Raw genomic sequence first — 115,343 nt, 5'->3', positions numbered from 1 at the left:
ACTAAAACGCTAATAATCTTTCTCATCCTTCTAACCCTTCCTACGTTGCAAATTTCAACAAGCTAATGAGATTTACACGAAATAGAAGACACACTTTCATTATTTTTATAAACCTATATTAAAATTCCAATCTTACAAATATACTTTATCTATATTATTAATATAGAAAACTAGTATTATCCTATTTAATTTCTATAGCCCTCCTTTTCACATGTAACTCCCTATTTTGTACGGTTCATTCAATAAAAAAAGCCATAAATTATTTAGAATACACTCCTGTGTCCCTAAATAAATTTATGGCTTTTCTCAAATATCTCCGGTCTCTATTAACTTGTCGAATTTAATCATATCAAACCTATTGAAATTTGTGAATATTTTTTTCAGTACAGTGAAGCACATAAAACAATATTTCTGTAGTTACTTAAAAATCACATAATAAATTTCTCATTACCTCTTCCAATACTATATCTGGATTTACTACCGTTTTTTCCGAACGCCATCCGATAAAGCCATCTGGTCTAATTAATACAGCACCTCCATTCTCTATACCATATAATTTGCTAAAAATATCTTCTGGAGCAACAAAGTCTCCACTTAAACCAACACGATACCCTTTTATATTTATTCCTAATTTAGCTGAAACAGTATGTGCTGCCTCAGCCCAAGAACTATTTTCTACTCCTGTAAGTAATACAAAACTGTTACCGAATAAGTCTAATGTAGAAACTTTCTTCCCTTCATACGTTCCCCATAAATGTGGCGCTCGCGTTCCAGGTCTTCCGTTCAACTCTATGCTATCCATTCTATACGGAGTTACTGAATCATCTATAATCGCCTCTGAACAATACTGATATCCAACTGTAACAGCTAAACCATCCATATTATTCAAACTACCTTCCTCTCTATTCGCAGCACGAAACAGTAAACTACTTGCATAAGCTGTCGTTAATTTTGCAACAGAGTGTCTCTCCTCATGATATGTTTCTAACAATTTTGGTTTTGCCTTCCCTTTTATAACAGCCGCTAATTTCCAAGCTAAGTTATGTGCATCTTGTATTCCTGTATTTGAACCAAACCCTCCTGTTGGCGGCATAATATGTGCTGAATCTCCAACTAAAAAGATTCGATTTTCTTGAAATTTCACCGCTGTACTTTCGGCCGCTTCCCACGGTAAAACACTTAATATTTCTGACTCAATATTTGTACTTCCAATTGCTATTTGAATAATTTGTTTACAACGTTCTATAGTGAAGTCCTCTAACCCCTCTCCTTTTAATGGATCGTAGGCTACATGATAAATCCATTTTTTTACGTTATCAACGGGGATAAGTGCACCAAGAACCTCCGGATGAAGTACCATCGAAAAACCGAATGCATATCCTTGTATAAACTCACTTAAATCAGCTTCAAAATAAATATTCATATAATAGCCACCAATGGTTCCACGACCCTCAGCTTTAATCCCTAACTGCTCACGTATTTTACTTTTCGCTCCATCCGCTGCAATTACATAGTCACAATGTATGACACTTTCTTTTTCTGTTTCACGATTTCGAATCGTTGCTTTTACCCCGTTTTCATTTTGTTCAAATGAAACTAATTCATGATAAAAAGATAGTTGCCCGCCTAGCGTTTTCGCTTCTTGTAACATCATTTCTTCTAAAATAATTTGATAACACGCAGTTTGTTTTGATGGACTAATCTTTTCTATTTTTTGAAGTAATTCTTCATCGTTTCCGTATTGCGTCGCTCTCATTTGTTCCAATTCTTCTTTATTCGCCTCAGCTATTGTATGAACTGCTATTCTTCCTCGGCAGTTCTCTAATGCTTTACCTGCCAATTTAATTTTTTGTTCCAAACCTAATTCTCGAAATAACTCCATTGTACGTAAAGTAAGGCCGCCTGCTTTCGGATGAATGGCAGTAGACGGATGCTTTTCAATAAGTAAGTACTCAATGTTATGTTTTGCAAGAAATAACGCAGACGCTAACCCAGATAATCCCCCTCCAACAATTAAAACTGGTACATAATTCGATTTCATATATTTACCCTCCACATCATTGTTCTGAGCTCAGTGTCATAAATATAATCAAAAAAAACATTAAAATATAGACTTATATTTCATTTTGAATTATCATATAGATAGATTACGCCCCAAAATCCTTTTTACATTTTCATACATCTATAATCCACCTGAATTGTGTCTGTATGAAAATGTAAAACAAAAGAACGTACTTTACGTTGAACTATGTTCTATCGTAAAAATCAAAAATAATGCAAACATTATAAGCGGTCGTAACCTTATCGATTATACAAGGTTACGACCGCTTATTTTATTGTTACATCATTTTTTGTTTTTAAAACTTCATCTATTGTGTTATATAGTCCTTCCAATCCCTTTTCTATCTCCCTATAATTTTCAAAAATAAAAAATTCATTCGTCTCGATTTTCTTTCCCAATATTGCACCTCATACAACAATCATGTAGCATTACCGTATCGAAGTAATGGTTCATTATCTTAAACCTTTCGACTAATTAGCAGGAGGCAAAGTGATTGAAATGAATAAACAAGAACAATTAAATGTTATAAAAAAAGATTTTATTGATTCTCAAAAAGTATTATTGGCAATTGGCGATGAAACACGTCAAGCTATTTTGTTAGTTCTCATGGAAACGGAATGTCAAACCGGATTACGTGTAGGAGAAATCACGAAACAAACACACCTTTCTCGACCAGCGGTATCGCATCACCTTCGGATTTTACGAGAAGCTGGTATTATTTTAATGCGAAAAGAAGGTACAAAAAACTTTTATTATATTGATATACGTACAAAATTAAGTTTATTAAAAAATCTTGTATTAGATATCGAAAAGCTATTACACAACTTTTATTGAAATGTGGAGGTATAAGAAATGAAAGCAATGATAATTGATAAATACGGGAAAGTTCCAATGCGTATGGCAGAGGTACCTACTCCTGAAATAAATGAGCATGAAGTGCTCGCAGAAATTCATGCAACTAGTATTAACCCAATTGACTTTAAAATACGTGATGGAAAAGTAAAGATGTTACTTAAATATGAAATGCCCCTAATCCTTGGGAATGACTTTTCCGGTGTTATCGTAAAGGTTGGGGCAAAAGTGACTAACTTTAAAGTCGGTGATGAAATATATGCACGCCCAAGAAAAAATAAGATTGGTACTTTCGCGGAATATATAGCCATTCATGAAGATGATATAGCTTTAAAACCAAAAAATTTAAATTTTGAGGAAGCTGCTTCGATTCCACTCGTTGGCTTAACATCATATCAAGCATTACATGACATTATGCAATTACAAAAAGGACAAAAAATATTAATTCACGCTGGGTCTGGTGGTGTTGGTACTTTCGCAATTCAGTTAGCAAAAATAATGGGTGCTACTGTTACAACGACTGCTAGTGAAGCTGGTGCAAATTTAGTAACGTCTCTTGGCGCAGATGAAATTATTAATTACAAAACAGAAAAATTTGAAGATATACTAAAAAATTATGATGCGGTATTCGATACAATCGGCGGTGCAACACTTGAAAAATCATTCAATATTATAAAAAGCGGCGGAAACATTGTTTCCGTTTCAGGTATGCCGAATGCTCGCTTCGGTAAAGAATTTGGTTCAGGATTCTTTAAAACTCTCTTATTTTCATTAGCCAGCAAAAAACTTACTGCACTTGAAAAAAAGCATAATGCTCAATATTCATTTTTATTTATGAAGCCAAGCGGGGGTCAATTACGTACTATTGCAAACTATATTGAAGCCGGAAAAATCAAACCGGTAATCGATCGAGTCTTCCCTTTTGAAGATGCGCAAAAAGCAATGGAATATTCAGAGTCTGGAAGAGCAAAAGGAAAAATAATTGTAAAAATTAAATAATAATAAAACCTCCATTTTCTTAAAATGGAGGTTTTAAATTTGCTGTTAAATAGACATAGTGCAATGAAGTCCTTACAATAGATTGCAAGGGGAAATATTATATTATACTTTTAGTTAACTTTACAAAGAATACATACGTACAAATACATAACTTAAAATACAAAAAGGAGGAGATACAATGACTAAAAATAATGAAACAGGTTGGAATTTAGATAATAGTTATACGACTTTACCACAATCATTTTATACAGAAATCCCCCCTACTCCCGTAAGTTCACCGGAGTTAGTTAAACTAAACCATTCATTAGCGATATCTCTTGGCTTGACCCCTGAAGAACTGAAAAAGGAAGCTGAAATTGCTATTTTCGCTGGTAATGCACTCCCAGAAGGAGCTCATCCATTAGCTCAAGCATATGCTGGCCATCAATTCGGACATTTTAATATGTTAGGCGACGGTCGTGCTCTTTTAATTGGCGAACAAATTACTCCTTCAGGTGAGCGTTTCGATATTCAACTGAAAGGTTCTGGTCCTACTCCCTATTCACGCCGAGGAGATGGCCGTGCTGCACTCGGTCCGATGCTACGTGAATATATCATTAGTGAGGCAATGTATGCACTTGATATTCCGACTACTCGCAGTTTAGCAGTTGTCACAACTGGTGAAGCAACATATCGTGAAACAAAGTTACCTGGAGCAATTTTAACTAGAGTAGCTAGTAGCCATATACGCGTCGGTACATTTCAATATGCTGCAGCTCGTGGTTCAATAGAAGACATGAAATCACTAGCTGACTATACGATAAAAAGGCATTACCCAGAAATTGAAGCTCATGAAAACCGATATACTGCATTACTACAAGAAGTCATTAAAAGACAAGCCAGTCTTATCGCAAAATGGCAACTTGTTGGATTTATCCACGGTGTAATGAACACTGACAATATAACGATTAGTGGCGAAACAATTGATTACGGTCCTTGTGCATTTATGGACAATTACAATCAAGGAACCGTATTTAGCTCTATTGACACACAAGGTCGTTATGCATATGGAAATCAACCATATATGGCCGCATGGGACCTCGCTCGATTAGCAGAATCTTTAATACCAATTCTGCACGAAGATGAAGAAGAAGCATTAAAAATCGCCCAAGACGAAATTTCGAAATTTAGCGTACAGTATGAAAACCATTGGTTCCTTGGAATGAAAAAGAAATTAGGACTATTTAGCAACGAAGAACAAGATCAATCACTTATTGAGCAACTTTTAAAAATGATGGAGAAATATAAAGCAGATTACACTAATACATTCCGTTCATTAACTCTTGATACGTTAGAAAATACCCCTCTATTCGATAGTCCTGAATTTAAAGAATGGTACAAACTGTGGCAATCTCGATTAGAAAAACAAGAAGAATCGAAAGAAAACGCCTACGAGATGATGAAAAATAATAACCCATCAATCATCCCGAGGAACCACCGTGTAGAAGAAGCACTAGAAGCAGCTGTTACAAATGACGACTATAGCGTAATGGAGAAACTTCTTGAAGCTTTATCAAACCCTTATGCGTATTCTACAGATCAAGAAGAATACTGCATTCCGCCTGCACCGACGAATCGCCCTTATCGTACTTTTTGTGGGACTTGATTGTTTAATATATAAAAAGGTGCGTTCATATAAATTGTGTGAACGCACCCTTTTTATATCCCCCTACTCAACTAAAACTTTAAAATGCACATCCCCCGATGCCATTTCTTTAATCCAAAATAAATTCTACACTATTCCAATAGACTTACTCGTAAGCTTGTTAAACAAATATTGAGAAATATAAAACATCATTTCTAAATATTTTTATTTTTGATACTATATTTTATAAGAATATTCAAAAAGTGAGGGGATTTCATGAACGTTCAACTACAAGGTAATGAACAAATTACAAAATTATTTAATGACTGGTATAGAGCTATGTTACAGCATCAAACTACCCATGCAACAAAAATAAAAAAAGATATTGAAAATATCATCTCTAATTCAGAAGAAGATACAAACCTACAATTGTATTATTCACTTTTTAATTTCAGATACAAAATTTTAACAGATGGTTTAAATATTAATAAAGATGATTTTAATAAAATTGATTCTTTCCCACTTCCAGATAACGGGCTATTTTCTTATTATTATCATTTTTTCAAGGCTATTCACAATACAATTATTGGAAACTACAATGCAGCAAAACACCTTTTCGAGAACGCTAAAAAGCTGCTAATACACGTATCTGACGAACTAGAGAATGCTGAATTTAACTACCGCTTAGCTTCCTATTATTATCAAACATATCAACCACTAGTAGCAATCCAATCTGCAAATGAAGCTAAAGCGATTTTTTCAAAACATATAAACTGTGAAATTAATGTTGCTTTGTGTGATAACATCTTTGGTTTATCTTGTATTGATTTAAAACAGTTTGAACAAGCTGAAATTAGACTTAATTCAGCATTAAATATTCTACAGAAGTATTCAGAGGAGACTTTATCATTAAGAGTACGACATAATTTAGCTTGGCTATATGCAAGTCAAAACCTTTCAGAGTTAGCAATGCGTCATATTTCAGAGGTTACAACTAAGCAACCAAATCACTTTAAAGCACTTTTTGTTGAAGCACGTGAATACTACAAGCTTGGAGAATATACTCAGGCTAAAGAACTTATAAAAAAAGGATTAAACATTTCAAATAAACTAGAAAACAAAGAGTTTCAATATCGTTTCATGATTTTAAGAGAACTAAATAATAAAACTTCTATAAATGATTTAGAAATGATAATTTTGGAAGGAATTTCTTACTTTAAAACAGAAAACCTTTGGGAATGTATACAAGAGTACACTGATGTTCTAGCAAATATGTTTTATGAAAAAGAAGACCATATAAAAGCTAGTCAATACTTTTACATGGCCAATCAAGCAAGAAAAAAACATGAAGAAAAGGGAGCTTTGATATAATGAAAAAGATTAAATTGAGCATCATTGGCTTAGCTGTTATTAGCATCACAACTCTTGGATTAAGCTTCACCTCAGAAACACCGAAAACACAGTTAGGATATGTAGCATTAAACATTGGGGACACCCCTGCACCACAAAGACCTGACCTTGTTCAATCCGTTGACGTAAGTAAAGACTACAACTCAACAACAACTGAAAAAGCACTTTAAAAAACGGAAGACCTTCAATTAAGAAGGTCTTTTTAAATACGCTTATTTAGAATATTTCCCTTTCATGTAGGCTTTATTTTCTCATCAACTCCGCAATCCTCTTACTCTCCTCACTACCAACTTTCTCAAGTTTCTCCACAACTAAATTCTGTCTCTCTACAGAATGATTTTGACTTAACTTCGCTTTTCCTTCTATTTTATTTATCTTTATTTTGAATCCAACTATTCCCTTACTTAATCCTCCCATATAATTCGGATCTACATCATTAAGTGAGTAGGTGCTCTCTGGATCTTCATATTTATTTACTAAATCTTGAAGAGAATCTACTAATGTCTTCTCATCTTCAACAATTTCTAATTCACCATATACATGCACTGCAACGTAATTCCATGTTGGTACTGCATTGTTTGTTTCATACCATGACGGAGAGATGTAACTATGTGGTCCTTGAAATATAGCTAGTACTTGCTGAGTCCCAATATCTTTCCACTGTTCATTCGGCCGTGCGAAGTGACCATGTAAAGTAAGGGTCTCCCTATTTAATAACAACGGCAAGTGCGTTGCATATGGTTCTCCGTTATGTTGAGAAAATAATGTCGCAAAGCTATTTTGTTCCATTATTTCGTACTTCATCTCTTCATCTTGTATTGCGAAATATTTTGGTATGTACATAAGCTCCCTCTTTTCCGCTCTTTTCTATTTTATTTCCTATTATATTTAGTAACCGCATCAATCAACAGGGCCAGTTTGTATTTGTTTTATAATGGCAGCTTTCTATTTCAAAACAATAGGCAGCATGTATTCCATGCTGCTTTAGTTTATTTTTTCTAATATATTTGTAATAAATACGGTCTTACCCTCAATATAACTAGGTCGATTTTTCGTCTCTCTCGCTAACTCTTCCTTTAAACGTCCATATTCAGCAGCAACATCGTCATGTTCACGAAGGTAATCTCGAAACGCTATATGCCTTCTCAACTCTTCACTATTTTTATCACACACATATAAATGATGTTCCATCCAAACTGTATTTCCCTCGTTCCATGGAACGAACGCATCCTTTCTTCCAAACGCCTCTCTTCCTTTAAATCTCCATTCTAACTGATGATAGTACCCTATCTTCTCAAGTTTTTTTACTACCTCATGAAAAATTTCGAACTCTTCTATTACAACATCAATATCTAGTATTGGTTTTGATGCAAGCCCTTTAACAGATGTACTCCCAACATGTTCAATAGATACAATGCTGTCTTCCATTACATTGTTAATAAGAGTGTGTATTTTATTAAATTCACTTTCCCATTTGACATTATATTCTTCGATAGCAATTCTCTGCTTCAACGTACCCCTCTTCTCAAAACAAATTATAACCGTTGAATATGAGTATCCTTAAAATCCGTCTCATATTTCAATCCATATCCAAACATTCGATCCATTCCAATATGTGCTGTCCATATTAAGCCAATCATTATAACGGTATCTATCTTAAAATAGACACCTATTAGAACAATTAATATGGATATGATATATGTGTGACATACATTATATATTTTCGCACCAACGTGATTATTGATCCCATACGCTAACATGGATAAATCTGGCGCTAAAAGGAATACAAAAAATATAATCCAACTAAACTCATATATCAAATACATATAAATCGTGGCTAAAAATACAACCATTCCTTCAAAATGTACAATACGTTTTTGCATTATTTATCATTCCTATTTTTCTATATTTATTAATACATTTTCATCGCTGAAAGTATTCTTTGCATTTTTTGACCAGATGGTTGCTAAAATTGGTCCTGCAATGTTATGCCATACCGCCGCTAATACACTTGGGAGTGCAGCAGCAGGTCCAAAATGCGCTGTCGCCAGTGCAACACCTAAGCCAGAATTTTGCATTCCTACTTCTATTGAAATAGCCCTTCTTGTCCCTTCGTCTAGTCCAAGTACGAACGCAGTTATATATCCGAGCAAAAAACCGAAAGCATTATGGAGCATCACTGCAATAAAAATAAGAAGTCCTGAAGAAGTAATGCTACTTACATTTGCTGAAACAACTGCGGAAACAATAATAATAATTGCTACAACCGATATTAAAGGAATAACAGTCATTCCTTTATTAACGATACGAGGGAAAAACTTTTTCACTACTAGTCCTAAAATAATAGGCACAATAATGACTTGTACGATAGAAAGAAACATGGACATAGCATTTACTGGCATCCATTGCCCTGCAAGTAATAGTAAAATGAGTGGTGTAGCAATTGGTGCTAGTAATGTTGATAATGAAGTCATTGCAATAGACAACGCTAAGTTCCCTTTTGCTAAATAAACCATAACATTTGATGCAGTGCCACCCGGTACTGAACCGAGCAACACTAATCCAGCTGCTAATTCCGCTGGTAAATTCATAACGTAGGCTAGTACGTATGCGACAAGTGGCATAATAATAAACTGAGCACATACACCGATAATAACTGGCAATGGTTTTGTAGTGATGATTTTAAAATCAACAGCCTTTAATGTTAATCCCATCCCAAACATTACAATCCCAAGTAAAATCGTTATGTAACTAGTTAACCCTAGAAATGGCACGGGAATGAAGTATGCAATAGCTGCCATACAAATAACCCAAAATGCAAAATACTTTCCAGCTATATTACTTATCGCTTCTAGTACTTTCATCCAATCAGCCCCTATCTTTTAATTGAAACACCTTATTCGGATTCAAAATATTTTGCGGATCAAGAGCTTTCTTTATTTTCTCCATTACAAATAATGCCGCCCCATGTTCTTCTTCTTGATACTTTCGTTTTCCGATTCCAACGCCATGTTCTCCTGTACACGTTCCTCCTCGTTTAAGAGCATACAGAACGATACTTTCGTTTATTTCGTCCGCCTTCTTTACTTCCTCTTTATCATTTGTGTCAATCATTAAGAGTACATGGAAATTCCCATCTCCAACATGACCTAGAATACCGCCAATAAGCCCTACTTTATCTAATACCTCTTTCGCATGTTGAATCGCTCCAGCTAATTCCGAAATTGGCACACATACGTCTGTACTCATTAGCTTTTTACCAGGATAACTATGCACGTAAGAGTACGCTAAGTTATGTCTTGCATCCCACAGTTTATTTCTCGCTGCTGTTTCCGTCTCAAACGTAATTTCTATACATTTATGATCAAGAACGATTTCTTTCGTAAATTCAATATCTTGCTTTAACCCTGCTTCATTGCCGTGAAACTCTAAAAACAGTGTCGGTTCTTCTCTGTAACTTGTTTCATTATAATAATTTACTTGTTTCATAGATAATTCATCAACGAGTTCAATTCTCGCGATTGGAATACCTGCTTGTAATATGTTAATTACAGCTTCTACTGCATCATTTATAGTTGGAAACGATGCCCTCGCAGCCATAACATGTTCTGGTATACCGTATACTTTTAAAGTTAACTCCGTGAAACATCCAAGTGTTCCTTCTGATCCTACGAAAATACCATTTAAATGATAACCTGATGATGACTTCGCCGCTAAATTCCCGGTATGTATTACTCCTCCATCAGCAAGAACGACTTCTAAATCTCGAACTTGATCACGCATTACACCATACTTTACCGCTGTCGTTCCGCTCGCATTTGTAGCAGCCATTCCTCCTAACGTTGCATCTGCTCCTGGGTCTACACTAAAAAATAATCCATACTTTTTCAATTCTTTATTAAGCTGAGAGCGCGTCACCCCTGGCTGTACTCTCACAAGAAAATCCTTTTCTCTTATTTCAAGTATTTTGTTCATAAGAGAAAAGTCCATTGTAATTCCTTTTTCGTAAGGAATTACATGTCCCTCTAAACTGGATCCTACTCCAAATGGAACGACAGCTGTTCCGTGCTGACTCGCTATTTTCATTATCGCGCTAACTTCTTCGGTCGTTTTTGGAAAAACAACTACATCAGGTAAACTACTAACGTGGTAAGATTCATCTTTACTATGTAACTCTCGTACTGTCATATTTATTACTACTCGATCTTCAGGAAGTATGCCTTTTAATTCATTTACTACATGTTCAATTGTTATTTCCATAATCAACTCTCCTTTTTAATTTTAAAACAAGTATACCATCTTTATACAAAATAATTAGAAAAATAAGATTATTTAACCTGAACATACAAAAAAGAACCCGCAGCACACGCTACAAGTTCTTTTTCACTACATTTTAAACGATTTCTTTATTAACAACATAAACCAAATTAATGTAACTGCCATCAACGAATGAGAAAACCCTACAATATAAGTTAGCCCTTTAAAGTCAGCTCCATTTAACTGAAGAAGCCCTCTCGCTGCTAGCGAACCTAACATTAATGTTAATGCAATATTATGTAAAACAAACCACTTATTAAACCCTTGCACTTCATGAAACGCGAATACTTTTGCTAATCCTAAAGCAATTAAAAAGAAGAAAAAGCCAAGTACAAGTGTATGTGTATGCAAAAGATTTAACAAAGTAGATCCTAAAATCCCTTTATACTTACCATACTCCCTAGCGAAAATCCCTGATAATAAACCGATAATCAAATACGTAAACGATGCATTATATAATTTCTTCATTATGTACCTCCTTGAGTAGAATGTGTAGTGTGTCATATTTAGTAATAATGATAGTTATATAGTAAAAACTCCTAGTCACCTAGGAGTCATTGTATAAGCATCTCACTCTTTACAATCAGTCCTAATTATAAAATATCTCTCTATACAAAACAAACGAACTTTATGTGAACAAACAAAGCCCCACTAAAATATGTTGCACTTTTGTTTTACACAATCCATACTAATTGTTATAACTTTTTAAAGGTGGTGTAATCATTGATAGTTCTTGAAACCGAGCGTCTTAACCTTCGTTGGTTTGATATAAAAGACGCTCCTTTTATTCTTGAGTTAGTAAACGATCCTGCATGGATTCAGTTTATTGGTGACAAAGGAGTTAGAAACTTAGAAGATGCAAAAAAATATATTGTAAACGGTCCCATCGATATGTATAACAAACTCGGATTTGGCCTTTACTTAGTAGAACGAAAAGAAGATCTCACTCCACTTGGTATGTGTGGCCTTATTAAAAGAGATTCATTAGAAGACGTTGATATCGGATTTGCCTTTTTAGAGACATTCTGTTCAAAAGGATATGGCTACGAGTCAGCTTCTGCGACAATCGAATACGGTGTACAAAAGCTCGGCATGAAACGAATTGTAGCAATTACTTCTATAGATAACATCGCCTCAGGAAAGCTTTTAGAAAAAGTAGGATTACGATTTGAGAAAATCATTTCAGATTCAGGAGAAGATTTAAAATTATTTGGGTATAACGCATAGTAAAGAAGGTCGCCGTGAATCGCGACCTTCTTTACTATTTTACTGATCTCGTCATAATACTTTTAGTTCCATTATAGTTTTGCAGTAATTCTTGTGATTACTACTATGCCTTTCATATCACATTTTTTGGAAATTCATAGAAATATAACTTTCACATTTAAATAAATTATATTAATATATTAAATAAAGGAAGTGAGAATAAATGGAACAACCGCTATTTTTATTAGTTCTTCAATTCATTGCATTCATATTAATCATTTGTATCGTATATGGAATCTTGTACAGTACCGTATTGAAATTAAATATGCCTAAATGGACTGCACATATAGTAGCTACGGTATTTTCATTTGGTATCGCCTATCAAGCTTTTATAAATTTTATTTGAAAAAATTTTTTAGCAATTACTTCTACAAATATTGTTGATGCAGTAAAATTTTTAGAAAAAGTAGGATTGTAATTTGAAAGGATTATTTCAAGATCAGGAAATGTAACCATTTTTTATAAAGTCTGTCTAGCGCAAAATAGTAAAGAAGTTATTTCCGCTGAAAATGTGTTTGCATAACAAGGAATGAATTTAATCGATCCTGCAAAAATTTTATTTTAATTCTGGTTCTATTGTTTGGAATCGTTCTAGGTACCATTTGTGTGGACTTTAAAAATTTTCATTTGCGCACCAAAATGTTGCGTTAAGTAAAATGTATCACTAGTTATTAAATTTCCAATCTTCCAATCAGGTTGATATGTACTTTCCATGGAACTTTCTAAATCCCTAATCATTATTAAATTTATATATAAGGAAATCTCATAAATCTTCAATCACAGTTTCTTAGTTCACCTAATAGAACGTATAAAGACTCATATCATCTTTTGATAATTTTTGGATGCTTTATTCTAAGTATATTCGACACGAATTGATTATTTTTTATGAATTTTCTTGAAAAATATTGTAATATCACTCCATTTTTTCTTCTATTTTGTTATGATGTTTATAATTAAATTGGATTAGGATTTTTTTAGAAAATGGGGGCGTATATTATGAGTGTCTCAGTAAAAGGAAATGAGCAATTAACCTCTCTATTGAACGACTGGTATCGATCTATGCTATCTCAGCAAGTTATAAAAGCTACTAATCTAAAAAAGAAAATTGATGAAAAAATTAATAAGTTAAGCATTGAACCGGATCAAGAGCATCAGGATCAAAATTTGTTACTATACTATTCACTACTCGAATTTCGTTACAAGGTCTTAACAGATAGCCTTGGTATTCAACAAAATAGTTTTGATACTATTATCGATTATGATATGCCTACAGATCAATTTCTACAATTCTATTATCATTTTTTCAAATCCATTCATTCCACTTTTATATCAAATTATACTGAGGCAGAGGAACATTATAAACTAGCAGAAAAAATATTGGTAGCTATACCAGATGAAATTGAACATGCTGAATTTTACTATAGAATTGCTACTTTCTATCACCATACCTATAACAATCTCACTTCTATCGAATACGCAAATAAATCGAGAGCAATCTTTTTAAAGTATGAAGGTTATGAAGTAAAAACAGCCTTTTGTAATAGTTTGCTAGGTGGTTGCTGTATCTATTTAAAACAGTACGAACAAGCAGAAGAATATCTACATTGTGCAATTGATTTACTACAAAAAAATGGGGAAGAAGATTCCTTGTTATACGTAAAAAATACGATGGGTTGGTTGTATTCTGATCAAAGTATGTCTACTTTAGCTATTCGTCATCTTTCAGAAGTAACAGAGAAAATCCCTACACACTTCAAGGCCATCTTCCTACAAGCTAAGGAACATTATAAATTAGGAGAACAATCAACGGCCAACCAACTCATTGATAAGGGATTACAGATTTGCAGAAAAATTCATAACGAAGAATACACACACCACTTCTCTATTTTAAAAAGATTAAACGAAAATATTCCATTGGAAGAATTAGAAAAAATCATTCAAGAAGGAATCTTATACTTTGAGGAAGAAGAGTTATGGGAATATGTTGTCGAATACGCCGAATTATTTGCCACAAAATGTAGACAATTAGAGAACCACCAAAAAGTAAGTGACTATTTCCATATTTGTTATCAAGCAAGACAAAAATCAATCGCAAAAGGAGTGTTAAAATAATGAAAAAAATTAGCTTATTATTATCAGGTATTGCTTTTATTGGGGTATTAACGGTGGGAATTTTTCAGTTTTCTAAAACAGATCAGCTTGCTACTCATGGGCATTATCCTGCTCCTTCATATAGTGTTGGCGATTATGGTGGTGCGCCACCACAAATTTAATGTAAATGTATTTAAAAACCCTCCAAATGGAGGGTTTTTAAATGGCTTATCTGCCTGTTCAATACGCATAGAGATTACATATTATACTTATTTACTATGTTATAAGATTTTTCATTTCCACTCTGTAACAAGATTCTAGCATTCTCTCCTAGAATCTCAACTTAAATCTTAAATCCACCAATTAACTCTTGAAGTTCTTCCGCCATCTGTGCTAATTGTATTGCTGAAGAATTTATCTCTTCCATAGAAGCATGTTGTTCCTCAGATGAACCAGCTATCGTTTGCATACTTGAAGAATTTTCTTTTACAGCCATAGCTATTTGATTAATCGATGTATCAACTTTCATTGCATCAGTTGTCATTTTATTTGATAGTTCTACCATACCCTGCACTTTTGATACGATATCATTTGCAGATTTTGAAATCTCATAAAAACTTTGTTTTGTATCATTCGCAACCTTAATTCCCGACTGTACTTCTACGCCTACTTCATTCATAGCTTTTACAGTCTCATGTACGTCTGCTTGTATTTCCTTAATTAAACTTCCAATTTCCATTGAAGATTCGGATGATTGCTCTGCTAGTTTCCTAACTTCATCAGCAACAATTGCAAACCCTCGCCCCTGTTCTCCTGCTCTAGCTGCTTCAATTGCTGCATTCAATGCTAATAAATTTGTTTGTTCCGCAATATTTTGAATCGCTTCTAATATACTTCCAATTTGTTGCGATTTCTTATCTAATAATTTTATTACATTATCGGATTGAGAAACAGAGTGATGGATAGATTGCATTTGTGCTACAGTTTGTTCTACTAATTGTTCTCCTTCATTGGCTTTTTGTTTTGTGTATATGGATGAAGCCGATACTTCAGATGCATTCTCAGCTACATATTGAATATTTCGTGTTACCTCACCAATTAATTCAGCTCCAGACTCAACTTCATTATTTTGAACCTCTGCACTGTTCGAAATTTCTTCCATCTCTTTTGTAATTTGTTCTGTCGCAACACTTGCTTGCTCTACACTAGCAGTTAGTTCCTCAGAAGACGCAGCTACATGTCCTGCAGATGTGTTAATTTGAGAAATAATATTACGTAACGACTCTGCCATTGTATTGAAACTACCACCCAATTGACCAAGTTCATCCTTTGAACGAATATCTATTTTCTCGGTTAAATCTCCTTGACTAATTCTTTGAGCTGAAATGACTAATTGTCTTAGTGGAGTAATTATAGATCTGAGTATGAATAGAATTACAATCCCACCTAACAATAATGAAGCCCCTATTATAGTGAGCGTTTTATAAAAAATAGGATTAGTAGCTTCTTCAATTTCTTTCGTAGGCATTACGCCAGCTATTTTCCAACCTATTTTTTTGTTTGTCTTAAAGCTTATGTTTCGATCTTCGCCATTGAGGCTATAAGTAATTACTCCATCTTCTGTCTTATACAATTCATCCGCTAAAGTTTTCTCTAATTTCTCTCCAGGCTTTAGTGATGGATGAACAACTATAGTTTTATCTTGACTAACTATAGATACAAATCCTTGTTTACCAATTTTTATCATTTTGGATGTTTTTACGATATCTGTAATATTCAAATCTACGCCAATGACACCACTTTTATCTGCATTTTGCTTTGCAATTGCAATTACCATATTTCCTGTAGACTTTGATTTATAGGGAGATGAAACAATAATCTCTCCATTTGCTTTTACTGCATCCTTATACCAACTACTTTCTAACGGATTAAACCCTTCTGGTATTTTACCAACCGGTGCATGAATAAATTGATTGTTACTGGATGCCGTATAAATCGTTTCTATCTCTGGATGTAACTGTATATATTGATCAAATTTACTCTGTACATTTTGCGATTGTTCAGGATTATAATCCCCTTGTGTAAGTACCTTTGCAAAATGAGTGACATCTATATGCTTATTTTCTAATTCATCATCAACAATCTTATCTAAAATACTTATATTATCTTTTGCTGATTGTAGAATTGTTTCATTAAGATCTGTTTTTGCTTTATTATAAGATGATACTCCTACGATAAGGCTTGGTATAATTAATATTGCTATAAATGCCATAGACAACTTCGTTTTAAGCTTTATTTGTCCCAATCTTTCTTTTATATTAAACACTAGATACTTCTCCTTTTCATTTTTACTACTTATATAGTTTATTTAAATTTTTCTCCTTTATTTTTCCACATTCATTTATGGTACCATTCGAAATGAAACCACAATTACATCCTATTATCTCTACTTTAACATTTAACGATTTAAATTTCACAGGCAGAGTTTTATCTGTCCTCCTTTCGAATATGTTATTTTTCTAGATTCAGCAATTATTAGACTACGAATTATTCCGAATAAACTGGATGCAACATATACTTCATTTAAAAATAATTATTGGATTTGTTTGGATAAAAATCTAGTTTAGCGCTAATCCAATTGGATGAAATTCTTACCATAATACATTCACTAAATATAACTAAGTACATTTATTTCTTTAAATACTTATATTTAACTGTCTTTTAACCATTCTAACTGTATTACTTCATCGTTTTATCTATTCATTACAACCACTTTTATTTTATTGAATCACTAAACCATAAATTCTAAATAGGAGAATAAAATAAATTAGAGAATTACATTGTAACATGTATATATAAGTTTTTAATATTAAAATTTAAAAACTTTACTATTTTTTTATATGCAATATTACATGCGAAAAGCCATAATTTTTTTGTTATACTATGCATGTGGATTTTTCATCCAAAATCCACCCAAACGCATATTTATGTATATGCCACCCTAATTGATGAAAGTGAGAAGAGTGTTTATCATTTTTCTCACTTTTTTATTTAGGCTCTGTTAATATTGATTATTGATAAAAAGTATTAAATAAGGGAAGACACCTTAGAGTTGGTGCTTCCCTTATTTGTTGATTATTCAAATCTAAAATAGGCATTTTCTAAACCTATTCTTTGCTTTAATGTTCTGCCCAAAGCATAATTATTTGGTAATTCTTTTTCAATGACACAAATAATATAACCTGCTTTTCCTGTTGTTAAATTAGTTAGTTGTAAGTAGTTAGTGTTGTCGTAGATATAAGAAATAATATATTCATAGAAATTATTTTCTTTATCTTCTCTATTCATACCAACATTGTACAACCTAACTCTTGCTCCTACCCAAATTTCCTCATCATCATCAACATTACTTAAAGGCATCCATTTCGAGTTATCCAATATTTCACCCTTTTCTTAATTCATTCGTTTATACACGAATGTTGCTAGACACAAACTATCATAAGCATCCGTCATTTCATTGATTAGACGACCACCGACAGAGAAAAAAGACTCAACATAGCTTTTTACCCATTGAAACACTTGCTCTTTTAGTTATTTTTACATTTTGAATCTACGAAAATGAATTCCCTTATAAAAACTCTAACAGAGAATCTTCCTTCCAAATTTCACCTAGGGAATTATTTGTTTTCCAAAAAAACTACCAACATCTTTATCAACTCATTTTAGAATATTTAAACAATAATTCCATATACATTACCTGCATAAATTATTCATTTTCTTTTATATAAGACCTACCTTTTTACTTTTGATAGATTATTAGACATTGGATTATTATACATAAATCCCAAAAACATGCGGTATTTTGTAGAATTTTGTCTATCAATATGTATGTACACCCTTTTGTAGTGGATATAGACTGTGAGGTGTAAGGAGATACCTTACAAAATAATAAAAAGGAGATTATAGAATGAGTAGATTAACAAAATTCTCAAAGTTAGTATTTGCAACTTTAATCGCGGGAAGTAGTCTAAGCCCCTTTGTTTCGTCACACAGTGTACAAGCTGACACCTTAGATCCTAATTACCAAGACAAAGTAAAATTCATACCACCTTCTAGTGCTAGGCCAAAATTGGAACAAAAAAACACTATTGTTCCAGAAGCAAAATTTGTTAAAAACCATTATGTAAAGTACTCTAAAGCACATTTCCAAACTAAAGAAAGTATACCAAAAGAGATTTATTATTCTTCAGAAGGCTTTAAGGGCTATATACAGGCAAGTACCGTTTGGGATATGGGAGATCATTTCGCAACACTATATTCCGGAACCGTTATTCGATGTTAGACTTTTAATCCATTCTCCCCTAATGCTTAAAATGATTAATAACTCACTGCCAATACTGTAATATCTATTGTTCATAAAATAAACCACAAAATCTTTCGATTTCATGGTTTATCAAATATAAAGATAATGCTAAACGAATACTCTAACATTACCTTCCCCAAAGTTAATTATAGAGTATTTTCAAAAAAAAGACACTCTTGTAGTGTCTTTTTTATAGTATTTTCAAAAGAATTCCACCTACTAACACCTTTTTGTTGCACCTATTCGTTTATTTCAATATGATACTTTTCCATCTCGTATATGCAATAGACAATGATAGCTAAACTCCAACTGACACTATAATAATTATGTGTGTAGAAGTCATAGCCCGCTTTAATACCTTTCTCTATTACAACTAATGTAAATCCTAAAGCCACCCATCTGTTAATTTTCATCTTTATAAACGTTAAAGAGATAATTATTAAAAATAAAATATTTGTAAGATGATTTATCATTAGCTCATATTTTTGAATGTATACTGCCATTATACAAGCAACGATATTAGTCGCAATGCCAAAGGCAATCACCGCTCTCCAAACCCTGTCCGAAAGTCCCACTCCTGAGTCAGTCCCTTCCTAAACAAATATCCCTTTCTTTAATTCGTTCCTACACCCTATTCAAGATATGCTAAATTATCCTTGTCTGATGAATATCTATTTATCTTTTCATATAGAGCAAACAAAATTTCTACTCATAATTTTTTCTTTATTAGACAAACTATGTCTAAGCCGTTTGAACTAGCGGCTTCACTCTTCTGGTAATGGGATAGCACAATTTATTGAATTGACTAACTCATTCAACCCACTGGCACCGGCAGGCAACAAAATAGTTGTCTGCCATTTTCATGTATACTTTTTCTAATTTCATTTCAAACCAAGTGTGTGCTGTACTGATTTCAAAAGGACAGAATTTCATTTTTTAAAATGTAAAAAAGATGAGGTCCTGTCTACTTTTGGTATAGGACTTTTTCTTAACACACATACTATTTTTGAACCTGTTTACCAATACGTGTCCTAATGGTATCTTGAATTCCTCCTAAAAAGGGCTGCAGATACGACTGCATGCCCTTTTATTTACGTTGCTTCTCTATATTGAATAAAATAATTAAAAAATAAAAATGTAATATTACATATTTTTTCTGTTCAGATTATGTTAGGATTTACTTCGTAGTCGAATTATGGTTTCGTATCTAATTCAGCAATATGTGAACTGTTTACCTAAAGAAAAGACACCCAAAAGGTGTCTTTTCTTCTTTTAATCTAAAAAACATTTTTTCTTTTCAGTAAGATCCAATTATCCCTCTAACCTAAACCTCATAATTAAAGGCAATTTAATCATGGTACTCAAGAGTTTTCATCTATTTCAATATACATATGTTTTAATTTAAAATCACATTTCCAGCACTATATTTGCTTTCCTACAGATTTTCTGTCTTGTTCTTAATTCTGTCAAAATCCTCATGTAGCTATACAAAGAATATATGCTACTATGATATTAAGAAACTATGCGTTCCCTTAACCCTGTATCCGGCCCTGTATTTATTACAGGGTCTTTGTTTATTTTATTTACTTTTATTGGCTTATAAGAGTTAATACACAACCAATTTCAATTAAAACCGTTTAAATGTTAGTTAGAATTTGAAATAATATATCTATTAACTTTTTTAACAAATGTAATCTAATATTAAATTTCTAAATCTATACTGTACTATACACCAGTTAACACTATATAAATAGTATTAACTATCTTAATTGAATATTAGTAATAGTAAGTATAAACATTATCAATTTACTACATCTTACATTTATGTAAAAATAAATACATGTTAAGCTTTTTCAAAATCTTTCCCCTAATAAAGATTTGAAGTAGCATTTCATGATTCTCCTTACTGTTAATATGCCTTGAAAAAGAACCCTATAGGGTTCTTTTTCTTCTCATTATAACCTCAGTAAGTCCATGCAAAAAGGACTGCTAATTATTTGCAGCCCTTTTACACGTTAATATACACTTGTATTACATGCTTAAAACTTTATTATATTAGGTATTTATACCAACTAAACATGCCATTATCATTTAGATATATAACACTTCAAAGTTTAGAAGTATACAATAACAAATCTTTCCCAGCTTCCAACTACATAACTAGTAGCTGTTAATTCTCTACCACCATTTGCTGATATATATCTACCATTACTTAGTGCTTGTAATACATATATCCTATTGTCTCCACCATTATATAAGATAAACTTTTCCCATGCACCAATTGATGTACGATCTGCTACTACTCTACCATTTGGCTCAAACAAAACATACTTCCCATTACTTTTAGTTTTTAAAGCGTACGTATATAATTCCCCAGTCGGAATTAATTCGAATTTCTCCCATTCATTAACTGCATTACGATTTGCTATTATATTTCCCGAAGGCTCAGCTGAAACATATTGTAAATTTGCTGCCTGTATAGCAACTGTCCAACTTCCATTTTACTTTAAAGGTTTAAACAATTGTGACCACATTTGTTTAAACCTCCACAATTTTTTCTAAGCTATTCTCTAAAAATCTTATTTTTCGTTGTAAATAAACCTGATTGGTACTCTTTATGCAAAAGAAAAGATGGAACCTTTAATTCAACTCCACCTTTTTTCGAAATAAAAAGCATCTAATTCTATTTGAATTAGATGCTTACATTTAGTCCTTAAACCTAATATTCTAAACTATTTACGCGTTTGTAAATCTTTTTTTATTACATCCCAGAGTGAATTATCTTGACGCATCGGTTTACCCTCTTCATCCCATTTTATTTTTTCTGTTCCCAATTCATAATTCATCCCTGTCCATGTGTCTTCACGGAATGCATAGAATGATTTATGCCATCCTTTTTGGTTAAAGATAGAAATAAGATCTTGCATGTATTGAGTAGCACCTGGAACAGTACGGTTAATTCCAAACTCCTCTGCAATAATTCGATTAGATGGTACATGATTTTTCTTAGACCATTGTTGAATTGGCTTCAAAAACTTCTCTAATCCCTGTCTATTCCACATTACAGGTTTCTCTAAATCCCCTACTTTTACTAATCCTGGATATTGATATTCCTTGTTTTGTTTTTCACCTTGGCTCGTTAATTCATATGGTTCATACATATGAAATGCGTATAGTGTTTTTTTATCCTCTACTGGTTTTAAATATTTAAAGGCCCATGGAGTAGCATATAAACCTGAATCTAAAATAATCGGTGTTTCTTTGTCCACTTCACGAATGGAGTTAATCACCTTTTCATAAAATCTGTTTAAATCAGCTGTCGTTCCTTTTACTTTTGCATACCATTTCTCGTAATCTTCCGTCCAAAAATCATTATATCTATTATTTTTAGCTGTTTCTGGATGTGGTTCATTTATAATATTATAACCAACCACCGCGGGGTGATCTTTTAGTTCCAGAGCGAGGTCCTTCCAAAATTGACTTGCTTGTTCTTGATACTTCTCTTCTTCCCATATTCTGTCGTCATTCTTATTATTATTAAATTGACGCCATCGATCACCAGGTAAGGATAACATTGTAAGAACGACTTTCATTCCTTGTGATTGTGCGGCATCTAAATCCGCCTTTAATTTTTCTAGATCTTCCTTTACTAATCCCCGATAGTTATCTGCATTACCTATCAGAAAATCCTTTCCAGAAGTATCTGGTTTATCCTCAAATAGAAAATCTTTATCTTTTGCCCATTTATCAGGTGCTAAACGCACATATTCAATATTAGCTTCTTTTGCACTTTTATAGTTTTCAGGTAATGACGTACTATTCATGAAATTAGTACCCTTTCTTTTCGAATCCCAAAAACTAATTTTTGAATCTCCCTTGTGGTATGTATCAGCTCTTACATTCATTTCCTGTACTCCAAAACTCATCATGCCTAATAACGCAACAATTGGCAAAACTTTTTTCACAACTTTCCCTTCTTTCTCTTTATATTTAACACACATAACATACCTTTGTTTTGTTACAGGAATATGGCAATTTTCCAAAAATACCTTTTAAATTTATACATTGGTAGTTCATTCATAAAAAAAGAAAGAGATAATTAGAACGTTGCTTCATTTTAAAAGAAACAAAAAAGGAATCCTTTACGGATTCCTTTTTGCAATGCACTCTTTTCCAAATGGTACATTTTGCACCTACTTTTAGTATAACTTATAATTCCTATAAAATAAATAAGATTAACTGAAATTTACTTCAAATTGTGATAAAAAACATAATTAAGAAGCGCAGATAACTAAATATCATCCCTTTTATTAAATAAAAAAGATTAAATAATTCCCCCTCCAAACTAGGACCCTTTTACACCTTTTACAAATATTGTTATAATTAGATAAACTAAAGCATTATCCCATTAACAAAGAGAATCCATAATTGAAGTCCTTTTGTTAATTAGCTATTAAAAATGATAGCATGTGATTATTGTATAATTTCTTCCTTTTTTAGATCTGCATATTCTTCTACGAAATCCCATAAACCTTGCTTTTCGAAGTAAGAAATACTTTTTTCACTTCTTCTAAGAGTTTAATTGCTTCATCTTCATTAAGAGAACGTAAAATATTGAAATGATATACTCTTCATTTCCTAATTCCATACAAACTGCTAATCCTTTTTCAATAAGTTCTTTTACAATATTTGTTTTTCTTAGCTTATAGTGTTCACGCGCTTGTAAGAACAACGCTTTAAAATGGGCAATATTCTTCTCTGTCACTTCTGATAAATGACGAATTGCTAATTTAGATAAATTTTGAGTTGCATATAATAGTCCTAGATTATGCCTTACTATTAAAATCAATTTTTCTTCATTATGTTTTTGCAAAAGGTCAATGGAACGATTGAAATGTTCTTCCGCTTTTTCAAATTGCTTTAAGAATATACGAGCTGTCCCTAATGCGGTTTCACAAGAAGCAACTTTCACCTCATATCGCATTAGCCCTAAATACAAGGAATATAGATACTTATTTTACTTTCAAAGGCTGAAACCTTGCTGCATAACTACTGAAAATAAAATGAAAAGACGTTCAAATCCATATGGATAGATCGTCTTTTCACTTTATTTCATACATATACTGATTTTTCACTTATTCATTTTGTATTGTACTTAAAAAACCAATAAATTCATCTTCATTTACAGGTTTACTGTAGTAATAGCCCTGAATTAGATAACATGCAGTACGTTGTAACACTGTTAATTGTTCCTTCGTTTCTACCCCTTCTGCTATCACTTTCATGTTTAAAGTATGAGCAAGTGAAATAATGGTTTGTATAATTTCATCTCCATCAGTAGAAGTTCCAATCCTATTAACAAATTCTCTTGGAATTTTCAAAGTATCAATTGGATAAAGAGGCAGATACGCTAATGAAGAATAACCTGTACCAAAATCGTCAATTGATAAATGTACACCATATGATTTTAATGCTTTTAACTTCGATAAGGTTTCCTTTTCATCTACCATTGCTATTCGCTCTGTTAATTCCAAATCAATCGAATTAGCAGGTACTCCTATCTCTTCTATGGTAGATATAATGGTTTGAACAAAATCTTTCTGTTCAAACTCTATAGCTGATAAATTTATCCCCATCTTTAGATTTGAAAAGCCCGCAGAATGCCATTCTTTCAGTTGTTGACACGCTTTCTGTAACGTCCACTTCCCAATTGAAATAATCTGCGCCGTTTCTTCTGCGATAGGTATAAACTCAAAAGGAGAAATCAGCCCAAGCTCTGGATGTTGCCAACGTATTAAAGCCTCTGCACCAATAACCTTACCTGCCTTACTATCAATTTGTGGTTGATACAATAAAAACAACTCATTATTTTCAATTGCATTTGGTAAATCCTGTTCTAATCGTAATCGACGAGTTACTTTTTGAGATAATGTCTCGTCATACATACAAACAGCATTGTTACCTTTTTCCTTTGCGCTATACATAGCGATATCAGCGTGTTGTAAAAGTGTAGTAGTATTTATTCCTCCAAATGGATACACTGCTATTCCTATACTAAGAGATAAGTAAAAACTATGCTGATTTACTACAAATGGTTCTTCAGTTATACGAAATAAAGTTGTACACAAATCCAATAGCTGTTGCTCTGTTTGGTTATGGACAATGATCGCAAACTCATCACCACCTATTCTTGCTAGAGGAATAGTCGGTGACAGACATGTCCTAAAACGTTTGGCAACTTCTTTTAAAACCTTGTCACCAATCGAATGACCCAATGTATCATTAATAGTCTTAAAGCGATTTAAATCAATATACAGGAGCCCAAACTTATCCTGTGTTTTTTGTGCACGCTTAATAGATCTATCTAATTCTTGTTGGAAGAATATACGATTTCCAATCTCCGTCACCGTATCATGGAATGCAAGGTAATTTATCTCTTCCTGTTGTTGTTTCATCCTTGTTATGTCTTTTACCATTACATAGCTCCCAAAGGTTTGTCCTTCTATCATAATAGGAACTATAGTGACATACCAAAAGAGTATATCCTTCTCATTGTTATTTTTCACACGTAACTGTAGTGAAGATGAACTACATCGTTTCCCTTTCTTTATAGCTGCTTCCAATTCAGATTTATCTTCATCTAAAAAAATAGAGAAGCACTCTTTCCCTATCAATGCAGCACTTTCTTTTCCTAATAACATACTTCCAGCCTGGTTTATATTTAATACGATACCGTTTGAATCAATCGTTAAAATAGGATCCGGATGATACTCATATAATGACTTAAATCTCTCTTGATTTTTTACTAAATCATTAGATTTATTTATTAAATCCCTTGTTCTTTGAGATACTGTTTGTTCTAATTGATTATTAAACACTTTTAATGTTTTAGTTAACTCTTTGTTTTGCATTCGTACGATTGTATGACGAATCAGTACAAATACAAAAGCAATACAATTTCCCGTAATTAATGTAGCTGAAGAAGTTTGCTCTTTCAAAGTAAAGCCAATTAAGACTGCAACTGCAAGATAAGGGAATATACCAAGAAGTTTCTCTCCAAATGTCGGATTAATAATAAAATAATTTCTTTTAGAAGAAGTATTCTTTGGGATTGTAGCAGCAATAGCGATAAATAATAGGAAAACTCTATACAAACACCTTAAAAATATAACTGAACGCTCTGACAAATCACCTTGTAAGTAAAAATACAAATAGTCCGTAATAGCCAATCCAGTTAATACTAGGATAAAAATAAACAATTTACTTTTTGCATTGAAAATAGCAGGTCGAAAGATCAGTGTAACTCCAAGTAATAGAAGCAATAAATCTATAATCGGAAAAATAAATGAGAGAAAAACATCTCCAATTGATAAGAATAAAATATTTGCAGATGGTTTATTAAATAGGTACCACTCTAATGTAAAAATAGCAGTAACAACAATGCATAAATCACAAAGTAAATACGCTTTCTCCCATTTGTTACATTCCATCATAATTTTATAAAAGAACGCAAAAAGAAAGAAGAATAAGAAAAACAGTAGAAATACATCAGAAATATTAAAATTTTGTATTGGTAATTCTACATTAAGTACTTGAAAAGCGGATATGAAATTCCCTATCAAAAAACACCCTATTGCAATAGTAATGCAAACCCAGAATACTCCTAACTTAATTTTTTGGGATAATATAGAATACAGTAATGAGATAAATACAGTAGTTTCAACGACTAAAGATGATAGTCGGATATTAAAATCTGATACGAAATAATGATTCGGAAAAACAAATAAAAATATAAAGCAAAAGCTTATATAAGTTATTAAAGCCAATATCAATACATAAAATTGCACATATGCATGCTTACGCAATGGACTCACCTTCTTGAGTTTTTTCTATACTTTTATTAAAAAATGGCTTGATGGTGGCACAAGTCCTACTAATTAAAATGTGTGCTACCTATTATCCATATTATGACCTTTTTAAAAGATTTCTTTCTACACACAACAATCTTATTAACTTTTTGTAGATGTTTACAATTATCAATACTGAGGATTCTAAAAAGGATAAGCTGAAAAATGTAATTTTTTAAGTATTTGCGCGTCGTAAATTTGGCGGGTACAACTTATCTACTCTTTACATATGAGATAGAATCTACTCCTCTATTGGATTATAGTTGCTATCTGTCACACTTAAAAAGGAATGAAAATATACTATCATTAAAATAGAAATTCAAATTAGTTTACGAAACCAACTGTAACTATTATAGTTACACAAAAATTTGATGTTTATAAAAAGGGCGGTAAAGTTTTATCTCCTTACTCAAAGAATTATAAATGATTTAGAATTAGATGAAATTGAAGCTAATATTGCATCTCCCTAAAAAGAATGTTACTCTAAAAATAGAATTATGAAAGGAATGATGGATGAATAATGATTAACTAATTTATATTTTAAGTTGAATTTTATAACTTCAAACTACAAAATATAGGGTTAGTCTATCCATTTTTAAAATTCAGTTCATACTTTATTTGTCATGATTCAAATGATTAATAAGTACTTATTAAGTATAGACGAAAGACTAATCCTTCCGATTACAAATTGGGGGATTTTTTTATTCCCGTTTGTCTTAGTTGAAACTTACTAATTGTTAAATGTACTTCACAAATAAAGGAGCGAGAAAAATGAGTACTTCAGATACTATTGTTACACATGTAATGCTCTATATAAGTCGTTAATATCCATCAAACTTATATAGAGGAATTAAAAAATGGATGGATGTTCCGACTTTATATGAAACGTTTCGATATATAAAGGAGGAATTATTATGTCAATGATAAAGGTCCAAGACTTAACTTTTTCATACCCAGGTAGCTTTGATAATATTTTTGAAAGTGTAAACTTCCAAATAGATACGGATTGGAAGCTGGGATTTATCGGTAGAAACGGACGAGGTAAAACGACATTCTTTAATTTATTGTTAGGGAATTATGAGTATAGCGGGAAAATCCTTGCTTCAGTAGAATTCAATTACTTCCCCTACTCTGTTTCAGATAAGAACAAATTCACTCATGAAATCCTTGAAGAAATTTGTCCCCAAGCCGCAGATTGGGAACTTCTACGTGAGATATCCTATTTAAATGTTGATGCTGAGGTCATGTACAGACCATTTAAAACATTATCAAATGGGGAACAAACAAAAGTGTTGCTTGCTGCACTGTTTTTAAATGCGGGTCAATTTCTATTAATTGATGAACCAACAAATCACTTAGATACAGATGCACGAAAGATAGTCTCCGATTATCTAAGGAAGAAAAAAGGATTTATTTTAATTTCACATGACAGAATCTTTTTAGATGGGTGCGTTGACCATATCCTATCTATTAATAGAGCAAATATTGAAGTTCAAAGTGGTAACTATTCTTCTTGGAAGTTAAATTTTGATAGACAGCAAGAACACGAGAAGGCTACAAATGAGCGCCTACAAAAAGACATAGGGCGATTAAAACAGTCTTCCAAACGTTCAGCAAGTTGGTCTAATGACGTAGAAGCTTCAAAAAATGGAACGAGGAATTCAGGCTCTAAGTTGGATAAGGGGTTTGTAGGACATAAAGCAGCCAAGATGATGAAAAGAGCAAAAAACCTTGAATCAAGGCAACAAAAAGCTATTGAAGAAAAATCAAAATTACTAAAAAATGTGGAAAAAACTGAGTCATTAAAATTGGAACAATTGCAATTTAAATCAAATGAATTGGTTACTTTAGTTGACGTGTCCGTTAAGTACAATGATCAAATTGTGAATGAGCCGATTAGCTTCATAGTTGAACAAGGTGACCGAATTGTACTTGATGGAACGAATGGGAGCGGAAAAAGTAGTATCCTAAAACTAATTCTAGGACATCCGATACAGCATACAGGCTTAGTTACTTTAGGTACAGGACTCATCATTTCCTATGTCCAACAAGATACTTCTCATTTGAAGGGATCACTATCAGGCTTTATTGAAGAGCACAAGATTGATGAAACCTTATTTAAGTCCATCCTAAGTAAGATGGACTTTGACCGAATTCAATTTGAAAAAGATATATCTCATTATTCTGGTGGACAAAAGAAAAAACTGCTTATCGCTAAAAGTTTATGTGAAAAAGCTCATATATATATATGGGACGAACCACTAAATTTTATAGATATCTATTCCCGTATGCAGATTGAAGAACTTATTCAACAATTTAATCCCACAATGGTTATTGTTGAGCATGATAAAATATTTCAACAAACAGTTGCAACGAAAACTATATCTATGTAGCTCAAAACGAATACTTGAAAATATAATCATTAACTTGAGTCCTTGGATGATAAAAACTTTAATGAATTGATAAAAAAAGCCTAATTTCTCTACAATACATTGAGAAATTAGGCTTTAAATAGTAATAATAGAATTCATAAACACTGAATAATTTACACATTAGGTTTATCTGTTAATGCAGTAACAATCCTGTCCACTAAGTCTTCGGGTAATCCATATTCCTTATTAACTACAGCCTGTATACTAGCAAAAGAACTTTCATTGTATTTTGATTGCCTTTTTCCTCTACTATCTTTCTCTTTATTTATGAAGTTTTCACGAGATTCATAGTTCATCTTATCTGATTCTTTACCAATAGATTGATTGGTGTAAATTATACAGATACCTAACATCATAATTACACAAATGAAAATCCCTACTAATTTAAGTCTCATTATTCATTTCCTTCCTGCAACTCTTGCTGTTTCTCGTTCATAATATCTCAACTATATCAAATACATATTAATTTGAAGTAAAATTTTGTTCTTACATATTTCTTAATAGAAAGACTGTATATCCTTCTATTTGTTTGACATCATTAAGATGCTCACAAATAGAAATAAATTCTATTCCTATATATAGATAAATAATCTAAAAATTTATATAATAAGATTAGAAGTGTAGCATATTATTATTATTATTGAAAGGTCTTGATATAATGCTAGGCATTAATGTAAAAAAAACAAATGAAGAGTTAATTATTTCATGGCAATTGGCGGAGATTACAATTCCATTACGTGATGTGATTGAGGTTACCGAAGATGCTACCTATGCTGGTGTTGAAGAAGTAGATGTAATACGTATTGGAACAGCTTATGGGACAACAGACCGTATTTTAATTAAAACAGTAAAAAAAAATTATATATTGTTTACTACAAATAAAGTTGCTATTTTAAATGCCATTCACGCTTAAATATAGGAGTCTTCTTGGCTAAAATGATAAAAATAAGCACATCTTGTTATAAAAACAGATGTGCTTATTTTTTAATTTCTATGCATTTTTACGTTTTAAGAAAATCACTCCACCAACAATTAACAGTAATGCTCCTGCAGCCATAGATATCCAACTTGTAAGATTAGTACCTGTTTGCGGTAACCATCCAATTTTAGATTGAATTTCTTTCTTAAGTTGTGGTTGTTCTTTTACTTGCTCGTTAGGTTGCTCTGGTGTTGGCGTATTTTCATCTGAATTTGGCTGTTCTGGTTTAGGTTGTTCCGATTTTCCCTCCTTAAATTTCACTGTTTGTCCCTTATCTTCAATTTCAGCGTGAATAGCTACTAATATATTATCTTGATACAGTTCTTCAAATACTACTACTTCTTTACCTTGTAATGCAGAAGCATTAAATGTGAAATCTAGTGTGATAGAACCATTTTTCTCTTTAGCAGTAAACTTAGATTCTACTGTTACTTCTTTACCATCAACTAATAATGGCTTGTTTGTTGCTTTATCCATTAGTTTGCCTTTTACAACGTACTCTTTACCCACGATTAAGTCTTTGTATTCCACTTTATCTTGGATTGTTACAGATTTAGAAGCATCTAACTCTTTAGAACCATCAGCTTTGTTTGTTGCTGTCGTTTTAATAAAAGGTTCTACAAATCGAACTGTTTGACCTACATCGTTAATGTCAGCATGAGTTGCAATTACTTGACCCTCATGTAATAAATCTTCAAACACGACTACTTCTCTTCCTTGCTGTTCGGCACCAACAAAAGTAAAGTCTAATGTTACAAACCCATTCTTTTCTTTTGCAGTAAACTTCGTTTCAGCTGTTACTTCTTTTCCATCAATTAATAATGGTTTGTTAATAGCTTTGTTCATTAGTTTACCTTTTACAGTGTACTCTTTACCTACAACTAAGTTAGTATACTCCACTTTGTCTTGAATAGTGATAGAATCCTTTGAATGAATCTCTTTTCCACCATCAGCTTTGTTTGTTGCTGTCGTTTTTACTGATGGCTTAACGAACTTAACTGTTTGACCTTTATCATTGATATCAGCATGTGTCGTAACAACTTTTCCGTCTTTCAGTAACTCTTCGAATACTACTACTTCTTTTTCTTCTAAACCAGTTGCATCAAAAGTGAAATCTAGTGTAATAGAACCATTTGCTTCTTTTGGTGTAAACTTCGTTTCAGCAGTTACTTCTTTACCATTTACAACTAATGGTTTATTAGTCTCTTTATTCATTAATTTACCTTTTAAAGTGTACTCTTTACCTACTTGTAGGTCTTTGTATTCCACTTTATCTTGGATTGTTACAGACTTAGACGTGTGCATTTCTTTTGTACCATCTGTTTTATCAGTAGCTGTTGTTTTTATTGAAGGAATCTTTTCATCTTTGACAATGTGTTTAATGATTAGACCATTCTCTTTAATTTCAAAAGAGAACGTTTCTTCATTTAATACATAACCTTTTGGTGCAACAGTTTCTTTATATGTATATTTTCCAAATGGTAACTTTTCAAATTTAGCGATTCCTTTATCGTCTGTTTTTCCTTTTACTACTTCTTTTCCTGCTTCGTTATAAATCGTAAATTCTGCATTTGGAAGCTTGTTATTTCCATCAGCTACATCTACCTTTGTAATTTCTAGATCACCTTTGATAACATGATTAACTGCCAATAACTCAATAATCTTTCCATGTTCCTTTATTTCGAACAAAATTGGTTCTTTAACAAGAACGTAACCATTTGGAGAAGCCTTTTCTACAAATGAATATTTACCATACGCTAAATCTTTGACGTTAATCTCGCCATTTTTATCTGTCTTATATTCTCCAACTACTTTTCCACTTTCATCTTTCAATTCAAATACTGCACCTTCTAATTTTTTACTAATATCTTCATTATCTACTTTTAGTAATTTTATACTACCTTTCACTTCGGTATTTTCCACTGTAAAAGTAAGTGTTTTATTGTGCTCTTTAATTTCAAAAGGATACTTTGTTTTATTTCCAATATATCCATTAGGTGTTTTTGTCTCTAAGAAATAATATTTACCATACGTAAGACCTTCAACGTTTGCAATTCCATTTTCTTTTGTTACTACTTTTTTCACTTCTTTTCCATCTTCAGTGAAGACTGTGAATTCAACATTTGGTAAAATCTTTCCTGAATCACTAAGCTTTTTAATTTCGATGTTACCTTTTACTTTGTTATTTACTATTTGGACAGCTCCTGTTTCTCCTGTCTTAACTTCAATAGTTTGTGGTTTATCATCTGAAACATAGCCTGTTGGTGCTTTAATTTCTTTTAATGTGTAAGTACCAATTGGTAAGTTGTTTAATTCTGCCATACCATCAGCACCAGTCGTGATTTTTCCGACTGATTCATTATTTACAGTAAAGACCTCAAATACTGCACCAGCTAAAACTTCTCCATTTTCTCCAACCTTTTTAATTTTTAAAGAACCAGCTGCTTCCCAATTTACTGCAAGATCACTACTAAGCTTTTCTTCATTTCTCTCTAATAGTACTGTAGCATTCTGAACAGTATCCGTACCACGGTAAGCAATTGCTTGAACTTTAGTTAAATTAGCAGCAACACTTAAATTAAATTCACCCGTTTTTGTATTCTTAGGAATTTGGATACGAAATTTTTCTCCAACTGAAAGCTGATCTTTCACTTCTCCATTTTCACTAACAATTCTAACTCCATTAGGTGCATTTTTCGCTACTACCTTATAAGAACCACCCTTAGCATTTGTTTGTACTGAATATAGATTTGTTTCGAAGAATTCACCCTTTAATTCTGCTTTTTGCTTTTCAGCAGGAATCACATTCATAAAAACATCTTGAGTCTCTTCACTATTGTTAGCATTACTAATAATAGCCTTAGCTGCTTTTTCAACATTTTTATTCTCATGTTTTAATTCATTTACATCGAGTTGACCTAATGCATTCCAAACCGCAAGTTGCGTTGCATAATGCGCTTCATTTTTATTAGCTACTCCCAGCTGTTCAGCACTTTTTTGCGGGAAACCATTTAATAAGACTCTATATACTACATTATCTGTTTTCCCCATTTCAGGAAGATCTTCACCATTTGGTGATTTTAATCCAAGGGTTAAGCAATAAGCAATTTGACCACTTGAATTTTTAATCATTTCAGTGCGAATGTACTTACCTAGACTATTACTATAACTCCAGTCCATTGAATATTTCTCATGCGTCATAACCTCTGCACTAGCCCTAGGTAAAAATACATTAAGGAATAATACCAGTACTGATAATAATGTAAAAACTCTTATAATGACTCTCTTACCCAATTTTGTAACCTCCCTAGAATAAATTAATTCGAGTATATATCGCAATATCTAAAACATTCACGATCGACCCAATTATCATTATAAAACAATAAATTACAAATATTAAATAATTTTAATAAAATAGTCAAAAAATTTACACATTTTATTATTTATCAAGTTTTTTAACGAATTTACTATATACAAATTCTAAAACATGCCTAGAATTTAAAAGACAAATATGTATGTTAAATATATAAATAGCAATTCCTTTACTCCAATTATTAAGCTTTCCCCCTATTAAAAATAGCCTTTTCACTTTCTTATTAATCTGAGTAATTTATACACCTCTTTTAATCTATTACACTCCTCCATTTAAATATAAAGGTGACTTCTTGTTCAAAGAATAAAGTGAAACTTTAATCCGCCCGATTCCCCTCTAACTTCTTTGCTTTCATTGAATTTTTGGACGGGAGTCTTACTGCCCAAAAATAGCGGGATATATTATGCAATATTGCATTTGATAATCATTTTCGATGTAACTATAATGATTACAGGATTACTATTAATCCAATATTCTACATGGAGGTTTTATTATGTTTAAAAAAATTATTGTATCTTCTATGGCGCTTACTATGTTCGGTGGAGCTGCAACTATGCTAGAGGCACCTACTGCTCAAGCAGCTTCTTATAACTTAACGTCATCCTCTTACTTTGATGTCACTCCTGAAGAGGCCGTGGCTTTCTATCAATCTCAAGACTATAAAAAATTAAAAGTATTTTTGGATGACTTTGAAGCTAGAAACCCTTATACTCCAGGTGGAGGCTACGCTCAAGGGAGTGTACGTATGCAAAAATTCAACGATGCTCTTAGAGATGCCAAATTAACAAATGTCTACCAAGAATTTATTAGAATCTCATACTACAATCATTATCCAGAACCAAAATAATAACAACGGATAAAATGTTTATTATTTCTATAACTTAGCCTAATTTTAAATGTATAACCTAAAAATAATTACTAAAAACCACTCATATAAGAGTGGTTTTTCTATTTCCCCATATAATGTAGCTAAATGTTACATCATCTTTATTTTAATATCTTTTATAGTAGACATTCTCTCGTTGACACAATCTAGTAGGTTAGCAATGGGGATATCAAAATATATTTATAATTATTTTCTGTTTAATAGCAAAAAACGAACACCCTCTCACAATTAGATAAGGTGCTCGTTTTCATTTTTATCGGTAATTCTCAATTCATTTTAGCTTCTTTCCAATAAGCAAAGATTAAATTAACTTAAAAACAAAGCGTTTTAAATTTAATTCATAGATCTTACTGAAACTTGGAATTGCCCCTTAGAACCATCATCATTTGAAACGTAAATTTTATATGTTCCATTCGGTAATGGAGATAAAGCATTCCGTACATTTGTAACATTAATTTGTTGTTCTCCAGGTTTTATATAACCACCAACAATTAGCTCTGTATTTGGACCTTTTACACTATATCCCATTGTATTTTGACCATTATTTTTCATAGAGAAGCTTAAGTCAGTACTCCCATCATATACGAAAGAAGTTACAGCCTCGCCGCTATAATCCATTGTTTGAGTTAATAATAAGTCTGCAGAAACATGTTCAACTAAATGAATTGGATCATTCGTTTTGTGTACTTCTTCAGCATAAGTATTATTCCCTAACACACCAAGTGTTAATGCTGAAACTACTCCACAACTAAGCACTAGTTTATTTAACTTCATTTTAAGTTCCCCCTTGATGTTTGTATTCTATTACCATCATACATCCTTTTTTAAGTGCGTTTTTATGTAATAATTCATATCTATAAACCTATATATCTTAACTTTTCACCTTAATAGTTATTGAGAAAGCCACATAGATAAAGCTACAATATTACACTTCATAAAAAACATGTAAATTTTAAAGTCTTTTTCTAACAAAGTTTTATACGAGTAAGTACCAAAATAATCAAATAAATAGCATTTCTATTTCAGATAAAATGTACTAATAAAATTTTTCTAAAATTTCACTTTGTAATTTGATATATTCCATGTTAATATAACGAAGGCTACAAAACAGGAGTCACCACGCATATCATTTTCACAGAATATTCATACTTAAAAAGACTTATTTTATCAGTAACTCAATCCAAATTTCACCTATACAAAAGTTAGTTTATGATTTCATATGTACATAAATTTAAATAGATTTTTTATCTATTATTTTTTTCTATTTTCCTTATCAATTTTAATACGAGTAATATAACAGCACTTTTCAAGTACCCTTCCTTTTTTAGATAAAAAGTCTACTAATACTAAACATCTATGTCCAACTCATACATAATTCTACTTACAAACTATCGGAGATGCAAAACTATGGGAATTTCTACTCTTTTATTAAATACCTTTATTATAATAATTTGTATCCTTAGCTATCACGTATTTTGGCTAGAGTTTAAAGAAAAAATAACATGTAATAATATGTTATTTTCTATCCTTTCCTCCATTGCTATTATTTTTTGTATGACTTTTCCTTTTCATTTACATGTGGGATTTATTTATGATTTACGTTTTATTCCTATAATATTAGTTTTTCTATATGGAAATACAAAAAACATTGTTTTTATAGGAATTTTATATCTTTCTTACCGGTTTTACTTAGGCGGAAATGGCGTTCTTCCATCATTTATTATCTTTACTATCATTTCTGTTATAACAATGCTCTTTCGTTACTTATTACCTATGTATTTTAAAGAAAAAAAGATATTATTAAGCTTACTTCTTATTTTAGTATGTACAGCTTCCCTTTCTATTTGCGGTATTGTAACTCAAATAAATACAGGAGGTAAAATAGACTCTACTCTCATAGAATTTTTATTAAATTATATAATCATTAATATTTTCACAGTATTATTATCAGTTTATTTTATAGAGGAAATGATTGAGAAATATAAAATGAAAGAAAAACTGCAACGGGCTGAAAAATTTTATATAGCTAGCGAACTAGTAGCGTCAATTGCACACGAAATCCACAATCCACTAACCACGGTACATGGATTCACTCAATTATTAAATGAAAAACATGCCTCTAAGCTATCTCAGGATCAATACTTAGAAATCATGTTAATTGAAATGCAGCAAATACAATCTACTATTAATAACTATTTATCTTTAACCAAACCACAGAATACCCTAAAAGAAAAAATAGATATTAATCACATTTTAAATCAGGTGAAAGATACTATTTCACCACTCGCTCTATCATACAAAGTTGAAATCAAACAAAATAGTACAGATTCCTTTTATATAAATGGGGACCCCGAAAAATTCAAACTCTGTCTAAACAACATCATCCAAAACGGAATTGAGGCTATGAAAAATGGTGGATTATTACAAATAAATATACAAAAAGTAAAAGGAAATATCATAATTGATATTATTGATTCAGGAATTGGGATGTCATCTCAACAAATAAAACGAATTGCTTTGCCATTCTATTCAACAACAGAAAAAGGAACTGGGCTTGGTACTATGATTGCTTATAGTATTATTAGAGAATTAAACGGAGATATAGAAATAGAGAGTGAATTAGGTAAAGGGACACGCTTTTCTATTAGTATCCCTTGCTAATGTGATAACAATTTTCTGTTTAGCTAATTACATAAATGAATTTTAAAAATCCCGCTAGCTAGCTTACTTATTAATTATCTTAAATTCATATGCGTTAATTAAATATAATAAGGATCAGAGCCTATCTATTGTTACAGATACACTCTGATCCTTTAGTTTAATTCAATTAAAAACACTTAATATTTATAACTTTTCTTACATCGTGATGAAATACTAGTTCATCGATTTTATCTTATTTACTGATTAGATTGGTTTAATATAAATATAACACCTCGCAACACTTAATTTGTTATTATCATTAGGGACATTGCCTGCAGTTGTTTTTCCATTAAAGTACAGACCTTTTTCCATTCATTGAAAAAGACAACTCCCCTTTTACTACTTCACTTCCACCGTATAATTCCCTGTCCCTCCTCCATACTGATACACATGTAAATAATACTTCCCTGGATACGTGTAGTAACTACCTACTAATTTATTCCCTTGTTGCTGAGCATACGTAACATAATTATTTAAATCTGCTTCAGAATAAAGTACCCAGTTCATTCCGATATTATTTTCATTCGTTACGTTAATTTGAAGGTTTTTAGCAGTCTCCACATTAATTTCAAAGAAGTCACTTGTATCGCCATTTCCTAAACTAGCACGTAAAACTTGATTTAACTGCAATTTGTTTGCTGTTTGGAATGAGTTATTCGGTTCTTTTTCTACACTGTTATCTTCTTTCTTTTGAGCAGTTACAGTCGCTGTAGCAGTATTAGTTGCTCCTTTATCGTCTGTTACTGTTAATTTAGCCGTATACGCTCCTTCTTTTGTATATACGTGAGTTGGATTTTGCTCATTACTTACTGCTCCATCACCAAACTCCCATTTATATGAAATAATTTTCCCATCTTCATCTTTTGATCCGTTGCTTGTAAATGAAATTGCTTCATTTACATTTCCACTATACGGACCGTTTATAACCGCAACTGGTGCTTTATTCTCTGCCCCTTCTTCCGTATTAATACCGTGGAACACAACATCATATTCAAATTGTCCTGATGCATTCACCCGATAATTTACGAAATATGCTGTTACTGTTTTATAGCCTGTCCATTCCTTTGCACTTAAACGTTTTAACGTATCATTAACGTTTTGTGTAATTGTTTTCCAATCTTCATATTCTCCTTTTGCTGCAGTTCCTGTATATGTTCCTTGTAGTGTGAATGTATTAAAGAACTGTGATTTATTTTTCTTCACTGATACATTTTTCAATTTTGCTTCCGCTGTTATTTCTGCTGCAATATCTGAAACTGGCTTCGATGCATGATTCGCTAAATAATCGTCTGATACTAATGGCACATTATATTTCTCACGATTATCAACTAGCATTTGCATATAGTCTTGATATTCTTTATTTAAATTCGCATCTTTACTTAATGTAGAGCGATATGCATCATATGCTGTTACATCATTTTTCCTAATAAGATCATGTATTTTATCAAACATATCATATCTCTTATTGTACATATACGATTGTAAAGCAAAGGAATAATTATAGAAATCCCACGTTCCATACTTTGCATTTAACGTTCGCTCTGCCGTATAACGCTCTGCTGGATTGGAAGATAATCCTCCTATAATACTCTTTCTCGGTACAACATTATCCGTTCTCGTTGCCCCTGCAAAAAATTCAGCATTCCCTTCTTCAAACCAAGATAACCTTTCATTTTCATATATTTTCCCTTGTCCCCATAACCCTGGTACTTCATATCTACCTTGTAAATAATGCGTGAACTCGTGTCTGAATAATTCTTCTAAACTATAAATACTTTCTTCTAGCGTACGCTCATAAGTAAAGAACGTACCTGTTCCTTCTATATAAAGACCACCGTTATTCGTTTCATAACCGTACAATTGACGATTAAATTGATATTCTGCTGGGCTATTATAAATAACCATCGTTAATACATCATCAGGATTTCCTTTTTCTAAAGGTTGATCACTTTCAACCGTACGATGGAATTGTGCCTTCACTTCTTTTGCCGCCCAATATAAACGTTTTACTTTTTCTTCTGTCACTTTATCTCCAGCTTTTAAAACAATTGCCCCATCATCAAACGTATACGTTTTTGGCAAATATTTTTTCTTTCCCTCTTCTCTTATTTGATCTAAATTCACCACGTTACCATTTGCATCTTTTCCGCCATAATTCGTTGCGATTTGCTCAGCAGCTACGAAATATTGCTCCCCTAAATACGGGTAAATTTTCATCGCATCTGTTACAACTTGTAACCCTTTCGTTCCTGTATTATGGAACATACCGAGTCTACCTGTATAATAAATGCCATTATTAATAAGCCAACCGTTTTTTTCTGTAATCGTTCCCATTAATGCAAAACGACTTAGTTCATTAATATAACTATCTATTTTCTGATACCATACTGTATCTTTCGGTTCTTTCCTCGTATCGTACAAATACGATTGAATGTCGTAATCAATACCTTGCATAATATCGTAAATAGCATTTCCAGCTGAAAGATTATCTACTAATGTAGAAAAATTATCATTATATTGTTTAAAAATCTTTGCAGCCGATGTTATCGTTTCCACATCGCTCGAAGCGTTTCCTATCAACTTTCCGTATGATGATACCACTCTATTTTGCTCTAATGTACCCAGCTTGAAATTTGAGTTGTTAGCTATCGCTTTTAATGCGGGTAAGCATTTATCATGATAACCCCGTTCATTTAATTTACTAAGTTCCGAATTATAAAATCCTAAATAAAATCCTGAACGTAATACCTCCACTAATGTCTCAATCCCTTTTGAATCATCCTTCGTATAGGCTTGTCCTTGCTGCTTCAATTTATCAATAATCGCCTGCATCCTACTATCATTTTGATAGAATGCTAGACTGTCTGTATTAAACTGAAATAGCCCCGTAATTTGCTCCCAATCAATTGTTACAAGTAAATCTACTAACTGCTGATTGCTTAATTGATTTAATTCAGCAATTGTATAAGTTTTCTCTACAGCTAATTGCTTACTTTCTTTTTTCACCTCAGGTGGTCTTTGTGATAAATCGGCAAATTGTAGCCTTTTCTCAAAAGACTTGCTTTCGAGCACTTTCGATGAATGAGCTAATTCTTGTACTGGTAGTTGTACACCGACTGGCTCCATTTTGAGCACATTTCGATAAGAAACTTGCTCTCCCTTAGTATCTTCTGCCAAACTTCCCCCTTGAAAACTCCCTAACATTAAACTAGCAAAACTTACCCCTACTAACATTTTCTTTGAATAGCCTTTCATGCTCTCCCCTACCTTACATTTTTAGTGTCCCGCTCCATTATTTTACTATTTTCACTTTATGTCCTGTATTGAGAAAAAATAAGGTAACGTTCACACATGTATTCATTCCATGTAAAATTAACGCTTGACTTTCCGTACATTTTATATCAAAAAAAAGATAGATAATAGCAAAATTCCTGCTACATCTATCCTCATTTTCAACACTATGATTTTAACTTTATAAACGTAACTTCCGGTAATGTTTGCATATGCTGAATAAACTCATTCTGTTCTTCTGACGATATATTTTTCAGTTGCATCCCTATCTTATAAACAGTTTCTGTACCTTGCTGTGAAGCTTCCACCTCATATGAGAGTATTGGGATGCCTTTCACTTGTAGTGTTTCCAATACTTGTTGTACCGCTTCATGTTTGTTTACAAACATTTGCACTGTAATATTTTGTGGAAATAAAAATTGCACCTTAAAAATACGACTTACAATTTCTAAACCAATTAAAACGAGAATCGTCGCTCCAATGCCTACTACATACATTCCTGCTCCAATTGCTAATCCTATGCCGGCAGTAGCCCATAAACCAGCCGCGGTCGTTAATCCTTTCACCGCCTGCTTTTGAATAATAATTGTGCCTGCACCTAAAAAACCAACTCCACTAACGACTTGCGCTGCAATCCGACTTGGGTCTAGAGACGTATGCTCTTCATACACAATATCTGAAAAGGCATATTTCGAAACAACCATTATTAACGCACTTCCTACCGCTACGAGGAAATGAGTCTTTAATCCAGCTTCTTTCGATCGAATTTCTCTTTCAATACCAATCATTGCTCCTAACAAGCCAGCAACACCGATTCGTATAATAAAATCAAAATCTACACTCACGGGCACTTCCCCCTTTCATTCATTATAGATAGATAAAACAAAAATTATCACAAATATCCATTTATCAACATGAAAGAATATCACTAAAATAAACTTAATACTCCGACCGTTTTATGTTAATATTTTAAATATTAACATAAAATAAATAACTCCTAATTTTAAACCTTCACTAATTTTCTAAAAAACCAAAGGTGGATTACATGAAATTAGGTTGAGAAATTATGGAAAACGCTTTCATTTTGTGTCATAATTTTTTATAAATACTACATAAATAAAGGAGCTTACTAACAATGAACGTCTCGTTACTTACACCTACTACTGATTTACAAGAAGAATACTTAGATTTCTATAACGAATGGAAAGATAGCGGTGAAACAATGATCCCGTGGGTTATCTCAAAAAATCCTGCCAACTTCCCAGCTATGGTTCAAGAACTTCTCGATGCGCATAACGGAATAAATATCCCTGAAACTTGGGTACCAGACTCTACATATTGGCTTGTTACAGATGAAAATAAAATTGTGGGAGTTGTTAATATACGTCATAGTTTAACCGAACATTTATTTAACGCTGGCGGTCATATTGGTTATGGCATTCGCCCTTCTGAAAGAAGAAAAGGTTATGCTACGAAGTTACTAGCATTATCATTAGAAAAAACGAAGGAATTAGACATCACGAAAGTACTTGTCGTTTGCGACGCAGTGAATACCGCTTCTGAAAAAACGATTTTACATAACGGCGGGCTTCGTGATGATGATTTCACTGAGGAAGATGGGAATGTAGTAAGAAGATATTGGATTGAGCTATGAATGATCACAAATAAGCGAGAAAGTGATTATACACTTTCTCGCTTATTTTACACTGCTTCTATTTCAAATTGCACTGTAATACCACTTGGATCTACCACCACAAACCCATTTGTAGTTTCATTTATTTCATGTTGTTTTTCTATTAATCTTTCTTTCACTTCATCTAACGCTTCTTTATACGGTAGTACAATCGTATACACTTTTAGCCCAGTTGCATGTACTGGTGGGTGTGGGTTGTTTACTCCGTTCCACGTATTTGCACCAATATGGTGATGATATCCCCCTGCTGAAATAAATAAGCAATCCTCTTCACGCTGTTGTACTTCAAAACCTACTGTTTCCACATAAAATTCATGTGATTTCTCTACATCAGCTATTCGTAAATGTACGTGCCCAACGACAGTATTAGCAGGCAAACCAGCAAACTCATAATCAACAAGTGTTGCCAATTCTTTTAAATCAAGTGGTGTACTTCCTCCTGGCCCTTCTCCCCATCGATCGCGCGGACGGTCTGCATAAATTTCAATACCATTCCCCTCTAAATCTTGCAAATAAAAAGCTTCGCTATATGTATGATCACTTGCACTATTAAACCTTGAAATTGGTAAAATTTCATTTGAATATGTATAACGCCCTTCTTGCTCAGCCGGGCTGTCAATTACATTCTTATTACGAAGAACCCCAAATAGCGCAGAAGCAAAAGCTTCACGAGTCGGAACTAAAAAGGCTACATGATATATACCAGTCGTACGCGGTTCTTGCAGTACCCCTTCCTCTAACTTTTCAAGAACAAGTAACGCGTTCTTTCCACCTTTTCCAGATAAATATGCTTTATTTTCCTCTTGCTTAATTACTTCTAAGCCTACCACATTTTCATAAAAAGCAATTTGACGCTCTAAATCTTTCACTTTAAATTCAACATGACCAATACGTGTTTTCGGATGAATTTGTACCATGAATAACTTTATCTCCTTATCCCTATATTTTCCCATTACATATAACCGTTACTATGAAGGATACAAGTAAAATCATCCTATGTAAATAATAAAAGTCAGAATTTACATACATTTTTATTTTCATAATAAAAAATGCACCTCCAATTGTTAGACTGTGTCTAACAATTGGGGTGCACTTCATTTTAACTTTTAGAAAAGGTGGCTTTTTAACTCTTATCTCATTTTATGTACTTCAGCAACTAGCTTTCCACCCTGAATGCCCATATAAAGCTTCACAGGTGCATCATTCGTATTTTCAAATACTAAATCTAAATATGGATATGCAATTGTAGCATCTCTTCCTTGTGGAACATAACCTACCGTTTTAGAATGTGTAGTTCTCTCCACCATTTTCAGGCCAGCTTGATCTGCTGCATTGTATAAAGTTGAAGATGTTTGACAAACACCACCGCCATATCCATCTACTAATTTACCGTCAACAATTTCTTTCCCTAATTGATATCCTTTATCTGGTGTTGTATCACCGATTAATGAATTAAAAGAGAAACGGTCTCCTTTTGCTAGCACAACTCCATTTATGCTCGCTGCTGACAAACGAATATTCTCAATACGGCCACCTGTTGAACCACCTAAGTTCGTTTCATATCTACCAATTACCGTACCATTTCCTTGCGCATCACTTAATGTTGCGACTGGTTTTTTCTCCACGATCGGCAACTGATACGTAGCATCCCACATACCAACATTTAACAATTTATCTACTAATTCTTTTTCCATTAATTCATAAGAAGGTTTTCCTTCTTGCCAACTTCCATCAGGTGCTATACGTGAAGGAACCATTTTTTTGTCGACGCTTTTTCCAACCTCACCAACAACCTTTGTTACAGACTTTTTAAATTTTGCTTCATCTTCAAAATAGCCTAAACTAGATAAATCTAATTTTTTCACTTCAGTACCAGTTCGACCATCAACTAAACTAATAGTATTCTGCACTTCTGCTTTAGCCTCTACAGTGTGCCCACCAATATCACTTACCAATGCAACATCACTTACTTTTGCACCACAGCCACTCATTATAGCTACACATAACACCCCAACTAATATACCCTTTACTTTACGGAACAATATACTCTCTCCCTTTCCCCAACATCACTATTATGTATTTATTTCATTTTTATGTATGTTTTGTTACAATCATTTTACAATATGTTTATAAAATGTTACAAGTTATTTTTCACTCTATATAAATTACTCTTTTCTTTTACAAATGTCTATATATATTTACATAAAAGTTTGAGCTTGATAGAATTGTAACTTTTATGTAAACTCCCCTTTTATCCAGTATATACCATTGACCAAAAGAAATACAAATTAAAAACCCTCAAGCTATTTTTTATAAAGTGAAACTTTAATCAGTGGGGTCTTACTGCCCAGCAAATAGCACGATAAAGAGAAATCCCTCAATATAAATAGGTATTTGCCGTGCCACCGCTCCGCTTTTGCACATACATTATGGTGAATTCAACCTATTTTAAAGAAATGGAGGATGTTATTATGTATCCCTACAATCCATATGATCCATATAATCAATATGCGTACCAACAACCACAGTATGACTTACAAGCACAATACCAATCTTATATAGATCAAGCAGAGCAAACGAATTCATATGACCAAAATAGACAATTCCAACTTCCAATCTCTTTTCCTGGCACTGGAAATCGTCAATTAGAAAGACGCGTAAATGAGCTTGAACAAAGAGTACGTCAACTAGAAAATACAGTTGAGCGCCATACACGTAGACTAAACCGCTTAAACCAACGTTTACGCACAGTAGAAAACAGGCTAAACATTCCATTCGCAGCATTAGAAGACGGATTTTAATCGAGAAAATAAAAATTATATAAGGAAGGGGCTCCCCCTTCCTTATATAAATTGACGAAAGTTTTTTCCATCTCTATACTGATAAGAGTTAATGAAATGAAACAAGGTGATAAATATGGATTTTGAAATAAATTATCTTTCCTTTTATGTTGTACAAGTAGAAGGAAAAGGTGAAGCAGTTGATAAACGCTACAAACATTTTCAAACTTTAGACGCTGAAGAATATGAAGATAGCTCATTAAAAGAATTTTTGAATGGTGAGTTATTAAAAATATCAAAGCGAAAAGTAGAACGTCATGCAAAAACAGAACAAGCCCCAACAAAGATTGGTCGCTTTATTGTAGAAGAAGGACACGAACTGGATTCAAACCCTCATTACAACCTTTTTAATCGTATTCGCTTTGCAGAAACAAAGGAAAGCTTTAAAGATATGAGCGAACCTCTCGTTTATACATATCTTGACACAAGCGCTGTACGCGGAGGTGTATTTTTAATTGCACAGGCAAAACTACGCAAATACTTTGATGATCCATTCGTATTCGTAATGAAATGTGACTTCGAACCAAAGGTGGCTTCTATTTCTGATGAATCAACACTGATTCGTAACGTTGAAATGGCCATCACAACAAAGAATATGAAATCTATCCAATATCCGTACATGCCTGAAGAAGGTATGGTTGAAGTAGGCGAACTAAAAATACACCAAGCATCACATGCCCGCTACTTCGAAGACTTCTTAAAATTTGTCGAATATGAACGCTCTATGCCTGAAATTATGAAAACACAGGTAATGGACATGGTATACGACCAAATTGAAGATGTATTTGAAGAAGGTACGGAAGAACGCGAACAATTCGACCAAGCGATGGAAGTATGGGCTGCCAGTCCGAAACGCGAAATTATGGAACAATTTTCAACCGAAGAGGTAATGGAAGCAACCGCTCAAATCGTCGAGCACGCTCCTGAAGTGGAATTGAAGCTAAAAGCAGACCATATCTCTGTAAAGGCCCTGCTTGCTGATTTCGGGGATCAAATACATATTGCGAAGGTAAATGACCGATATGTACTTATGATTGAAGCAGACACACTTACGTTTGAAAAAGGCTTCTCTCCTATTGAGTTTCTGAAGCCAGATGAGCTGCAAGATGTGATTGAGCGGATTGAGAATAAGCAGCAGTATTCGTTTGATCCGAGCGGTATTGAATAAATACTTCCATATAACTATTTTTACTGAGCGCTTTTAACAAGCGCTCTTTTATTTTAGACTTAGTTGACATTTATATTAAAAACCGATTCTACTAAGAATCGGTTGCTCTGCTTTATAGCAAAATATGTTTATGTTTAAAATTTTTTAATCTAAGATGAAATTTGTTGCAGAATCAAGTAGATTCTTTCCTTGTTATACAAGCGTATTTCCATTAAAGATATCTGCTTCAATATTTCTAGTTGATTAAACCCTTCTATAAGTTTTTTATGTTGTTCCTTTTAGTCACTATGTATGTTCTCAAAATTAAAACTTCACTTCACTACCTCAAATTTATTGTACTCGTAAAAAGATAATTGAAAACGATATTCCGGATGTTCTCTTACCCAATCGTAGGCTTCTTCTAAAATTTCCATTTTGTTTTGCAAGTCATTAAGTTCACTACATTCGTCCTTTTTCTGTTTGCACAGAGGGCAGAATCCATTCACTATTTCCGCACTCGTCGCCCTAATAGTTTTACTTTCTAAGTCAACTACTAGACGAAGAATAAAAGAATGCTCTTCTTTTGTAGTCACCTTCATTTCAGCAATCCCATCCTCATTCCAAAAGACACCGTTTAATTCCATCTTTACTGTGACATCTTTAATATCCAAGTCTACCACTACCACACCTCCCTTGTACAAAACTCAATCTTACTCTTCTATTTTAAACTTTAATACACCACAACTTAAAGAGATATTAAGTTTTTTCCAATTCTTCTTTACTATGAAAGAAAGTGTAGTTAATGCTAATTGTGTGGTAAATATTATCCCAAAAACTAAAACAGTTAAAATGTTAAAGATTGTTTCCATTAAACTACACTCTTTTCTTTATATATATTTTTATTTTATTAATACGGTTTAAAACTCTTATTACATCTTAACACTCCCTAAGCCATTATAATGCGCAATCACAACAACAAGTTGATGCCTATTTAATATCAATACGCTGTTATTACATGTATGTAGTTAGAGATGGAGAAGAAATTCATTTAACCTCTGTATTCTCCTCCCTTTCAGCCAAGTATCTAATCTGCCTTTCCGCTTTTCTAACCGCCGTACGAAAATGTTTTTTCAGCAGTTCTACTGTATTTTCACTTATATAATATCTTTCCGTTATACTTTCCCACGTGTCACTACTTTCAAATGTACTCCATTCAAAAAGGCGTTCTGTATCTTTCTTTAGTTCTTTAAACACCCATTTTCGCATCTTTTTTTTCGCTTTTTCTGTTAGTTTTCCGTTTTTTACAAGTTCAAGTTCACCATGTCTTTTGTATCGCTTATTAATATCTCTCTCACTATACACTTTAAGAAGTATATTTGCTGTATTTTCGGCATCTGCTAAAGCACGGTGCTGTTTCCCTTCCCACGTTAAAGCGAGCTGTTCTACCGCAAATTGTAAACTTGGCGTATGTTCAAACAATTCCTCATATGCTTGAAAAACAAATTTTTGCAAATCAATTCTACTTTCTTTTTCTATACTTGGGCATTCAACACCATGTAATGTACAATCATGAGATAGAAAACGATAATCTTCTTTTCCCCATGAAACAAATATAGAATCTTCGCCGATGAACTGAATAAATTTCTCTATAATTTGAGGGAATTTTTCTACACCCATTAAATCTTTCTTCGTAATACCGGTTAATTTTGTTGTATGACGAGTTAATCGTGCACTTGGTTTTACTAACTCCGAAAATTCTTCGATTATCTTCATTGTACCTATTTCTATTTTTACAGCTCCGATATCAACTATTTCTGACGGATCTTCTGATTTATACGGTCTGAAATTCCTCTCAATATCAAACACAATGTAATGTGTAGCGTTTTTCAATTTATTTACCTCTTTCTAAATTCCTTTTCACACAAACACTTTATTTTCAGTATTTATTTATTCATGTACTTTATACAAAAATACCCAAAAAAATAAATGAAAATTCAGTCTTGTTATGATATGTAAGTAGGAGGACATCTATAAAAATGCAAAAAAAAAAGAAGGGCGAGCCCTTCTTTTTTCAAAAATTACTTCTTGTTTACGTTAGTAGCTTGAGGTCCACGGTTACCTTGTTCTACTTCGAAAGTAACTTCTTGACCTTCTTCTAAAGTTTTGAAGCCTTCGCCTTGGATAGCTGAGAAATGAACGAATACGTCTTCTCCGCCTTCAACTTCGATGAAACCGAAACCTTTTTCTGAGTTAAACCATTTTACTTTACCGTTTTGCATGAAAAAAATCCTCCTACAATGTACCTATATGTACATATTCATTTTCAACCACCTTACAATAATAAGCCAGATATTAAAAAACTGCAACCCCTGAGGAGATTTAACATTGCTATCCTCCTCGGAAGTTACAGCTCATTTAAATCTCTATATTATTAAAAGTAAAATGGTTTAAATATACTATATCATATCAATATAATAAAAGTAAAGTTTTTTTCTTAAATTATTTTTCGTTCCCACTGCATTGCTTTTAATTCGCCTGATCCGGCTACTACATAACCATCTTTTTGATTAACAATGCGCCATCCGTGCCCTTTAACTGAATCACATACTGTAACAATACCTTCGTCAAGAAGCACACGGCACACACTACTAATACCCGCCTTATTTTGTGTTGAAGTTGTATATAAAACATGTTGATCTACACTTAAGTCTAAATAACTACTTGCTTTCTGCTCACTTTGACATGTATGCCAATATATTTTTTCACTCGCAATACTTTCATCTATTTTACAATAAGAAATACTCCCGCTAACTCCCTTGCACGATCCACTTGCCGCTACTAAATAAGAATTGTGTAAAGTCAACGCGGAGATCATTTGATTTATCGCAATTTTAATCCTCTTTAATTTACGTGTCTTCAAATCAAAGAGCCAAACACCACCATATTTAGCATGTATTTTCGTACCAATAAATAAGTAATGCTTATATAAAAATAACGATCGAATAGACGGTGCCGCACTGCCATACTCAAGAAACGGATGAATAGTCTCCCATGTCGAACCGAAATTATTAGAAAGATACAGCGTTTTTTCTCCATGAGCAATGACAGTTCCTTGTACATTGCTACATACATTCCAACTCGTTGCTTTTGTTGGAAAACGCTGAATTGTCCAGTTCTCTCCACCATTCATACTACGAATAAAAATCCCTTCGTCACCTACACCATAAACTACATTATCTTCGCTATGTAAATCCCTAATTCGTTTTTGAAAACCATTTAAAATTCGTTTCCATTCTCCGTCTTGTTCAATAAATAAGCCATTATATGTAGTAGCTAACAACAGTTTTCCATCTCTTAACTTTGTAATAGCAGTTGCACTTAACATTGTCTCCACGTTGACACTCCCATTCTTAGAACTTCTCAGCAAATGCAATTGCAAAATTACTGCATTTTTCAACATCCTCTTCATCTTCTGGAGCTAATTCAATTTTCAATCCTTCTTGTACAAGCTCTGCACCACGTTCTACAAGTTTCTCTTCAAATATCGTTACCGCTTCACAAAACAGTTCATACGCCGTATCTCCTGATCCGAATACCGCTACTTTTTTCCCTGATAAATCTATATTTTCTAAGTCATCATGGAAATCTTCCGCTTCAAATGGTAGTTCACCATCTCCCCACGTATAAGATCCTAAAATGATTCCATCATAAGCTAATAATTCTTCAGCATCCATGCCTTCCATCTCTTGCAATACTACTTCATGATCAAAAGCATCTAAACTAACTTTTATTAAATCAGCAATACTCTCTGTATTTCCTGACATACTTGCATAAGCTATTAAAATTTTCGCCACTTCGGCATCCCCCTCTTACAATAAATGATTCTCATTCTCATTATATTAATAATGAGAATCAATTTCAATTGATTTTTTCTACTTTTATTTACATTACTTATTTCAAATAAAGTGAAACTTTAATGAGTAGGAGTTTTGTTCATCCCCCACTCATTATTAGTTGAACCAATCGGACTTTTACGGGCAGCAGGGCCCTCACCTAACTTCTTTGCTTCCACTGAATTTTGAGGTGGGGGGTCTTACTGTCCGGCAAATAGCGGGATAAATAAAAAAGCACAGATGACTATACAATCATCTGTGCTTTTTTATTACTTTTTAAAAATACCAAAAGGCTTTCCTACTGGTAAAACAACTTTTCCAAAGTGTGTATTTAACACTGCTGCTGCTGAACCATAGAAAGATAATAATGAAATAAGAAGTTCAGAATATGCTGCTAAATTATGCATTGCGTGCGGCATAACACCTAAAGTACTTAATGAAAGACCAATAAATAAGAAATCAATAAGGACAAAGATCATAAATAATACTTTATGTGTTTCCATTGCACCAATCGTCATAAAGATTGTGAAAATCAAATATCCGATAAAGGCTACACCAAGCTGTTTTGAATCTGCAGCTTGTGCTAATTTTTCGCCAAATACTCCAAGTTGAATTAACCAAGTCATTCCAACACCTAACCAAAATAGGCCGTACGCACCAAATGCTGTCGTACCGAATGTATTGTTATGCTTTGCATCGTGAATGCAAGCAAAGATTTGTGCAAATCCTCCTAAAAAGATTGCCCACGGTAATACAAGTGAAACGCCATCTGTTAAGCCTAACTTTTGAGATGATGCTACAAGTGTTACCATCGCTAATCCAAATAGACCAATTCCAGATGGATCCGCTGTTGTCATTTTCACATGATGTGTAGTAGTTTGATTGCTCATATAAACCTCCTGATTATAAACATACTCGAATACAATACTTAAATCAGAAGCCTATGTCAATGGTTTTTTTTGTATGTTGTCAGACGTTATATTTTATAATGATTAAATATATTTCCGACCACTTCATAAGGCTTTATATTCACTTTTTCCAACTCGTTTATCGGTAGCCATAACGGAATATAACTTCCTCTACCTTCCCGCTGAAATTCCTCAGCTGTTCCACTTCCGAACACTCCGCCTGTAATATAGGCATCATAATAATATTCATTTCCTTTATATTTTACCTTTGCAATAAGGTGCTCCACTTTTATATGTAGCCCTAATTCTTCATATACCTCTCTTTTCGTTGCCTCTTCAGGCGTTTCACCTTCCTCAACCCCTCCGCCAGGAAAAACATAATATGTTTCCTCTTCTCGAATACGTTTTATAAGAGCAATTTTCCCTTCCTGTACAATGATAGCCGCCCCGCGATTTCTTATCATTTTATTTCCTCAATACGAATCGCGACTGTTCCCCACTCTTTTTCTTGTTCTTTCGTATATATTTTGTATGTACTTTCTAACATTTCCTCTAAACTATCATTCTCACAATCCAATAATTTTTTATCAATTTGTTCATACATAGATTTAAAGCTCTCGTATCGCTTTATTTCCGTTACTTTTACCGTCATCATTTCCGTCGTCGTAAGATTCGTAAATACGATTTCATCGCCTTTGTTTATTAGTTGACGTTTTTTATCGTATAGGCGTACTTCATATACTTTTTTTCCTGATTGAATTGACTGAAACGGTTTATTATATAAACCCATTTCGTATCGCATACATCCCACTCCCTTTTGTTCATTTCACCTATTAATACAGTTCACATTACTACATCTTGCATATAATATTCCATACGTATCGCTTAATTGAGAAAGGAGGCTGAAGAAGCATGTTATATTTAAATCAAAAACCTGAATATAATAAATATGATATTGGTGATTATACTTATAGTAAAGTAGGGCCAACCATTTTTTCTTGGAACGATGAAACAAAATTAAAAATAGGTAAGTTTTGTTCCTTAGCAGAAGAAGTCGTTTTCATACTTGGCGGTGAACATCGAGCAGACTGGATAACAACTTATCCATTTAATGCACTTTTTGATGAAGGAGCACATATTACTGGTCACCCTTCTTCAAAAGGTGATATCGTAATTGGCAATGATGTATGGATTGGTTATCAATCCTGCATTTTATCTGGTGTTACAATTGGTAACGGGGCCATTATCGGCGCCAGGAGCATTGTTACAAAAGATGTACCCCCGTATGCAATTGTAGCTGGTAATCCTGCAAAATTTGTTCGATATCGTTTCCCGCAAGAAACGATTGACAAACTAGAGAATCTCGCATGGTGGGACTGGGACATTTCTGTTATAAAAGGAGCCATTCCATTACTACTCTCCGACAAAATCGACGAATTTTTCACCTCACCCAAAAAAGAATCTACATGATCAATACAGAAAGAGCATCCTTTTTTCCGGATGCTCTTTCTGTATTTATTTTTTATTTATTTGCAAATGATTACACGGAGAACATTGAAAAGGAATTTTCCCTAAGCAATTAAGATTCGTTTCACAAATTTGTTCTATCGTTGGAACAAATGGAATGACAACTATGTTACTTTCTACCATTTGTGTAACAGGTGGCAATACTGTGCCTACTTGATGTTCGAAACGAATACTCGCTTGGTTTATATAATTCCCTGAACCGCTTGGTGCTCTCTCCACTACTACTTGGAACGAAACTGTCTGTGCCTCACCCGGATTTAAACTTCCTATAAGAAATCCTGATACTGGATTTACATTTGACACTGGCGTATTATCAACAGTTACACTTCCAAGGACAAATCGAACACTACTATCTAACATATCTTGAAAACGAATATTTTGTATTGCTGTATCCCCCGTATTTGTAATAACTGTCGTAAACGTAATAACATCTCCAATCGTTGCTGTTTGATGGTCTGCCGTTTTTACGACTGTCGTTGAGACATTTTGAGGAATAAACGGGATAACAACTGTATTACTATCACCTTCAACTACTACTGGCGGCTCATTCGGATTTACAGTTGCGAGCCCATTCGCTGTAGCAGTATTTGTAACTAAATTATTTATTTGTTCTCCTGTTATGACAACTTGGAAATTAATAATTGCTGCATCATTTGGCTGAAAATCACCTAACGGAATACCAGTATTCGGGTTAGCGAATGGAAAAGGTACATCATTTACCGTTACCGTGCCATTTATAAATAGCGTATTCGGATCAATGATATCTGTTAACACAATATTGGTCACAGGAACTGTACTATCATTTATAACGGCAATTCCGTAAGTGACAACATCCCCTACCATCGCTACTTCAAAGTTTGCTCCTTTTGCAACAAATAAGATTGCAGTATTTACCGTTACAATAACTGTATTGCTCGTGTCCATCAATGTAACTGGCGGCTCTCCTGGTACTAAAATATATTCTGCTAACGCTCCAGCAACATTTACTACTGTTCCACCATCCGGAAAACTTGTAATCGTAGCTTCATATGTTACAAGTGCCGTCTCACCAACTGGAATATCTGGTATCGTAAATCCAATCTGCGGATTTAACCCCGGTTGTGGAACCCCATTTATCGTTACACTATTTGGTACGAAATCAGCTTCCTGAGATAGTACATCGATAAATTGAACATTCATTGCATCAGCAGTACCAGTATTTAATATACGAACAGTATACGTTACCGTTTCTCCTACGCCAACAACTGAATGGTCTACTTCTTTTAGCATTTCTAAGCTGCCTCTATTTATCGGCGTAACCGTCGTATTACTTGAATTTGTAATTGTAGACGGAGGTTCTCCTGGAATCAATTCGAAATCACCCGTTACTCTTGCTGTATTCATAATGCTACTAGACGGCGGAACTGCGATTACATTTACTTCAAATGTAATTAATACGCTATCCCCTACTGCAAGATCCGATAATGAAAAGCCTACAAATGGATTTAAACCTACTTGCGGAATCCCATTTATTTGTACACTTCCAGGAACGAATTCTAAACTAGGTGATGGGACATCAATAAACTGAACATTCGTTGCTGTTACCGTTCCCGTATTTGTAACTTGCACACTATACGTTAACGTATCTCCTAAACGTGTTGCTTCTTTATTTACAGATTTTATAACGCTAAAACGCCCTCTATTTATTCTTGTTATCGTCGTATTACTCGGCTCTGTTACTACAACCGGTGACTCTCCTGGTACTAAAGTAAAGCTTCCTGTTATATTTGCAACGTTCGTAATTGTTCCTGATGACGGGATGTTTGTAACTATCGCTTGAAACGTCACGATAACCGTTTCACCAACTGGTATATCTCCAACTCCAAATCCAGTAATTGGATTTAAGTTTGGTTGCAGGGCTCCATTTATCGTTACACTATTTGGTACAAATGACGCTCCTGCTGAAATAGTATCAATAAACTGAACATCATTAGCTGTTACTGTTCCTGTATTCGTTATTTGAACCGTATACGTTAATACATCTCCAACGAGAGTAGCAGCCCTATTTACTTGTTTTATAACATTAAATTGTCCTCTATTTACAGTAGTAAGTGTTGTATTGCTCGGCTCTGTTACTATAACTGGTGGTTCTCCTGGTACTAATACAAAACTTCCTGTTACATTTGCCGTATTGGCAATTGTTCCGTTTGTTGGCACACTAACAACAGTTACTTGGAATGTGACTTCTACACTTTCACCTGGATTTATATCTGGAAGCGGGAATCCATTGTTTGGATTGAACCCAGGTTGTAACACACCGTCTATCGTTACACTATCTGGTACAAATGTGATAGAGGCCGGTAATACATCGCTATATTGAACATTCGTCGCTACCACTGTTCCTGTATTTTGAACGACTGTTGTATATGTGATTGTATCGCCTACTGCAACAACCGGCTGACTTACTGATTTTAAAACATTCAAACCAGATTCATTGATTTCTGTTAATGTCGTATTACTTGTCGTTGTTTCCGTAATAGGCGGTTCTGTTTCACTTACAGCAAATGTAGCTGTAACGTCTACAAAATTAACAATCGTTCCACCTTCTGGTATGCTTGTAACCACTTCCTGATATGTGACAAGTACAAAATCATCGACAGGTATATCTGGAACTGTAAAACCAATGAAAGGATCTAATCCTGGTGCTGGTACCCCGTTTATGCTCACACTTCCTGGTATAAACGCTACACCAGCAGAAGTCGTATCGATAAATTGAACATTGGTTGCTGGCACTGTTCCGAAATTAAAGATCAATACATCATACGTTAATATTTCTCCTACAGTGGCTACTTCCTTATCTACTAGTTTCAATGGAAAAATAAACGCTATATTAATTGTCGTAACGACTAAATTTGTTAATATCGTTTCCGTAATCGGTGGTTCCTGCGGATTTGGTTGTGAAGTAAATGTAACATCTGCATCATTTAATATGACTTCATTATCTGGAATTTCTGTAATCGTCACTTGGAATGTGACCTCAATACTTCCACCAGCGATTAATAATGGAGTAACTGTAAATCCTATTTCTGGATTTAATCCTGGTTGCTGCACTCCACCTATCGTTACACTATTGTCAACAAACGTCGTCCCTTCTGGAATGACATCTTGGAAGAGTACATCTGTAACAGGGATAATTCCTACATTCGTTATTAGCACTGTATACGTTAATACATCCCCGACAGCCCCAGTTGCAACATCAACTGTTTTTGTTGCTGTTACTTCACCAGGAGGAGGTAACGGTATTGTAACTACCGTTGTATTACTTGAATTCGTTGTTGTTACAGGTGGTTGTAAAGGATTCAATAAGAAAGTGGCTGTAGCAGATGCTGTATTTAATACTGCTCCACGTGTAGACGGTGCAACTACCGTAACTTGGAACGTTACTGTCAATGATGTTCCAGCTACAATATTAGGAAGCGGGAAACCAATATTTGGATCAAATCCAGGTTGAGGCGTTCCATTTATCGTTACGCTATTTGCTACAAATGTTGTTTCTAAAGCAATTGGATCAATAAAAGAAACATTCGTTGCTGTTACTGTGCCGTTATTTCGAATGACTACAGAATACGTGTAAGTTTCTCCAAGTGCTGCTTGTTGTACAGATGAAGATTTTTGTATATTTAGCTGTGCTGTGTTTACTTGCGTCACTACAAAATTACTATTTGTTACAGTCGTTATTGGAGGGTTTGCTGGATTTATAAGAAAACTTGCAGTAACGTTCGATTGGTTTCTTATATTTCCACCGTTCGGAACACTCGTCACTGTAACTTGAAACGTAATCGTAGATGTTTGCCCGACCGGAATATTTGGTACTGGGAAACCTGCCATAGGATCCGCACCTTGCTGCACGACTCCGTTTATCGTCACACTATTTGCTACAAAGGCAGTACCAGACGGAATTGGATCTTGAAAAATAATATTCGTTGCAGGAACAGTTCCTGTATTTTGAATAAGAATCGTATACGTTAACGTATCTCCTACTCCTGCTTGCGATGTATTTACACTCTTCATTACATTAAGTGATCCTACATTCACTCGCGTCACAACAATATTACTAATCGTTACAATTGTAATTGGCGGCTGGAGAGGGCTTACTTGGAAATCCGCAGTTACATTCGCAGTATTCGGAAGAACTCTATTTGGTGGTACACTCGTGATTGTCACTTGAAAAGCAACTGTTACCATCCCTCCTACTGGAATATTGGCAAGTGGAAATCCAGTTGTTGGGTTTAAACCTGGTTGAGATGTTCCGTTTATTGTTACACTATTTGTTACAAACGTTGTTCCAACTGGAATTGGATCAAGAAATGATACATTTGTCGCTGCTACCGTTCCACTATTTTGTATACGAACTGTATATGTTAACGTATCTCCTATTCCTGCTTCAGTAGCGCTTACACTCTTTCTCACATTTAACCCTGAAGAATTCACGACTGTCATAACAGTATTACTTGGTACCGTTACAGTAATTGGTGGTTCTGTGGGATTTACAAGAAAATCTCCAGTTACATTCGCATTATTTAGGACATTATTTCCTTGGGGAATGTCATCAATTAATACTTCAAACGTAACAATTACACTCGCACCAGTAGGCAAATTATTTAATGGGAATCCGAATTCTGGATCTGCCCCTTCTTGTAAGACCCCATTCACAAAGACACTGTTTTCAATAAATAATGTACCTTGTGGAATTGAATCTTGGAAAAATACATTTGTTGCTGGTACACTACCTGCGTTTATGATTTCGATTGTATATACTAAAACATCCCCTACCGTTGCAACATCCGTATTCACTGATTTCACAACTTCAAAGTTCCCTGATTGTACTGTTGTATTCACAATGTTACTCGGAACATTGATTGTTACGGGTGGTTCACTCGGATCCACTTGAAAACTTGCTGTTACATTTGCTTGATTTAAAATATCTTCATTTTCTGGATCCTGTACAATTAATACGTCAAATGTGACTACAACTGTTTGAGCCGCAGGAATATTCGGAAGAGAAAATCCTGTATTTGGATTCAATCCACTTTGTGGTACGCCATTAATTGTTACAGAATTTGCAACAAATGAGACAGCGGGAGAAATAGTGTCTTGGAAAAACACGTTTGTTAACAGAACGTTTCCTGTATTTTGGACGGCAATCGTATATGTTAAAGTATCACCTACTGCCGCTTGTGTCGTATTCACTTCTTTTATTACATTTAAACCACCTGTATTAACTTGTGTCACAACTGTATTCGTTTGTCTATTAATCGTCACTGGTGGTTGATTCGGAATAACAACGAAATTAGCAGATACATTTCCGCGATTCGCAATCGTGCCTCCGGATGGCGTAGATGTAACCCGTACTTGAAATGTAACCGTCCTACTTCCGCCTGGAGAAATATTTGCTATCGTAAACCCAGTTGCCGGATTTGCTCCAGGTTGTGAAATCCCATCTATAGTTACACTATTTACGATAAAAGTCGTTCCAGTTGGGATTGGATCTTGAAAAACAACATTCGTCGCAAGTACATTTCCTGTATTCTCAATTGTAACGGTGTACGTAAGAACGTCATTTACAGTTGCAAAAGCTCGATCTACTGTTTTTCGCGTTCTTATATCAGCTACATTAATTGTAGTAAATACAGTATTACTTGTCGCTTGACCTGAAATTGGTGTTTGACCAGGCACTGGGGTATAGGTAAATGTTGCACTTGCACGATTTGGAATTGGATTTACAAGAGGATTAGATGTTACTCGAACTTGAAAGCGGACTACAGTCGTTTGCGAGGCATTAATACTCCCAAGATTAATACTACTTGCTGGATTTGCTCCTGGACGCGCTACTCCATTTACCGTAACACTATTTGGAACAAATGTTGTTCCAGCAGGGATATTATCAACAAAAATAACATTGTTCGCAGTGATGTTTCCATTATTCGTCACATTAACTGTATACGTTAATATGTCATTAATTGTTGCTGTTTGCAAATCTACAGACTTTTGTAAGCTTACATTCGCACGATTAATTATCGTCTGTACTGTATTTGAAGAAGCTGTACTTGTAACGAGTGGGCTTCCTACGAAAGGACGGAATTGATAAGATACCACCGCACGATTTGGAATTGGATTTGGATTTGGAAATGACGTGATCCTTACCTGAAATGTTACAATTCTCTGCGCATTATTAGGTATCGTTCCTAAATTAATTCCACTAGCTGGGTTCGCGCTCGGTTGCGCTACTCCCCCTACCGTCACACTACCAGTTATAAACGTCGTTCCGTTTGGAATACTGTCTTGTAATACAACGTTATCTGCACTTCCTGTCCCTGTATTCGGAACAGTAATTGTATAGGTGAGAATATCTCCAACTCCTGCAACTGTTTTATCAACTGATTTAACAGGATTAATAATTGGACCCGTCGCATCAATTTGAACACCAAAACCAGCTGCAGCGTATCCATCTCCATTTGTAACGAATCGAACTGTTGCTGACGTTTGATTATTTACTAATGATGAAGTGGCATTTACATTTGTAATATCCCATCCTTGTCTTCGGACAGCCAAAGCTATCCCTAACGGCTGATTCAACTCTCCAAACGTTCCAGTTGTATCTAACTCTCCAATGTCGTTACAAATTTGTGACTGAAAGAAATTATTAGCAGGGTTTCTCGGGCCGAATAATGCAATTGTAGCATTTGCATTCGGGCCGAAGCGAAGTTGATCTCCAACAATGTTGGAATCACCTTCTTGAGCAGTTACGAGCACTCTTCCTGTAACTGCTCCTGTTCCCGGAGTAGCAAATCCTGAAATGATAGTATCAACTGGTGGTGATGAAGCATCGATAATTTCTTGACCTGCATATACCGACAAATTCCGAAGTGGTAAACTTGCATTTTGATACACTACCTCAAGCGTCCATCCAGCTGAACGACTGATTGTCGGATCAGCCGAAGTTCTTGTAGCTGGCACGGCCCCTGTCGTATAAGTCCCTGCCCCACCCGCACTAACAAGATTCGTTACATTAGCAGAGCGAGCATAATAAAACTGATTGCCTACTGAACCTTGCTGCGCGGTAGCAGGGTCTGGCGTAACAGAAAATGTTCCTGCTGGTGTTGTAAATGTAATATTATCATTTAAAAATGGTAAAACATCTTCCGTATCAGTCCGGAAAGTTCCTGCCCAAACTAACTCTGCATACAAAATACTACTCCCTGCCGGAAGATTTAAAATTGCACTTGAAGAATTCAATCGCCAGTCATCCGTTGTACCTGCTGGGAACCCTGGTACTTGCAGCGCTGTATTTACCGTTGTAAAAACAGCAAGTGTACCAAAAATATTACCTGGTGCAGGCGATGTGGGACTAAGTCCTAACGTGTTCCCAGTGAACGTGACGGCACCAGTTACTGTTGTCGTAAAGCGATTCAAAAAAGGCACGTAATCATCTCATTTCATTTATAGTAAAAAGTGCTCTATACTATAAAATGTAGACAAACTATGCAATGTACTTTGTCCAACAAAATTCCGCACGTATGAGAGGAGCTTACTACACTATGCGCTATGTTATTATAACAGGAACTTCACAAGGTTTAGGTGAGGCTATCGCCGCGCAATTGTTAGAAGAAAACACGAGTATTATCTCTATTTCTAGAAGAGAAAATAAAGAACTTACGAAACTTGCACAGCAATATAATAGCAATTGTGTTTTCCACTCCTTAGATCTTCAAGATGTACATAATTTAGAAACGAACTTTAACAAAATCATTTCATCTATTCAAGAAGACACTGTATCATCTATTCATTTAATTAATAACGCTGGTGCACTCGCACCTATGAAACCAATTGAAAAAGCAGAAAGCGAACAATTCATTACGAACGTTCACATTAATTTACTTGCACCTATGATTCTTACATCTACTTTCATGAAACATACGAAAGAATGGAAAGTAGATAAACGCGTTATAAATATTTCATCTGGCGCAGGAAAAAATCCTTATTTCGGATGGGGCGCTTATTGTACAACGAAAGCAGGTGTAAATATGTTTACACAGTGCGTAGCGACTGAAGAAGGGGAAAAAGAATACCCAGTAAAAATCGTCGCTTTTGCACCTGGTGTTGTTGATACAAATATGCAAGCACAAATTCGTGAAACAAATAAAGAAGACTTCACAAATTTAGACCGCTTCATCACATTAAAAGAAGAAGGAAAACTATTATCACCTGAATATGTAGCAAAAGCTATTCGTAACTTACTAGAAACTGAAGACTTCCCTCAAGGCGAGGTTATTAGAATTGATGAATAACAAAAAGGCGTGCTAAATTAGCATGCCTTTTTGTTCTACTTCTCTAAAAATATAAGCATAGACTCCGCAATTTGTTCATAACCAATTTCTTGGTAAATTTTATTCGATGTCGGATTCGCTAGATCAGTATATAACGTAGTTGTCTTGTATCCTTCATCTAACATACGTTGACTAAGTGCCGCTACACAATTAGATGCGTATCCCTTTTCCCTTGCTTCTTTCGGCGTATACACGAAATTAACTGTTATATTATTTTTAGTTGGGCGTGTTTTTGCAGCTACAGAAACAAGTTTTCCGTCTATTTCTAAACCAAATAGACGACGATTAGTAATTAATATATGTGCGGTTTGTTCCGCTTCTTCTTTTGTAGTAGGAAGATTCACTTCTTCGCAAAATTGGTATATCCACTGTTCTATTACTGGTAGCTCATCACTACTTACTTCTTTAAAGACTCCATCTCCGTTCCACTTTTTCTTCACTTGTTTTAATTCATATATACCTTGCTCCATTGCAATAGTAGTTTTCTTATTTTCTAACACGGCAATCTCTTCCGCTAATCTCTGTACAATTTTCTTATTACCAATTAATCCAGGAACATTCGGATATACTTCCGCTAATTTTTTTGCAAGTTCCACGATGGCCTCTTCCACCATTTCAGACGTAGCAACAATAATTTGTTTCTTTTCTTCTGTTTGAAGAAATACAATTGTAATTTCTTCCTCTTGTTTTACTACCCCCATAAATATCGGTTGTTGTACCATTTGTAATACACCTAATATGAGATTATTTTCCTGTTCATTTTTTTCTAAAAATGGTGTAACCGCTTCTTTAAAATTAACAATCTCTTCATATACACGTAATTGAATCATCGACAATCTCTTCTCTCTATTTATAGTTTCATTAAGTATTGGCGATTAATTCATTAAATCCTTCTTTTACGATTCAATAATATTCGAAACTAATATATTTAAATCATTTTCCACTTGTAAAACTCTCTGTTTTTCCTTTTCAAATACCTCTTCTTCTTTCCAAAATGACTCTTTTCGACTTTTAATCATGCGCTCCATTTCTTTTTTACTCGGTCCACCGTACACCTTTCTTTTTTGAATAAATGCTTCTGGCGATATAATTTCTTCCCACTCTTTTTCTAATAATTGTATTTTAAATTTTTCTTGTAAGTATATATTCACATCTTTGAAACATAATTCATGTAGCTCCTTTTTCTGTTCCAATGACATATTCGCAATAACACTTGCTACATGATGAGCATGCCGAAATGGAATGTCATAGTTTTTTGTTAAAACATCTGCGAAATCCGTTATCGTAATTGCATGTTTATAGGAACGACTTTTCAACGTTTCTTCTTCTACTTTCATCGTTCGAATGACTGCATTCAAAATGCAAAATACACGAATAGCCTTTTCAATTCCTTTATATAAATACGGCTGCAAGTCATCTTCCGTATCGACAATATCACCAAATGGTGTATTATGAATCATTTGAAATACTGTAAATGCTTCTCCAAAAGCACTACTCGTAATTGCACGGGCATGTTCAATTGAAACTGGATTTCGTTTTTGTGGCATAATACTACTAATTTGTACATATGGCCTTGCAACAGTAATACCATCATATTCTTTCGTCGCTAATAGTAAGAAATCATGAATCCATCTACTCGTATTCGTCATCATTACCGTAAGTAACGAGCTAACCTCTAATAAATAATCAGCTCCAGCGACAGCATCATATGAGTTCTCAATTACATTAGTAAATCCAAGTAAATCAGCAACTCGCTCTCGTTTAATTGGGAAACTTGTTGTAGAAAGAGCAGCTGCTCCCATTGGCGATTGATTTAAAAGTGTGTACGTTCGTTTTATTCTTTCTAAGTCTCTCTGCATCGTATCATAAATCGCTAACGTATAATGACCAAATGTTGTTGGCTGCGCTGGTTGTGTATGTGTATAAGCTGTCATAATCGTTTCCTTATGATCATCGGCAAGTTGCAGCATACTTTCTTGCAATAACAAATGATGTTCCATTAATTGTAGTACGTATCGCCTTAAACTCATGCGATACATCGTTACACCCATATCATTTCTACTTCTACCAATATGCATATTACTTACAAAATCGCATTTCGCTTCTTGAAAAATTAAATGTTCCACTAAAAAAAAGAGATCTTCATGCTGCTCTGTATAGAGCAATTGATCTTTTGGAATTCCCTCTATCTTTTTTAGTGCGTTTAATATAACTTTAGCTTCTTCCTTTTTCATTAAATTTTCTTCCGTCAGCATTGTAATATGCGCTTTATGCACTTGAAACATGTCTTTCAATAAGTAATTTCGTTGAAACTCAAATACATGTTGTAATACGCAATTCACGTATGTTTTCCCAGGGAAATCAGCGCCTTCGCTCTTTATAAACTCTTCTTTACTTTGTTTCATCACCTTTTCCCCTTTCACCTAAGTATTACTACCCATCATACCCAGAGATAGGAAAAAAGTGCTTGTACACAAAAATAAACTCGGTGCTCTCTGCACCGAGTTTATTTAATAAAAGTCGCATCATACTTATCACTTTGCAACACTTGAAAATGTAAGTTTGCTAAATGTTTCCGTATTTCTGCGCTGTCATCTTCATTTAAATTATTTGCTAAGAACACTATTTCTGTACAGTTCCCGCGTTTATCCATTGCATAAACTGCTTTTGTAACTGTCCATGGCGTATAACCATTTTTTTGCCCAGCATGTCTAAATGTTTTACGGTATTTCTTGGCACTCATGTCTGTTTCAACGATATTTGCCCACACTTTTTCTTCAGCTTCTGTCAAGCCACCTTTATGGTTTGCCTTTTGAAGTAATACCATATAATCATTTGCAGAAGCTGCTGGTAATCTATCTGACCAAATTTTGTCGTAACGTTCCTCTAAATAAAGCGGAATTTCCTTCTGTAATAATGGTCCCTTCTTCTTTAAGCGTTCATGAATAATCATCGCATATTCACGATATTGCTCTTGAGACATTTCTTTTAACTTTTTCTCTATTTTATATTTTGGAACATGTAATTCTTTATGCAAATATCCCGGGATATACAAAGATGAAACGATTGGAAATAGTGGTTGATGTGCAGGAAGTGATAAACTTTGTAAATTCCGATTAATATTATCTAATCCTAACACTTCCATTAAGTACTCAGCATTTGCATTTGAACTAAACTTAACCATTCCTTTTGCTACTTCTTCTAAAGAAACCGCTCCTTCAGTTATCTTTCCTTTCTTTTCCAAGTACCTTTGCCATCTATCTTGCGCACCACCATCTGTATTCGGTACATAATACCGATTCACATCATTAATGGAAACGAAACTAGAAGAATCAATTTTCCCTTCCGTAACTTGTTTCGTATATTCAAGCGCTATAATCAATTTCATCGTACTAGCAACTGGTAATACAACATTTGGATTTACAGAATAAACAACTTTATCATTTCTCTTTACTAGAAGTGCACTATTTTTTTCATCTTTATGTTCTTCAATAAAAGATGCAATATACTGTGCATCATCATTATTTGAACTCCACACTTTTTTCACTAAAAAGTTACCCGATATTAGCAAAACGAAAATACCCACAATCACTGCGCATACTATAGTTTTTTTCAAGTAAAATTCCTCTCCTATTGTGTAACTCTTCTCTCTATCTTTAAAAAACAAAATAATGGAGATGGTTATTCAAATAACCATCTCCATTATTTTAACTTGTATACTCCTATTATGTCTACGTCATGATTTTCACAAAATCCTCAAGGAATTTTTTATAATGTAATGACCAACCAATTCGCACCCAGTTTTTTAAGGCTTTTGCATCAGGTTGAGGACGGAAATCTGCAATACTTTCTCCTTTTGCTATTCCCACTGTATCTACATCTACACGGCGATACACATAATCCAATATTGAAGGATTTGCGGCAACCATCATTGTAACGACGTCATGTACTGGACTTCCTTTTATTTTCGGATTTAATTTTCTATAAGCTTTATAATAATACGTAAAAATCGGTTCAATTAATTTATTAAAACTTGTTTTAGAATGTTTCGTAATATACTTTACCATCTCTGGCGTAATAATAGCTTCAGATGTAACATTGAGCGGCACCAGTGTCACATTCTTGGCATTTTGCATAACTAATTGCGACGCAATCGGATCACTATGAAAATTCGCCTCTGCGACTGGTGTAACATTGCCAGGCATTAAGAAAGCACCGCCCATTATATAATATTCTTTCACATACTTCATCATTGGCTTTTCTAAAATAAATGCTGTCGCAAGTGTCGTTGACCTCCCAGCATCAACTATAATTAATTCTCCTTTATATTTTTCAAGAATGTCAAAAAACTCACAAAAAGGCTTTATATTTGGAGAAAGATTTTTCGGTGGTCGAATTGGTCCTAAACCTTCCGCCCCATGAATTTCTGGATAATACGTTGTAATATCTCCAGATAAAGGAATTTTCGCACCATTAATAACTGGTATATCTTCCCTACCTGCTAACTGTAATAAATATGCCGCATTACTTGTCGCCTTTTCTTGCGTTACATTTCCATATCCTGTAACCACACCAACAATATCAATATCAGGATGCAACAATCCATACATAATTGCTAAAGAGTCATCAATTCCTGGGTCTCCTAAAAATAATACTTTTTTCATCGACCTCAACTCCATCCCCTCAATTGTTATTAATTTATGAATAACAATCGGCATACAGAATAAAAAAGAACAATTTCATACGAAAAAACGCAGTCCTATAAGGACTACGTTCTCCAGCTAACCTATACAGTTTTTTTTACAGCACTCATACTTCCAATAATGTAAGCGATAAACGCAAAACAAATCGGAAAGACAACTGTATGTATACCAAACGGATTTGGATAGAAAAGGTGAATACACATATATGAACCTACTCCAACGAAAATGGAAGCAAGCGCTCCTGTTGCATTTCCTTTCCTCCAATATAACCCTAATACGATTGGCCAAATGAATGCTGCTTCTAATCCACCGAAAGAAAATAAATTTAGCCATATTAAAAAATCTGGTGGTTTAATGGCCGCTGCATAAACGAGTAGTCCTACAATACCAGTAATCCACAAACTTCCTTTTTTTATCGTACTGTCTGCTGCATCTTTATTTATGTAATTTACGTATATATCTTTAATAATTGACGAACTTACAAGTAATAATAACGAGTTTACTGTAGACATAATCGCTGCCATTGGTGCAGCTAAGAAAACTCCAGCTAACCAAGGTGGCAACACTTCCATCGCAAGTAGCGGCATTACTTTATCTGGTACCGTTATACCTGGAAGTACTACTCTTGCAAATACACCTGTTAAATGCATACCGATCATAATTGTACCAACGACAACTGTTCCAATTATTAAAGCTTGGTGCATAGCTTTTGAATTTTTATAAGACATGGCACGCACGCTAATTTGTGGTAAACCTACAACACCAATTCCAATTAAAATCCAAAATGATGTCACATATGACTTCGTTAAACTGCCATCTGCTCCGAATGGTGTAATTAAATTTGGATTGATTTGAACAAGTTCCTGCATAATCTTTTCAATTCCACCACCAGCAATGACAGTAGCAATTAAAATGATTGTCGTTCCAACTAACATAATAATTCCTAATAATGTATCTGATAAAGCGACTGCACGAAATCCACCAATTAATACGTAAACAAGTACAGAAAAAGTAAATAAAAATAGTGCTGTTGTGTACGATAGACCCGTTAGTGACTCGATTAATCGTCCACCACCGACCCACTGGGCTACTGTCGCTGAAAATAAAAAGATAATAATACATAACGCAGAAAGTATAACAACTGCTTTATTATTGTATCTCCCTTTTAAATAATCGATAAGAGTAATGGCTTCCATCTTCCTAGCGATAATTGCAAACTTTTTACCGATAACCGTTAAAACGATATACCCTGTTACAACTTGAATCGCAGATAACAATACCCATCCAAGCCCCATATTGTAAGCAATACCAGGACCACCAATAAAGCTACTTGCACTACCGTACGTAGCAATCATTGTCATCGCTAATAATAAACCGCCTAGCTCACGCCCACCAAGAAAATATTCTTGTAAAAATTTATTATGAGCAGTTGCTTGAACGCGTCTTGAAGCATATACACCAATTAAAAATACAACGATAAACGAAATTATCATTGGAATGATTACATACCAATTCATCTATTATTCCTCACTTTTTTCTTCCTCATCGAGTGAAATATCTTGAAATACAAAACGAACAACTAAACTAAGTAAAATAACCATAACGATAAATCCAACGATACAGCTATAAAAAAACCATGCGGGAAAACCTAATACATATGTATATTCACTCGGATTTTTACTACCAAGCCCATAAGCGAATCCGTACCATATTATAAAATTAATAATAGCAAGTCCAAGACCAATTAACGCTTCTCTATGGGCTATTCGAAAGCGTGGATCATCATGATAATCTTTCATTTTTCCCCCTCCTCTCACGATGTATTATTGTACCATTGTTCTTCTAGTTTTTCCTACTAGAAAGCAAAACAAGCAGGATTTTTTATAATCATATAGAAGATTCTGTTACATTACATATTTTTTACAATTGTAACACAAATGAAATTTGAATTTTCAGTATTTATTAATTATGATTTTAATTAGAGGCTTTCCATCTAGTTTCCACATCCTTGATTTCGGAATAAGCGCCGTCTCGTACTGCGTTTACATTATATTTTCAAGGGGGTTATACAATGAGTCAACTAGCTGTAAATCTTCATGAAAAGGTAGAAAAGTTTCTTCAAGGTACAAAAAAGTTATATGTGAATGGATCTTTCATTGAAAGCGCTTCCGGAAAAACGTTTATAACACCAAACCCAGCAACTGGTGAAACACTTGCTGTCGTTTCTGAAGCTGGTCGCGAAGATATTCATAAAGCTGTAGTCGCAGCTCGCATGGCTTTTGACGAAGGTCCTTGGTCTCGTATGAGCACTGCTGAGCGAAGCCGTCTCATGTACAAGTTAGCTGATTTAATGGAAGAACATAAAGAAGAGCTTGCACAGCTCGAAACGTTAGATAACGGAAAGCCAATCCGTGAAACAATGGCAGCAGATATACCACTTGCAATTGAACATATGCGCTATTATGCTGGCTGGGCTACGAAAATCGTTGGTCAAACAATCCCTGTTTCCGGTAATTACTTTAACTATACACGCCATGAAGCTGTTGGTGTCGTCGGTCAAATTATCCCTTGGAACTTCCCTCTTCTTATGGCGATGTGGAAAATGGGAGCAGCGCTTGCTACAGGATGTACAATCATTTTAAAACCTGCAGAACAAACTCCACTATCAGCTCTATACTTAGCTGAATTAATTGAAGAAGCTGGATTCCCGAAAGGTGTTATTAATATTGTTCCTGGATTCGGTGAATCAGCTGGACAAGCACTTGTTAATCATCCACTCGTTGATAAAATTGCATTTACTGGTTCTACTCCAGTCGGTAAACAAATTATGCGACAAGCATCTGAGTCATTAAAACGCGTTACACTTGAGTTAGGCGGTAAATCACCAAATATCATCTTGCCAGATGCTGATTTATCTCGCGCAATTCCTGGTGCCCTTTCTGGTGTTATGTTTAACCAAGGGCAAGTATGCTCTGCTGGATCACGCTTATTTGTTCCGAAGAAAATGTATGATAATGTCATGGCTGATCTCGTCCTCTATTCTAAAAAACTAAATCAAGGTGTCGGTCTTAACCCTGAAACAACAATTGGTCCTCTCGTTTCCGAAGAACAACAAAAACGTGTAATGGGCTACATTGAAAAAGGGATTGAAGAAGGCGCTGAAGTACTTTGCGGAGGAAGTAATCCATTCGATCAAGGCTACTTCGTTTCTCCTACAGTATTCGCTGACGTAAATGATGAAATGACGATCGCAAAAGAAGAAATTTTCGGTCCAGTTATTTCTGCAATACCGTTTAACGATATTGATGAAGTAATTGAACGTGCAAATAAATCGCAATTTGGTTTAGCTGCTGGTGTGTGGACAGAAAATGTTAAAACTGCACACTATGTTGCAAGTAAAGTACGTGCAGGTACAGTATGGGTAAACTGTTATAACGTCTTTGATGCAGCATCTCCATTTGGAGGATTTAAACAATCTGGCCTCGGCCGTGAAATGGGATCTTACGCATTAAATAACTATACAGAAGTGAAGAGCGTTTGGCTTAACTTAAATTAATGAGAAAGAACCTGACCTACCTGGTCAGGTTCTTTTCATTATGTATTCCTTTAAACTTGCAGTCCTCCGCTCACATTTAATACTTCACCTGTAATATAGGATGCGTATTCTGATGCTAAAAAGGCTGCTGCGTTCGCAATATCTTCTGGCGTTCCAATTCTACCAACTGGAATAGCGCCAACCATCTTTTCTTTCACTTTATCTGGTATCGTTTTTGTCATATCTGTATCCATAAACCCCGGACAAATCGCGTTACAAGTAATACCGAAACTTCCAACTTCTTTCGCTGCCGTTTTCGTTAAACCTACAACTCCTGCCTTTGTAGCCGCATAATTTGCTTGCCCTATGTTTCCTTCTCTACTAATTGAAGATATATTAATAATGCGCCCATACCCTTGTTGTCTCATGTAAAGAAGCGCTGGTTGCATACAATAAAAAACTCCAGTTAAGTTTACTTGTAACACTTCTTCCCAAGCAGACTTCTCCATTTTATGTAACATTGCGTCTCTTGTAATTCCAGCATTATTCACCAAAATATGTAATGTACCAAATTTTTGAACCGCATATTCAATTAACGACTTCGCTTCATTTTGATTACTTACATCACATCGATATGAGCACACTTCATATCCTTCATCTGATAACTCACGTGTCGTTTTTTGTAGATTCTCTTCATTTACATCGCTAATTAATACTTTCGCCCCTAGTTTTGCATAAACCCTTGCAATCTCTTTTCCAATTCCCTGTGCAGCTCCTGTTACAACAGCTGTTTTCCCGTTTAAAAACTCCATCCCTATCCCCCATTTCTATTACTTATACTGTATATTTCGGCTTTTTACTTTCCAATTCCTCTTTGTATAAAAAAGTCTATTTGTGTCAAACTAACTTTGCAACGTCGCATAAAGTGAAACTTTAATCAGTGGGGGTTTTCTTCATCCCCCACTGATTATTAGCCCTCACCAATCGGACTTTTATGGGCAGCCCGACCCCCACCTAACTTCTTTACTTTCGCTGAATTTTGAGGTGAGGTCTTACTGCCCATTAAAGCGGGATAAAGTGCAAGGAGATTGTGTCGAATGAACAAAAAAAATTTCAAACAAAACAAAGCTACTGATGGCATTGATGTTGAGTTCTCTCGCGAACTCGCTGACCACAATGACTTAGAAGCAAACGCACGTGCAAATGCCGCTGATGCACGTCAAAAGCGCCAATCAACCGAAAAATAAGGTACATCACAACCTTATTCTTTTCAAAAGGGACCTACTACCCAACAAAATAAACCGAGAGACATCTCTCGGTTTATTTTTTATATTTTTTTGCATAATGAGCCAAAGTAAGCAACGGATATATATGAGCATAACTATGATAACGAATATAAAACCCACCTGGTAAACCTGTTCCAGTAGGATATTTTTCATTTATATAAGAGTTGGAGAGCAAATATGAAATACCTTTTCGAATAACTGGCGTTTCTTTATCATAGTAAGAAATGAGGGCATCTAACGCCCATGCTGTTTGGGATGGTGTACTAAACGGCAAAGTAACAAATCTTTTTTCCACACTACTTTGGCAAGATTCTCCCCAGCCACCATCTTCATGCTGTATATGTTCAAGCCATAAAGCTGCTCGTTTTAATGATGGATTGCTAGATGGAATTCCGAATGACCGTAAACCTGTCATAACAGCCCACGTACCATATATATAACAAATTCCCCATTTCCCATACCACGATCCATTTTCCTCTTGTACATTCATTAACCAATTTATCGCACTTTGTTTTTGTTTCTCGGGCAATTCATTTTGCGTATACGTCCCAAAAAATTCTAACACTCTTCCTGTAATATCTGGTGTAGAAGGATCTGTAATCATATCACTTGCATTTTCGATTGGTAAATTTGCTAATATACGGCTCGTTACCCCTTTTTCAAAAGCCCCCCAACCACCATCATTATTTTGCAATCCTTTAACCCAATTAACAGCTCGCTTCCAAGCATTGTCTACATTTTCGTTCCCTCTACTTCGCGCCAATGCTCTTAACGCAGCAGTTGTATCATCAATATCTGGAATCGTCGTATTCACATCCGAAAAGCCCCACCCCCCCGGGAAGAGATCCGGTGCATGTACACTCCAATCTACTTTCTTCGTTTGCTGTTTTCTTAGTAAATATGCTGATGCATTGTGAATCACTTTACTTGCTTTCGGAACTTGAGCTTCTTGCAAAGCATAACTGAGTAAAGCTGTATCCCATATAGTTGATGGAGAGTTTTGCAAATGGCTCCCTCTTTCCATCTTCCATATATAAGATGTGATTCCCGTTATAGCCTTCTCAATAATTGGTGATTGAATAGAATGTCCTAATGCAAGTAAAGCATAAATCATATAAAACGAGGCAGTTGCGTAGCTATATAATGTTCCATTTTCATCAATACGCTCTTTCATAAAACGTTCTACTTCCTCATATCCTTTATGATGCAAAGAAAGTGGATACGTTATAATTTTCTTCACGTCACTTAATAATGTTTGAAAAACCGGAGACCGGTCCTCCCGAAACCATTCTCCGCCCCCGCCTGCAATGTGATTTAAATTTGGCAATAACTTTTTCCCTACTCGAAATCTTTTATTTAAACAAAGCATCATCGGAATTAAATGAATACGTGCTGAGCTACTCAGTTCAAAAATACTGAGAGGGGAATCATTCTGCAGAAACATAATTGGTGTTGGCAAATGAAAGAGAGAAGGATATTCATATTCTCCATGAATCGCTAATAAAAACTTCGTCATAAAATGAGCACGCGCTACCCCACCGCGCTCATTTATAAACATTTCCGCTCGCTTCATATTCGCATCTTCTTTTGTATATTTTTCCGATGCAAGTAAGGCAGCATAAGATTGAATTGTAGCAGATAAATTCCCCCCCGCTTCATCTTCATACAATTTCCATGTTCCTTCATTTGTTTGGAGTGATGCTAATCTTTTTACAAACGGTTCTATCTCTTTATCTCTACCTAATAATTTTAATAAGAAAATCATATGACAATCTGTTAGTGGAGCTCCTTCAAAACAAAACCGCCACGTACCATCTTGCCGTTGCATTGTTTGAAGTGCAGTTGTTCTTCTCGCTATTTCTTCATGCACTTTTTCATATAATAACAAGTTACTCACCCACCCTTTCGAAATCCGTATAACGATATTCAAAAAGATAGCTGAATATGTATGAAAACAAAGAAAAGCAGAACATATAAAATGTTCTGCTCATAAACAATATCCTACTCCGACAATAATCCCTAATAAAGCACCGACTACTACTTCATACGGTGTATGCCCAACAAGTTCATTTAACTTCTTATATTCTGTTTCTCTACCGTGAAAAAACTCATTCAATATTTTTGCTTGTTTACTTACTGCAAGCCTTACTCCTGAAGCATCATACATAACTATAATGGCAAAAATAGCAGCAACCGCAAACATCGAGCTTTCCACACCTTCCACAACTCCAACTCCTGTAGCAAGCGCTGTAACTGTTGAAGCATGAGAACTTGGCATCCCACCTGAAGCAAAAAACTTTGCAAAATCAAATTCACCTGTTTTGACTAATTTAAAGACTACTTTCGTTAATTGTGCTAAAAACCATGAAAGTACAGCAGCCATAAGCGGATCGTTATGTAAAATTGTTTCCACGTTCTCAGCTCCCTACTAGCTATAATGGAAATCCTATATAGTATCAGTATAAAGAAAAATGCGTAGAAAATACTACGCATTATGATACTTTTGCTGATTTATTTTTTATAAATTTCGGTTGTTTCTGCACTAAGAACTTTGTCTTCGCTACCGAGAATACAAATAAAGCAACCCATATACAGAAAAATGCAATCATATGTGTAGCTGTGAAATGTTCACCAAATACAAATACACCTAAAATTAAGCTAATTGTTGGCGCAATATATTGTAAAAATCCGACCATATAAAGTGGAATAAGTTGCGCTCCTTTCGCAAAATAAAATAGTGGTAATGCTGTTACAATGCCTGCTCCTATTAAAAGTAACGTTGATAACATGGAAATAGATCCAAATGAGCCGAAACCATGTGCGCCTGTCATAACAAGGTAAATGATTGCAAACGGCGTCACTAACATCGTTTCCATCGTAAGCCCGATTGTCGCATCATAGTTTAACAATTTTTTCGTTAATCCGTATAATCCAAATGAAAAGGCAAGTGAAAGAGAAACCCACGGAATAGATCCGAAACGTACTGTTAAAATGACAACTCCTACTCCAGCTAAACCAACTGCAACATATTGCCAAAAGTTTAACTTTTCCTTTAAAACGACTGTACCAAGTAAAATACTAATAAGCGGATTAATATAATAGCCAAGACTCGCTTCAATAACATGATTATGATTAACAGCCCATATGTAAACAAACCAATTTCCGCTAATCAAGACTGAAGCTATTGTTAATGACATTAATAATTTAGGTCGTTTAAAAAGATTCACAAATTCCCCAATAAACTGGCGAAATCTCTTCGTAACACCTAATACGAGTAACATAAAAACAAACGCCCAAACGATGCGGTGTGCTAATATTTCATCTGCAGGAACTTCTTCAACCCATTTCCAATAAATCGGCAGAATACCCCACATCGTATAAGCACCAGCCGCATATAGTATCCCTTTTTTTTGCTCTGCTGATTGACTCCCCATCTTCCTTTTTCTCCTCTTCTCATTTTTTCTCCATTATACGTTCTCATATGCTCACTTTACCAATAATCAATCTGCATTTCTTTCGACATTTCTCATACAACGAATAATAAACATACCGTTATTGCAACAAGTAACGGTATGCCGAAAACAAATTTCTTTTTATGAGTTTTATGATGAAACATATACATACCAATCCAAGCTCCAACTGCTCCCCCAGCTGCCGCTGATAAAAACAACGTACTTTCTGGCGTTCTCCACTGTTTCTTCTTTGCTTTTCGTTTATCAAGCCCCATAAGGCTAAAAGCTATAACATTAATAATAATAAAATAAATCCATTTCATCGCTTTCTCTCCTTATGAAAAATTCGATTAATAGTAACACGAAAAAACGACGGAAACAACTGAAGAACGCTTTTTATCAAACTAGTTTAATTCATTACTTGCATATTTATATAACCAATTAAAATCGCAGTTATAGCAATTAAACAAAAAGATGTTATGAGCAGAAGCTTATATTTCATTCCCTTCACCCACTACCATATCATCGAAAAAACTTCTCTCAATCTCTTTTTCATCAAAATAAAGAACTACGATTAACCCTACGTATAAAGAAACGAAATTTAGAAACCATTCGCCATTATCATCTTTGTTAGCTAAACATTTAAATATCTCTTGAAATTGCATACGCTCGTCTGCAGCAACAATGGGACGTACACCAAAATATTTCAATACGAGATTCAGCTTCAGTTGCACGGATAATGATAAAATATATTTTAATAGCTTCGTATACTCTGCACTATCTTTTTGACTATACAACTTCACAAGCTTTGGATGTAAATTCGAAATCGATAATTCCTCGTCAGTCACTCTAGTTACTTCTATCGTTTCAATCATCTTTTTCATATCCATCACATTCACCCCTTCTGAAAAAATTCTAAAGCCAAAGAGTACTTAATTCAAAATGTATAATAATTGTGCGTTTCTCGTCTCTCGTTCTTCCTCACTGACTAAATCATACTTTTTTAGGAGGTGAAAAACATCATTTAATAATTTCTGTGAATGAGTACCTTGCAAAAAATTCTTTAACTCTTTAAAAATCCCTTCAGGTAAAAAATTCTTTTGACTTTCAAGCTTATTCATCACATCTTCAATAGAATGATCAATGTTACATGCCATACTAAACTTCCCCCTCTATCCTCTATAAATAATATCCTCAGCTAACGATGTAAACACTTCTCCAACAAGAGAATCTTCATCATATACAGATGAACCATTATTTTCTTCACGTTTCGCAAAAGGTATTTTGGCAATTACTTCTGTTTGCAATTGTTCTGCAAGCATTTCGCCGCCGCCTTTTCCGAAGAGATAATTTTTCGATCCATCTTGTTCTTCATAATAAGCCATATTTTCCACAATACCTAAAATCTCATGCTTCGTATGTTTTGCCATTACACCGACTCTTGAAGCAACGAATGAAGCTACATTGTGCGGAGTTGTAACAATTATTTCTTTCGCTTGCGGAACCATTGCCGCAACATCAATGGCAACATCTCCTGTACCTGGTGGTAAATCAAGTAATAAATAATCTAATTCTCCCCAGTGCGTATTCGCAAGGAAATTTTGAATCCATTTATTTAGCATCGGTCCGCGCCACATCACTGGGTTATTTCCTTCTGTAAAGAATCCCATCGACATGATTTTAACACCGTGACTAATGACTGGAATTGCCGTTTGATCAATCATCGTTGGTTTCTTATTCGTTTCCATCATAGCTGGAATACTAAAACCATATATATCTGCATCTAATATCCCCACTTTTTTGCCCATACGAGCTAGTGCAGTTGCAAGATTAATTGTCACCGTTGATTTTCCAACTCCGCCTTTTCCGCTCGTTACAGTAATAAAACGTACTCCTGAATCCGGGCGAAGCATACTCGGCATACCAGTTTCTGTTCTAGTATTTTTCTTTAACTTCTCTGTTAAAGATGCACGTTCTTCTTGTGTCATAGAGCCAAATATTACCTCCACTTTAGAGACACCAATTGCGTAAAGTGATTCTTCAATATCTTGTTGAATTTTTGCTTTTAACGGACAACCTTGGATTGTTAGTACTACTTCAAGTTTAACCTCTGTTCCGTTCATTTGTATATTTCTAACCATATTTAATTCTACAACACTTTTGTGTAACTCTGGATCCTCTACATGTTTTAATGCATTCATTATTTGTTCTTGAGTAAGCATAGAACTCATCCCTTCTCTTATTCTAATTTATATACCACATCTTCTTGGCGCTTCATCTGGTGAAAAAACTTATTATCCCCCGCTAACGGGCGGGATTAATGCGACTATATCTCCAGTTTTTATCATATCTTCATTCATTACAAACTCTTCATTAACAGCCACCATCACTTTATCCAGCGTTTGTAAACAATAGCTGGCTTTGAGCCATTCTTTTAATTGCTGCACTGTCATTTCTTGCTTTTCTGAAATCACTAATCGATCCAATCCAACTTCCTCACGCAAATTTGCAAACAGTAAAATTGTAATCATTTTCTCATTCTTCCTTCTTTGGTTTTCCTTCTGAATATGGTGTGTTTTCAAGTTGATCTCCAACCCACATCGTTCCATCTTCCCAAAATTCTTTTTTCCAAATTGGAACGATTCGTTTTATACGTTCAATCGCGTACTCATTCGCTTCATAAGCTACTTTACGATGCGGTGATGAAACTGCAATGACTACTGCAATATCCATTATTTCTAGCCGCCCTACACGGTGCGTAATTGCTACTTTTGCGTCCGGCCATTTCCCACTAATTTCTCCACCAATTCTCATAAGTTGTTTTACTGCCATCGGCTTATATGCTTCATACTCTAAATGTAGCGTTCGTTTTCCTTTTGTTAATTCTCTCACCGTACCAATAAATGTTGTAATTGCTCCTGCTTCTCTTCTTGCAACCTTATTCGTTACTTCTTCAACTACAATCGGTATATCTACAATTTCAAATAGCGCTTGTCCCATTAGAACCACCTCTCCCTTTACAAAATGTCCAAGGCCATTTACTACCTTCGTTATCTTCTAATAAAAGAACATCGACAAACATATCTTTTTTATATCCTCTTGTCCCGCCCGGCAATACGATAAACGCGTTTGATTCTGCCAATGAAGAAACTGAGCTAGATTTATCAAACCCTGATGGATAAGCGATTAACTGACCTTCGTTATATGTCAATTTTGCTCGTACAAATCTTGTAAATGGATTCGGTTTTAGAAAATCTTCTCCTAATAACGCTTTTTCTCTTTTTAAATGTACTTTTTCACTAAACATATACGTCCGAATACACGGTCTTGCGAATAATTCAAACCCTACGTAACAAGCTGATGGATTTCCTGATAAACCAAATAATAACTTGCCATTTAATTGTGCTACAGTCGTAACACTTCCTGGTCGCATTGCAACTTTATTAAAAAGAACAAATGCACCTAACTTTTCGTAAATAGCTGGTAAATAATCATAATCTCCTACTGATACACCGCCCGTTGTAATTAACATATCTACTTGGCCAAGCGCTTCTTTCACAGCTGTAAAACACGTATTAAAATCATCACTAAACTTCCCAAAATATTTTACTCTTCCGCCTGCTCTTCGGATTTGAGACAATATCATATACGTATTACTGTTTCGGATTTTCCCTGGCTGTAATGACTCATTGACATCCAGTAATTCACTCCCAGTCGCTAACAGTCCAATTACAGGCTTTCTCGCAACTGGTACTTCACTATAACCGAATGTAGCAAGAAGAGCTGAAATACCTGGATTAATGTACGATCCTTTCTTTGCAAGAACTGTTCCTTTACGAGCATCTTCACCTTGAACAGAAATATTGTCGCCCGTTTTGAATGATCGCTTCACTTCTATATAATTGTTGCCCTTCTTCTCATATTGACGAGTCAGCTCTAACATAACAACCGCATCACACCCAGTCGGAATTTGTGCTCCCGTCATAATTCGAACTGCTTGAAACGGACCTACTTTCTCATGGAATAGCGATCCTGCACCAATTTCACCCACTACTTCAAATACAATTGGCGTTTCATAACTTGCTAAATTAGTATCTTCTGCTCGAATAGCAAATCCGTCATACGGCGAACGATTAAATGACGGTACATCATGGTCAGCTACTAAATCCTCTGCTAATATACGTCCGTAAGCTAATTCAATTGGTAATAGCTCCTTTAAGCCTTTATGAGCAAATCCCATCACTTTACGAACAGCTTCTTCAACCGTAATTGGCACTCTTCTTTCCATTGTTGACACCCTCTCTATTAACCGAATACGCGATAATATAGTTGTTTCGCTTTTGAAATATCATTTGTACCATGAATAAAAACACGACCATCCCGAAAAAAAACGATGCGGTAATCATCGAATTGGCAAGATAGTAAATACGGATTCCGATCTACTTTTCCCAGTTTTTTTAATACTTTTTCTATATCATCAAAATTGTATTTCCTATTGTCTACTGTTCTAATTTGAACTGTATTTCTTCCGCATAAAACAGCTGCTTTCGTTTGATTTTCGTATGATAAATAAGGATAAGTTCGATTCAAACCGCATGAGAGACAAGCGTCTGTTTTTATTTTTCCTAGTTTTATAAAATGGTTTTGATTATTCCATATATCAAACATGAAAAATGTTTTTCTAATTGCTGAAAAATCTTCTATTAAAATTTTGAGTGCTTCCGCCACTTGATATGCTGCGACGATTTGTACAGTCGGGCTAATAATTCCAGCGGTATCACATGTCACACCTGTAACAGGAATATTTTTCAGCATACAATGTAAACACGGTGTCTCTTGCGGAATAATTGTATAACTCATACCATACGATCCAACGCAAGAACCATATACCCACGGAATATTATGTTTTTGTGATAAATCATTTATTACAAAACGAATATCAAAATTATCTGTTGCATCAATGATTACATCTACATTTTTTAATAGACCTTCCATATTTTCTAAAGTTGCATCCATTACGAAAGCATGTATTTGTACTTCCGAATTAATTTGTTCTAGCCGATTTTTTGCAGCAATTGCTTTCGGCATTTTCTCTATCGCATCTTGTTCAGAGTACAATTGTTGCCTTTGTAAATTACTCCATTCAACGTAGTCACGATCAATAATCGTCAACTTGCCAACACCTGCACGTACGAAACTTTCGGCACTTGCACTTCCTAATGCGCCTGCTCCTACAATTAACACATGTTTATTTCGAATTTTTTCTTGTCCTTTACTCCCAATTGGTTTGAACAACTGTTGTCGTGAATACCGATCAGCCATTACATACCCTTCCTCTCAAGAACTCTATTTCATATTAGAATGTTGTTTCTGATAACAAGCAAAGTAAGCAAAACCAACAAACCCAGCTCCTCCAATTACATTTCCGATAAAAACAGGAACAAAATTTTTAGCCAGATCCATCCACGTTAGATGACCAGCAAAAATAACAGCGGAAATGACAAATATATTTGCTACTACTTGCTGAAATCCAATGACTACAAATGCCATAATTGGAATCCAAATTCCGATGATTTTTCCGACAAAATCACTCGTCCCGTAAGCAAGCCAAAGAGCAAGACAAACGAGCCAATTACAACCAATTGCTAAAATTAAAGTTCTCCCAAATGATTCATGTAACTTCCCTTCCGCTATCGCTACCGTTTTATTTAAATACTCTCCCTCTGTTAATCCGCCAAGATGTCCAAAGCAATACGCAACGAAAATTGCCCCAATAAAATTCATGAGAGTAATCCAAACCCAGTTATTCAGTACACTTATCAATGTAATTTTCTTTGCATAAAGCGCCATAGACAGTGACATCATATTTCCCGTAATTAATTCTCCTCCTGCTAATACTACGAGCATGAGTCCAACAGGAAATACTGCCCCTCCTAAAACATTAACTAGACTTCCCCAGCGCTCAGGTAAATTCCCTAAAACTCGAATGTTAAGTAAAAAACCTATCGCAATAAACGCTCCTCCTAAAAAACCGAGAATAAGCATCGCTGGCAATGTCTGTCTTACTTTTTGAACACCGGCCTCAATGACAAGCTCAGCAATTTGTTCCGGCTTATGAAATGCCATTACCCATTCCTCCATTTTCTCCAAATAAAAAGCAGCTTCAAAAAACCTCCTCAAAATAAAGGTTTTTGAATGCTGCTTAATTTCTCTGCACATCTTTTACAGAGATATCAATCATCACTTTTACTATAAAATAGAAAATCCACAACTCTTGTAAATTTTCCATTTTTCACTATGACGCTAGCTTTATATATTAACCACCGATATGTGACATTTCAATTTTAGGTATTGTTTTCTTATTTGTATGATTTAAGCGTTCATCTGAATAACGATCTTCCCTATTATTCCATATATCGCGTACTACATCTGTAATGTCCTCATCTGTATGTTCAGAACGAAGCAATTCTCTTAAATCATTTCCTTTAGAAGCAAATAAGCAGGTATATAATTTTCCTTCTGCAGAAATACGAGCTCTCGTACATGAGGAGCAAAAAGAATCTGTTACCGATGAAATAATACCTATTTCCTCATCGCTTCCTATATAACGATACCTAGTAGCCACTTCACCAGAATAATTTGCTTCTATCCGTTCTAACGGCATCACTTTGTGAATTGTATTTACTATTTCTTGTTTAGAGACGACCTCTTTTAAATCCCAACCATTATAATTTCCAACGTCCATATACTCAATAAAACGAAGAATATGCCTGTTTTCCTTAAAGTATTGCGCCATCTGCAAAATGTCTTGTTCATTTTTCCCTTTTTGAACGACCATATTTATTTTAATTTTCATACCAACTTCAGCAGCAGCCTGTATTCCTTCCAGAACCCTTTGTACTTTGCTCCTATTACCATTTAAATAGAAAAACCGCTCTTCTTCTAAGGAATCTAAGCTAACTGTTACACGTGATAGTCCCGCCTTATATAAATCAGGAGCAAACTTTTTAAGTAACGATCCATTGGTTGTTAAACCGATATCTTCCACACCATCTATTTTATGAAGCCGCTCAATAAGCTTTGGAAGCCCTCTTCGAAGTAACGGTTCTCCGCCTGTAATTCGTAATTTTCTCCCACCTAAAGAAACGAAAATACGAGTTATCCTTTCAATTTCATCAAAAGATAAAATTTTATCATTAGACAAAAACGAGTAATCAGGACCAAATATTTCTTCTGGCATACAATATCGACAGCGAAAATTACAGCGATCGGTAACTGAAATACGTAAATCCTTTAACGGACGTTGTAACTTGTCTAATGTGACAGATTTCATATTTATTGCCTCGCTTTTACTTATTTTATATTTAAAACACGCTCTGGATGCGTATATACATTTAAGGATTGATTCCGAATAAATCCTATTGTCGTAATACCTAAATCTTCCGCTAGTTGCAAAGCTAACTCAGTTGGAGCTGATTTTGATAGTATAATTTCACAACCGATTTTTGCAACTTTCAATAATATTTCCGAAGAAATACGACCACTAAAAACAATGATTTTATCTTTTATAGAAATATCGTTTCTTAAACAATAACCGTAAATTTTGTCCAGTGCATTATGCCTACCAATATCCATTCGGCTTAAAATAATACCATTCACATCACATAAAGCTGCATTATGAACCCCGCCAGTATGATGAAACGTATCCGCAGATTGCTGCATTTCTTTCATTAACCGAAAACAATCCTCTGCCGCAACCTGTACATGGACACCCTGCATTTTTTTTGCACTTAGTGCATCATTAGCAAAAACAAACCCTTGCCTACTCATACCACAACAAGACGTAATATATCGTTTATTTTGCATTTGTTCGTAATACGGATTTACTTTTGCCGTCGTGACATGTACAAATCCTTCTTTCTCTTGTACCCATATGTCATCAATATCTTCATACTTTCGAATGATTCCTTCAGATGCTAAGAAGCCTATTACCATATCTTCTATATATTCTGGAGTACTAACCATTGTAACAAACTCCTGTCCGTTCATTTTAATCGTGACTGGAAACTCTGTTACAATGCTGTCCTCTATATGTTTAAACGCCCCTTGTTCATAACGAAAGATTTCTCTTTCTACCTGTATCGGTTTCACGATCAGTATCCTTCTCTCACGTTATATTTTTATCAAAAACAAATACCGAAACTGCAATATCTTCTTCTACTTTCATATCTGAAAATAGGTTCACTAATTTCGCTCCAACAAGTTCCTCCAAATGTTCACGGGAATTCGCAGCATATACTTCTTGAATCATTTTCGTTCTAGCCATATGAACCATTTCCGCACCGTCCATCGTACTTGAAATGAATTTTTCAGTAGGTGTTAAGTTTCCATAAAGAGTCGCAATCGCCATGTTTTCTGCAAAAACAGTATGAATTCGTTCTGGCCCTTTTCCGAAAAGTTCCTTTCGAAGTTTTCGTATCATATCATTAAATTCATGTACTTTTTTTGACATACCATTATACCTCCCACAAACCTCATTTTACTTTATTATATATTTTACCAAAATGAGCCTTCCGCCCAAACTATTTCGTACAAACATTTGGGCGAAAAGGTTCACTTCATGAAACTTATTCTTCTTTTAATCCTTTTCCCATACCTTTTAAGAAATGAAGCCCAAACCCGATAGCACGGTTAATATCTGGGTCTTTCAATACTTTCATAAGATCGAATACCCCTACTTTTTTATTACTCTCTAAATGTTCATTACCTTTTTCTAGCCCTACTAATAAGCTACCTATAAGCTTTTTCGTAAGCTCCGGATCAAGTTCTGTTAAAGCACCCGCAGCCCCCATCATATTATTAATTAAATTTGTAACAGGCTCACGAGTCACTTGGCCAAGAACAATCTTTGCGATTGGTTCTTTCGCCTTTAGCATAGAATTAGCTGCTTCTAACATGCCAATATCATTCAATTCCCCTACTATATTAAACATTTGATTTAGAGCGTCTTCATTATTAGCTAGAAGCTCTTTTAAATCATCTAATTTTTTCTGTTTTATTTCTTCCTCAGTTAATTCTTGTTTTTGAATCATTTTTATAGGTGCAGCCATATTTTTCTCCTCCTACTTATCCGTTAAATGCACATACCCTGGACGTGCCCACTTACGATGTACCTCAATACCAGCTTGAGGATGACGTTTTTTATTACGCGGGTTCGCTTTTGGCATCGGATTTTCGCCATCAACTTCTAGCACTTCCATACGCACTTTCGTCTGTTTATAAGCAGGTGTGTTCGTACGCGTATCGACCGCAGGACCTGTTAAGAAATTAATCGCTGTTTCATTATCTGTAGAATTCATCGGTAAATATAACTCATTCGCTTTTACACGCTCTGTAACGAGTGCACGTAATTTTAACGCTCCAAACGGAGAAACAAGACGGACTAATGAACCAGTTTTCACTCCACGTTCTTTTGCAAGGTCTGGAGAGATTTCAACGAAAACACCAGGTACTTTCGTTTGAATACCTGTTGATTTATTTGTCATATTCCCTTCATGGAAATGCTCAAGCATACGACCGTTGTTAATGTGAAGGTCAAACTCAGCTGGAAATTCAGCTGGACGTACCCAGTCAGCAATCGCAAAACGAGCTTTTTTATCTGGGAAGTTAAATCCGTCTTGGAACAGAAGTGGTGTATTCGTTCCATCAAAACTTCCCCAATGGAAACTGTTCCACCCTTCAAGCACTTCATAGTTCGCTTGCGAGAACAATGGTGATAAACTTGCCATCTCAGCAAAGATTTCACTTGGGTGGCTATAATTCCAGTTTGCACCTAGTTTATTCGCAACTTCCTGGACGATCCACCAGTCTGGTTTCGCATCTCCTAGCGTAGGAAGAACTTGATATAATCTTTGGACACGGCGCTCTGTATTTGTGAAAGTACCTTCTTTCTCAAGAGATGGCGCTGCTGGTAATACAACATCTGCATATTGAGCAGTTTTAGAAAGGAAAACATCTTGCACAACGAAGAAATCAAGGCTCGATAACACTTCATGTACATGATTTGCATTAGAATCTACAAGAGCCATATCTTCTCCGACAAGGTACATTGCTTTCATTTTTCCTTCGTCAATTGCGTGAAGCATTTCAATATTATTAAGACCTGGTTCACTGTCAATTTTCACTCCGTAAGCAGTTTCAAATTTCGCACGTTCCATTTCGTTAGTAACGTGCTGATATCCTGGAAGCCATCCTGGTAAAGTACCCATATCACAAGCACCTTGTACGTTATTGTGACCTCGAAGTGGGTATGCACCTGCTCCTGGACGACGATAGTTTCCTGTTGCAAGAAGTAAGTTTGAAATTGCAGCGGAAGTATCAGAACCACCTGTATTTTGCGTTACCCCCATACCCCAAAGGATACATGTACCATCTGCATCACGAATCATTTCAGCCATTTGAATAAGTGTTTCTTTTGAAATACCTGTTACTTCTTCTGCATATTCAAGTGTATATTCTTCTAGGCTTTCTTTGAAATCTTCAAAGAAGTTTACATTCTCATTAATGAATTCCTGATTATGCCAACCTTGATCAATCATATATTTCGTAACAGCCATTAACCAAACTTGATCTGTTCCTTGTTTTGGACTAATAAAGACATCTGATCGCTCTGCCATTTCGGTTTTACGAAGATCGGCCACAATTAACTTTTGTCCGTGTAATTTATGTGCACGTTTAATACGTGTAGCTAGAACAGGATGACCTTCTGTCGGATTACATCCTACAATAATAACAAGACCAGATTGCGCAATATCTTTAATCGTTCCGGCATCACCGCCCATACCAATTGTACGGAACAAACCATCCGTTGCTGGTGATTGGCAATAACGTGAGCAGTTATCAATATTATTCGTTCCAAATACTTGTCGAGCTAATTTTTGAATTACATAATTGTCTTCATTTGTAATTTTAGAGGAAGAAATAAATCCGATAGAACCTTTACCGTACTCTTCTTTAATAGCGCCTAATTTATTTGCAACTACATTCAGTGCTTCTTCCCATGTAGATTCAACAAACGTTCCATTTTTACGAATTAAAGGTTTTGTTATTCGTTCTTTAGAATTTACGAAATCCCAACCAAATTTCCCTTTTACACAAGTGGAAATTGCGTTAACTGGTGCATCTGAAGATGGCTGTACTTTAAGGATTTTACGCCCCTTCGTCCACACTTCAAATGAACAACCTACACCACAAAATGTACATACTGTTTTCGTTTTCTTCGTACGAGTATCACGCATGGCCGCTTCCACTTCTGATATCGCAAAAATACCGCTATAACCAGGCTCAACTTCTTTAATTAAATCTACCATCGGTTCAAGAATATCTGGTTTCAATCCCGTCATAAATCCAGCTTCACCGAGCATCGTTTTCTCCATTAAAGCGTTACAAGGACAAATCGTTACACATTGACCACAGCTAACGCATGAAGAATCATTAATATTTACTCCTTCATCCCAAATAACTCGTGGGCGTTCCGCTTCCCAGTCTATCGATAATGTTTCATTTACTTGTAAGTTTTGACACACCTCAACGCATTGACCGCATGCAATACATTGATTAGGATCATAGCGATAAAACGGATGCGTCATATCAACCCCACTTACATCTACTTTCGGTTCATACGGATATTTTTGATGTTCAATTTCCATTAATTCTGCTGTATTATGCAGTTTACAGTTCCCATTGTTGTTGTCACATACTGTACAGTATAATAAATGATTTTCTAGTAACCGATCCATCGCCTCTGTTTGTGCTTCTTTTGCGCGAACAGAAGCACGTTCAATGCTCATACCTTCCGTTGCTATCGTCGAACAAGAACGCATTAACTTTCCGTCAACTTCTACAATACAAGTGTCACATGTTTGAATAGGATCTACTTCTGGCACGTAACAAATTTGCGGATGTTCAATCCCGTTCTCATTCATAACACCCAATATCGTCGAACCAGGCTCCGCTGTATACTTTTTTCCGTCAATTGTAATATGAACCATGTTGTTATTCATGGTCTTTCCCCCTTTTTGAGAATAAAAAAACTCCACCACGAAAATATACGCACCACATTTTTGGCACGCTATCATCATGGTGGAGTAGTTTATTAGCACATCTTGCTAAAATACCAATCCATTTATTCATAAATAAAACGATAGATTCATAACAGGTCATATCACGATTCCATCTTTAACACTATAATTATAGCGTTAAAGTTAAAAATATACAATATAAAATTTAAACTACGCATATGTCAGCTTGTAACTATCCATAATAACCCATATAAAACATAACAAGGAGTAAGCGAACAAATGGGGTCTTTTAATAAATGGATTCGTGGTGAAAAATCTTTTTCTACCCAAGAACAAGCTGATTTCGCATTAAATAAATCTATCTCTTCTTCCCTTTCCCTTAATTTAAAGCACTTGTCCAAACTGTTTAGTGGTATTCCAGAATTAATTACACGCACTTTTCCGTTAAAAAACGGAAAAGAAGCTGCACTTATATATATGGAAGGACTTGTAGATAAAACTGTTATTAATGTAGATATTCTTCGTCCTCTCTTATTTAAAGAATGGAATGAAGACGATTTGTCGGAATCTTCTATTTCTATCGGAAATATTAAAAAAGTTCAACAGTGGATAGACATTGAGCAATCTCTTTTACATGGCAAAAGTATTTTATTTATAAACGGGCAATTATCAGCTTTAGAACTAGATACGCAAGCGGCGCCAAAAAGGAGTATTGAAGAACCTACAACAGAGAGCTCCATAAAAAGCTCACATGAAGGATTTAATGAAGTAGCGAGCGACAGCCTTGCACTTATTCGTCGATATATTCCAAATCGCGAATTGAAAGTGAAGGAATTCACTGTTGGTGAACGAGCTACTTCAAAGATTTTTTTGCTTTATCTAGCAGATGTTGCGAACGAAAATATCGTAAAAGAAATGGCATCCCGTATCGAGTCAGTAACAGTTGATGCGATTCTTACTACTGGTGAATTAGAGGGGTTTGTTGAAGATAATTCCTTTACTCTCTTTCCACAATTATCAATAACTGAACGCCCTGACACAACAGCACATCATATTCTTGATGGGCGAATTGCCGTTGTTGTAGATCGCTCACCAGGCGTATTAATAGGACCTATGACCTTTTCATCCTTTTTTCAGACGATAGATGATTACAGCTTCAGACCTATGATTCCATCTTTTATACGACTCCTTCGTTTCACTGGACTATTTATTGCAATATTTGCTCCTGCTCTTTATATTGCTATGATTTCCTTCCATTATGAAGTGATTCCGCTCAAATTGTTGTTAACGATTGGAGAATCTCGAGCCAAAATTCCTTTCCCCCCCATATTAGAAGCTTTATTAATGGAATTAGTTCTCGAAATGCTCCGAGAAGCAGCGATTCGGCTCCCTGGACCTGTTGGACAAACAATCGGCGTCGTAGGAGGAATTGTAATTGGACAAGCTGCGGTTCAAGCTGGAATTGTTAGTAACGTTATGGTTATCGTCGTATCAATTACTGCGGTTGCCTCTTTCATTATTCCCAACTTAGAAATGTCAGCAGGAATTCGGCTTCTTCGATTCCCAATGATGATAGCCGCCTCTTTATTTGGCGTCATTGGAATTATGGTTGGAATGGCAATTATTATCATCCATATTCTTTCTATGGAATCACTTGGTGTGCCATATGGTAGTCCTTTTTCTCCGTCATATGCTTCGGATTTAAAAGATACCCTTGTACGTTTCCCATGGAAAATTATGAAGAAACGGCCACTATCTCTACAATTAAAACAAGATAACCGGCAAAGAGATGTTGAGGAAAAGGAGGAGAATAAGTGACAAAACGTACAAAGAGGGAGATCACTTTATTTCAATACATTTTAACGATTAGTGGTGTTCAAGTAGGATTCGGTGTCCTTACACTTCCGCGTGAAGTTGCACAAGGTGCGAATACAGATGGCTGGATGTCTATTATTATCGGATGCGCTATCACTACTTTAGTCAGTTTATGTATTGTAAAAATTATGGAAAAGCATCCTGGATATACTTTACTTCATGTGCTGACTCGTTATCTTGGAAAATGGTTAGGAAGAGTAGGAATGATTTTTTGGATTTTATATGCTGTACTTGCAGCAGTTTCCTTAGTTTTTTCCCTCCTGTATGTTATTCACATTTGGATTTTACCTAGATCTCCTATGTTTTTAATTATGATTTTGCTTTCTATTCCAATGCTTATGCTTGCATGTAAAGGTGTACTTATTATTAGTCGCTTTGCCGTTTTCACTGTAATTTTTACCCTTTGGATGCCATTACTATTATTTATTCCTCTTAAAGATGGTCATTGGATATATCTTCTTCCCTTTCTAAAGGAAGGATGGATACCAGTTGTAACCACAGTGAAATCAACTATCATTGCGTTTCTCGGATTCGAGTTTGCATTCGTCCTTTATCCCTATCTAACTAACAAATCAGCTGCAAAAAAAGGAATCGTTATTGCAAATATGATTACTTTATTTGTTTACCTACAAGTTACGTTCATTTCTTTCGTTTATTTTAGCCCGGATGGTATAACGAAATTTTTATGGCCGACTCTTTCTCTTGTTACACCATTTCACTTTTCATTTCTGGAACGATTTGAAATTATCTTTTTATCATTTTATCTCTTCATTATTTTCGATTCTTGTATTCCTTATATTTTCACTGCTTCAGATGGAATCAATCAATTACTTAACAAAAAAGGGAGTCCATTACCTGTTTGGATTTTATTATTCGGGTGCATTTTCGTTCTATTCTTTTATATCCCTTCCTCTTACCAAATAAGTGCGTTGCGAGAATTTTGGGGAACTGCCAGTTATTTTATCGTTTTTCTATTCCCAGTCGTATTTCTCTTATACATGACACTTTATCAGCATTGGAAAAGGAGCAAAATTTAAATGAGGCGCTTTATTCATTTCACTATACCTTGCTTTCTCATAACCTTATTAACAGGCTGTGGAGACCGGCTAGACTTAGAAAAACAATCTATTTCATTAATTTACGGTTTTGACGCAAAAGCAAAAGGAAAATTAATTGTGTACCACGTAAACCCTACTTTTAATGAAGACGTAGAAAAAAAGTACGAAACACATGAAGCAAAAGTGCGTACACCTCGAGAAGCAAAAGCAACGTTTAATAGTTCAAGTGGCGGTTTAGTATCTACAGAAAAGTTACAGCTCATTTTATTTAGCACAAATTTTTTAAAACAAGAAGGGGCTATGCCTTACCTTGATGTTTGGTATCGCGATCCTAAAAATACCGGAAACATGCGCATGGTCGCAGTAGACGGTCCAGTTTCTTCAGTTATATAATAACTTTAAAGATAAACCTGCCCTTCCCGAGTATTTAACAGATTTAATTAATACAAATAAATTATACAATCGGACAGTTTTCACACCATTTCATGAATTTCATAGGCAAACGTTTAATAAAGGTATAACACCTGCTATTTCAGAAATAAAAAAAGGAAAAAAAGATGTTATCGTTACAGGCTCTGCACTATTAACTTCTCGCGGAATTTATAAGATGTCTTTAAATCGTTATGAAAGTGCCCTTTTGCTTATGTTGCAAAAGAAAGCTAATATACCCGTTTCACTTACAATGAAAATTCCGTCTCATTCAGTTGAAAGTAATAGTCATCTAAAAGATACAGAAGGTGACGATTTCGTAACAATAAACGTTCTTAGCATGAATCGTGATATCCGTACAGACTATAGCGATAACCACTTCAAATTTAATGTTAAAATGGATTTAAAAATTGCCGTATCTGAACTTACATTCAACATGGATATAGACAAAGATAGAAAGAAATTAACTTCTCTCATTGCAAAACAACTAAACAAAGATTTAAACGATTTAATCCACAAAATCCAAAAACAGCAACTCGATCCATTCGGGTTTGGTGATTATGCGAGAGCATTTCAATATAAAGAATGGAAAACAGTTGAAGATGATTGGCCGAGTGCCTTTTCAAAAGCTAATGTGAAAGTGGCACCAACTATTAAAATTTTAGAAAATGGGATTATTAAATAGCAAAAACACACTACTTACTCTTATACGTTTAAAGAGCAAGTAGTGTGTTATCATTTTTATTTTGAAGCTTCCTATGCAGTTACGCTTCTGTTTCTTGTTCTTCGTTTTCCGCTTGTTCCAACCTTTGCTGTTCTGCAAGTTCGGCTGAAATCATTCCATAATAAATTTCTGGATACAATCCAAATATTTGATATACACTTCCTAAAAACGGCATCGGAATCCCTCTTTTCTAAAGTTGTATTGCCACTTTTAAGGATTCCCTTTTCATTCATTAAACATTCGTTTTTGATGTTTCCTCCTCATCATGAACACTTAATAAATTTTGCCACTTTTTATACGGTGCACTATTTGGGTCTACATAACCTTTCGCGTACGAACGATCCCACAATTGTTTAATAAACATTTCTTTTTCTTTCTTTGCAACCATATCGGCACCTGTACCGTAATAGTTTTGGAAATATAACTCAATTTCATCAAGGAATAGCCTCAATAATTCATCAGAAGTTTCTTCTAACGTTGGGTCATATTTCGCTTCACGGTCATACATTAAAATCATATCTAAAATATTATGGACATGCTCTTTACGAAGCCATCTAATATCTTGAGCACCTAATACAAACGGATGTGTATATAAATGTCCACCTTGTATCATCGCCTTCTCTTGTTCTTCTTCAAACCTGGACAAGATGTTTTCATAAATAAATGGGTTATGAAGCAACGCTCTGTGTAATTTATAACTTTCGCTTGAAATATTTTTCCCCATCGACTGAATTAAGAAGCTACGTCCAACGCCATTATATTGATACACAAACTGGCCATCAACAGCAACTAAACTAATCCAGCGATACATATACGCGTATAGTAGAGCACGATTACATTTATCGTAATCTAACTTCGTTTGCGTTGCATTTAAGTCTGGCATGAAGGCTGGTAAGTGCCAATACTTATCTAAATGCGGCGTTAAACTAGATTTTTTACTATTCAACTTGTTCACTCGGCGATAGTAAGACTGAAAATAATCACCTTTATCATTCATAAATCCATTTGCAATATGCCCAGACGAAAGCTTAGGAAAGTCTTGCAGTGATAAACCGTAATGTGCACGATAGCAAATGACTTCAAATGGTGAAAAAGCTTCATGTACTGTATCTTTTTCTTTAAACATTTCTTGCATTAATTCCTCTTGCAATTCTTTCTTTAAAGATGGGTGTATACCCCAATATTGTAATTCCCTATGATGCGAAACTTTCGGAACGAATGGACTTGCTAAATGGAACAAGTCTTCAATTTTTTCACGAACATATTCATCACGATCACGATTCTTATAATCCGCTTCTTTTCGTAATGCTTCAACGATGTTCAGCTCTAATTTATCGCGATAGCGTATTTGTAACTCATCGTAACAATAGTTTAGTATGTGCTCACGATAAAAGTCTTCTACCTTTTTCGATTGAATCTCTTCTGTTTTCGCATCCCGGCAATATTCCCCGTATAAGCTCATATAAATTTCCGCACATATATCTTTCGGTAATACCCCTAAATTTAAATGTTGTTGCATATCTTGCCATATCTTTTCTTGCAACTTCTCTTCAGCTAATACGTATACATTCGTTGGGTTTGTTTTCCCTTCAAATTCCTTGCTTCGTTTTTGAATTTCAAACAGTAAATTTTCACGTGTTTCATGTAAATTATCAAAAAATCTTTCCCAATATTGAATCATTTTGTTAACTGCTTGATATAGCGATTGATAAACGAGTTCTAATAGCATTTCTTTACGGTATTCGTTTAATTTGTGTACGTACTGCGTTACAATATCTTCAAATTCCTTTTTAAATAAACGCTGCTGGTTATTAATCATTTTTCCAAACCAGCCTTGTTGCTGCGCAATTTCTACTCGGCGTACAGCTGTTACCGTTCCATCAATATTACTCACATTAAATTTCTTATCGTAGTTTTGAATTAAATTACGCTTTTGTTCATTATTTTCATGTAGTCGATTCATTTTTTCGACTAACTGCTTTCGAATTTCATATAACATAAAACGAGCTGCTACTGGGTGAACTGGATCTGTTTTCTTTAAAAACCATGTATTTAATTGATAGGACTGCCCTTCAGAACCACTTGGTGAAAAGCGGTCTGATTCAATCATGTCATATAAAAGTGTCGTTACATGTTCATGTACACGGCTCGGAATCGCATACGCATATAAACGAACCGCATGATCCACTCTTGCCACTTCACCTTTCATTTGTTCCATCATTTTCAGTTTCGTAGCTGAAATTTTACACTCATGTTGCAGACGATTTAATTCCTCATCTTTTTGCACCGTTCGTTGTACATAACTTTCTACAGCTTCTAAAAACAGTTTTGATTTCGCAACTCCGAGCTTACCACCCTCTGCTCCTTCACGTGTTTCATTGTACATTTGTCTATAGAAAATATGAGCTTGCTCTGGACGGGTAGCAAGATGCTCCAAGTCCTCTAAATAACTTTTACCTCTTTCCGGCTTTTCACGTTGCATCCCACGTTTTACATCTTGATCGTATCTTTGCTTCTTCTCTTGAAACAGTTGATCTAAATGAAGCCACGATTCATCTAAACCTTGCACCGCCCATTTTAAAGCACAATATTTTAACACATGTTCATATGGATAAATGAGTTTTGCCGTTCCTGCCCCGCAATATCGTCCTTTTCCGCTTGATTCTGCTAATTGCTGAATTTGATTGTCTTCCTGTGCAAAATGACTTGTGGACATCGGGCTAAATAACTGTAAATAAATTGTATTTGCCATCTGTTCCATATAGTCTGATAAATTGTGTAAATGGTGTCCATGTAGGTTTTCGTAATCGTATAAGAAACAATAATTGTACGGTAAATGATGTTGTTTAATTGTATGATTCGTTCTTCCGTCTTCATCTACTTGATCAGGGCGATACTCTAATTCAATTGTTACACCGCCGCGTTTTGATAATTCTCCAGTAGACCCGAGCGTAATAGCATGTAATTCTTTTAACGATGCATAGCCATTTGCTTGCACCGTTTCAAATTCTTTCGCGCTAACTGTTCTCGTCTTTACTAAAACATCCGGCATTAAAAACGCACCGCGTATTAAAATGTTATGATGCTGCAATTTCTTCCGAAGCATTTCACGTAAATATAAAGCAATTTGCAGAAACATCCCTGAACCTGTTCCGCCTGCTAGTGATGTTACTATAATGACACGCACACCATATTCCGTTTGATCACTTGTAACCGGAAAAATTTTCTCGATTTCTTGCCAAAAAGACGTCAATTTATCTTCTTTCATCGCAGCACGTAACGCTAAACGTGAAATAACGCGTAACTGTCCTGCTCCTTCTGTTAATGGCTTATCAAGTATAGTCGGATCCATCGGAAACCACTCTGGGATCGTTGGATCTCCTGCAATATACTCCCTAGGCGTTTTACTAGAACTTGTTTGTGTCTTAAACTTTCGAATATGATCAAATTTACTTAATGTATTCACATCTGTATCAAATACGTGCATTGCTACCTTTTTTCGGCGCTCTTCAGGCAGTTTTTCATATATTTGATGCGTCACAGTACTACCGATTCCACCTAAACCAATTAATATTGTTGGAACTTGTAATGTCATGTGAACCACCTTCCTATTCTTGCTTGTTTGAAAAAAGGAGAAGAGAATCCATACTCCATCCCCTTCTTATCCCTACCTACTATTCACATTCGTACTTGTAAATCTCCTTACCATATCCTCTATCAATTAGTAAAAGTTCATTTGGATATAGTGTCTTATGTTCCATTCCTACTTCATCCTCTGTTATAAACATTCCATCAATAATCATTCCAACTACTTGTGATTCTTTCGCTACAAAGACAGATTTCGAACCTTTCTTCGCTATAAATGTAACGGATTGCACAGTTTTTCTTTCTGCTCTAAATGGGATACCAAAATAATGGTTCCACCATTTATTTCGAAGTAATTCTGGTTCAGATTGATATAGCCAATCTTTCGCTACCTCTTGATCCCATTCATAATACAGTAGTGCTTTCCTGTGAAATCTTGGCCGAACAATCCATCCTAAAACAATGATTCCTACTACTAGCAGTAATAAAGTGATAGGAATGACAAACTTAAAAATAAGCGCATATTTTTCATAAAACGGAGCATTTTGAATATGAAGTGATATTTTTTTCTTTACTTCTTGTAATTTTGAATCTTGCACTACGATGGTAGCTTCTATGGTGCCGGTATCTGTGAAATTGAATGTGTCGGAGTAATGAGGGCGAGGATAAATATAAATTTGATTACCATGTTGTTTTATTTCATAGTTGATTGATTGTTTAGATGTGACACCAGTAGATTTTAATAGTTTCTTTACAGCCTCTTCTGTCATCGGCTTACCATCTAACTGTGGTTGTATAATAAACGGTTTACTATTCTCTAAATTTGTTACTTTTTCTTCATAATCTTTCGTAATCGTTTGTAGTGATAATTTTGGTTTTTCCGTTACTTCGATTTTAAATTCTTTCGTCTGTCTGTAAAATCCCTTTATGTTCATATGAACTTTCCCACGCACTAGCCCTTTAGCAATCTTCATTTCGTAGTAAAATACATGTTTTTTATCGTCCCACTTCATCGGGTAGTGTTTTCCGTCTATTTCTAATTCTGCCTGAAAGTAAGAAGACTGAACTGGTAACTCCGTAGGCTTTGCTTCAATAACAGCAGTAACACCTTCGTACATTTTCTCTACATTTTTTTGACTACTATCATCTTTGTCATAAGTAGAAACCGTATAATTAAGCGCTGGTTCAACTAGTACTTGTAGTCCTTCTTTCTCAATGTCCTGGTCCACTTCTATCGTATAAGTTCCTGGTTTAATAACTTCCTCATTTTTCGTACTTATATGAACTATATTTCCGAACAATTTTGCTTCTCCTGGTGCATGTATGGAAAAAGAAGATTGTAATTGTAATGGTTTAGAAATTTGTGTGACCTGATAATCGAGCAGAGAAGGCGATTGTCGTACAAGCGTCATACGCTTTAACGGAAACGGTGTTGTAATCTCTACTCTTTTCCCAACTACTTTCGTTTTTACAATCGATTCAACAGAGGAGAATGGATCACGATTTGCAACTAATGCTGCCACTTGATTTACACTTTTTACAATGCCATCTTCTCCGCTTGACGGCATCGTAACACCATTTATCTCTTTCTTCCATATTTCCTTGAACGTATTTAGTTGTTCTTTTTCTTGTTGTCCTAAATCTTCTTCCATCGTAATTAAGACTGGATGTAACGATATCTTTTTTGCATCCATTTCTTTCTTAAACTGGGCTAATTCCCGCAAAATTTGTTCTTTTCCGCCAACCTTATCTTTCTCTAAATCATTAAATACCCCGTCAGTTAATACAATAAGCCAAAATTCACGTTTTCCATCTATATCTGCTTCCTTTTTTATAGATTGCATCGCCGTTTCGACTGCGCTAAATGGAGTATTTAAATACGTTTTCCATTCTCCAATTCCCTCAATTTCTGTTTGCCTTTTATCCTTCGTTAACGAAATGTTTAATGTATCATTCGGCTTACTCATTGGAACGTAAGAAAATTTATCTTTTTCATCCAATAGCGCAACTAAACTTTGCAAAGCATAATTGGCATATTTCCAGCGATCGTTATTTCTCATGCTGCCCGAATCGTCATATACAAGTGAAACGACCCTTTCCTTTGCCTCCTCTCCTTTTGCAAAAGCTGATAAAGGTAAACATATAAATAGAAACAACATGAACGTGGCACAAATTCGGATTTTCATGATGAGGCTTCGCCACCTTTGTAGACAAATTCCTATGTTTAAATTTATGAGAGGAAACAAGATATATGACTTGTATTTTAGGACAACTAACCCACCATAACTTTATTATGTAAACAGACCATACACTTGGTAATATTCCTTCTAGCATTCTCTATCCAATTATATAAGTAAAAAAGCCTGTTTAAGCTCCACACTTAAAACAGACTTTTCCTACTTTTTATTTTAAAAACACTTAACAAAAAGTTTGATTTTTAACTAACACATCACTTCAATTGTAAATCCACCAGGTGCTTCCACATAAAACGTATACGCATGTGCACGTTTAGGAGCCTCAACCAAAAATCCATCTTCCTTCAATCTTTGATTTATCTTATCTACTTGTTCTTCACTTTCTTGTGGAAATCCTACATGAAATGTTTTTGGATAATGTACGTCTTTCCCTTTCATTAACGTTAATATAAACCCATCATTATCACGCATAACTGCAAAGCCATTTCCCCTTGTTCCGCTACAAGTTAAACTAAAATACCTCTCTAAAAACGCTCTAGATGCTGTTACATCTGTAACTGTTAAATTAAGATGTTTAATTCCCAATCCTTCACCTTCTTTCTCAATTTTCTAACATTTTATCATACAAATAAAAAACACGCCTTCCACAGCGTGTTTCATTGCTTTACATACACTTCAACAATCGGATTCTCTTTATGATCCGCATGCAAGCGTATATTCTCTTCACTTGTATTATAAATACTAGCTAATAACATTATCGTTAACACATTAGGTGTCTTCGCATCACTTCCGTATTTTCTCTCAAGCGCTTCCTTATATTCAAAATCTAAATCCCCCTGCACATATGTATACACTTCAAAACCATCTTCTAAATTGCAAACTACTGTATCAATAATATCTGCCCCTACTTGCTTCTTCATTTCCTCTCGCAACGCTTCAATAAATTCTTCCCACGGTACTTCGTATGTCTGAAACTGATCTGTAGATTTCATGCCTTTTCCTCCTTATATATCCTCTTCTTATATTTCCCCTTTCCTATAACAATTATGATAGATAGGGCATTCGTACAAGCCGCACTTGTCCCCCTTACATATCGTATTACTGTAATGCGGAAGGAGGAAAGAACATGCATAGACAAAAATGTTATGATACATGCCGACGTTACTTCGGAAAAGTTGTTCGGATTGAAGACCGTGATGGCCGTATACATTTAGGGAAAATAATCGATGTGACACAAAGCTCTGTATGGATTGAACCGGTGCAACAGCGCTCATCTTTTGATTCAGGATTCGGATACTACGACGCTTATGCAAACGGTGGTTGTGACCTTTGTGGAGGCCTTAGCAGGTGTGATAGTTGTGGATTCGGATGCGGTGGTGGATTCAGCAGCTGCGGATGTGGTGGTCGTGGTTGTAGTAGTTGTGGTTGCGGCGGCTGGGGAGGCGGCGGTTGTGGCTGGGGTGTTGAACTCGGATTTGGTTTCATCTTCGGAATTACATTAGCTGCATTATTTTTCATTTAACATAGTAAAGAGTTGGCTACCTTTAGCCAACTCTTTTTCTTTATTTTTCACATATAAAAATACGATGCCCTAAAATGTGTTGGTACATAAGCCGTACATTTTCATGCTGTACCCACGCCTCATATAACTCATTCGGAATATGTGAGGATACATTCCATTCTGGCTCTTCTACATAGCCAGAGATTGTTTCTGCAATCGTGCCACCACCAGCAATTGTAATTCTTTTAAAATTTGCTTTCTGAAATAATTGTACCCACTCCTTCTCAGTTAATAGTTCTTTCATGCCATATAATTGGGCGATTTTTTCTTCCTCACCCTTATCAATGTGCCTATCAATAATTATTTCAATGACAACAAGCTTACCGTCCTGCTGTAATACACGATAACACTCCGAGATAACCCTTTCTTTGTCTGTAAAAGCGATGATTGATTCTCCAAGTACGAACTCAAATGAGTTATTCAAACACGGTAAATGCTCTACATTTCCTTCAATTAATTGTATATCTAACCCTTCAAACAACCATCTATCTTTTGCCTTTTGAATCATAATTTCATTCTTTTCAACCGTTGTTACTTTATAACCAAATTCACTTGTCATATACGCCGCTGTTTTCCCCGTACCGCAACCTATCTCAAGGACATTCGCTCCATATTTAAAAGGCAGTTGTGCTAACAATTGTTTTGTTAACGTAAAGCCACCAGGATGAGCACTTCCTATTCCGTAATAAGCTAGGAAATCGATGTATGTGTTTCGTTTCATGGGATTCTCCCTTTTTTATTTTATATATTCGAGCACGGAAGAAAAGTGCATAGAAAAAAGGGCGTATTGTACGCCCCTCATCTTACTTATCCTCTGTAATATATGCCCATTTATAGCTGTAGTCTCCACCAACTGGATGGTGAACAATACCTTTTACTTTCTGTCTTTGAACGATAGCATCACCACGTTGATATAATGGTGCAATTACAGCATCATCAAGTAACATTTTCTCAGCTTTTAGTAAGCTATCCCAACGCTCTTTCGTTTTCGTTAATAGCTCACCTTTACCTTTTTGTACAATTTCATCATATTTTGGATTTGAATATCCAGTTTGGTTATGAGGACCATTTGTAACGAACATATCAATGAATGTCATTGGATCTAAGTAGTCAGGCCCCCAACCAGCGTAAGATAAATCATAATCTAGATCTGATTCTAATTTTAACTTTTGTTTAAATGGCTGGTTTTTCAAATTCACTGTTAAACCTGGTAAGTTTTTCTCAAGTTCTCCTTTTAAGAATTCTCCTACTTTTTTCGCACCATCACCATCATAGTTTAATAGTTCTACTGTAATTGCATCTTTTCCAAGTTCTTTTTTCGCTTTTTCCCAATGCTCTTTTGCTTTTTTCACATCTGTTTTTAAAATATCTCCATTTTCTTTACGGAAGTCTTTTCCATCTGGGCTCTTAGCAAATTCTTTTGGTACTAAATAATCTGCAGGTGTAGAACCGTCATTTAAAATAACGTTCGTTAAGCCTTTTTTATCATATGCCTTTGCAATCGCTAAACGTAGATCTTTGTTCTTTAATACTGTATCTTGCCCACCACGTTTTTGGTTTAAACGTAAGAAGAACGTTGATGGTGTTTTTTGTGTAAAGAAGTCGGGGTTTGATTTATATTTGTCAACAAATTCAGATGTAAGTCCTGAACGATCGATTTGTCCACTTTCATATAAGTTAACACGTGTACCGCTATCTTTTACTACGTCAAAGTTGATTTCATCTAACTTAACTGTTTTATTATCCCAATATTGTGCATTTTTCTTTAACTTCCAACCTTCTTCATGTTTCCAGTCTGTCAATGTAAACGGTCCGTTGTATAACGTCGTATCTGATTCTAAACCGTACTTTTCACCTTTTTCTTTTACAAATTTCTCGTTTAATGGATAAAATGTTCCAAATGAAGTTAATTCTACAAAGTAAGGAACTGGATTTTCTAATTCTACTTCTAACGTATAGTCATCTACAGCTTTTACTCCTAACGTATCTAGTTCAGCTTTTCCTTCATTAATCGCTTGTGCATTTTTCAAATCAAACATAATGTATGCATATTCTGCTGCTGTATTTTTATCTACCGCACGTTTCCAAGCAAACACGAAATCTTTCGCTGTTACAGGCTCTCCATTTGACCATTTTGCATTTTTATTTAATGTAAATGTATATTTTTTACCATCATCACTCTTTTTATATGATTCAGCAACTCCTGGTGTTGCTTTATTATCTTTATCAAGTCGATATAAACCTTCCATTACGTTGTTTAAAGCGAGAAACGATACTTGGTCTGTCGCTTTAGCAGAGTCCATAGATGGAATCTCTTGAGACTCTGTTAAATTAAGCACTTGCTTCGCCGCTAGCTTTCCACCTTCTTTTTCACCGCTTTTTGGTGTTGTGCTTGCCTTCTCTTTATCTCCTGATCCAGAGCAAGCCGTTAATGCCATACTCATTACTAAAACTGGTGCTACGACCGCTGTCAATTTTTTCATCTTTTTTCTCTTCATTTTTTTGTACCCTCCCCAATTATATGTACGATATTAACATTTAGAAATTCTCTACTAACTTTCGTTATCAGAAAATTCTTATTAATTAATATTCTACTGTTTTTTTAGATTTTGTAAAGTATTTTTGTAAATTTTCTAAATATTTATTTTTTTATTATAGTAACTTATCGTTTTAACTACTATATGGATTATCCCCTGTCTACTATATGTAAACATCCTTCCCCTTATTCCAATCTATTACTACGTTCTATATTTTTCTTATTAGCATGAGGTCTCTTACTATCATCTGTCTTACTACTTACTGACCTCTCTAAATCCCTCCGATAGAACCTTCCTAATTACCTACCCGATTCTCAATAGGCTAACGAGATTTATTCCCTTATACATACTAAAAAGCATTTCAAAAGCAGCTCAGCCACTTTTGAAATGCTTTCACTTTATTTTTTTCCGCCATCCTCAGTTACATACGCCCACTTAAAGCTATATTCTGGACTGATGTTATGTTTCACAATTCCTTTTACATTCGGTTTCATTACATACGATCTTCCTGTTTGATATAAAGGTACTAACCCTGCATCTTCTTCAAGGAATAATTTTTCAGCTTTCCCTAACGTTTCCCAGCGTTTTTTCGCATCACTCATTAATTCATTACCTGCTTTTCCTACCATTTCATCGTATTTTGGATTTGAATAACTCATTTGGTTGTACGGGCTCTTCGATTCAAACATATCAATAAATGTCATTGGATCCGCATAGTCTGGACTCCAACCAGCATAAGAAATTTCATAATCTTGCGCAGTTTCTAATTTTAATTTTTGTTTGAACGGCTGAATTTTCGTATTAATCGTTACACCTTTTAAATTTTTCTCAATTTGATCTTTTACATAGTCAGCAATCTTTTTCGCAGTTCCATCATCATAGCTTAGCAATTCAATTGTAACTTGATCTTTTCCAAGTTCTTTTTTCGCTTCTTCCCATGCTGCTGCTCCTTTTTTCGGATTATATTTCAGACCATTTTTAAATGTATCTTGATAATCTTTACCATCTGGCCCTGTCGCAAGTCCTTTTGGAACCAATTGATCTGTTGCTTTTGATCCATTATTTAAAATTACATTTGCCAATCCTTTTTTATCAACTGATAATGCAATTGCTTCACGAAGTTTTTTGCTCTTTAAAGGCGTATCTTGTCCGTTACGTTTTTGATTTAAACGTAAGAAGAATGTACTTGATTCCGCATACTCACCATATTCTTCTTTGTTCGATTTATATTTATCTACAAACTCTCCTGATAGTAATGTAAAATCAATTGATCCTGTATCATATAAGTTTACTTTCGTTGCAACCTCTTTTACTACACTATAGTTAATTTCTTCTAATTTCACAGTCTTTTTATCCCAGTACTTATCATTTTTCTTTAGCTGCCAACCTTGTTCATGTTTCCATGAAGACATAACGAATGGACCGTTATACACAGTTGTATCTGCTTCTAAACCGTACTTATCACCTTTTTCTTTTACGAATTTTTCATTTAATGGATAGTATGATGGGAATGCTAATAAATTTAAGAAATACGGTACCGGTTTTTCTAATTCTACTTCTAGCGTGTAATCATCTACCGCCTTCGCTCCTAATTCAGTTACAGGTTTTTCTCCTTTATTAATCGCTTCTGCATTTTTAATATAGTAAGCAATAAATGCATATTCTGCCGCAGTATTCTTATCAAGTAAGCGCTTCCATGAGAAAACGAAATCTTTCGCTGTTACAGGATCACCATTTGACCATTTTGCATCTTTTCGCAGTTTAAACGTATACTTTTTACCATCTTCACTTTTCGTACTAGACTCTGCCGCAGCAGGAATTGGCTTATTATCTTTATCAAGACGATATAGGCCTTCCATCGTGTTCCCTAAAATTTGCGAACCTAATGTATCAGTAGATTTAGAAGTATCCATCGTCGGAATTTCTTGGTTTTCCGTACGATTTAATACTTGTTTCGCTGCATATTTAATATCAGATTTTTTTTCTTCCCCACTATTTGATGTAGTAGTCGTTTTCTTTTCCCCACCTGCCCCAGAACATGCTGTCAATGCAACACTCATCGCTAAAACTGGTACTACAACTGCCGTTAACTTTTTCATCTTTTTTCTCTTCATTTTTATACCCTCCCTAATTATATGTACATTACCAATCCTTGAGAGACCCCTTACTAAAGATTTATTTTTCAGAAAATTACAACTAATGTTATTCTACTCTTTTTTTCGTACTTGTAAATAGTTTCATTTTAAATATTCTTATTTTTTAATTTAGTAGGATTTATCCCCCATCTACTATATGTACATACTATACACCTTATTCGCCTCTATTTAACCACACTAAAAATTAGTATTTTAAGCTCACAAAAAAAGCATTTAAAAGTAGCTAAGCCACTTTTAAATGCTTTTTCAACTCTATTATTTTTCAGTCACATATGCCCACTTAAAGCTAAATTCTGGACTGATATTATGTTTTACTACTCCCTTTACATTTGGTTGTAAAACATAAGAATCTCCTCGTTGATATAAAGGTACAATCGCTACATCTTCTTCAAGTAATGTTTTTTCAGCTTTTCCTAACTCTTCCCAACGTTTTTTCGCATCGCTCATTAATTCCGTTCCAGCTTTTTTCACCATGCCGTCATATTTAGGGTCAGAGAAGCTCATTTGGTTATGAGAATGTCCAGTCTCAAACATATCTAAGAACGTCATTGGATCTGCATAATCTGGATTCCAACCACCGTATGAAATATCATATTGTTGCTCAGATTCTAATTTTAGTTTTTGCTTAAATGGCTGAAGTTTAATGTTAACTGTTACACCTTTTAAGTTCTTCTCAATTTGGTCCTTAATATATTCTCCAACTTTTTTCGCATTACCAGTATCATAGTTTAAGAATTCAATTGTAACTTGGTCTTTACCTAGCTCTTTTTTCGCTTCTTCCCAAGCTGCAGCAGCTTTTTTAGCATTTGGTTTTAAACCATTCTTAAACGTTTCTTGGAAGTCTTTACCGTCTGGTCCAGTTGCTAAACCTTTTGGTACTAAGAAGTCAGCTTCTTTTGATCCATCATTTAAAATTACGTTTGCTAAATTCTTTTTATCAACTGATAGTGCAATTGCTTCACGTAACTTTTTACTCTTTAATGGTGTATCTTGTCCATCACGTTTTTGGTTCATACGAATGAAATACGTACTCACTTGTGAATATGTTCCGAATTCATCTTTCTTATTTCTGTATTTATCTACGAACTCTCCAGTTAATAAAGCAAAGTCAACTTGACCGCTATCATATAAATTGATAAGAGTTGCTGGTTCTTTAACAACACTGAAGTTAACTTCTTCAAGTTTTACAGTCTTTTTATCCCAATATTGATCATTTTTCTTTAATTGCCATCCTTGTTCATGCTTCCAATCTTTAAGAACGAACGGTCCATTATAAACTGTTGTATCAGACTCTATACCGAACTTCTCCCCTTTTTCTTTTACGAATTTTTCATTTAATGGGTAGTACGATGGGAATGCTACTAAGTTTAAGAAGTACGGTACCGCTTGCTCTAATTCAACTTCAAGCGTAAGATCATCTACCGCTTTCACTCCTAATTCAGCTACAGGTTTTTCACCTTTATTAACCACTTCTGCATTTTTAATTGGGAATGCGATAAATGCATACTCAGCAGCTGTTTTTGGATCTAATAGACGTTGCCAAGCATATACGAAATCTTTCGCCGTTACTGGATCTCCATTTGACCATTTTGCATCTTTACGTAGTTTGAACGTATATTTTTTACCATCTTCACTTTTCGTGCTAGATTCTGCTGCAGCTGGAATAGGCTTATTATCTTTATCAAGACGATATAATCCTTCCATCGTATTCCCTAGCATTTGTGAAGATACTGTATCTGTTGATTTAGAAGAATCCATCGTTGGAATCTCTTGGTTTACTGTTCGATTCAACACTTGTTTTGCCGCTAATTTTCCCTCTGACTTGCTATCTCCACTTGAGTTTGTGCTTGTCTTTTTATCTCCGCCTGATGTAGAACATGCTGTTAACGCCATGCTCATTGCTAAAACCGGTGCTACAACTGCTGTTAGTTTTTTCATTTGTTTCTTTTTCATTTTGTACCCTCCCTAATTCTTAACGATAGCTATTAAATAATTTTCTGATAATTCTGTTTTTCTCTATATATTTATCAGACGATTCTTACTAATTCTTATTCTACTAATTTTTTAATTTTTGTAAAGTATTATTATTGAAAATTTTTAAAAAATTATTTTTTTACAGTAATATTCATAAAAATGCCATATGTTGTTCAAACCTTATTTCGCATTCATACACATTCGTTGTTTTAATCACTTTCATCTCATTTACCACTTGAATACTTGTTAATTATTGCTAATAAATAATGCATATATCTAAAAACATCTTTTCTACAAAAATAAAAAAGTCAGCAAAGCTGACTTTTTACCCGGCCATTTTTTTTCGTTTCATTTCCTCTACTACTCTCGTATACTTCTCATCATCAAATTCATTTTCACTTTTTGCAACAACTACAGTTGCAATACCGTTACCAATTAAATTAACGATAGCACGTGCTTCTGACATGAAACGATCTACACCAAGTAATAACGCTAAACCTTCTAATGGGATAACATTCATTGCAGATAGAGTAGATGCTAGCACAATGAATCCCCCGCCGGTTACTGCTGCTGCTCCTTTAGATGTAACTAATAAAATAGCTATTATAGTTAATTGTTGACCTAGTGAAAGATCGACGTGGAAAACTTGTGCTAAAAATATAGTAGCCATCGATAAATAAATTGTTGTTCCATCTAAGTTAAAAGAATAGCCTGTTGGAATGACTAAACCTACTACCGGTTTCGAACACCCGAAGTCTTCCATCTTTGTCATCATTCGCGGCAGTACTGATTCTGACGATGATGTCCCGAGAACAATAAGTAATTCTTCTTTAATATGAGCTAAATATTTCCACAAACTAAATTTATACAGTTTACAAATAAAATTTAAAACAATAAAAACAAATAATGCCATTGTCGCATATACACAAATCATTAATTTGCCAAGTGGTATGAGCGTGCTTAAACCATACTTCCCAATTGTAAATGCCATCCCACCGAATGCTCCAACCGGTGCTAATTTCATTACAATTGATAAAATGTTAAAAAATACTTTCGATAATCTTTCAAAAAAATCAATAACCGGTTGTCCATTTTTCCCTAACATCGTTAATCCCGCGCCGAATAAAATGGAGAAGAATAACACTTGTAAAATATCACCTTTTGCAAATGCTTCAAACATGTTAGACGGCACAATATGTAAAAAGAAATCCATCCATTTCATTTCTTGCCCGCTTTGTACATATTGTGAAACATCTCCGCCTTTTAGTTTTGAGGGATCTAATCCATCTCCGGGACGCACAACATTCGCTACGATGATACCAATAATTAAAGCAGCTGTTGTAACAATTTCAAAATATAATAGTGCCTTCCCACCAACACGGCCTACCTTTTTCATACTTCCCATACTTGCAATACCGAGTACAATTGTTAAAAAGATAATCGGTGCAATAACCATTTTAATCATATTGATGAATGTTTCACCAATTGGCTTCATTTGTTGTCCAACACTCGGCCAAATTGCCCCTACTGCAATACCACAAATAATGGCCACAATAACTTGGAATGTTAAATTCTTTGCAATTCTCATTTTTGCTACTCCCCTGTATTTTCATTTCTCCCAAACTATTTTAAGCAATAACATTTATTCTATGTGATAGCCCCCTTGCTACTTAACTTGAACCCTACTATTACGTTACACTATTAACTCTAATTCTTAAATAGTATATAACATTAAAAACTAAATGTCATACCATTAGACAAAAATAAAAAAGCAGACATTACATCTGCTTTAATTCTCCTCAATTTGCTTTTCACTTAATCCTAGATGTGTTCTAAGAGTATTACTCAAACTTTGTAGATCTTTTTTATTAGGATTATAATAATATACACGTTGCCCGTTTGAGCCATTAGGTAAGTATAAATCATCACCAGCTAATTGTATTTTTTCAACTGAACCGTTTAAACCGTATTTATAAAAAGATAAAATATCGTCCATTACTAAATTTGTTTTAAAATCACCATCAACCGCCTCAACTATTTTTTCTAGCTTCGTAATCGATCCTACACTTTTTAATTTACTTAAAATCGCTTCAATAACAAGTTGTTGGCGCTGTCCTCTCATTGCATCACTATCAATATGACGCGTTCTTGCTAGTGCGAGTGCTTCTTCCCCATTTAATTTTTGTAATCCTTTTTTCAAATGAATCGTATCAGGTTCATCTTTACTATTTTGCTCCGTAAATTCAACTGGGACATCCACTTCAATACCATCTAACCCATCAACAATTTTAGTAAAGGAACCAAAATTAAATTTCACAAAATAATCAACAGGCACCTGTAACAATTTTTCTACCGCTTCCACAGAAGCTTGCGGTCCTCCATCTTTACCATTTTTAACGAAACCACTTCCATATGCATGGGTTATTTTATCTTTTTTCTTTTCAACTGGAACATATGTGTATGTATCACGCGGTATGCTCGTTAATTTCACTGTTTTATCATCTTTATTAAAAGTCGCTAACAGTAATGCATCTGTATGAAATGCACCATTATATTCCTTTTGTCGTTCTTGATTTTCATCAATTCCCATAATTAAAAGTGAAACATGATTTGCAATTGGCTTTACAGATTTCTCACGTAAATTGGATTTTTCACCTCGTGCTAAATTCAAATTAGATTTTTGTACGAGACTAGAAGTTTTCATATATACATAAGCTCCATAGCCAATTCCACCAAATAGTAATACCGCCAGTAGTAAACTTATTATCGTTTTCTTTTTATATTTTTGCTTAATTTTCTCTTCTCTTAAAGATGAATGATTCCCCATCTACTCTCCTCCTGTCTCTATTCATCAAATATGTTTTTCATTTTTTCATATTTAGCGCTATCCTTTTGAAACATACTTTCTTTCAATCCCTTATCTATTTGTATCCATTCAGTCGTAACTGAATATTGAATCAAGCCTTCTTGAAAACTAAGAAATTTCAACATAATCCCTGTATTTTTCTCCACAACCATTTCGAATTTCCCTCTTAAATCTTCAGAGGTGCTAACAGGCATCTCTATGTTGATAACTCCTTCAATTTTGTAACAATCTAATCCAAGATATTTCGTTTCTTTATAATTCCAATCTTTATATCGAATTAACAAATCTGCAAATTCTGATTGAATACTATATTTAGCTAGCCCTACATATTCATCATCATATCTCTTTTTCTCATCTGATTTTCTCACTACCCTTTCCGTAGGATTTAATTTTAATAGTTCATTGTTTCTTTCTTTCGGGTTCCATTTTGTCTCTTTATAGGTATACTTCTCATCATCAAACTCTTTTTTCTTGCCCTCGTTATATATAATTGTTCGTTTTTTCGCTAGTTTATCTTCTTTCGAAGAGATACCTCTTTGTTTCTCCGTATCAATCGCATACTTATATGTTGTAGCAATTCTTGATGAGCTAGAATATTCCTCAAATTGTCCTGAAATATTTTTAAAATAATCAATAGAATCTAGCATCTTTTGATGAATCTTTTCTTTATCTGGATAATGTACATTCGATTTTATTTCTTCTTCATTTTCATAATCAGAAAATGCTTTTTTCTTTACATATTCAAATACTCCACCGTTTTGCGCAAAACTTTGTATAGAAAACTCAGACATAGATACCACTGAAAGTATACAAACCGCTGCACTAATTATCATCATATAAATTTTGTAACTCTTCTTTTTTACCTTAAGATTATGTACCGTGCCATTAATCTTTTCATTTAACTCTGGAGGTACTATAACATTTTCATCTTTTATTCTCTTTTTTAATTTCTCATCAAATAATTTTTCATTATCCATCCTTTGCACCCCCTATTCCATCTTTAATCGTTTTTGTAGTTGTTCCCTCGCACGTGATAATCTTGATTTCACTGTTCCTTTCGGTATTTCTAACAGCTTTGCTATACTCTCTTGATTCATGTCTTCATAGTAATAAAGCACCGTAACAGCTCTTAATTCTTCATGTAACGATTGAATCGCATTACACAAATCTATATCTTCATACTGATCACACGCACTCATATTGTAATCATTCTCTTCTGTCACAATTACCTTTTTATAAGCTCTAATAATATTGTTACACTCATTTATTAGTATTCGAATTAACCAAGTTTGAAAAAATTCTTCTTTTTTTAATTTTTTTATATTTTCATAGGCTTTTAAAATTGTTGTCTGTATCGCATCCTCTATATTTGTCTCATCACGTAACATCGCCTTTGCTATTCGATACATTTTCACTTTTTCTGTATGTATAAGCGCTATAAAGGCTTCATGATCACCTTTTTTCGCTAAAGAAACATCCGTTTCTTCTTTTATAATCATTTTATATAAAGGGATTACTTTCACAATCGCTCCTCCTGTTTCATCCTCACTTCATCACTTCCAATTTAACTTTACATGTATTAGACGTATGAACCTAGAAAAAGGTTCACTTTTTTGAATATTTTTGTAATTAAAAAGATAAATATCCTTTATAAGGATGCAATGAACATACTAGTTTAAATTTACAAATAAAAAAAGCCCACTTTCTCAGTGGACTTTCTACTTTATAACGGTAAATCCCTCTTCCTAAATACTACAATCGCTACGATAAAAATACAAAGCGCTACAGCAGTTAAACTTATACTTACCGGCCATATATTATATGATCCTTCAGCAATTTCTTTCGGACGAAACAGCGTGAATAATGATAGGTTTTTCATCCATTCTAACTTATCACTTAACTTCCCTACCATATCTAATACGAAAAATAAGATAGTTAAACTCGCTGAATAACTTAGTGCTTTTCTTTCGTCATTACATATACAAGAAAAGAAAAATGAATAGGCACTAACGACTAAAAATATGAGCCCTCCGACTACATTTATCTTCAAAAATAATTCTTTATTTAAGTTATTATCCTCTAAAAACCATTCTGCACCTACTATACCCGCTACATACGTAACCGCTACAATAATCAGTAGTCCTAATATAAGAATAGCCGCTTGCGTAATTGCGATTCGTACTCTAGATACAGGCGTTGCTAGCAAGTATGCCATTGCTCCTTTATCTACATGACGAGCAATTAAATGTGTCGCAACTGTTACGCAAAAAATTGTTAAAATGATAATAAACAATAGACTATAGTATTCGCCCGCTAAAAAATCCATTACGTTTTGAATCGGACTTTCCATACCAACGATTTTTTTCACACTATCAGGCATGGCAGCTATTAATTCATTTAGCCCTTTCGCTGATACCATTGACGGGAATATCCAAATTAATAACCACAGATATAAAGCTGCACCAGACGCATAACTCAAAATACTTTTTTGTGTTTCTTTCAAACTAGCTAAAAATAATCGCTTATTCATGCGCTATCCCTTCTTTCTTATCGTAATAATGCATAAATAAATGTTCTAAATCCATCGCTCTCGTTTGAAGTGCCGTTACATTATAGTTTGAAAGTGTTTGTAAAACAGTTTGATAATTTCCTTGTACAATGATAGATGCCTCTCTGCCTTTTACCGCTTCAAATTGCAAATTACACTTTGTAAGGGACTCAATCTCTTCTTGTGATGATACTATTACATCTATCACCTGTCTTCTCATACTTTGTAAATCGTGAATATTTTCAACCGTTACGAGTCGACCATCTTTAATAATAGCTACTCTGTCACAAGTTCTCTCAATTTCAGTGAAAATATGTGATGACATTAGGATTGTTTTTCCTCTTTGCTTTTCCTCTAATATTAAATCTATAAACACTTGCTGCATAAGTGGATCAAGTCCAGATGTTGGTTCATCTAAAATTAACACCTCTGGATCGTGCATAAATGCAGCGACTATCCCTACTTTTTGCTTCATTCCTTTAGACATTTTGCGAATCGGTGTTTTCACATCAAATTGCAGACGCTCTATCAGTTCATCTCGTCTTTTTGTATCCTTTAATCCACGCATTCCTTGCATTAATTTTAAAAATTCTAATCCGTTCATTCCTTCAATAAAAGAAATTTCACCCGGTAGATAACCAACTTCCCTTTGAATTTTCGCTGCTTCATTCCAACAATCTAATCCAAAAATTGTCGCTTTACCAGCTGTCGGTTTTATAAATCCCATTAAATTACGAATCGTCGTTGATTTTCCGGCACCATTCGGTCCTAAATAACCAAATACTTCTCCCTCTTTTACATCAAATGTAATATGAAACAAACCTTTTCCATTCGAAAACTGTTTTGTGACATCTTGAACTGAAATCATAATTCCACCTCATTTTTTGAAATATTTAATATGTGATATTTCAAAATTATTGTACTCCTCATCTTCCATATTCGCAACAATTTTTTGAAATATTTATTAGTCCATATTTCAAAATTGTTGTTTTCCATTATTTTTTCTTGTATATTTTAAGTGAGGTGATTGCATTGAACGGCTTTGAAAGAGTAAAAGAAAAGAAAAAGCGTGCCATTAAAGAAGCAGCATTCGTATTATTTTCAGAACGTGGATTTAATGAAGTGAAAATAGAACATATCGCAAAAGAAGCAAACGTTTCTCAAGTTACAATTTATAATCATTTCGGAAGTAAAGATGCGTTATTTAGGGAGCTTATACAAGAATTTATCATATCTGAATTTCAATATTATAAAGAGCTTGCGGAAGAAAAATTACCTTTTCATGATATGATGCAAAAAATGATTGTAAGAAAAATGAATACTGGCGGATTATTCCAACCTGATATGTTACTACAAATGATGCAAAGGGACGAAGAACTCCGTAAGTTTATTTATAGTTATCAAAATGAAAAAATCCTGCCCTGGTATTTAGAAATATTAGAACGAGCTCAGCGCAAAAACGAAATTAATCCACACCTTACTAAAGAAATGATGTTACTTTACATTCAAATGTTTACAAAGTTAGGTGATGAATTTGGAGCACAACTTCTTGAAGGAGATCGCGAAAAACATATACAAGATATCGTTACGATGTTCTTCTATGGTCTTTCTGTTCCACAAAAATAAAAAGACACGAATTTCGTGTCTTTTTATTTTATAGAAATGACTCTACCCTTTTCACTGCTTTCAATCGCTAATTGAATCAGTTTAATAACATCTAAACCTTCTTTTGCTGTTACAGGTAGTTTCTCACCATTTAATATACTATCTCGTACACCTTTATAATAATTGTTATAACAACCGACTTCTGTTGGAATACGCTCTAAGCTTTCTTCTGTTTCTAAAGTAGCAAAATTCTCTTCATCGTCTACTCCATAACCGTTATCACCTGGCTTCATTCCATTTTTTAATTGCTCTTCCTGCGAATCCATACCGTACTTCACGATAGAACCTTTCTCTCCATGCACTATAAAATGCGGTCCAGCTTTTTTCACATAACTACTACTACGTAAAATGACACGTTTAACTCCGTAATGAAGTTCTATGTGGAAATAATCATCCACCTCTGCACCTGGTCGTTGTTTTATTACATCTGCACTTATAGCATCTGGTTTCCCGAATATTGATAACGCTTGGTCAATTAAATGCGATCCTAAATCATATAATATACCGGAGCCTGGTAGATTTTTTTCTCTCCATCGATCACGTACATGTGGACGGAAACGATCAAAATTCGATTCATATGCATATACATTCCCTACTCTGTTTTCTCCTAACAATTTCTTAATTGTTAAGAAATCATTATCAAAACGACGATTATGATATACGCTTAACATTACATTATGCTGCTCTGCTAATAAAATAAGCTCTTCCCCTTCTTCAATTGAAACAACAAATGGTTTTTCTACAACAACATGCTTACCGTTTAAAATTGCTTCTTTTACATATGGAAAATGAGTTGTATTAGGTGATGTAATAACAACTAAGTCAACATCAGCTCGCTTCACCAATTCATCAATTGTACTAACAACATTAGCGTTTGGTAATGTTTCTTTTACTACCTCTTCTTTTGAGGATAATACAGCACGAATATCATATTCTTCTATCGTTTGTAATAGTGGGATATGAAATGTCGTACTTGAAAAACCAAATCCTACAATCCCTACACCTATTTTTTTCATGTTGCCCCTGGTTTAAAATTCTTATAAAAATCTATAAATCGTTGGCGAACCAAGTCAAATGCCAACTACCGAAAAGGAATCTCACCTTTTTCCTGTCCGTAAGGGTTGTGACCTTTTCATCCACCTATTGTGAAAGAATGACGGCAGGTTCCTGTTAGGAACGATCTGTCCTTGCATACTACCATTCATCCAAGTCAGTAGCATGCAAGAGGTTATAAGAAATAAACCAGTACCCCCCTTCTCATTTAAATTTTAAATACGAATTGTTGATTGCTCATATAAACAGTTTTGTGAAGAATGCTCCACAATTTCCAATTGTGATATTCTTTCCACGTTTGAATTGTTTGTAACCATTTTTTATATACTTTTTTCGTATTCTTTTTACTTTCTTCCATGGAAGCAACAAGAATACGCAGTTTTGTTGTAATTTGTTTTTTTAATAATAATATAATCTCTTTTGGTAATTGTTCTTGCAATTCTAATCCACGTCTTGCGATCGTGAATGCGGCTGCTTCATGAACGCTAATACCGAAATTTTTACTGTATTTTAATTTTCCAATCACACTTGTATAAGCGGGGTTTACTGTTTTAATAGAAAATCCGTTACGAAGAGCCATACGAATTAAACTGTTCAACATCTTTTTATACGTAAATTGATGGAAATTACGATTACTGTATGTATCAGTATCATGAGATTGTTGAAACTTTAAATCTTCTAAAACAATTCCACCTACATTGTTTTCCAATAACCATGTTTTAATTTGTTTTACGATTTGTCCAATTATCGTTGCACGTTTGTTTGTTGAAAATGTATTCAGATTGTGTAGATAAAAAATTTTTGAACCTTTAAAATTACCTTGTTTTGTACATAAACTAACTGCAATGCGGTCCGGATTTACATCAATTCCTGCAATTACATCTGATTGTGGTGTTTCCTTGAAATCTAGTACACGACCTATTTCTGTTTCATTAAACGTAATATTTACATAAAATTCATTTTGTTTACGAATGATTTCTACACTATATTTTTGATGCTCTATAATCGGTTTTCCTTTTGGATTTACACCGATTTGCTTTCCCATAACGACATTTGTGATTTGATGATAAAAATGATATGGAATGATAATCGGAACTTTGATTCGTGGGCTTTTTGTTTTTCCATTTGTTCTTCCTAATGGATTTGCAATTTCTAACCATCCTTGCCCACAGTCATCAACTGTAATGCGCATGTTCAAATTCCCTTTTTTGCTTTTATCTCCACGAGAATATAATTGTCGTGTCCGCAAATCTTTCCATTCTTGATTGGATATCTTGTTTTTCATTCTTTCATAGAAATTTTTCCGCCCACCAAAAATAATAGGAGGTAATGTTTTATTTTTAATATGTTTTGCATACGTTTCAATTTTTTGTTCTAATTTTTGTTTTCGTTTTCTTAAACCAATTAAACAAATTTCTAATGCAACTTGTTTAGGTCTTTTTTTGCCGCGTTCATAATCAGCTATTTTTTGTAACGTCTTTTCTAACTTTTTTTGATTGTTTTCTAGGTAAACAGGAAGAAGTTCTTTTTGAGAGAAAAGGATTGTTTGCGCTTGTAAAATCACATCTTCACAAAAACGTTTATTTAACAAATATTTAGGTTGTAGTTTTTTTATCAATTCTTTCTCGTTTTCGCCCTCAATCAAACGCTTTAAACTATATCGTTTTGCACTTTCGAACGTACGAATCAAAGTAATTAAATCTTCCGTTTGTTCTTTTGTAATAGAATTGATTTTACAAGTACGTGTTGTTTTCATCCTTTTCCCCCTTTTCATCACCTGAAAATATTATAGGTTGAATTCTGTAAAATATAAAACCTGTAATTGTAAATTTTTATAGTTTTTTATAGATTCTTATTTACTGTTATTATCTCCATTTGTCCCGCTATTTGTGGGCAACAAGACCCCCACTGATTAAACTTTCACTATATGAGAACGATTTCATTCAGTTATTATAACAAGATTATTATTATTTACATAATAAATTGCCTAGAAAAAAGCATCTTGCTATTATTCATAGCAAGATGCCCTCTTTATTCTGGTCTTTTCTTCGTCCACGTTTCTACTACTTCACCAGTATCATTAACATCTAGCACTAGGCTACCATTACTATACCGGTCTTTATTTCGATACGCTTTCGGATCAATCTCTTCTACAATGTTTTTCTCTGTCTTCATGTAAACTAATTCATCGTCCCGAACAATTTCAATACCGACAATGCGGTACGGATTACGTTTTAATTCTTTGAAAATAACAAGACCTCGTTTCGCCCTCGTTGATTTTTCAATTTCTGATGCTTTTAGACGTTTTACAGCACCGCGCTGTGTTACGAGAATAAGTTGATCTTTGTCACCATTTAACGGTTTACCAGAAGCGACATAGTCATCTTCTTTTAAATTAATTGCTTTCACGCCAGCAGCTCTTACACCGACTGGACTTACTTCATCTTCATGGAAAATAAGTGCATATGCACCGTGTGTAGCAAGAACGATATCACTCGTTCCATCTGTCGCAAATATATCGACAACTTCATCATCTTTTTTCAAGTTTACAGCAACGAATGCCCTTGAATAACGCTGAACTTTATATTGATTTAATTCTGTTTTCTTTATCATACCATTTCTTGTTACAAATACGATAAATCGTTTTTCTTCCTCAAAGTTCTGTACAACCGTTGCCCAAATGATTGTTTCATCCCGGTCGAGTGAAACGATATTAGCAACGTGCTGACCTAAATCTTTCCAACGAATATCTGGCATTTCGTATACTGGCAGATATATATAGTTTCCTTTATTCGTAAATAAGAGGACTGTCTCTGTCGTATTCGTATCGAATCGTTCAAGTAAGATGTCACCCTCTTTCATACCGAAGTCTTTGCCGTTTGAGGCATTGTGTGAGCGCCATCCAGTACGTTTCACATATCCTTCTTTCGTTACAGTAACGATGACATCTTCTTGTGGGATCATAACTTCTACATCGATTTTAATTTCCTCGATTTGATCTTCAATAATCGCGCGTCGATCATCACTATATGTTTTCTTAACTCTCTTTAAATCTGTTTTAATTACTTGAAGTAATCTTTTTTCACTTTGTAAAATTGCCTGTAGCTCAATAATTTTCTTATTAAGCTCATCTGC

95 protein-coding genes and 5 pseudogenes (2 of these 100 cut by a window edge) are annotated in these 115,343 nt (G+C 34.5%); 26 read left to right on the top strand and 74 right to left on the bottom strand.

Going from position 1 to position 115,343, the window contains the following annotated elements; genetic code table 11:
• On the bottom strand, positions 1-26 hold the beginning of the coding sequence (locus tag F3I02_RS25890) for a glycerophosphodiester phosphodiesterase (RefSeq protein WP_196478556.1). The gene continues 919 nt to the left of window position 1, outside the view; the window shows 26 of its 945 coding nt (coding positions 1-26); the start codon lies at positions 24-26; its stop codon lies beyond the left edge, outside the window.
• A 395-nt stretch (positions 27-421) separates the two neighbouring features.
• Complete coding sequence (locus F3I02_RS25885; RefSeq protein ID WP_000841671.1) at positions 422-2,041, bottom strand: FAD-dependent oxidoreductase; 1,620 nt, start codon at positions 2,039-2,041, stop codon at positions 422-424.
• 510 nt (positions 2,042-2,551) lie between these two features.
• On the opposite strand from F3I02_RS25885, the gene F3I02_RS25880 reads away from it, so the two are divergent.
• From F3I02_RS25880 to F3I02_RS25860, 5 genes are all read left to right on the top strand, one after another.
• On the top strand, positions 2,552-2,896 hold the full coding sequence (locus F3I02_RS25880; RefSeq protein WP_000571881.1) for an ArsR/SmtB family transcription factor: 345 nt from the start codon (positions 2,552-2,554) through the stop codon (positions 2,894-2,896).
• An 18-nt stretch (positions 2,897-2,914) separates the two neighbouring features.
• The gene (locus F3I02_RS25875) at positions 2,915-3,913 is read left to right on the top strand and encodes an NADP-dependent oxidoreductase (protein ID WP_196478555.1); all 999 of its coding nucleotides are present in this window, start codon (positions 2,915-2,917) and stop codon (positions 3,911-3,913) included.
• Positions 3,914-4,091: 178 nt separating this feature from the next.
• Positions 4,092-5,558: a protein adenylyltransferase SelO gene (locus F3I02_RS25870; protein WP_000164913.1), complete on the top strand. Its 1,467-nt coding sequence runs from the start codon at positions 4,092-4,094 to the stop codon at positions 5,556-5,558.
• A gap of 255 nt (positions 5,559-5,813) precedes the next feature.
• Complete coding sequence (locus tag F3I02_RS25865) at positions 5,814-6,908, top strand: response regulator aspartate phosphatase (protein WP_196478554.1); 1,095 nt, start codon at positions 5,814-5,816, stop codon at positions 6,906-6,908.
• Entirely contained in the window at positions 6,908-7,117 is a 210-nt protein-coding gene (locus F3I02_RS25860) for a hypothetical protein (protein WP_000721431.1), read from the top strand. The genes F3I02_RS25865 and F3I02_RS25860 overlap by 1 nt, the downstream gene beginning before the upstream one ends.
• Before the next feature lie 73 nt (positions 7,118-7,190).
• On the opposite strand, the gene F3I02_RS25855 is transcribed toward F3I02_RS25860, so the two are convergent.
• From F3I02_RS25855 to F3I02_RS25830, 6 genes are all read right to left on the bottom strand, one after another.
• Positions 7,191-7,790, bottom strand: coding sequence for an FMN-binding negative transcriptional regulator (locus F3I02_RS25855; RefSeq protein ID WP_000275795.1), 600 nt, complete (start codon positions 7,788-7,790; stop codon positions 7,191-7,193).
• 141 nt (positions 7,791-7,931) lie between these two features.
• Positions 7,932-8,459, bottom strand: coding sequence for a GrpB family protein (locus F3I02_RS25850; protein ID WP_196478553.1), 528 nt, complete (start codon positions 8,457-8,459; stop codon positions 7,932-7,934).
• A gap of 23 nt (positions 8,460-8,482) precedes the next feature.
• On the bottom strand, positions 8,483-8,830 hold the full coding sequence (locus F3I02_RS25845) for a DUF4260 domain-containing protein (RefSeq protein ID WP_001172059.1): 348 nt from the start codon (positions 8,828-8,830) through the stop codon (positions 8,483-8,485).
• Between the two features lie 12 nt (positions 8,831-8,842).
• A complete protein-coding gene (locus F3I02_RS25840; protein WP_196478552.1) occupies positions 8,843-9,811 on the bottom strand; it encodes a bile acid:sodium symporter family protein in 969 nt (322 codons plus the stop codon).
• Between the two features lie 4 nt (positions 9,812-9,815).
• Entirely contained in the window at positions 9,816-11,207 is a 1,392-nt protein-coding gene (locus F3I02_RS25835) for an FAD-binding oxidoreductase (RefSeq protein ID WP_000406581.1), read from the bottom strand.
• A gap of 126 nt (positions 11,208-11,333) precedes the next feature.
• Positions 11,334-11,732, bottom strand: a complete 399-nt coding sequence (locus F3I02_RS25830; protein ID WP_000737896.1) for a DUF2871 family protein — start codon at positions 11,730-11,732, stop codon at positions 11,334-11,336.
• Between the two features lie 255 nt (positions 11,733-11,987).
• Here F3I02_RS25830 and F3I02_RS25825 point away from each other — a divergent pair, with 255 nt between their 5' ends.
• Together F3I02_RS25825 and F3I02_RS25820 are read left to right on the top strand one after the other, a co-directional pair.
• Positions 11,988-12,491: a GNAT family N-acetyltransferase gene (locus F3I02_RS25825; RefSeq protein WP_196478551.1), complete on the top strand. Its 504-nt coding sequence runs from the start codon at positions 11,988-11,990 to the stop codon at positions 12,489-12,491.
• 202 nt (positions 12,492-12,693) lie between these two features.
• Positions 12,694-12,876: a hypothetical protein gene (locus tag F3I02_RS25820; RefSeq protein WP_000437510.1), complete on the top strand. Its 183-nt coding sequence runs from the start codon at positions 12,694-12,696 to the stop codon at positions 12,874-12,876.
• A gap of 219 nt (positions 12,877-13,095) precedes the next feature.
• On the opposite strand, the pseudogene F3I02_RS25815 reads toward F3I02_RS25820, so the two are convergent.
• Positions 13,096-13,268: pseudogene (locus tag F3I02_RS25815) on the bottom strand (DUF5065 domain-containing protein); the annotation flags it as partial.
• A 258-nt stretch (positions 13,269-13,526) separates the two neighbouring features.
• On the opposite strand from F3I02_RS25815, the gene F3I02_RS25810 reads away from it, so the two are divergent.
• Both F3I02_RS25810 and F3I02_RS25805 read left to right on the top strand, forming a co-directional pair.
• Positions 13,527-14,642, top strand: coding sequence for a response regulator aspartate phosphatase (locus tag F3I02_RS25810; protein ID WP_196478550.1), 1,116 nt, complete (start codon positions 13,527-13,529; stop codon positions 14,640-14,642).
• Positions 14,642-14,803, top strand: a complete 162-nt coding sequence (locus F3I02_RS25805) for a hypothetical protein (protein ID WP_000724107.1) — start codon at positions 14,642-14,644, stop codon at positions 14,801-14,803. The genes F3I02_RS25810 and F3I02_RS25805 overlap by 1 nt, the downstream gene beginning before the upstream one ends.
• 161 nt (positions 14,804-14,964) lie before the next feature.
• On the opposite strand, the gene F3I02_RS25800 is transcribed toward F3I02_RS25805, so the two are convergent.
• Positions 14,965-16,947 (bottom strand): methyl-accepting chemotaxis protein, encoded by a 1,983-nt coding sequence (locus F3I02_RS25800; protein WP_000481854.1) that lies wholly within the window; start codon positions 16,945-16,947, stop codon positions 14,965-14,967.
• An 809-nt stretch (positions 16,948-17,756) separates the two neighbouring features.
• Positions 17,757-18,041, bottom strand: coding sequence for a hypothetical protein (locus F3I02_RS25795; protein WP_002164123.1), 285 nt, complete (start codon positions 18,039-18,041; stop codon positions 17,757-17,759).
• 547 nt (positions 18,042-18,588) lie between these two features.
• On the opposite strand from F3I02_RS25795, the gene F3I02_RS25790 reads away from it, so the two are divergent.
• Complete coding sequence (locus F3I02_RS25790; protein ID WP_196478549.1) at positions 18,589-18,963, top strand: hypothetical protein; 375 nt, start codon at positions 18,589-18,591, stop codon at positions 18,961-18,963.
• A gap of 260 nt (positions 18,964-19,223) precedes the next feature.
• Here the strand turns inward: F3I02_RS25790 and F3I02_RS25785 are convergent, their stop codons facing one another.
• From F3I02_RS25785 to F3I02_RS25765, 5 genes and pseudogenes are all read right to left on the bottom strand, one after another.
• Positions 19,224-19,559 carry a hypothetical protein gene (locus tag F3I02_RS25785; RefSeq protein ID WP_000524436.1) on the bottom strand — a complete coding sequence of 112 codons (336 nt, stop codon included), beginning with the start codon at positions 19,557-19,559 and terminating at the stop codon, positions 19,224-19,226.
• A gap of 1,539 nt (positions 19,560-21,098) precedes the next feature.
• A pseudogene (locus F3I02_RS25780) lies at positions 21,099-21,485 on the bottom strand (fascin domain-containing protein); the annotation flags it as partial.
• 231 nt (positions 21,486-21,716) lie between these two features.
• On the bottom strand, positions 21,717-22,985 hold the full coding sequence (locus F3I02_RS25775) for a glycoside hydrolase family 5 protein (RefSeq protein ID WP_002026152.1): 1,269 nt from the start codon (positions 22,983-22,985) through the stop codon (positions 21,717-21,719).
• Between the two features lie 496 nt (positions 22,986-23,481).
• Positions 23,482-23,962, bottom strand: a pseudogene (locus F3I02_RS35170) (tetratricopeptide repeat protein); the annotation flags it as partial.
• 157 nt (positions 23,963-24,119) lie between these two features.
• Positions 24,120-26,849 carry a sensor domain-containing protein gene (locus F3I02_RS25765; protein ID WP_001225490.1) on the bottom strand — a complete coding sequence of 910 codons (2,730 nt, stop codon included), beginning with the start codon at positions 26,847-26,849 and terminating at the stop codon, positions 24,120-24,122.
• 956 nt (positions 26,850-27,805) lie between these two features.
• Here F3I02_RS25765 and F3I02_RS25760 point away from each other — a divergent pair.
• Entirely contained in the window at positions 27,806-29,284 is a 1,479-nt protein-coding gene (locus F3I02_RS25760) for an Lsa family ABC-F type ribosomal protection protein (protein WP_000061799.1), read from the top strand.
• A 200-nt stretch (positions 29,285-29,484) separates the two neighbouring features.
• On the opposite strand, the pseudogene F3I02_RS25755 reads toward F3I02_RS25760, so the two are convergent.
• A pseudogene (locus F3I02_RS25755) lies at positions 29,485-29,718 on the bottom strand (hypothetical protein); the annotation flags it as partial.
• A 263-nt stretch (positions 29,719-29,981) separates the two neighbouring features.
• On the opposite strand from F3I02_RS25755, the gene F3I02_RS25750 reads away from it, so the two are divergent.
• Entirely contained in the window at positions 29,982-30,236 is a 255-nt protein-coding gene (locus F3I02_RS25750) for a SunI/YnzG family protein (RefSeq protein WP_074593035.1), read from the top strand.
• Between the two features lie 78 nt (positions 30,237-30,314).
• Here F3I02_RS25750 and F3I02_RS25745 read toward each other — a convergent pair whose 3' ends face one another.
• Positions 30,315-33,596, bottom strand: a complete 3,282-nt coding sequence (locus F3I02_RS25745) for a VaFE repeat-containing surface-anchored protein (RefSeq protein WP_196478548.1) — start codon at positions 33,594-33,596, stop codon at positions 30,315-30,317.
• A gap of 572 nt (positions 33,597-34,168) precedes the next feature.
• Between F3I02_RS25745 and F3I02_RS25740 the strand changes: the two genes are divergently transcribed.
• Entirely contained in the window at positions 34,169-34,522 is a 354-nt protein-coding gene (locus tag F3I02_RS25740) for a hypothetical protein (RefSeq protein ID WP_061884460.1), read from the top strand.
• A 372-nt stretch (positions 34,523-34,894) separates the two neighbouring features.
• Here F3I02_RS25740 and F3I02_RS25735 read toward each other — a convergent pair whose 3' ends face one another.
• Positions 34,895-35,335 carry a hypothetical protein gene (locus F3I02_RS25735; protein WP_000773515.1) on the bottom strand — a complete coding sequence of 147 codons (441 nt, stop codon included), beginning with the start codon at positions 35,333-35,335 and terminating at the stop codon, positions 34,895-34,897.
• Between the two features lie 633 nt (positions 35,336-35,968).
• Between F3I02_RS25735 and F3I02_RS25730 the strand changes: the two genes are divergently transcribed.
• The gene (locus tag F3I02_RS25730; RefSeq protein WP_086388747.1) at positions 35,969-37,222 is read left to right on the top strand and encodes a sensor histidine kinase; all 1,254 of its coding nucleotides are present in this window, start codon (positions 35,969-35,971) and stop codon (positions 37,220-37,222) included.
• Positions 37,223-37,600: 378 nt separating this feature from the next.
• Here F3I02_RS25730 and colA read toward each other — a convergent pair whose 3' ends face one another.
• Together colA and F3I02_RS25720 are read right to left on the bottom strand one after the other, a co-directional pair.
• Positions 37,601-40,516 (bottom strand): collagenase ColA, encoded by a 2,916-nt coding sequence (gene colA, locus F3I02_RS25725; RefSeq protein ID WP_196478547.1) that lies wholly within the window; start codon positions 40,514-40,516, stop codon positions 37,601-37,603.
• A gap of 203 nt (positions 40,517-40,719) precedes the next feature.
• Entirely contained in the window at positions 40,720-41,397 is a 678-nt protein-coding gene (locus F3I02_RS25720) for an MgtC/SapB family protein (protein WP_000109731.1), read from the bottom strand.
• A gap of 290 nt (positions 41,398-41,687) precedes the next feature.
• On the opposite strand from F3I02_RS25720, the gene F3I02_RS25715 reads away from it, so the two are divergent.
• Complete coding sequence (locus F3I02_RS25715; protein ID WP_196478546.1) at positions 41,688-42,206, top strand: GNAT family N-acetyltransferase; 519 nt, start codon at positions 41,688-41,690, stop codon at positions 42,204-42,206.
• Positions 42,207-42,253: 47 nt separating this feature from the next.
• On the opposite strand, the gene F3I02_RS25710 is transcribed toward F3I02_RS25715, so the two are convergent.
• Together F3I02_RS25710 and F3I02_RS25705 are read right to left on the bottom strand one after the other, a co-directional pair.
• The gene (locus tag F3I02_RS25710; RefSeq protein WP_000249873.1) at positions 42,254-43,162 is read right to left on the bottom strand and encodes a VOC family protein; all 909 of its coding nucleotides are present in this window, start codon (positions 43,160-43,162) and stop codon (positions 42,254-42,256) included.
• Positions 43,163-43,375: 213 nt separating this feature from the next.
• On the bottom strand, positions 43,376-44,287 hold the full coding sequence (locus F3I02_RS25705) for a VanW family protein (protein ID WP_000488974.1): 912 nt from the start codon (positions 44,285-44,287) through the stop codon (positions 43,376-43,378).
• Positions 44,288-44,716: 429 nt separating this feature from the next.
• Here F3I02_RS25705 and F3I02_RS25700 point away from each other — a divergent pair, with 429 nt between their 5' ends.
• Both F3I02_RS25700 and F3I02_RS25695 read left to right on the top strand, forming a co-directional pair.
• Positions 44,717-45,046, top strand: coding sequence for a hypothetical protein (locus tag F3I02_RS25700; RefSeq protein ID WP_000283712.1), 330 nt, complete (start codon positions 44,717-44,719; stop codon positions 45,044-45,046).
• A 115-nt stretch (positions 45,047-45,161) separates the two neighbouring features.
• Positions 45,162-46,253, top strand: coding sequence for a DUF3900 domain-containing protein (locus tag F3I02_RS25695; protein ID WP_000345055.1), 1,092 nt, complete (start codon positions 45,162-45,164; stop codon positions 46,251-46,253).
• A gap of 311 nt (positions 46,254-46,564) precedes the next feature.
• Here the strand turns inward: F3I02_RS25695 and F3I02_RS25690 are convergent, their stop codons facing one another.
• The 8 genes from F3I02_RS25690 to F3I02_RS25655 all read right to left on the bottom strand — a co-directional run bounded on the left by F3I02_RS25690 (position 46,565) and on the right by F3I02_RS25655 (position 51,835).
• The gene (locus F3I02_RS25690; RefSeq protein ID WP_000227979.1) at positions 46,565-46,912 is read right to left on the bottom strand and encodes a hypothetical protein; all 348 of its coding nucleotides are present in this window, start codon (positions 46,910-46,912) and stop codon (positions 46,565-46,567) included.
• Between the two features lie 364 nt (positions 46,913-47,276).
• Positions 47,277-48,122, bottom strand: coding sequence for an exonuclease (locus tag F3I02_RS25685; protein WP_074593028.1), 846 nt, complete (start codon positions 48,120-48,122; stop codon positions 47,277-47,279).
• A 188-nt stretch (positions 48,123-48,310) separates the two neighbouring features.
• Positions 48,311-48,511 carry a cold shock-like protein CspB gene (gene cspB / locus F3I02_RS25680; protein WP_001179150.1) on the bottom strand — a complete coding sequence of 67 codons (201 nt, stop codon included), beginning with the start codon at positions 48,509-48,511 and terminating at the stop codon, positions 48,311-48,313.
• A 215-nt stretch (positions 48,512-48,726) separates the two neighbouring features.
• Complete coding sequence (locus tag F3I02_RS25675) at positions 48,727-49,626, bottom strand: WD40/YVTN/BNR-like repeat-containing protein (protein ID WP_196478545.1); 900 nt, start codon at positions 49,624-49,626, stop codon at positions 48,727-48,729.
• Positions 49,627-49,642: 16 nt separating this feature from the next.
• The gene (locus F3I02_RS25670) at positions 49,643-50,086 is read right to left on the bottom strand and encodes a flavodoxin (RefSeq protein ID WP_001062755.1); all 444 of its coding nucleotides are present in this window, start codon (positions 50,084-50,086) and stop codon (positions 49,643-49,645) included.
• 308 nt (positions 50,087-50,394) lie between these two features.
• Positions 50,395-51,015, bottom strand: a complete 621-nt coding sequence (locus F3I02_RS25665; protein WP_000070938.1) for an acetate uptake transporter — start codon at positions 51,013-51,015, stop codon at positions 50,395-50,397.
• Between the two features lie 86 nt (positions 51,016-51,101).
• On the bottom strand, positions 51,102-51,497 hold the full coding sequence (locus F3I02_RS25660; protein ID WP_000620833.1) for an NUDIX hydrolase: 396 nt from the start codon (positions 51,495-51,497) through the stop codon (positions 51,102-51,104).
• A complete protein-coding gene (locus F3I02_RS25655) occupies positions 51,494-51,835 on the bottom strand; it encodes an ASCH domain-containing protein (protein ID WP_001268365.1) in 342 nt (113 codons plus the stop codon). The genes F3I02_RS25660 and F3I02_RS25655 overlap by 4 nt, the downstream gene beginning before the upstream one ends.
• A 110-nt stretch (positions 51,836-51,945) precedes the next feature.
• On the opposite strand from F3I02_RS25655, the gene F3I02_RS25650 reads away from it, so the two are divergent.
• On the top strand, positions 51,946-52,503 hold the full coding sequence (locus F3I02_RS25650; protein ID WP_000966299.1) for a CatB-related O-acetyltransferase: 558 nt from the start codon (positions 51,946-51,948) through the stop codon (positions 52,501-52,503).
• 45 nt (positions 52,504-52,548) lie between these two features.
• Here F3I02_RS25650 and F3I02_RS25645 read toward each other — a convergent pair whose 3' ends face one another.
• Entirely contained in the window at positions 52,549-60,021 is a 7,473-nt protein-coding gene (locus F3I02_RS25645; protein ID WP_196478544.1) for a DUF7507 domain-containing protein, read from the bottom strand.
• 116 nt (positions 60,022-60,137) lie between these two features.
• Between F3I02_RS25645 and F3I02_RS25640 the strand changes: the two genes are divergently transcribed.
• Positions 60,138-60,887: a (S)-benzoin forming benzil reductase gene (locus F3I02_RS25640; RefSeq protein ID WP_196478543.1), complete on the top strand. Its 750-nt coding sequence runs from the start codon at positions 60,138-60,140 to the stop codon at positions 60,885-60,887.
• 35 nt (positions 60,888-60,922) lie between these two features.
• On the opposite strand, the gene F3I02_RS25635 is transcribed toward F3I02_RS25640, so the two are convergent.
• From F3I02_RS25635 to F3I02_RS25610, 6 genes are all read right to left on the bottom strand, one after another.
• The gene (locus F3I02_RS25635; protein WP_000615484.1) at positions 60,923-61,756 is read right to left on the bottom strand and encodes a GNAT family N-acetyltransferase; all 834 of its coding nucleotides are present in this window, start codon (positions 61,754-61,756) and stop codon (positions 60,923-60,925) included.
• 66 nt (positions 61,757-61,822) lie between these two features.
• Positions 61,823-63,349: an argininosuccinate lyase gene (argH, locus tag F3I02_RS25630; protein WP_003302262.1), complete on the bottom strand. Its 1,527-nt coding sequence runs from the start codon at positions 63,347-63,349 to the stop codon at positions 61,823-61,825.
• A gap of 83 nt (positions 63,350-63,432) precedes the next feature.
• Entirely contained in the window at positions 63,433-64,542 is a 1,110-nt protein-coding gene (locus F3I02_RS25625; RefSeq protein ID WP_000751356.1) for a serine hydrolase, read from the bottom strand.
• A 115-nt stretch (positions 64,543-64,657) separates the two neighbouring features.
• Positions 64,658-65,644, bottom strand: a complete 987-nt coding sequence (locus F3I02_RS25620) for a nucleoside hydrolase (RefSeq protein WP_003302260.1) — start codon at positions 65,642-65,644, stop codon at positions 64,658-64,660.
• 68 nt (positions 65,645-65,712) lie between these two features.
• On the bottom strand, positions 65,713-67,146 hold the full coding sequence (panF, locus tag F3I02_RS25615) for a sodium/pantothenate symporter (protein WP_001104823.1): 1,434 nt from the start codon (positions 67,144-67,146) through the stop codon (positions 65,713-65,715).
• A 3-nt stretch (positions 67,147-67,149) separates the two neighbouring features.
• A complete protein-coding gene (locus F3I02_RS25610; RefSeq protein WP_000656244.1) occupies positions 67,150-67,428 on the bottom strand; it encodes a YhdT family protein in 279 nt (92 codons plus the stop codon).
• Positions 67,429-67,700: 272 nt separating this feature from the next.
• Between F3I02_RS25610 and dhaS the strand changes: the two genes are divergently transcribed.
• Positions 67,701-69,185, top strand: coding sequence for an aldehyde dehydrogenase DhaS (gene dhaS, locus F3I02_RS25605; protein ID WP_000080269.1), 1,485 nt, complete (start codon positions 67,701-67,703; stop codon positions 69,183-69,185).
• Positions 69,186-69,235: 50 nt separating this feature from the next.
• Here dhaS and fabG read toward each other — a convergent pair whose 3' ends face one another.
• Positions 69,236-69,976, bottom strand: coding sequence for a 3-oxoacyl-ACP reductase FabG (gene fabG, locus F3I02_RS25600; RefSeq protein WP_196478542.1), 741 nt, complete (start codon positions 69,974-69,976; stop codon positions 69,236-69,238).
• Positions 69,977-70,261: 285 nt separating this feature from the next.
• Between fabG and F3I02_RS25595 the strand changes: the two genes are divergently transcribed.
• On the top strand, positions 70,262-70,411 hold the full coding sequence (locus F3I02_RS25595; protein ID WP_001035808.1) for a YfhD family protein: 150 nt from the start codon (positions 70,262-70,264) through the stop codon (positions 70,409-70,411).
• Between the two features lie 73 nt (positions 70,412-70,484).
• On the opposite strand, the gene F3I02_RS25590 is transcribed toward F3I02_RS25595, so the two are convergent.
• The 17 genes from F3I02_RS25590 to fdhF all read right to left on the bottom strand — a co-directional run bounded on the left by F3I02_RS25590 (position 70,485) and on the right by fdhF (position 85,964).
• Positions 70,485-72,338 carry a terpene cyclase/mutase family protein gene (locus F3I02_RS25590; RefSeq protein WP_000928148.1) on the bottom strand — a complete coding sequence of 618 codons (1,854 nt, stop codon included), beginning with the start codon at positions 72,336-72,338 and terminating at the stop codon, positions 70,485-70,487.
• A 99-nt stretch (positions 72,339-72,437) separates the two neighbouring features.
• Positions 72,438-72,863: a divergent PAP2 family protein gene (locus F3I02_RS25585; protein ID WP_000447824.1), complete on the bottom strand. Its 426-nt coding sequence runs from the start codon at positions 72,861-72,863 to the stop codon at positions 72,438-72,440.
• Positions 72,864-72,942: 79 nt separating this feature from the next.
• Positions 72,943-73,884 (bottom strand): EamA family transporter RarD, encoded by a 942-nt coding sequence (gene rarD, locus F3I02_RS25580; protein ID WP_000535540.1) that lies wholly within the window; start codon positions 73,882-73,884, stop codon positions 72,943-72,945.
• Positions 73,885-73,976: 92 nt separating this feature from the next.
• Positions 73,977-74,225, bottom strand: coding sequence for a DUF1294 domain-containing protein (locus tag F3I02_RS25575; protein ID WP_000871325.1), 249 nt, complete (start codon positions 74,223-74,225; stop codon positions 73,977-73,979).
• 168 nt (positions 74,226-74,393) lie between these two features.
• Positions 74,394-74,792: a nucleoside triphosphate pyrophosphohydrolase family protein gene (locus tag F3I02_RS25570; protein WP_000367298.1), complete on the bottom strand. Its 399-nt coding sequence runs from the start codon at positions 74,790-74,792 to the stop codon at positions 74,394-74,396.
• Between the two features lie 42 nt (positions 74,793-74,834).
• Positions 74,835-75,059, bottom strand: a complete 225-nt coding sequence (locus tag F3I02_RS25565; RefSeq protein ID WP_000752373.1) for a hypothetical protein — start codon at positions 75,057-75,059, stop codon at positions 74,835-74,837.
• Positions 75,060-75,074: 15 nt separating this feature from the next.
• Positions 75,075-76,124 carry a P-loop NTPase gene (locus F3I02_RS25560; RefSeq protein ID WP_000957516.1) on the bottom strand — a complete coding sequence of 350 codons (1,050 nt, stop codon included), beginning with the start codon at positions 76,122-76,124 and terminating at the stop codon, positions 75,075-75,077.
• A 72-nt stretch (positions 76,125-76,196) separates the two neighbouring features.
• On the bottom strand, positions 76,197-76,433 hold the full coding sequence (gene moaD, locus F3I02_RS25555) for a molybdopterin converting factor subunit 1 (protein ID WP_000628483.1): 237 nt from the start codon (positions 76,431-76,433) through the stop codon (positions 76,197-76,199).
• 4 nt (positions 76,434-76,437) lie between these two features.
• Positions 76,438-76,902: a molybdopterin synthase catalytic subunit MoaE gene (gene moaE / locus F3I02_RS25550; RefSeq protein WP_000529378.1), complete on the bottom strand. Its 465-nt coding sequence runs from the start codon at positions 76,900-76,902 to the stop codon at positions 76,438-76,440.
• Positions 76,883-78,190 carry a molybdopterin molybdotransferase MoeA gene (locus F3I02_RS25545; RefSeq protein WP_000442203.1) on the bottom strand — a complete coding sequence of 436 codons (1,308 nt, stop codon included), beginning with the start codon at positions 78,188-78,190 and terminating at the stop codon, positions 76,883-76,885. The genes moaE and F3I02_RS25545 overlap by 20 nt, the downstream gene beginning before the upstream one ends.
• Positions 78,191-78,207: 17 nt before the next feature.
• The gene (locus tag F3I02_RS25540) at positions 78,208-79,224 is read right to left on the bottom strand and encodes a molybdopterin-synthase adenylyltransferase MoeB (RefSeq protein ID WP_000785256.1); all 1,017 of its coding nucleotides are present in this window, start codon (positions 79,222-79,224) and stop codon (positions 78,208-78,210) included.
• Positions 79,225-79,248: 24 nt separating this feature from the next.
• Positions 79,249-80,028, bottom strand: coding sequence for a formate channel (locus F3I02_RS25535; protein ID WP_002164134.1), 780 nt, complete (start codon positions 80,026-80,028; stop codon positions 79,249-79,251).
• 190 nt (positions 80,029-80,218) lie between these two features.
• Positions 80,219-81,235 (bottom strand): GTP 3',8-cyclase MoaA, encoded by a 1,017-nt coding sequence (moaA, locus tag F3I02_RS25530; protein WP_230876890.1) that lies wholly within the window; start codon positions 81,233-81,235, stop codon positions 80,219-80,221.
• A gap of 20 nt (positions 81,236-81,255) precedes the next feature.
• Entirely contained in the window at positions 81,256-82,053 is a 798-nt protein-coding gene (fdhD, locus tag F3I02_RS25525; protein WP_000802676.1) for a formate dehydrogenase accessory sulfurtransferase FdhD, read from the bottom strand.
• A 16-nt stretch (positions 82,054-82,069) separates the two neighbouring features.
• A complete protein-coding gene (locus tag F3I02_RS25520) occupies positions 82,070-82,414 on the bottom strand; it encodes a Na-translocating system protein MpsC family protein (protein WP_000039582.1) in 345 nt (114 codons plus the stop codon).
• Positions 82,415-82,529: 115 nt separating this feature from the next.
• A complete protein-coding gene (locus F3I02_RS25515; RefSeq protein ID WP_000729889.1) occupies positions 82,530-83,012 on the bottom strand; it encodes a helical membrane plugin domain-containing protein in 483 nt (160 codons plus the stop codon).
• A 12-nt stretch (positions 83,013-83,024) separates the two neighbouring features.
• Entirely contained in the window at positions 83,025-85,964 is a 2,940-nt protein-coding gene (fdhF, locus tag F3I02_RS25510; RefSeq protein WP_196478541.1) for a formate dehydrogenase subunit alpha, read from the bottom strand.
• 297 nt (positions 85,965-86,261) lie between these two features.
• Here fdhF and F3I02_RS25505 point away from each other — a divergent pair, with 297 nt between their 5' ends.
• From F3I02_RS25505 to gerSC, 3 genes and pseudogenes are all read left to right on the top strand, one after another.
• Positions 86,262-87,800 carry a spore germination protein gene (locus F3I02_RS25505; RefSeq protein WP_196478540.1) on the top strand — a complete coding sequence of 513 codons (1,539 nt, stop codon included), beginning with the start codon at positions 86,262-86,264 and terminating at the stop codon, positions 87,798-87,800.
• Positions 87,797-88,894, top strand: coding sequence for an endospore germination permease (locus F3I02_RS25500; RefSeq protein ID WP_196478539.1), 1,098 nt, complete (start codon positions 87,797-87,799; stop codon positions 88,892-88,894). The genes F3I02_RS25505 and F3I02_RS25500 overlap by 4 nt, the downstream gene beginning before the upstream one ends.
• A pseudogene (gerSC, locus tag F3I02_RS25495) lies at positions 88,895-90,029 on the top strand (spore germination protein GerSC). It abuts the gene before it with no gap.
• Positions 90,030-90,108: 79 nt separating this feature from the next.
• On the opposite strand, the gene F3I02_RS25490 reads toward gerSC, so the two are convergent.
• The 5 genes from F3I02_RS25490 to F3I02_RS25470 form a co-directional block, all read right to left on the bottom strand.
• Positions 90,109-90,243 (bottom strand): phosphonate ABC transporter permease, encoded by a 135-nt coding sequence (locus tag F3I02_RS25490; protein ID WP_001116180.1) that lies wholly within the window; start codon positions 90,241-90,243, stop codon positions 90,109-90,111.
• A gap of 57 nt (positions 90,244-90,300) precedes the next feature.
• Positions 90,301-93,663 (bottom strand): tubulin-like doman-containing protein, encoded by a 3,363-nt coding sequence (locus tag F3I02_RS25485; protein WP_046945594.1) that lies wholly within the window; start codon positions 93,661-93,663, stop codon positions 90,301-90,303.
• A 79-nt stretch (positions 93,664-93,742) separates the two neighbouring features.
• Complete coding sequence (locus F3I02_RS25480; protein WP_196478538.1) at positions 93,743-95,839, bottom strand: vWA domain-containing protein; 2,097 nt, start codon at positions 95,837-95,839, stop codon at positions 93,743-93,745.
• Between the two features lie 255 nt (positions 95,840-96,094).
• Complete coding sequence (locus F3I02_RS25475) at positions 96,095-96,433, bottom strand: VOC family protein (protein WP_000511527.1); 339 nt, start codon at positions 96,431-96,433, stop codon at positions 96,095-96,097.
• Positions 96,434-96,504: 71 nt separating this feature from the next.
• Entirely contained in the window at positions 96,505-96,840 is a 336-nt protein-coding gene (locus F3I02_RS25470) for a hypothetical protein (RefSeq protein ID WP_000842901.1), read from the bottom strand.
• Between the two features lie 134 nt (positions 96,841-96,974).
• Between F3I02_RS25470 and F3I02_RS25465 the strand changes: the two genes are divergently transcribed.
• Complete coding sequence (locus tag F3I02_RS25465; RefSeq protein WP_000555000.1) at positions 96,975-97,370, top strand: hypothetical protein; 396 nt, start codon at positions 96,975-96,977, stop codon at positions 97,368-97,370.
• Between the two features lie 40 nt (positions 97,371-97,410).
• Here F3I02_RS25465 and F3I02_RS25460 read toward each other — a convergent pair whose 3' ends face one another.
• The 10 genes from F3I02_RS25460 to F3I02_RS25415 all read right to left on the bottom strand — a co-directional run bounded on the left by F3I02_RS25460 (position 97,411) and on the right by F3I02_RS25415 (position 110,358).
• Positions 97,411-98,130, bottom strand: a complete 720-nt coding sequence (locus F3I02_RS25460; protein ID WP_196478537.1) for a class I SAM-dependent methyltransferase — start codon at positions 98,128-98,130, stop codon at positions 97,411-97,413.
• Positions 98,131-98,212: 82 nt separating this feature from the next.
• Positions 98,213-99,907 carry a peptide ABC transporter substrate-binding protein gene (locus tag F3I02_RS25455; RefSeq protein ID WP_000823444.1) on the bottom strand — a complete coding sequence of 565 codons (1,695 nt, stop codon included), beginning with the start codon at positions 99,905-99,907 and terminating at the stop codon, positions 98,213-98,215.
• Positions 99,908-100,344: 437 nt separating this feature from the next.
• Positions 100,345-102,060 (bottom strand): peptide ABC transporter substrate-binding protein, encoded by a 1,716-nt coding sequence (locus F3I02_RS25450; RefSeq protein ID WP_000823463.1) that lies wholly within the window; start codon positions 102,058-102,060, stop codon positions 100,345-100,347.
• Between the two features lie 297 nt (positions 102,061-102,357).
• Positions 102,358-104,055, bottom strand: coding sequence for a peptide ABC transporter substrate-binding protein (locus tag F3I02_RS25445; protein WP_000730150.1), 1,698 nt, complete (start codon positions 104,053-104,055; stop codon positions 102,358-102,360).
• Between the two features lie 346 nt (positions 104,056-104,401).
• Entirely contained in the window at positions 104,402-105,664 is a 1,263-nt protein-coding gene (locus tag F3I02_RS25440) for a dicarboxylate/amino acid:cation symporter (protein ID WP_001216973.1), read from the bottom strand.
• Between the two features lie 201 nt (positions 105,665-105,865).
• Positions 105,866-106,903 carry an LCP family protein gene (locus F3I02_RS25435; protein WP_196478536.1) on the bottom strand — a complete coding sequence of 346 codons (1,038 nt, stop codon included), beginning with the start codon at positions 106,901-106,903 and terminating at the stop codon, positions 105,866-105,868.
• A gap of 17 nt (positions 106,904-106,920) precedes the next feature.
• Positions 106,921-107,919, bottom strand: coding sequence for a hypothetical protein (locus tag F3I02_RS25430; protein ID WP_000368249.1), 999 nt, complete (start codon positions 107,917-107,919; stop codon positions 106,921-106,923).
• A gap of 12 nt (positions 107,920-107,931) precedes the next feature.
• Positions 107,932-108,465 carry a sigma-70 family RNA polymerase sigma factor gene (locus tag F3I02_RS25425; RefSeq protein ID WP_000864721.1) on the bottom strand — a complete coding sequence of 178 codons (534 nt, stop codon included), beginning with the start codon at positions 108,463-108,465 and terminating at the stop codon, positions 107,932-107,934.
• A 200-nt stretch (positions 108,466-108,665) separates the two neighbouring features.
• Complete coding sequence (locus F3I02_RS25420; RefSeq protein ID WP_046945597.1) at positions 108,666-109,472, bottom strand: ABC transporter permease subunit; 807 nt, start codon at positions 109,470-109,472, stop codon at positions 108,666-108,668.
• Positions 109,465-110,358, bottom strand: coding sequence for an ABC transporter ATP-binding protein (locus tag F3I02_RS25415; protein WP_000626564.1), 894 nt, complete (start codon positions 110,356-110,358; stop codon positions 109,465-109,467). The genes F3I02_RS25420 and F3I02_RS25415 overlap by 8 nt, the downstream gene beginning before the upstream one ends.
• Before the next feature lie 155 nt (positions 110,359-110,513).
• Here F3I02_RS25415 and F3I02_RS25410 point away from each other — a divergent pair, with 155 nt between their 5' ends.
• Positions 110,514-111,116 (top strand): TetR/AcrR family transcriptional regulator, encoded by a 603-nt coding sequence (locus F3I02_RS25410; protein ID WP_116777626.1) that lies wholly within the window; start codon positions 110,514-110,516, stop codon positions 111,114-111,116.
• A 23-nt stretch (positions 111,117-111,139) separates the two neighbouring features.
• On the opposite strand, the gene F3I02_RS25405 is transcribed toward F3I02_RS25410, so the two are convergent.
• From F3I02_RS25405 to parC, 3 genes are all read right to left on the bottom strand, one after another.
• Positions 111,140-112,171, bottom strand: coding sequence for an oxidoreductase (locus F3I02_RS25405; RefSeq protein ID WP_000719766.1), 1,032 nt, complete (start codon positions 112,169-112,171; stop codon positions 111,140-111,142).
• Between the two features lie 245 nt (positions 112,172-112,416).
• Complete coding sequence (locus F3I02_RS25400; RefSeq protein WP_196478535.1) at positions 112,417-113,964, bottom strand: IS200/IS605 family accessory protein TnpB-related protein; 1,548 nt, start codon at positions 113,962-113,964, stop codon at positions 112,417-112,419.
• Between the two features lie 275 nt (positions 113,965-114,239).
• On the bottom strand, positions 114,240-115,343 hold the end of the coding sequence (gene parC / locus F3I02_RS25395; RefSeq protein ID WP_001147465.1) for a DNA topoisomerase IV subunit A. Its footprint extends 1,320 nt past the window's final position; 1,104 of the gene's 2,424 nt are visible here — the last part of the coding sequence; its start codon lies off the right edge, out of view — the gene reads right to left on this strand; its stop codon occupies positions 114,240-114,242.

It is taken from the genome of Bacillus sp. SRB3LM (genome assembly GCF_015712745.1).
Classification (GTDB): Bacteria; Bacillota; Bacilli; order Bacillales; family Bacillaceae_G; genus Bacillus_A; species Bacillus_A thuringiensis_K.
Note: the sequence above shows the minus strand (reverse complement) of the source record. Positions and strands in the feature narration are given on the sequence as shown.

Excerpts from the sequence above, each read along its gene's own strand:
- cspB (WP_001179150.1), bottom strand. The coding sequence starts at position 48,511 with ATGCAAAACGGTAAAGTAAAATGGTTTAACTCAGAAAAAGGTTTCGGT.
- F3I02_RS25650 (WP_000966299.1), top strand. The coding sequence starts at position 51,946 with ATGTTATATTTAAATCAAAAACCTGAATATAATAAATATGATATTGGT.
- F3I02_RS25865 (WP_196478554.1), top strand. The coding sequence starts at position 5,814 with ATGAACGTTCAACTACAAGGTAATGAACAAATTACAAAATTATTTAAT.
- F3I02_RS25855 (WP_000275795.1), bottom strand. The coding sequence starts at position 7,790 with ATGTACATACCAAAATATTTCGCAATACAAGATGAAGAGATGAAGTAC.
- F3I02_RS25750 (WP_074593035.1), top strand. The coding sequence starts at position 29,982 with ATGCTAGGCATTAATGTAAAAAAAACAAATGAAGAGTTAATTATTTCA.
- colA (WP_196478547.1), bottom strand. The coding sequence starts at position 40,516 with ATGAAAGGCTATTCAAAGAAAATGTTAGTAGGGGTAAGTTTTGCTAGT.
- F3I02_RS25620 (WP_003302260.1), bottom strand. The coding sequence starts at position 65,644 with ATGCCGATTGTTATTCATAAATTAATAACAATTGAGGGGATGGAGTTG.
- F3I02_RS25515 (WP_000729889.1), bottom strand. The coding sequence starts at position 83,012 with ATGGCTGCACCTATAAAAATGATTCAAAAACAAGAATTAACTGAGGAA.
- F3I02_RS25435 (WP_196478536.1), bottom strand. The coding sequence starts at position 106,903 with ATGGGGAATCATTCATCTTTAAGAGAAGAGAAAATTAAGCAAAAATAT.
- F3I02_RS25420 (WP_046945597.1), bottom strand. The coding sequence starts at position 109,472 with ATGAATAAGCGATTATTTTTAGCTAGTTTGAAAGAAACACAAAAAAGT.
- panF (WP_001104823.1), bottom strand. The coding sequence starts at position 67,146 with ATGAATTGGTATGTAATCATTCCAATGATAATTTCGTTTATCGTTGTA.
- F3I02_RS25870 (WP_000164913.1), top strand. The coding sequence starts at position 4,092 with ATGACTAAAAATAATGAAACAGGTTGGAATTTAGATAATAGTTATACG.
- F3I02_RS25795 (WP_002164123.1), bottom strand. The coding sequence starts at position 18,041 with ATGCCTTTAAGTAATGTTGATGATGATGAGGAAATTTGGGTAGGAGCA.
- F3I02_RS25640 (WP_196478543.1), top strand. The coding sequence starts at position 60,138 with ATGCGCTATGTTATTATAACAGGAACTTCACAAGGTTTAGGTGAGGCT.
- F3I02_RS25415 (WP_000626564.1), bottom strand. The coding sequence starts at position 110,358 with ATGATTTCAGTTCAAGATGTCACAAAACAGTTTTCGAATGGAAAAGGT.
- F3I02_RS25460 (WP_196478537.1), bottom strand. The coding sequence starts at position 98,130 with ATGAAACGAAACACATACATCGATTTCCTAGCTTATTACGGAATAGGA.
- F3I02_RS25535 (WP_002164134.1), bottom strand. The coding sequence starts at position 80,028 with ATGGCATTTCATAAGCCGGAACAAATTGCTGAGCTTGTCATTGAGGCC.
- F3I02_RS25715 (WP_196478546.1), top strand. The coding sequence starts at position 41,688 with ATGAACGTCTCGTTACTTACACCTACTACTGATTTACAAGAAGAATAC.
- F3I02_RS25440 (WP_001216973.1), bottom strand. The coding sequence starts at position 105,664 with ATGAGAATTGCAAAGAATTTAACATTCCAAGTTATTGTGGCCATTATT.
- F3I02_RS25875 (WP_196478555.1), top strand. The coding sequence starts at position 2,915 with ATGAAAGCAATGATAATTGATAAATACGGGAAAGTTCCAATGCGTATG.
- fdhF (WP_196478541.1), bottom strand. The coding sequence starts at position 85,964 with ATGAATAACAACATGGTTCATATTACAATTGACGGAAAAAAGTATACA.
- F3I02_RS25775 (WP_002026152.1), bottom strand. The coding sequence starts at position 22,985 with ATGTGTGTTAAATATAAAGAGAAAGAAGGGAAAGTTGTGAAAAAAGTT.
- F3I02_RS25400 (WP_196478535.1), bottom strand. The coding sequence starts at position 113,964 with ATGAAAACAACACGTACTTGTAAAATCAATTCTATTACAAAAGAACAA.
- F3I02_RS25455 (WP_000823444.1), bottom strand. The coding sequence starts at position 99,907 with ATGAAGAGAAAAAAGATGAAAAAATTGACAGCGGTCGTAGCACCAGTT.
- F3I02_RS25405 (WP_000719766.1), bottom strand. The coding sequence starts at position 112,171 with ATGAAAAAAATAGGTGTAGGGATTGTAGGATTTGGTTTTTCAAGTACG.
- F3I02_RS25445 (WP_000730150.1), bottom strand. The coding sequence starts at position 104,055 with ATGAAAAAGAAACAAATGAAAAAACTAACAGCAGTTGTAGCACCGGTT.
- F3I02_RS25485 (WP_046945594.1), bottom strand. The coding sequence starts at position 93,663 with ATGACATTACAAGTTCCAACAATATTAATTGGTTTAGGTGGAATCGGT.
- F3I02_RS25540 (WP_000785256.1), bottom strand. The coding sequence starts at position 79,224 with ATGGCTGATCGGTATTCACGACAACAGTTGTTCAAACCAATTGGGAGT.
- moaA (WP_230876890.1), bottom strand. The coding sequence starts at position 81,235 with ATGAAATCTGTCACATTAGACAAGTTACAACGTCCGTTAAAGGATTTA.
- F3I02_RS25560 (WP_000957516.1), bottom strand. The coding sequence starts at position 76,124 with ATGCTTACTCAAGAACAAATAATGAATGCATTAAAACATGTAGAGGAT.
- F3I02_RS25830 (WP_000737896.1), bottom strand. The coding sequence starts at position 11,732 with ATGAAGAAATTATATAATGCATCGTTTACGTATTTGATTATCGGTTTA.
- F3I02_RS25695 (WP_000345055.1), top strand. The coding sequence starts at position 45,162 with ATGGATTTTGAAATAAATTATCTTTCCTTTTATGTTGTACAAGTAGAA.
- F3I02_RS25635 (WP_000615484.1), bottom strand. The coding sequence starts at position 61,756 with ATGATTCAATTACGTGTATATGAAGAGATTGTTAATTTTAAAGAAGCG.
- F3I02_RS25595 (WP_001035808.1), top strand. The coding sequence starts at position 70,262 with ATGAACAAAAAAAATTTCAAACAAAACAAAGCTACTGATGGCATTGAT.
- F3I02_RS25575 (WP_000871325.1), bottom strand. The coding sequence starts at position 74,225 with ATGAAATGGATTTATTTTATTATTATTAATGTTATAGCTTTTAGCCTT.
- F3I02_RS25470 (WP_000842901.1), bottom strand. The coding sequence starts at position 96,840 with ATGAAATCTACAGATCAGTTTCAGACATACGAAGTACCGTGGGAAGAA.
- F3I02_RS25740 (WP_061884460.1), top strand. The coding sequence starts at position 34,169 with ATGTTTAAAAAAATTATTGTATCTTCTATGGCGCTTACTATGTTCGGT.
- F3I02_RS25490 (WP_001116180.1), bottom strand. The coding sequence starts at position 90,243 with ATGCCGTTTTTAGGAAGTGTATATCAAATATTTGGATTGTATCCAGAA.
- dhaS (WP_000080269.1), top strand. The coding sequence starts at position 67,701 with ATGAGTCAACTAGCTGTAAATCTTCATGAAAAGGTAGAAAAGTTTCTT.
- F3I02_RS25845 (WP_001172059.1), bottom strand. The coding sequence starts at position 8,830 with ATGCAAAAACGTATTGTACATTTTGAAGGAATGGTTGTATTTTTAGCC.
- F3I02_RS25660 (WP_000620833.1), bottom strand. The coding sequence starts at position 51,497 with ATGATAAGAAATCGCGGGGCGGCTATCATTGTACAGGAAGGGAAAATT.
- moaE (WP_000529378.1), bottom strand. The coding sequence starts at position 76,902 with ATGGGACAAGCGCTATTTGAAATTGTAGATATACCGATTGTAGTTGAA.
- F3I02_RS25760 (WP_000061799.1), top strand. The coding sequence starts at position 27,806 with ATGTCAATGATAAAGGTCCAAGACTTAACTTTTTCATACCCAGGTAGC.
- rarD (WP_000535540.1), bottom strand. The coding sequence starts at position 73,884 with ATGGGGAGTCAATCAGCAGAGCAAAAAAAAGGGATACTATATGCGGCT.
- F3I02_RS25820 (WP_000437510.1), top strand. The coding sequence starts at position 12,694 with ATGGAACAACCGCTATTTTTATTAGTTCTTCAATTCATTGCATTCATA.
- F3I02_RS25805 (WP_000724107.1), top strand. The coding sequence starts at position 14,642 with ATGAAAAAAATTAGCTTATTATTATCAGGTATTGCTTTTATTGGGGTA.
- F3I02_RS25570 (WP_000367298.1), bottom strand. The coding sequence starts at position 74,792 with ATGGATATGAAAAAGATGATTGAAACGATAGAAGTAACTAGAGTGACT.
- F3I02_RS25520 (WP_000039582.1), bottom strand. The coding sequence starts at position 82,414 with ATGTCAAAAAAAGTACATGAATTTAATGATATGATACGAAAACTTCGA.
- F3I02_RS25430 (WP_000368249.1), bottom strand. The coding sequence starts at position 107,919 with ATGGATAATGAAAAATTATTTGATGAGAAATTAAAAAAGAGAATAAAA.
- F3I02_RS25835 (WP_000406581.1), bottom strand. The coding sequence starts at position 11,207 with ATGGAAATAACAATTGAACATGTAGTAAATGAATTAAAAGGCATACTT.
- F3I02_RS25885 (WP_000841671.1), bottom strand. The coding sequence starts at position 2,041 with ATGAAATCGAATTATGTACCAGTTTTAATTGTTGGAGGGGGATTATCT.
- F3I02_RS25860 (WP_000721431.1), top strand. The coding sequence starts at position 6,908 with ATGAAAAAGATTAAATTGAGCATCATTGGCTTAGCTGTTATTAGCATC.
- F3I02_RS25465 (WP_000555000.1), top strand. The coding sequence starts at position 96,975 with ATGCATAGACAAAAATGTTATGATACATGCCGACGTTACTTCGGAAAA.
- F3I02_RS25610 (WP_000656244.1), bottom strand. The coding sequence starts at position 67,428 with ATGAAAGATTATCATGATGATCCACGCTTTCGAATAGCCCATAGAGAA.
- F3I02_RS25480 (WP_196478538.1), bottom strand. The coding sequence starts at position 95,839 with ATGAAAATCCGAATTTGTGCCACGTTCATGTTGTTTCTATTTATATGT.
- F3I02_RS25665 (WP_000070938.1), bottom strand. The coding sequence starts at position 51,015 with ATGAGCAATCAAACTACTACACATCATGTGAAAATGACAACAGCGGAT.
- F3I02_RS25450 (WP_000823463.1), bottom strand. The coding sequence starts at position 102,060 with ATGAAGAGAAAAAAGATGAAAAAGTTAACGGCAGTTGTAGTACCAGTT.
- F3I02_RS25545 (WP_000442203.1), bottom strand. The coding sequence starts at position 78,190 with ATGGAAAGAAGAGTGCCAATTACGGTTGAAGAAGCTGTTCGTAAAGTG.
- F3I02_RS25700 (WP_000283712.1), top strand. The coding sequence starts at position 44,717 with ATGTATCCCTACAATCCATATGATCCATATAATCAATATGCGTACCAA.
- F3I02_RS25710 (WP_000249873.1), bottom strand. The coding sequence starts at position 43,162 with ATGGTACAAATTCATCCGAAAACACGTATTGGTCATGTTGAATTTAAA.
- fabG (WP_196478542.1), bottom strand. The coding sequence starts at position 69,976 with ATGGAGTTTTTAAACGGGAAAACAGCTGTTGTAACAGGAGCTGCACAG.
- F3I02_RS25810 (WP_196478550.1), top strand. The coding sequence starts at position 13,527 with ATGAGTGTCTCAGTAAAAGGAAATGAGCAATTAACCTCTCTATTGAAC.
- F3I02_RS25790 (WP_196478549.1), top strand. The coding sequence starts at position 18,589 with ATGAGTAGATTAACAAAATTCTCAAAGTTAGTATTTGCAACTTTAATC.
- F3I02_RS25735 (WP_000773515.1), bottom strand. The coding sequence starts at position 35,335 with ATGAAGTTAAATAAACTAGTGCTTAGTTGTGGAGTAGTTTCAGCATTA.
- F3I02_RS25730 (WP_086388747.1), top strand. The coding sequence starts at position 35,969 with ATGGGAATTTCTACTCTTTTATTAAATACCTTTATTATAATAATTTGT.
- F3I02_RS25655 (WP_001268365.1), bottom strand. The coding sequence starts at position 51,835 with ATGCGATACGAAATGGGTTTATATAATAAACCGTTTCAGTCAATTCAA.
- moaD (WP_000628483.1), bottom strand. The coding sequence starts at position 76,433 with ATGATTACAATTTTACTGTTTGCAAATTTGCGTGAGGAAGTTGGATTG.
- F3I02_RS25565 (WP_000752373.1), bottom strand. The coding sequence starts at position 75,059 with ATGGCATGTAACATTGATCATTCTATTGAAGATGTGATGAATAAGCTT.
- F3I02_RS25840 (WP_196478552.1), bottom strand. The coding sequence starts at position 9,811 with ATGAAAGTACTAGAAGCGATAAGTAATATAGCTGGAAAGTATTTTGCA.
- F3I02_RS25505 (WP_196478540.1), top strand. The coding sequence starts at position 86,262 with ATGGGGTCTTTTAATAAATGGATTCGTGGTGAAAAATCTTTTTCTACC.